The organism is Agromyces salentinus (assembly GCF_009749395.1).
Lineage (GTDB): Bacteria > Actinomycetota > Actinomycetes > Actinomycetales > Microbacteriaceae > Agromyces > Agromyces salentinus.
Window position 1 is genome coordinate 1 of the sequence record NZ_WBIR01000019.1, and the last position, 95,320, is coordinate 95,320.

At 70.8% G+C, this 95,320-nt stretch carries 91 protein-coding genes, 3 tRNA genes and 1 other RNA gene; 50 read left to right on the forward strand and 45 right to left on the reverse strand.

Annotated elements, in window-relative coordinates:
- The 5 genes from GQQ95_RS15715 to GQQ95_RS15735 all read left to right on the forward strand — a co-directional run.
- A partial coding sequence (locus tag GQQ95_RS15715) for a S1C family serine protease (protein ID WP_157428569.1) occupies nt 1–1,387 on the forward strand: 1,387 nt, incomplete at its 5' end.
- A gap of 137 nt (nt 1,388–1,524) precedes the next feature.
- The gene (locus GQQ95_RS15720; RefSeq protein WP_246205583.1) at nt 1,525–2,580 is read left to right on the forward strand and encodes a glycosyltransferase family 2 protein; all 1,056 of its coding nucleotides are present in this window, start codon (nt 1,525–1,527) and stop codon (nt 2,578–2,580) included.
- A gap of 5 nt (nt 2,581–2,585) precedes the next feature.
- Nucleotides 2,586–3,395, forward strand: coding sequence for a CDP-alcohol phosphatidyltransferase family protein (locus tag GQQ95_RS15725; RefSeq protein WP_157428570.1), 810 nt, complete (start codon nt 2,586–2,588; stop codon nt 3,393–3,395).
- 82 nt (nt 3,396–3,477) lie between these two features.
- Nucleotides 3,478–4,323: a glycosyltransferase family 2 protein gene (locus tag GQQ95_RS15730; RefSeq protein ID WP_157428649.1), complete on the forward strand. Its 846-nt coding sequence runs from the start codon at nt 3,478–3,480 to the stop codon at nt 4,321–4,323.
- 88 nt (nt 4,324–4,411) lie between these two features.
- On the forward strand, nt 4,412–5,707 hold the full coding sequence (locus GQQ95_RS15735; protein ID WP_157428571.1) for a CDP-glycerol glycerophosphotransferase family protein: 1,296 nt from the start codon (nt 4,412–4,414) through the stop codon (nt 5,705–5,707).
- Here GQQ95_RS15735 and GQQ95_RS15740 read toward each other — a convergent pair.
- The 3 genes from GQQ95_RS15740 to GQQ95_RS15750 all read right to left on the reverse strand — a co-directional run bounded on the left by GQQ95_RS15740 (nt 5,700) and on the right by GQQ95_RS15750 (nt 8,373).
- Nucleotides 5,700–6,731: a hypothetical protein gene (locus GQQ95_RS15740; RefSeq protein ID WP_157428572.1), complete on the reverse strand. Its 1,032-nt coding sequence runs from the start codon at nt 6,729–6,731 to the stop codon at nt 5,700–5,702. The two genes, GQQ95_RS15735 and GQQ95_RS15740, sit on opposite strands and share 8 nt — an antisense overlap.
- 86 nt (nt 6,732–6,817) lie before the next feature.
- Entirely contained in the window at nt 6,818–7,561 is a 744-nt protein-coding gene (locus GQQ95_RS15745; protein ID WP_157428573.1) for an ABC transporter ATP-binding protein, read from the reverse strand.
- Nucleotides 7,561–8,373 (reverse strand): ABC transporter permease, encoded by an 813-nt coding sequence (locus GQQ95_RS15750; protein WP_157428650.1) that lies wholly within the window; start codon nt 8,371–8,373, stop codon nt 7,561–7,563. The genes GQQ95_RS15745 and GQQ95_RS15750 overlap by 1 nt, the downstream gene beginning before the upstream one ends.
- 76 nt (nt 8,374–8,449) lie before the next feature.
- On the opposite strand from GQQ95_RS15750, the gene GQQ95_RS15755 reads away from it, so the two are divergent.
- Entirely contained in the window at nt 8,450–8,998 is a 549-nt protein-coding gene (locus GQQ95_RS15755; protein ID WP_170297096.1) for an ECF transporter S component, read from the forward strand.
- 72 nt (nt 8,999–9,070) lie between these two features.
- On the opposite strand, the gene GQQ95_RS15760 is transcribed toward GQQ95_RS15755, so the two are convergent.
- Complete coding sequence (locus tag GQQ95_RS15760; RefSeq protein WP_157428575.1) at nt 9,071–9,763, reverse strand: phosphocholine cytidylyltransferase family protein; 693 nt, start codon at nt 9,761–9,763, stop codon at nt 9,071–9,073.
- A gap of 242 nt (nt 9,764–10,005) precedes the next feature.
- On the opposite strand from GQQ95_RS15760, the gene GQQ95_RS15765 reads away from it, so the two are divergent.
- Genes GQQ95_RS15765 through GQQ95_RS15775 form a run of 3 tightly spaced genes read left to right on the forward strand, consistent with a single transcriptional unit; the run spans nt 10,006 to nt 13,943 of the window.
- A complete protein-coding gene (locus GQQ95_RS15765; protein WP_246205585.1) occupies nt 10,006–12,063 on the forward strand; it encodes an ABC transporter ATP-binding protein in 2,058 nt (685 codons plus the stop codon).
- Nucleotides 12,039–13,613: a hypothetical protein gene (locus GQQ95_RS15770; protein WP_157428576.1), complete on the forward strand. Its 1,575-nt coding sequence runs from the start codon at nt 12,039–12,041 to the stop codon at nt 13,611–13,613. Before GQQ95_RS15765 ends, GQQ95_RS15770 begins: the two co-directional genes overlap by 25 nt.
- A gap of 42 nt (nt 13,614–13,655) precedes the next feature.
- Entirely contained in the window at nt 13,656–13,943 is a 288-nt protein-coding gene (locus GQQ95_RS15775; RefSeq protein WP_157428577.1) for a DUF3039 domain-containing protein, read from the forward strand.
- Between the two features lie 34 nt (nt 13,944–13,977).
- Here the strand turns inward: GQQ95_RS15775 and GQQ95_RS15780 are convergent, their stop codons facing one another.
- A complete protein-coding gene (locus GQQ95_RS15780; protein ID WP_157428578.1) occupies nt 13,978–15,297 on the reverse strand; it encodes a nicotinate phosphoribosyltransferase in 1,320 nt (439 codons plus the stop codon).
- Between the two features lie 60 nt (nt 15,298–15,357).
- Between GQQ95_RS15780 and murI the strand changes: the two genes are divergently transcribed.
- From murI to GQQ95_RS15800, 4 genes are all read left to right on the forward strand, one after another.
- Complete coding sequence (gene murI / locus GQQ95_RS15785) at nt 15,358–16,203, forward strand: glutamate racemase (protein ID WP_157428579.1); 846 nt, start codon at nt 15,358–15,360, stop codon at nt 16,201–16,203.
- Nucleotides 16,200–16,961 carry a ribonuclease PH gene (gene rph, locus GQQ95_RS15790; protein ID WP_157428580.1) on the forward strand — a complete coding sequence of 254 codons (762 nt, stop codon included), beginning with the start codon at nt 16,200–16,202 and terminating at the stop codon, nt 16,959–16,961. Before murI ends, rph begins: the two co-directional genes overlap by 4 nt.
- Nucleotides 16,958–17,587: an RdgB/HAM1 family non-canonical purine NTP pyrophosphatase gene (gene rdgB / locus GQQ95_RS15795; protein ID WP_157428581.1), complete on the forward strand. Its 630-nt coding sequence runs from the start codon at nt 16,958–16,960 to the stop codon at nt 17,585–17,587. The genes rph and rdgB overlap by 4 nt, the downstream gene beginning before the upstream one ends.
- Nucleotides 17,588–17,712: 125 nt before the next feature.
- On the forward strand, nt 17,713–18,642 hold the full coding sequence (locus tag GQQ95_RS15800) for a cation diffusion facilitator family transporter (protein WP_157428582.1): 930 nt from the start codon (nt 17,713–17,715) through the stop codon (nt 18,640–18,642).
- A 51-nt stretch (nt 18,643–18,693) separates the two neighbouring features.
- On the opposite strand, the gene GQQ95_RS15805 is transcribed toward GQQ95_RS15800, so the two are convergent.
- A complete protein-coding gene (locus tag GQQ95_RS15805; RefSeq protein WP_157428583.1) occupies nt 18,694–19,446 on the reverse strand; it encodes a DedA family protein in 753 nt (250 codons plus the stop codon).
- 191 nt (nt 19,447–19,637) lie between these two features.
- A complete protein-coding gene (locus GQQ95_RS15810; RefSeq protein WP_157428584.1) occupies nt 19,638–20,291 on the reverse strand; it encodes a biliverdin-producing heme oxygenase in 654 nt (217 codons plus the stop codon).
- 105 nt (nt 20,292–20,396) lie between these two features.
- Here GQQ95_RS15810 and GQQ95_RS15815 point away from each other — a divergent pair, with 105 nt between their 5' ends.
- A complete protein-coding gene (locus tag GQQ95_RS15815) occupies nt 20,397–21,257 on the forward strand; it encodes an LLM class flavin-dependent oxidoreductase (RefSeq protein ID WP_157428585.1) in 861 nt (286 codons plus the stop codon).
- An 11-nt stretch (nt 21,258–21,268) separates the two neighbouring features.
- Here the strand turns inward: GQQ95_RS15815 and GQQ95_RS15820 are convergent, their stop codons facing one another.
- The 4 genes from GQQ95_RS15820 to GQQ95_RS15835 form a co-directional block, all read right to left on the reverse strand.
- Nucleotides 21,269–21,490 (reverse strand): hypothetical protein, encoded by a 222-nt coding sequence (locus tag GQQ95_RS15820; protein WP_157428586.1) that lies wholly within the window; start codon nt 21,488–21,490, stop codon nt 21,269–21,271.
- Between the two features lie 161 nt (nt 21,491–21,651).
- Nucleotides 21,652–21,733: transfer RNA gene (locus tag GQQ95_RS15825), tRNA-Leu, on the reverse strand.
- Nucleotides 21,734–21,862: 129 nt separating this feature from the next.
- A complete protein-coding gene (locus GQQ95_RS15830) occupies nt 21,863–22,708 on the reverse strand; it encodes an endonuclease/exonuclease/phosphatase family protein (protein WP_157428587.1) in 846 nt (281 codons plus the stop codon).
- A 161-nt stretch (nt 22,709–22,869) separates the two neighbouring features.
- Nucleotides 22,870–24,435: a pectate lyase family protein gene (locus tag GQQ95_RS15835; RefSeq protein ID WP_157428588.1), complete on the reverse strand. Its 1,566-nt coding sequence runs from the start codon at nt 24,433–24,435 to the stop codon at nt 22,870–22,872.
- Nucleotides 24,436–24,680: 245 nt separating this feature from the next.
- Between GQQ95_RS15835 and GQQ95_RS15840 the strand changes: the two genes are divergently transcribed.
- Genes GQQ95_RS15840 through GQQ95_RS15850 form a run of 3 tightly spaced genes read left to right on the forward strand, consistent with a single transcriptional unit; the run spans nt 24,681 to nt 27,714 of the window.
- Nucleotides 24,681–25,916, forward strand: a complete 1,236-nt coding sequence (locus GQQ95_RS15840; protein WP_157428589.1) for a TadA family conjugal transfer-associated ATPase — start codon at nt 24,681–24,683, stop codon at nt 25,914–25,916.
- Entirely contained in the window at nt 25,913–26,779 is an 867-nt protein-coding gene (locus GQQ95_RS15845) for a type II secretion system F family protein (protein WP_157428590.1), read from the forward strand. Before GQQ95_RS15840 ends, GQQ95_RS15845 begins: the two co-directional genes overlap by 4 nt.
- Complete coding sequence (locus GQQ95_RS15850) at nt 26,767–27,714, forward strand: type II secretion system F family protein (protein WP_246205586.1); 948 nt, start codon at nt 26,767–26,769, stop codon at nt 27,712–27,714. Before GQQ95_RS15845 ends, GQQ95_RS15850 begins: the two co-directional genes overlap by 13 nt.
- 238 nt (nt 27,715–27,952) lie before the next feature.
- Here GQQ95_RS15850 and GQQ95_RS15855 read toward each other — a convergent pair whose 3' ends face one another.
- The 11 genes from GQQ95_RS15855 to GQQ95_RS15900 all read right to left on the reverse strand — a co-directional run bounded on the left by GQQ95_RS15855 (nt 27,953) and on the right by GQQ95_RS15900 (nt 35,379).
- Nucleotides 27,953–29,284 carry a hypothetical protein gene (locus GQQ95_RS15855; RefSeq protein ID WP_157428591.1) on the reverse strand — a complete coding sequence of 444 codons (1,332 nt, stop codon included), beginning with the start codon at nt 29,282–29,284 and terminating at the stop codon, nt 27,953–27,955.
- A 40-nt stretch (nt 29,285–29,324) separates the two neighbouring features.
- On the reverse strand, nt 29,325–29,582 hold the full coding sequence (locus tag GQQ95_RS15860) for a hypothetical protein (RefSeq protein WP_157428592.1): 258 nt from the start codon (nt 29,580–29,582) through the stop codon (nt 29,325–29,327).
- Nucleotides 29,583–29,614: 32 nt separating this feature from the next.
- Entirely contained in the window at nt 29,615–30,730 is a 1,116-nt protein-coding gene (locus GQQ95_RS15865) for a hypothetical protein (RefSeq protein WP_157428593.1), read from the reverse strand.
- 14 nt (nt 30,731–30,744) lie between these two features.
- The gene (locus tag GQQ95_RS15870; RefSeq protein WP_157428594.1) at nt 30,745–30,978 is read right to left on the reverse strand and encodes a hypothetical protein; all 234 of its coding nucleotides are present in this window, start codon (nt 30,976–30,978) and stop codon (nt 30,745–30,747) included.
- Nucleotides 30,975–31,364 carry a hypothetical protein gene (locus tag GQQ95_RS15875; RefSeq protein WP_157428595.1) on the reverse strand — a complete coding sequence of 130 codons (390 nt, stop codon included), beginning with the start codon at nt 31,362–31,364 and terminating at the stop codon, nt 30,975–30,977. Before GQQ95_RS15875 ends, GQQ95_RS15870 begins: the two co-directional genes overlap by 4 nt.
- Nucleotides 31,361–31,552 (reverse strand): hypothetical protein, encoded by a 192-nt coding sequence (locus GQQ95_RS15880; RefSeq protein ID WP_157428596.1) that lies wholly within the window; start codon nt 31,550–31,552, stop codon nt 31,361–31,363. The genes GQQ95_RS15875 and GQQ95_RS15880 overlap by 4 nt, the downstream gene beginning before the upstream one ends.
- A gap of 600 nt (nt 31,553–32,152) precedes the next feature.
- Complete coding sequence (locus GQQ95_RS15885; protein WP_157428597.1) at nt 32,153–32,374, reverse strand: hypothetical protein; 222 nt, start codon at nt 32,372–32,374, stop codon at nt 32,153–32,155.
- Complete coding sequence (locus GQQ95_RS15890) at nt 32,361–33,431, reverse strand: hypothetical protein (RefSeq protein ID WP_157428598.1); 1,071 nt, start codon at nt 33,429–33,431, stop codon at nt 32,361–32,363. Before GQQ95_RS15890 ends, GQQ95_RS15885 begins: the two co-directional genes overlap by 14 nt.
- Nucleotides 33,431–33,562 carry a hypothetical protein gene (locus tag GQQ95_RS19780; RefSeq protein ID WP_281352037.1) on the reverse strand — a complete coding sequence of 44 codons (132 nt, stop codon included), beginning with the start codon at nt 33,560–33,562 and terminating at the stop codon, nt 33,431–33,433. The genes GQQ95_RS15890 and GQQ95_RS19780 overlap by 1 nt, the downstream gene beginning before the upstream one ends.
- On the reverse strand, nt 33,559–33,774 hold the full coding sequence (locus tag GQQ95_RS15895) for a helix-turn-helix domain-containing protein (protein WP_157428599.1): 216 nt from the start codon (nt 33,772–33,774) through the stop codon (nt 33,559–33,561). Before GQQ95_RS15895 ends, GQQ95_RS19780 begins: the two co-directional genes overlap by 4 nt.
- Nucleotides 33,775–33,900: 126 nt before the next feature.
- On the reverse strand, nt 33,901–35,379 hold the full coding sequence (locus GQQ95_RS15900; RefSeq protein ID WP_170297098.1) for a recombinase family protein: 1,479 nt from the start codon (nt 35,377–35,379) through the stop codon (nt 33,901–33,903).
- 183 nt (nt 35,380–35,562) lie between these two features.
- Between GQQ95_RS15900 and GQQ95_RS15905 the strand changes: the two genes are divergently transcribed.
- From GQQ95_RS15905 to GQQ95_RS15915, 3 genes are read left to right on the forward strand one after another with little or no spacing between them, the layout of a single operon-like run.
- Nucleotides 35,563–35,916 carry a TadE/TadG family type IV pilus assembly protein gene (locus GQQ95_RS15905; RefSeq protein ID WP_246205588.1) on the forward strand — a complete coding sequence of 118 codons (354 nt, stop codon included), beginning with the start codon at nt 35,563–35,565 and terminating at the stop codon, nt 35,914–35,916.
- Nucleotides 35,891–36,373, forward strand: a complete 483-nt coding sequence (locus GQQ95_RS15910; RefSeq protein ID WP_157428602.1) for a hypothetical protein — start codon at nt 35,891–35,893, stop codon at nt 36,371–36,373. Before GQQ95_RS15905 ends, GQQ95_RS15910 begins: the two co-directional genes overlap by 26 nt.
- The gene (locus tag GQQ95_RS15915) at nt 36,370–36,822 is read left to right on the forward strand and encodes a pilus assembly protein TadG-related protein (RefSeq protein WP_157428603.1); all 453 of its coding nucleotides are present in this window, start codon (nt 36,370–36,372) and stop codon (nt 36,820–36,822) included. Before GQQ95_RS15910 ends, GQQ95_RS15915 begins: the two co-directional genes overlap by 4 nt.
- A 25-nt stretch (nt 36,823–36,847) precedes the next feature.
- On the opposite strand, the gene GQQ95_RS15920 is transcribed toward GQQ95_RS15915, so the two are convergent.
- Nucleotides 36,848–38,242: an MFS transporter gene (locus GQQ95_RS15920; protein ID WP_157428604.1), complete on the reverse strand. Its 1,395-nt coding sequence runs from the start codon at nt 38,240–38,242 to the stop codon at nt 36,848–36,850.
- Nucleotides 38,243–38,314: 72 nt separating this feature from the next.
- On the opposite strand from GQQ95_RS15920, the gene prfB reads away from it, so the two are divergent.
- The 5 genes from prfB (at nt 38,315) to GQQ95_RS15945 (ending at nt 43,245) form a co-directional block, all read left to right on the forward strand.
- The gene (prfB, locus tag GQQ95_RS15925; RefSeq protein ID WP_157428605.1) at nt 38,315–39,424 is read left to right on the forward strand and encodes a peptide chain release factor 2; all 1,110 of its coding nucleotides are present in this window, start codon (nt 38,315–38,317) and stop codon (nt 39,422–39,424) included.
- Nucleotides 39,425–39,651: 227 nt separating this feature from the next.
- Nucleotides 39,652–40,878, forward strand: coding sequence for a cell division ATP-binding protein FtsE (ftsE, locus tag GQQ95_RS15930; protein WP_157428606.1), 1,227 nt, complete (start codon nt 39,652–39,654; stop codon nt 40,876–40,878).
- A complete protein-coding gene (ftsX, locus tag GQQ95_RS15935) occupies nt 40,875–41,786 on the forward strand; it encodes a permease-like cell division protein FtsX (protein ID WP_157428607.1) in 912 nt (303 codons plus the stop codon). The genes ftsE and ftsX overlap by 4 nt, the downstream gene beginning before the upstream one ends.
- A 137-nt stretch (nt 41,787–41,923) precedes the next feature.
- On the forward strand, nt 41,924–42,400 hold the full coding sequence (gene smpB / locus GQQ95_RS15940; RefSeq protein ID WP_157428608.1) for an SsrA-binding protein SmpB: 477 nt from the start codon (nt 41,924–41,926) through the stop codon (nt 42,398–42,400).
- A gap of 107 nt (nt 42,401–42,507) precedes the next feature.
- A complete protein-coding gene (locus GQQ95_RS15945; protein ID WP_157428609.1) occupies nt 42,508–43,245 on the forward strand; it encodes a tyrosine-protein phosphatase in 738 nt (245 codons plus the stop codon).
- Between the two features lie 69 nt (nt 43,246–43,314).
- On the opposite strand, the gene GQQ95_RS15950 is transcribed toward GQQ95_RS15945, so the two are convergent.
- The 3 genes from GQQ95_RS15950 to GQQ95_RS15960 all read right to left on the reverse strand — a co-directional run bounded on the left by GQQ95_RS15950 (nt 43,315) and on the right by GQQ95_RS15960 (nt 47,619).
- A complete protein-coding gene (locus GQQ95_RS15950) occupies nt 43,315–43,965 on the reverse strand; it encodes an SIMPL domain-containing protein (RefSeq protein ID WP_157428610.1) in 651 nt (216 codons plus the stop codon).
- Nucleotides 43,966–44,068: 103 nt separating this feature from the next.
- The gene (locus GQQ95_RS15955) at nt 44,069–45,358 is read right to left on the reverse strand and encodes a glycosyltransferase (protein ID WP_157428611.1); all 1,290 of its coding nucleotides are present in this window, start codon (nt 45,356–45,358) and stop codon (nt 44,069–44,071) included.
- A 56-nt stretch (nt 45,359–45,414) separates the two neighbouring features.
- Nucleotides 45,415–47,619 carry a glycoside hydrolase domain-containing protein gene (locus GQQ95_RS15960; protein WP_157428612.1) on the reverse strand — a complete coding sequence of 735 codons (2,205 nt, stop codon included), beginning with the start codon at nt 47,617–47,619 and terminating at the stop codon, nt 45,415–45,417.
- Between the two features lie 313 nt (nt 47,620–47,932).
- Here GQQ95_RS15960 and ssrA point away from each other — a divergent pair.
- Together ssrA and GQQ95_RS15970 are read left to right on the forward strand one after the other, a co-directional pair.
- Nucleotides 47,933–48,302: a transfer-messenger RNA gene (gene ssrA / locus GQQ95_RS15965) on the forward strand.
- 240 nt (nt 48,303–48,542) lie between these two features.
- On the forward strand, nt 48,543–50,150 hold the full coding sequence (locus GQQ95_RS15970) for a glycoside hydrolase family 6 protein (RefSeq protein ID WP_246205616.1): 1,608 nt from the start codon (nt 48,543–48,545) through the stop codon (nt 50,148–50,150).
- 27 nt (nt 50,151–50,177) lie between these two features.
- Here GQQ95_RS15970 and GQQ95_RS15975 read toward each other — a convergent pair whose 3' ends face one another.
- Nucleotides 50,178–51,095 carry a LysR family transcriptional regulator gene (locus GQQ95_RS15975; protein WP_157428613.1) on the reverse strand — a complete coding sequence of 306 codons (918 nt, stop codon included), beginning with the start codon at nt 51,093–51,095 and terminating at the stop codon, nt 50,178–50,180.
- Between the two features lie 81 nt (nt 51,096–51,176).
- Here GQQ95_RS15975 and GQQ95_RS15980 point away from each other — a divergent pair, with 81 nt between their 5' ends.
- Nucleotides 51,177–52,124, forward strand: a complete 948-nt coding sequence (locus tag GQQ95_RS15980; RefSeq protein WP_212275515.1) for a DMT family transporter — start codon at nt 51,177–51,179, stop codon at nt 52,122–52,124.
- 39 nt (nt 52,125–52,163) lie between these two features.
- Here the strand turns inward: GQQ95_RS15980 and GQQ95_RS15985 are convergent, their stop codons facing one another.
- From GQQ95_RS15985 to GQQ95_RS15995, 3 genes are read right to left on the reverse strand one after another with little or no spacing between them, the layout of a single operon-like run.
- On the reverse strand, nt 52,164–52,418 hold the full coding sequence (locus GQQ95_RS15985; protein WP_157428614.1) for a DUF1653 domain-containing protein: 255 nt from the start codon (nt 52,416–52,418) through the stop codon (nt 52,164–52,166).
- On the reverse strand, nt 52,415–53,374 hold the full coding sequence (locus GQQ95_RS15990; RefSeq protein ID WP_157428615.1) for an LLM class F420-dependent oxidoreductase: 960 nt from the start codon (nt 53,372–53,374) through the stop codon (nt 52,415–52,417). The genes GQQ95_RS15985 and GQQ95_RS15990 overlap by 4 nt, the downstream gene beginning before the upstream one ends.
- Nucleotides 53,371–54,294 carry an inositol monophosphatase family protein gene (locus tag GQQ95_RS15995; RefSeq protein ID WP_157428616.1) on the reverse strand — a complete coding sequence of 308 codons (924 nt, stop codon included), beginning with the start codon at nt 54,292–54,294 and terminating at the stop codon, nt 53,371–53,373. Before GQQ95_RS15995 ends, GQQ95_RS15990 begins: the two co-directional genes overlap by 4 nt.
- 119 nt (nt 54,295–54,413) lie before the next feature.
- Here GQQ95_RS15995 and GQQ95_RS16000 point away from each other — a divergent pair.
- Nucleotides 54,414–54,486: transfer RNA gene (locus GQQ95_RS16000), tRNA-Lys, on the forward strand.
- A 62-nt stretch (nt 54,487–54,548) separates the two neighbouring features.
- Here the strand turns inward: GQQ95_RS16000 and GQQ95_RS16005 are convergent.
- From GQQ95_RS16005 to GQQ95_RS16015, 3 genes are all read right to left on the reverse strand, one after another.
- Nucleotides 54,549–54,962 carry a DUF7144 family membrane protein gene (locus tag GQQ95_RS16005; RefSeq protein ID WP_157428617.1) on the reverse strand — a complete coding sequence of 138 codons (414 nt, stop codon included), beginning with the start codon at nt 54,960–54,962 and terminating at the stop codon, nt 54,549–54,551.
- Nucleotides 54,963–55,032: 70 nt separating this feature from the next.
- A complete protein-coding gene (locus GQQ95_RS16010; protein ID WP_157428618.1) occupies nt 55,033–56,391 on the reverse strand; it encodes a M20/M25/M40 family metallo-hydrolase in 1,359 nt (452 codons plus the stop codon).
- A 58-nt stretch (nt 56,392–56,449) separates the two neighbouring features.
- Nucleotides 56,450–57,913: an SLC13 family permease gene (locus GQQ95_RS16015; RefSeq protein WP_157428619.1), complete on the reverse strand. Its 1,464-nt coding sequence runs from the start codon at nt 57,911–57,913 to the stop codon at nt 56,450–56,452.
- A gap of 48 nt (nt 57,914–57,961) precedes the next feature.
- On the opposite strand from GQQ95_RS16015, the gene GQQ95_RS16020 reads away from it, so the two are divergent.
- On the forward strand, nt 57,962–58,795 hold the full coding sequence (locus tag GQQ95_RS16020) for a DUF72 domain-containing protein (RefSeq protein ID WP_157428620.1): 834 nt from the start codon (nt 57,962–57,964) through the stop codon (nt 58,793–58,795).
- 36 nt (nt 58,796–58,831) lie between these two features.
- Here GQQ95_RS16020 and GQQ95_RS16025 read toward each other — a convergent pair whose 3' ends face one another.
- The 9 genes from GQQ95_RS16025 to GQQ95_RS16065 form a co-directional block, all read right to left on the reverse strand.
- Complete coding sequence (locus GQQ95_RS16025) at nt 58,832–59,758, reverse strand: 5'-3' exonuclease (protein WP_157428621.1); 927 nt, start codon at nt 59,756–59,758, stop codon at nt 58,832–58,834.
- A gap of 49 nt (nt 59,759–59,807) precedes the next feature.
- Complete coding sequence (locus GQQ95_RS16030) at nt 59,808–60,593, reverse strand: metal-dependent hydrolase (protein WP_157428622.1); 786 nt, start codon at nt 60,591–60,593, stop codon at nt 59,808–59,810.
- Nucleotides 60,594–60,702: 109 nt separating this feature from the next.
- Complete coding sequence (locus tag GQQ95_RS16035; RefSeq protein ID WP_157428623.1) at nt 60,703–61,296, reverse strand: energy-coupling factor transporter transmembrane component T family protein; 594 nt, start codon at nt 61,294–61,296, stop codon at nt 60,703–60,705.
- A 10-nt stretch (nt 61,297–61,306) separates the two neighbouring features.
- The gene (locus GQQ95_RS16040) at nt 61,307–62,008 is read right to left on the reverse strand and encodes an energy-coupling factor ABC transporter ATP-binding protein (protein ID WP_246205622.1); all 702 of its coding nucleotides are present in this window, start codon (nt 62,006–62,008) and stop codon (nt 61,307–61,309) included.
- Nucleotides 62,005–63,153 carry a thiolase family protein gene (locus GQQ95_RS16045; RefSeq protein WP_157428624.1) on the reverse strand — a complete coding sequence of 383 codons (1,149 nt, stop codon included), beginning with the start codon at nt 63,151–63,153 and terminating at the stop codon, nt 62,005–62,007. Before GQQ95_RS16045 ends, GQQ95_RS16040 begins: the two co-directional genes overlap by 4 nt.
- Nucleotides 63,150–64,385, reverse strand: a complete 1,236-nt coding sequence (locus tag GQQ95_RS16050) for an ANL family adenylate-forming protein (RefSeq protein ID WP_157428625.1) — start codon at nt 64,383–64,385, stop codon at nt 63,150–63,152. The genes GQQ95_RS16045 and GQQ95_RS16050 overlap by 4 nt, the downstream gene beginning before the upstream one ends.
- Nucleotides 64,382–65,041 (reverse strand): biotin transporter BioY, encoded by a 660-nt coding sequence (locus GQQ95_RS16055; protein WP_157428626.1) that lies wholly within the window; start codon nt 65,039–65,041, stop codon nt 64,382–64,384. Before GQQ95_RS16055 ends, GQQ95_RS16050 begins: the two co-directional genes overlap by 4 nt.
- A 150-nt stretch (nt 65,042–65,191) precedes the next feature.
- Complete coding sequence (locus GQQ95_RS16060; protein ID WP_157428627.1) at nt 65,192–65,632, reverse strand: hypothetical protein; 441 nt, start codon at nt 65,630–65,632, stop codon at nt 65,192–65,194.
- A 130-nt stretch (nt 65,633–65,762) separates the two neighbouring features.
- Nucleotides 65,763–65,951 carry a hypothetical protein gene (locus tag GQQ95_RS16065; protein WP_157428628.1) on the reverse strand — a complete coding sequence of 63 codons (189 nt, stop codon included), beginning with the start codon at nt 65,949–65,951 and terminating at the stop codon, nt 65,763–65,765.
- A 152-nt stretch (nt 65,952–66,103) separates the two neighbouring features.
- On the opposite strand from GQQ95_RS16065, the gene GQQ95_RS16070 reads away from it, so the two are divergent.
- The 11 genes from GQQ95_RS16070 to serA all read left to right on the forward strand — a co-directional run bounded on the left by GQQ95_RS16070 (nt 66,104) and on the right by serA (nt 82,561).
- Entirely contained in the window at nt 66,104–68,365 is a 2,262-nt protein-coding gene (locus GQQ95_RS16070; protein ID WP_212275517.1) for a bifunctional alpha,alpha-trehalose-phosphate synthase (UDP-forming)/trehalose-phosphatase, read from the forward strand.
- A gap of 10 nt (nt 68,366–68,375) precedes the next feature.
- A complete protein-coding gene (ilvD, locus tag GQQ95_RS16075; RefSeq protein WP_157428629.1) occupies nt 68,376–70,070 on the forward strand; it encodes a dihydroxy-acid dehydratase in 1,695 nt (564 codons plus the stop codon).
- A gap of 44 nt (nt 70,071–70,114) precedes the next feature.
- On the forward strand, nt 70,115–71,917 hold the full coding sequence (locus GQQ95_RS16080) for an acetolactate synthase large subunit (RefSeq protein ID WP_157428630.1): 1,803 nt from the start codon (nt 70,115–70,117) through the stop codon (nt 71,915–71,917).
- 2 nt (nt 71,918–71,919) lie between these two features.
- Nucleotides 71,920–72,429, forward strand: a complete 510-nt coding sequence (ilvN, locus tag GQQ95_RS16085; protein WP_157428631.1) for an acetolactate synthase small subunit — start codon at nt 71,920–71,922, stop codon at nt 72,427–72,429.
- A gap of 71 nt (nt 72,430–72,500) precedes the next feature.
- A complete protein-coding gene (gene ilvC / locus GQQ95_RS16090; protein WP_157428632.1) occupies nt 72,501–73,529 on the forward strand; it encodes a ketol-acid reductoisomerase in 1,029 nt (342 codons plus the stop codon).
- Nucleotides 73,530–73,688: 159 nt separating this feature from the next.
- Entirely contained in the window at nt 73,689–75,569 is a 1,881-nt protein-coding gene (locus GQQ95_RS16095) for a bifunctional metallophosphatase/5'-nucleotidase (RefSeq protein WP_157428633.1), read from the forward strand.
- A gap of 228 nt (nt 75,570–75,797) precedes the next feature.
- Nucleotides 75,798–79,130: a lamin tail domain-containing protein gene (locus GQQ95_RS16100; RefSeq protein ID WP_170297099.1), complete on the forward strand. Its 3,333-nt coding sequence runs from the start codon at nt 75,798–75,800 to the stop codon at nt 79,128–79,130.
- 9 nt (nt 79,131–79,139) lie between these two features.
- Nucleotides 79,140–79,880 (forward strand): copper homeostasis protein CutC, encoded by a 741-nt coding sequence (locus tag GQQ95_RS16105; RefSeq protein ID WP_212275519.1) that lies wholly within the window; start codon nt 79,140–79,142, stop codon nt 79,878–79,880.
- A 23-nt stretch (nt 79,881–79,903) separates the two neighbouring features.
- Complete coding sequence (locus GQQ95_RS16110; RefSeq protein ID WP_157428635.1) at nt 79,904–80,407, forward strand: DNA polymerase III subunit gamma/tau; 504 nt, start codon at nt 79,904–79,906, stop codon at nt 80,405–80,407.
- Nucleotides 80,404–80,799: a hypothetical protein gene (locus GQQ95_RS16115; RefSeq protein WP_157428636.1), complete on the forward strand. Its 396-nt coding sequence runs from the start codon at nt 80,404–80,406 to the stop codon at nt 80,797–80,799. The genes GQQ95_RS16110 and GQQ95_RS16115 overlap by 4 nt, the downstream gene beginning before the upstream one ends.
- A gap of 172 nt (nt 80,800–80,971) precedes the next feature.
- Nucleotides 80,972–82,561 carry a phosphoglycerate dehydrogenase gene (gene serA, locus GQQ95_RS16120; protein ID WP_157428637.1) on the forward strand — a complete coding sequence of 530 codons (1,590 nt, stop codon included), beginning with the start codon at nt 80,972–80,974 and terminating at the stop codon, nt 82,559–82,561.
- A 62-nt stretch (nt 82,562–82,623) separates the two neighbouring features.
- Here the strand turns inward: serA and GQQ95_RS16125 are convergent, their stop codons facing one another.
- On the reverse strand, nt 82,624–83,238 hold the full coding sequence (locus GQQ95_RS16125; RefSeq protein WP_157428638.1) for a TetR/AcrR family transcriptional regulator: 615 nt from the start codon (nt 83,236–83,238) through the stop codon (nt 82,624–82,626).
- A 116-nt stretch (nt 83,239–83,354) separates the two neighbouring features.
- Between GQQ95_RS16125 and GQQ95_RS16130 the strand changes: the two genes are divergently transcribed.
- On the forward strand, nt 83,355–84,932 hold the full coding sequence (locus tag GQQ95_RS16130) for an MFS transporter (RefSeq protein WP_157428639.1): 1,578 nt from the start codon (nt 83,355–83,357) through the stop codon (nt 84,930–84,932).
- Between the two features lie 91 nt (nt 84,933–85,023).
- Here GQQ95_RS16130 and GQQ95_RS16135 read toward each other — a convergent pair whose 3' ends face one another.
- Nucleotides 85,024–85,284, reverse strand: coding sequence for a DUF6458 family protein (locus GQQ95_RS16135; protein WP_157428640.1), 261 nt, complete (start codon nt 85,282–85,284; stop codon nt 85,024–85,026).
- 125 nt (nt 85,285–85,409) lie between these two features.
- Between GQQ95_RS16135 and GQQ95_RS16140 the strand changes: the two genes are divergently transcribed.
- From GQQ95_RS16140 to GQQ95_RS16155, 4 genes are read left to right on the forward strand one after another with little or no spacing between them, the layout of a single operon-like run.
- Nucleotides 85,410–86,471: a 3-isopropylmalate dehydrogenase gene (locus GQQ95_RS16140; RefSeq protein ID WP_157428641.1), complete on the forward strand. Its 1,062-nt coding sequence runs from the start codon at nt 85,410–85,412 to the stop codon at nt 86,469–86,471.
- 23 nt (nt 86,472–86,494) lie between these two features.
- Complete coding sequence (locus GQQ95_RS16145) at nt 86,495–87,610, forward strand: branched-chain amino acid aminotransferase (RefSeq protein ID WP_157428642.1); 1,116 nt, start codon at nt 86,495–86,497, stop codon at nt 87,608–87,610.
- Nucleotides 87,607–88,131 (forward strand): GNAT family acetyltransferase, encoded by a 525-nt coding sequence (locus tag GQQ95_RS16150; RefSeq protein WP_246205624.1) that lies wholly within the window; start codon nt 87,607–87,609, stop codon nt 88,129–88,131. Before GQQ95_RS16145 ends, GQQ95_RS16150 begins: the two co-directional genes overlap by 4 nt.
- Nucleotides 88,128–88,898 (forward strand): fumarylacetoacetate hydrolase family protein, encoded by a 771-nt coding sequence (locus GQQ95_RS16155; RefSeq protein WP_157428643.1) that lies wholly within the window; start codon nt 88,128–88,130, stop codon nt 88,896–88,898. The genes GQQ95_RS16150 and GQQ95_RS16155 overlap by 4 nt, the downstream gene beginning before the upstream one ends.
- A gap of 26 nt (nt 88,899–88,924) precedes the next feature.
- Here GQQ95_RS16155 and GQQ95_RS16160 read toward each other — a convergent pair whose 3' ends face one another.
- The gene (locus tag GQQ95_RS16160; protein ID WP_157428644.1) at nt 88,925–89,959 is read right to left on the reverse strand and encodes an aminotransferase class V-fold PLP-dependent enzyme; all 1,035 of its coding nucleotides are present in this window, start codon (nt 89,957–89,959) and stop codon (nt 88,925–88,927) included.
- A gap of 81 nt (nt 89,960–90,040) precedes the next feature.
- Between GQQ95_RS16160 and GQQ95_RS16165 the strand changes: the two genes are divergently transcribed.
- From GQQ95_RS16165 to GQQ95_RS16180, 4 genes are all read left to right on the forward strand, one after another.
- Nucleotides 90,041–90,982 (forward strand): LysR substrate-binding domain-containing protein, encoded by a 942-nt coding sequence (locus tag GQQ95_RS16165; protein ID WP_246205629.1) that lies wholly within the window; start codon nt 90,041–90,043, stop codon nt 90,980–90,982.
- A gap of 28 nt (nt 90,983–91,010) precedes the next feature.
- Entirely contained in the window at nt 91,011–92,525 is a 1,515-nt protein-coding gene (gltX, locus tag GQQ95_RS16170) for a glutamate--tRNA ligase (protein WP_157428646.1), read from the forward strand.
- Between the two features lie 147 nt (nt 92,526–92,672).
- Nucleotides 92,673–92,744: transfer RNA gene (locus GQQ95_RS16175), tRNA-Gln, on the forward strand.
- A 221-nt stretch (nt 92,745–92,965) separates the two neighbouring features.
- Nucleotides 92,966–95,320 (forward strand): transglycosylase domain-containing protein (locus tag GQQ95_RS16180; protein ID WP_170297100.1); only part of this gene is annotated, 2,355 nt, incomplete at its 3' end.

Here is a 95,320-nt window from a genome sequence, read left to right on the forward strand (position 1 = left end):
GGCCCAGCCGCAGCCCGGCCAGGTGCCGCCCGCCTTCGGCGGCCCGCGGCCCGACGCGCAGCCCACCCAGCCCGTCGCGGGCGTTCCCCCGTACCAGCCCGGCGCGACCGGCCCGGCCGTCGCCGGCCAGGAGAAGCCGCGCCGGCGCGTCGGCTTCGGCGTCGCCGCGGCCCTCGTGGCAGCTGCGCTCATCGGCGGGGCCTCCGGCGCCGGCATCTACGCGCTCGTCGACGGCAACGACCAGGGCACCACGGCGGGCAACACGGCCGACGCCCAGAACATCGTCGTCAACGACACCGACTCGGTGAACCAGATCACCGCGGTCGCCGCGAAGGCGAGCCCCAGCGTGGTCACGATCGCGGTCTCGGGCAGCAACGGCGCCGGCACCGGCTCCGGCATCATCCTCTCCGACGACGGCTACGTGCTCACGAACACGCACGTGGTGACGCTCGACGGCGAGATCGCCGAGCCGAGCATCCAGGTCAAGACGGCCGACGGCCACCTGTACGCGGCGACCGTGGTCGGAACCGACCCGCTGTCCGACCTCGCGGTCATCAAGCTGGAGGACGCCTCCGGCCTGACCCCGCTCGAGTTCGCGGACTCCGACGAGCTCAACGTCGGCGACACGGCCATCGCGATCGGCGCGCCGCTCGGGCTCTCCGGCACGGTCACCAACGGCATCGTGAGCGCCCTCAACCGGTCGATCGACGTCGCATCCTCGGCTGCGCCGAGCACGCCCGACGACTCGACCGAGGGCGAGCAGGACGGCGAGGGCGAGCAGGGCGACGGCGGCGAGGGCGGCTCCGAGAGCCCGTTCGACTTCTTCTTCGACCTCCCCGAGGGTGAGGGCGGCGAGGCGCCGCAGCAGCAGGCTCCCACGAGCCAGGTGTCGCTGCCCGTCATCCAGACGGATGCCGCGATCAACCCGGGCAACTCCGGCGGCGCGCTCGTCGACTCCGAGGGCAAGCTCATCGGCGTCAACGTCGCGATCCTCTCGACCGGGTCCTCGGCGGAGTCGGGCAACATCGGCGTCGGCTTCGCGGTTCCCTCGAACCTCGCCAAGCGCATCGCCGAGGAGATCATCGACAGCGGCGCCGCGACCCACGGGCTCCTCGGCGCATCGGTGACGTCGGCCGAGGCCGCGCAGGGCAGCGACATGGTCGGCGCCCTCATCGCGGAAGCCCCCGCCGAGGGCGGCGCCGCGGCGAACGCCGGGCTGCAGCAGGGCGACGTGATCACCGAGTTCAACGGCGTCCCGATCACCGACCAGACCGACCTCACCGCACAGGTTCGGGCACTGCCCGGCGGTTCGAAGGCCACCCTCACGTTCACGCGTGACGGCGAGTCGCAGACGACGGAGGTCACGCTCGGCACCTTCGAGGGCTGAGCCCGGCTGATCCGACCAGACGGCGGTGTCCGGCCCACTGGGCCGGGCACCGCCGTCGGCGTTCCCGCTCCCGGCGCCGCCGCGGGTTCGCAGGTGCCGGCTGCTAGGCTCGATCGACCCGATCACGAGTGAGGAACATGCCCGACCAGCACCACGAGGCGACCACGTCGCCGCTCGTCGGCGTTTCGTACGTGATGCCCGTGCTCAACGATGCCTCGCACGTGCGCGAGGCGGTCGAGTCGATCCTCGCGCAGGACTACGAGGGGCCCGTCGAGGTCCTGATCGCCCTCGGTCCGTCGATCGACGGCACCTCCGAACTCGTCGCCGACCTCGCCACGCGCGACGCCCGCGTGCGGGTGCTCGAGAACGCCGTCGGCTCGACTCCGGCCGGGCTGAACATCGGCATCCTGGCCGCGGTGTACCCCGTGATCGTGCGCGTGGACTCGCATTCGATGCTGCCGCCCGACTACGCACGCGTCGCCGTCGAGGTGCTCGAGCGCACGGGTGCCGACAACGTCGGCGGCATCATGGACGCGCAGGGCATCACGCCGTTCCAGCAGGCGGTCGCGCTGGCGTACACGACGAAGGTCGGCCTCGGCGGCGGCTCGTTCCACGTCGGAGGCGAGGAGGGGCCGGCGGACACCGTTTACCTCGGCGTCTTCCGCCGCGAGGCGCTGCTCCGGGTCGGGCTCTTCGACGAGCGCATCAAGCGTGGGCAGGACTGGGAGCTGAACCGCCGCATCCGCGCCGACGGCGGCACCGTCTGGTTCACGCCGGCGCTCGCGGTCACCTACCGTCCGCGCGCCACGCTCGAACGCCTCGCGAGGCAGATGTTCTCGACGGGCCTCTGGCGCGGAGAGCTCGCGCGTCGATTCCCGGGTGCCAGCGGCATCCGCTACTTCGTACCGCCCGTCATGGTCGTCGGCGTGTTCCTCGGGCTCGTGCTGGGCGTCATCGGCATCGTGCAGGCTGCGCTCGGGGAGACCCCGTGGTTGCTCCTCGGCTTCGCGATCCCAGCGGTCTACGTGCTCTTCGTGGTTCTCGCGACCCTGCTCTACGCCCGCGGACACGGTGTGCGCACCGCGCTCTGGTTTCTCGTAGTCTTGCCATGCATTCACGTCTTCTGGGGAGCCGGCTTCGTGCCCGGCTATCTCTCGCTGACGAGCAACATCGCCGAGCACACGGGAAGGTGACACGGATGTCGCGCATCGACCCGCACGCGAGGCCGGCGAGCATCGCCGAGCTCCGCGCCGTCACGCAGCCGCCCGAGGTCCGTGGTCGGCGCAACGCCGAGCACTGGAGCGCCTCGCTGTACCTGCGCCGGTTCTCGCCCTACCTCACGTGGTGGCTGCTGAAGACCCCGATCTCCGCCAACGGCGTCACCGGCCTCATGATCCTGGCCGGCTGGTCGACGGCGGCGGCACTGCTCATCCCGGGCATCTGGGGTCCGCTGCTCGCGGTCGTGCTCGGGCAGCTGCAGATGCTCATCGACTGCTGCGACGGCGAGGTCGCACGGTGGCGCCGCAAGTCCTCGCCCGCGGGCGTGTTCCTCGACAAGGTCGGCCACTACACGACCGAGGCCCTCATCCCGCTCGCCCTCGGCGTCCGTGCGGCGGCGTACCCCCTCGAGTTCCCGGCGGACTTCCTCTGGACCACCATCGCCGCGCTCCTCGCGCTCGTCATCGTGCTGAACAAGGCGCTGAACGACATGGTGCACGTGGCCCGCGCCAACGCCGGCCTCACCAAGCTCGCCGACACGCACGGCGAGAGCGCCCCGCGCGGCGGGCTCGTGGCCAAGCTCCGCAGGGCGGCGAGGTTCCTGCCGTTCCACCGCCTCTACCACTCGGTCGAACTCACGCTCATCGCGTTCGCCGCGGCGCTCGTCGGGCTCGTCTTCGGGCAACCGCTCGTCGACCGCGTCGTGCTCGCGGCGCTGCTGCCGCTCGCGATCCTCGCCGTGATCGGGCACTTCGTGGCGATCATGGCCTCCCGCCGTGTCCGGTCCTGAGGCAGGGCCGCCGGCCGCCGACTCCGAGGAGCCCCGCCCGAGGGGCGGCGTCCCGCCCCGGGTCGGGGTCGTGGTGCTCACCATGGGCACGCGTCCCGACGACCTCGCTCGCGGCATCCGGAGCGTCCTCGACCAGCGCGGCGTCGAGGTCGACGTGGTCTGCGTCGGCAACGGATGGGATCCGGCGACCGCCGAGCCGCCGTTGCCCGCAGGCGTGAAGACGCTCCACCTGCCCGAGAACCTGGGCATCCCGGCGGGTCGCAATCGCGGCGTGCCCGAGGTCGCGGGCGACGTGCTCTTCTTCCTCGACGACGACGCCTTCCTGCCGAGCACGGGCTTCCTGGGCGACGGATGCCGCATGCTGGCCGAACGGCCCGAGCTCGGCCTCATCCAGCCCCGCGTGGTCGACCCGACCGGGCTCGTCTCGCCGCGACGGTGGATCCCGCGGATCCGCAAGGGCGATCCCGCGCACTCGAGCCCGGTGTTCTCCTGCTGGGAGGGTGCCGTGCTCCTGCCGCGTCGCGTCTTCGACGCCGCGGGCGGCTGGGCCGACCCGTTCTTCTACGCCCACGAGGGCATCGAGCTCGCCTGGCGGGTCTGGAACACGGGCCACATCGCCTGGTACGCGGGGGACCTCGAGGCGGCGCATCCGGTCATCGACCCGGCCAGGCACGCGTACTACTACCGGCTCAACGCCCGCAACCGCGTCTGGCTCGCGCGGCGCAACCTGCCGTACGCACTGGTGCCGTTCTACGTGGGCTCGTGGACCGCCATCCAGGTGCTGCGCTGGGCACGGCAGCCGGCCGCGCTGCGCGCGTGGTTCGGCGGGTGGCGTGCCGGATGGCGCGAGGATCCCGGCACTCGTCGGGCGATGAGCTGGCGCACGGTCTGGCGGATGACCCGCGCCGGGCGCCCCCCGATCGTCTGACGCGGCGGCCGGTAACGATCGCCTCTCGGTCGCCGCGGGGCGGCGGGTGCCGGGCTCGCGCCCAGTCGGCCCTCGCTACCCTTGGTGGGTGGGATTGAGAAGAGACGCACGCCGGGCCGTCAAGCTGGCCAAGGAGATCATGTGGTCGCGGCGCGCGCAGCGGTCGCTCGTCGACAAGCTGGCCGACCAGGCGGTCCTCGAACCGCATCGCTTCCGGGTCGGCGTGTACTTCGCCGACGGGCAGGTCAACCTGTACCAGCTGCGCCAGTGGTACGCGCCGCTCGCGACGCTCGCCGAGCGGCATCCGGTGCTCATCCTCAGCCGCGCCTCCGGTGCGGCCCTGAAGCTGCTCGACGAATCGCCCCTGCCGGTCGCGTACGTGCGCCGCGTCGCGGACCTCGAGCGCGTGGTCCACGAGCAGGACCTGCACGTGATCTTCTACGTGAACCAGAACGCGAAGAACTTCCAGATGATGCGCTACGGACGACGCTGGCACGTGTTCATCAACCACGGCGAATCCGACAAGATGTACATGACGACCAACCAGTTCAAGGCCTACGACTACGCGCTCATCGCCGGCGACGCCGCGCGCTCCCGCCTCGAGAAGGTGCTCTGGGACTACGACTTCGACAAGCGTGCCATCCCCATCGGCCGCCCGCAGGCCGATCACTACCTCGACGGCACGACGCTGCCCTACACGCCGGATGAACGCGAGGTCGTGCTCTACGCCCCCACCTGGGAGGGCGACCGCGCGGCGGCCGCCTACGGGTCGATCGCCTCGCACGGCGTCGACCTCGTGAAGGGCCTGCTCGCCACCGGCCGGCACCGGGTCATCTACCGTCCGCATCCGCGCTCGGGGGTCGTCGACCCCGACTACGCCGCTGCCAACCGTGCCATCATCTCCGCCATCGCGGCGGCCAACGCGGCGGACCCGTCCGCCCAGCACGTCTACGACGACGGGGCCCTGCTCGGCTGGCAGCTCGCCGCGGCGGACGTCGCCGTCGTCGACATCTCCGCCATGGTCTACGACCGGCTCGCCGCCGGCAAGCCGTTGCTCATCACGCGCCCGGTCAACCCGGCCGCGCAGATCGACACGGCCGGATACCTGCAGGCGTGCGAGTGGCTCGAGGCGAGCGATCCCGCGGGCGCCGTCGCCCGTGTCGACGAGGTCGCGCACGACGAGGCTGCCCTCGCCCGCCTCGGACACTGGGTCACGCGCTACTTCGGGGACACGACCCCCGGGGCGACGACCGCCAGGTTCCACGCGGCGGTCGACCACCTCATGGCGGAATGGGAGCGGTTCGCCGCGCTGCACGCCGACGACGGCGAGATCGACGAGCACGACGTCGAGGCCGACGAGGACGAGGTCGAACCGCTCAGCTGACGGGCGTCGCCCCGGGCCTTCCGGGGCCGTCGACGTCCGCCTCGTCGGCGGCATCCGCCGTCGCCTCGAGCGCGGGGTCGTCATCCCCGCGGCGTTTGCGCCGGAGCGCCCTCGCGGTGACCTCGCGCAGCCCGCGACTCGTCGAGACGGCGACCGAACCCACGGCGGCACCGGCGCGGGTGAGCCCGGCGGTCGCCGCATGGACGAGCGTCGGAGCGTCCCCGGGCTCGAGCACCGGCGGCAGCACCGCGGGCGCCTGCCCGAACGCCAGCCGCGACTGCTGCAGCACCTTGCGCCCGAGGAGGTGGTTGCCGGTTCCGCCGATCGCGGCGCCGATGCCGAACGGGAGGGCCTTGCCGATGATGCCCGCACCGCCGCGGACGGCGAACTGCCGGATGAACGAGGTGCGGAGACGGTCGGCGACGGGCCCGACGAGCGCGCGGGGGAGTCCGTTGGTGATGACCTCGCCCCAGTACGCGTCGCGCGCGACGCCGCGCCCGCCCGCCTGCCCGGCGAACTGGCGCACGAGGTCGACGCCCTCGCGTCCGAGCATGAGCGTCATGACGAGCGCCCTGGCCCGCTCGGGGTTCTCGACCGGGATGCCGTGCACCTCGGCGACGGATTGGGCGAACAGCGCCGTCGCCTCGAGGAAGCCGGCGGTCTCCGCGCCCGACAGGGCGAGGGTCACTCCCGTGCCGATGCCCGGGATCACGGCCGTGGCGCCCACGGCCGCGCCGCCCGTCGTCACGGCGGCGAGGTAGCGGCGCTCGAGGACGCGCACCAGGTGCTCGGGCGAGGCATCCGGAACCCGCCGACGGATGCTGCGGATGTGGGCGAGGACGACCGGGCGCTGGATCGACAGCACGGTGTCGATCCCGCGGTCGAGGCCAGAACCGCGCGGCGCGTCGGCGCGAGCGCCATCGGGCTGGGATGCGTCGGACGGCGACGACGCGTCGGGCGGCGACGACGCGTCGGAGGGCGCGGACCCGCCCATGGAGGTGATCTTGTGCACGCGCTCGGGCATGCGGCGATGATACGTGACGGTGCTGGAGCGGTGCGGCCAGCGACGGGCCCGTGGACAGGGCCGTGGAGACGTGCTAACGACGCCGATCAGGCTGTGCCGTGGTCGGAGTTGTAGCGGTCGAGCACCTCGTCGATCGGGCCGTCGAACTGGACGACGCCCTTGTCCAGGTAGAGCCCGCGAGTGCAGAAGCGGCGCAGGTCGCGCTCGTTGTGCGAGACGAAGAACATGGTGCGGCCGCCCGCGAGCAGCTCCTCGATGCGGGCGTAGCACTTCTCGCGGAACGCCTTGTCGCCGACCGCGAGCACCTCGTCGACGAGGAGGATGGGCTCCTCGAGCTGCGAGATGACTGCGAACGCGATGCGCACCTTCATGCCGCTGGAGAGGTGCTTGTACGGGGTGTCGAGGAACGCCCCGACGCCCGAGAACTCGAGGATCTCCTCGAACTTCGCATCGATCTGCGGGCGGGTCATGCCGTGCAGGCCGGCCGTGAGGTAGACGTTATCGCGCACGGTCAGGTCGTCGACGAAGCCGCCGGTGATCTCGATGAGCGGGGCGACGCCGCCGGTCACCTCGACCGTGCCCTCATCGGCGATCATCACGCCCGCGACGAGCTTCAACAGCGTGGACTTGCCCTGGCCGTTGCGCCCGACGACGCCGATCGCCTCGCCGGGGCGCACCGTGATCGACACGTCGCGGAGCGCCCAGAACTCGTCTGGGCGCGTGCGCCGGCGCCGGCCGGAGAGGAGGTCCTTGAACGAGCGTCGTCCGCGCCGGTTGCGCCGGAACCGGACCCCGAGGCCCTCGGCGCGGATCGCATAGGTCTCGGCCATCAGATCTCCTTCAGCACCTGGCGCACGCTGCCGCGGAACACGAGCAGCCCGACGACGAGGAATGCGGCCGACATGACCGCGCTCATGGCGACCTCGAACCAGATCAGCTGGTCGGGGAAGAACCCGGCGCGGTAGAGGCCGAAGATGCCCGTGAGCGGATTGAAGGCCGCCCAGAACTGCAGCCCCTCGGGAAGGTCCGTCGCGCCGTAGATGATCGGCGAGGCGTAGAAGAGGAAGCGCAGCACGAGCTTGACCGCGCGCTCGAGGTCGCGGAAGAACACGACGAGCGGAGCCACGATGAGCGCCACGCCGGCGGTCAGCACGGCCTGGATCACGATCGCGAGTGGGAAGTAGACGAGCTGCCACGACACCTGGGCCTGCGCGAGGATCGCGAACAGTGCGAGCACGGGAATCGCGAGGACGAACTCGATGCCCTTCGAGAGCACGAGGCGGTTCACCCAGATCGTGCGCGGGATCATCGTGGACCGCACGAGTTTCGCGTCCTTCAGGAATGCGCGAGTGGAGTCCGAGACCGCACCGTTGAACCACATCCACGGCAGGAGCGCCGACAGGAGGAACACGATGTAGGGCTCGGTGCCGACGGGCTTCTGGAACACCTGCGTGAACACGAACCAGTAGATGCCGGCCATCACGAGCGGATCGAGGACCGACCACACGTAGCCGAGCGCGGACGTCGAGTAGCGCACCTTCAGGTCGCGGGTGGTGAGGAGCCAGAGCGCGTGCCGATAGCGCGACCACCGGGTGCGCTGCAACGGGTGGGCGTCGCCGTACGCGACCGAGGTGGTGCTCATCACGATCTCATCGTAGATGCCGTGCGACGGTAGATTTGTAGGGGTGCCGCCCGCGGCGCCACCTGAGAGGAGCGTCGTGCGGCGTACAACCACCCGTGTCCTGCTGAGCTGTGCGGCCATCGGCGTCGGCGGCGGACTCGTCGCCGGGGCATCCGGCTACCTCGCCGCGGCCTTCGCGGCCTTCGGCCCCCTCTTCTACGGCGTGACGGTGGGCGCCCACTTCCTGCCGAGCATCGTGGCGCTCGCCCTGCTGAAGCGGCCGGGCACCGCCGTCCTCGCCGGCGTCATCGCCGGGCTCGTCGGCGCGATCTTCGCCCCCTGGTGGATCGGCCGCTTCGTCGGCACGGGGCTGCTCGTCGGCGCCCTCATCGAACTCCCGTTCCTCATCACCGCCTACCGCAGGTGGCAGCCGTGGATGTTCTACATCGCCGCCGTCTTCTCGGGCGTCGTGCTCGCCGTCGGCGTGTTCTTCGCGCTCGGGGCCGAGCACTACGCCGTGTGGGCGTGGGCGATCGCGCTGCCCCTGTGGGTGGCGAGCCCCGTGCTGTTCACCTGGATCGGCCGGCTGATCGCGGCAAGGCTCGCGCGCGCGGGCGTCGCGCAGGCCGGTGCGAGCGCGCCCTGACATGCGAAGAGCGGATGCCGCCCGGCATCCGCTCTTCACTGCTGTGGTGCTGCGATGCAGCGCCCATCGTGATCACACGAAGTGGTTGGCCCGCTCCAGGTCTTCGGCGAAGTCGATCTCGACCGCGTAGAGGTCGGAGATGTCCATGGGCTCGATGAGCAGGCCGTTCTTCTCGATGGCGAGCTCGAGCCCGCGCTCGAAGTAGTCCTGGTCGTCGACGCGGCGCAGGTGGGCGAGGAACGCAGCCTTGTCGCGCGAGGAGATGTAGTTGATGCCGACGGCCTCGCCGAGGCCGCCCTTCACGGTCTTCGAGAGCTCCTTGACGTAGCCCTCGGCGCTGATCGTGTACTTGACCTCTTCGTCGGAGACCTTCGCGTGGTTCACCGTGACGAACGACTGGTCGCGGGCGATGTAGGGCAGTGCGCGGTCGAGGATGCGCGGGTCGAACACGACGTCGCCGTTCATCCACAGCACGCCGCCGGCCTGCGAGGCCTGCAGCGCACGCATGAGCGACTTCGAGGTGTTCGTCTGGTCGTACTCTTCGTTGTAGACGAAGGACGCCTGCGGGAACGCCTCGATGATGTGCTCGAGCTTGTAGCCGACGACGATCGTGACGGTGGCGTTGGCGCCGAACGCGTGCTCGACGTTGTCGAACTGCTGGCGCATGATCGTGCGGCCGTCGCTGAGTTCGGTGAGCGGCTTGGGGAGGGATCGTCCGAGCCGGCTCCCCATGCCGGCTGCCAGAATCACGATCTGGGTGGTCATTACTGCTCCTTCGATGGTTCGGATGCCGCGAGCCCTCGTGTCGAGAATTTACATGCGGTTCATCCGGAAGATCTGTTGAAGACACACCGTTATGCCGTTCACCAGCGTAGCGGGCGGGGGTTACATCCGCCTGAACGGGTCGTCGGTCGTAGTCGGATCGTGATCCGGCGTACAGGGAATCCCCAGCCGGCCTCCGCCTCGAGGGGACGCGCTGGGGTGACGGAGGTTGGTAGGTTGTCTTGGTGACTTCCGTTTCGCGCTCCGAACACGACGACGAGACTCCCGAAGGCACGGGCACGGGGGTGTCTGCCGAGGGGGCCGCGCCAGTCGCGCGCCCCGGCACGGCAGCAGGCGGCACGTCGGCCAAGCAGCCTGCGGCGAAGCGGCCGGCCGCGAAGGCCTCCGGCACCAGGACGGGGACGCCCAAGACGGCCGCCGCCGCGCCGGCCGCGGACTCTCCGACTGGGGCCGAGCCGGTCGACGAGACGTCCGCCCAGGCGGGCACCGCGGCAGGAGCGAAGCGCGTGTCGGCGTCGGCCGGATCGAAATCCGCCGCGACGAAGACCGCCACGGCGAAGTCGGCCGCCTCGAAGCCGGCCGCGTCGAAGACTTCCGCCCCGAAGACCGGCGCGGCGAAGCCGGCGACTCCGCGATCCCGGTCGAAGGCCGAGACGGGCGCAGCCGAGGCGACCGGGGCCGCCACGGGTGCCGAGCCCGCAGCAGCTCCCGCCTCCAAGCGCACGCCGGCCTCGCGCGAGGCCTCGGCGGGCGCCGCATCGGCGCGCAGCACCGCGGCCAAGAGCGCACGTGCCACGCGCACCACGGCCAAGGCCGATGCGCCGAGCGCACGCAGCCGCGCGGCATCCGACGCCGCGAAGAAGCGCCAGACGCAGCGCGTCGCGGCCTCCATGACCACCGACACCACGGCCGCCGAGCGCGCTCCGCGCAAGCCGTCGGCGGCGCCCTCCCCGAGCAGCGCCCCGATCGACGAGGCCGTGACCGCGGCACCGGCGGTCGACGACGCGGTCGACGAGACGACGACCGAGCGCGTTCCGGCCCGCCAGTCCACCTCGCGGGGCACGTCTCGCATCACGAAGGGCGCGGCAGCCGCCGGGGCTGCGGCTGCCGCGTCCGGCGCTCCTGCAGCCGGCGCTGCCGGTGCCGTGACGCCGCCCGCCGGGCCGGCAGCACGGCCGGCCGGCGCCGAGTCATCGGTGACGGCGTCCGAGCCGCTCGTCGTCCCGACGCCCGAGCCGATCCCGGCACCTGCTCCCGAGCCCCAGCCGACGCCCGAGCCGGACGTCGTCCCCGCCCCCGAGCCGGTCGTCGTCCCGGAGCCGGCGCCCGAGCCCGAGCCGGTCGTCGCGGCGGCCGTTGCGGCGGCCCCGGTCGTTGCGGCGGCGTCCACGACGGCGTCGCCCAAGGTCGATCCCGCGGGCTCTCACGACGTCGCCGTCTCCGTGATCGCCGCTCCGCAGAAGTCGTCGCCGCGCAAGAAGCGCACCCTGCGGGTCGCCCGAGCGGCGCCGCCCGCCGACGCGCCGCGCGTGCTCACGATCGACGGGCTCGTCAAGCAGTTCGGCGGCAACACCGCGGTCGACCACATCTCGCTCGACGTGCGAGCCGGCTCCTTCTACGGCATCGTGGGCCCCAATGGAGCGGGCAAGACCACGACCCTGTCGATGGTGACCGGGCTCCTGCGTCCCGACGCCGGCACCGTGCGCATCAACGACATCGACGCGTGGGCCGATCCGCTCGCCGCGAAGCGTGCGACCGGCGTGCTGCCCGACCGCCTGCGTCTCTTCGACCGGCTCACCGGCGCGCAGTTGCTCTCCTACTCCGGCACGCTGCGCGGGCTCGACAACCGCACGGTGCGCGAGCGCAGCGCAGACCTCATCGCGGCCTTCGGCCTGGACGACGCGGTCGACCGACTCGTCGCCGACTACTCCGCCGGCATGACGAAGAAGATCGCACTGGCCTGCGCCATGATCCACGCGCCGCGCCTGCTCGTGCTCGACGAACCGTTCGAATCCGTCGACCCCGTGTCGGCCGCGAACCTCACCGACATCCTCGAACGTTACGTCGCGGGCGGGGGAACGGTCGTGCTCTCCAGTCACGGCATGGACCTCATCGAACGGGTCTGCGATTCGGCGGCGATCATCGTCGGCGGTCGCGTCCTCGCATCCGGCACCCTCGATGAGGTGCGCGCCGGGCAGACGCTCGAAGACCGATTCGTCGAACTCGCCGGCGGGCGCAAGGCAGCGGAAGGCATGGAATGGTTGCACAGTTTCTCCGACTGAAACTGCGCCTGCTCGGCAACATCTTCCAGCGCAGCCCATGGCAGGTCGTGGGCCTCGCACTCGGACTCCTCTACGGGTTCGGCGTCGCGGTGCTGCTGTTCCTCGGGCTGGTCGGTCTCCGCACGGTCGACGACGTCGCCCTCATCCGCGACGGCCTCGTCGTGGCGGGCAGCCTCACGATGCTCGGGTTCATCGTCCTCCCGCTGCTGTTCGGGGTCGACGACACGATGGATCCGCGACGGTTCGCGCTGTTCGGCCTGCCGGAACGGACCCTCGCCCTCGGCCTCTCGTTCGCGGCCGCCATCGGCATCCCGGCCGCCGTCCTGGGCATCGTGCTGCTCGGCACGGTCGTCACGTGGTCGAGGGGAGTGGGGGAGACGCTCCTCGCGATCCTCGGCGCGGCCCTCGCCTTCGCGACGTGCCTCCTCCTCGCACGGGTCACCACGTCGATCGCGTCGCTGCTGCTCGCGACGCGGCGGGCGAAGGAGATCGGCGGCGTGCTCGGCATCGTGGCGATCGTGCTCGCCTCGCCCGTGATCGTCGTGCTGGTGAGCCTCGACTGGGCGACGAGCGGCCTCCTCGTGCTCGAGGGCATCGCCGGCGTGCTCGGCTGGACCCCGCTCGGCGCCGCATTCGCGGTGCCCGGCGACGCGGCCGCCGGCGCCTGGGGCGCCGCCATCCTGAAGCTGCTCATCGCCGCGGCATCGCTCTGGCTGGTGTGGCTGGCCTGGCGCGCGCTGGTCGCCCGCATGCTGGTGACGCCCGGGCGCGAGGCGTCGGCGAAGCAGTACCGCGGGCTCGGCTGGTTCGATCGCCTGCCGCACACCCCGGCGGGTGCGATCGCGGCCCGCAGCTTCACCTACTGGGGCCGGGATGCGCGTTACTGGGTGTCGCTCGTGATGCTGCCGCTCGTGCCCGTGCTCGTGCTCGTGCCGCTCACCCTCGCCGGTTTCCCGCTCGGCGTGACCGCGCTGATCCCGGTGCCGCTCGTGTGCCTGCTGCTCGGCTGGACCCTCCACAACGACACGGCGTACGACAGCACCGCGGTCTGGCTCCACGTCGTGTCGGGCGTGCGCGGCTCGGCCGACCGTCTCGGCCGACTCGTGCCGGTGATCCTCGGCGGCCTGCTCGTGATCGCCGTCGGGACCGCGCTCACCCTGCTGGCGCTCGACGACGACACGGTGCTCCCCTCGCTCATCGGCGTGAGTACGGCGCTGCTCCTCGGCGGCCTCGGCATCGGATCGATCAGTTCCGCATGGCTGCCGTACCCGGCCGTGAAGCCCGGGGACTCCCCGTTCCAGCAGCCGCAGTCGACGGGAACGGTCTCGGCGCTCGTGCAGTCGTTCACGATGCTCGGTTCCACGCTGGTCGCCGCGCCCGCGGTCTGGTTCGCCTACCTCGGCCTCACCGATGACGTGCGCTGGCACGTCCTGTCGTTCGTCGCGGGCACCGCCGCCGGCATCATCGTGCTCGTCGTCGGCATCCTGGCCGGCGGCCGGATCTTCGACCGGCGCGGACCCGAGATCCTGGGCGCGGCGCTGCGCGCCTGACTGAACGGCCACGCCGCTCCCGCCAGCACGTAGAATCGGTCCATGATCGTGCCCGTCTACGCCAGCATCGCCGACCCCGACGCCCCGGGCGGCGGAACCTCGGTCCTCGACCGGGAGCTCGAGAAGCTCCTGCAGGACGAGGCCATCGAGCCGGGCGACCACGAGCGCTTCTCGCACTACGTGAAGAAGGACAAGATCCTCGAGTCGGCGATGACCGGCAAGCCCGTCAAGGCGCTGTGCGGCAAGAAGTGGACTCCTGGCCGGGACCCCGAGAAGTTCCCGGTGTGCCCGACGTGCAAGGAGATCTACGAGCGCATGAAGCAGGGCTGAGGCGCCGGACCGGCACCCGCCCCATGACTCCCGCTCAGCGGTAGGTCGTCGGGATCGCCGCTTCGCCGCGCCCGAGCCGGAACGCCTCGATCGGCAGCTCCTGCATCGCCTCGGCGCGGTGGGCGCGTGCCGCCGCGGTGCCCGCAGCGCCGAGGTACGCGGCATCCGCGACGCCCCCGGTCACGAGCGGAACCATGAGCGGGCGCAGGTGCGAACCCGGCTCGAACTCGGCATCGCCGCCGGGTCCGTCGCCGATGAACACGAGCTCCTCGCGGGCGGTGCGCGTGGAGTCGAGACGGCGTGCCGCGTTCTTGCGGCCGCCGACGCTCGCCTTCGATGTCGAGGCCTTGGCGACGGAGATCCACTCGCCGGCATCGTCGCGGCGTGCGACGAGTTTGTAGACCATGCCCGCGGCTGGAGCCCCCGACCCCGTGACGACGGACGTGCCCACGCCGTACGAGTCGACGGGCGCGCCCGACAGGCCCGCTATGGTGAATTCGTCGAGGTCGCTCGTCACCGTGATCCTGGTGCCCACGGCACCGAGTTCGTCGAGCTGCTCGCGCACCGACGCCACGACCGTCGGCAGGTCGCCGGAGTCGATGCGCACGGCGCCGAGCCCCTGCCCGGCCACGCGCACCGCGAGCTCGACGCCCCGGCGGATGTCGTACGTGTCGACGAGCAACGTGGTCTCGGTGCCGAAGGCGCGGACCTGGGCGCGGAACGCGTCCTCCTCGGAGTCGTGCAGCAGCGTGAACGCGTGCGCGGCCGTGCCCATGGTCGGGATGTCCCAAGTCCGGCCGGCCTCGAGGTTGGACGTCGCGTCGAAGCCCGCGATGTACGCGGCGCGGGCGGCGGCGACCGCGGAGCGCTCGTTGGTGCGCCGCGAGCCCATCTCGGCGATCGGGCGCCCCAGCGCGACGGAGACCATGCGGGCGGCCGCGCTGGCCACCGACGAATCGAAGTTCAGCGTGGAGAGCACCACGGTCTCGAGCAGGACGGCCTCGGCGAACGTCGCCTGGATCGTGAGGAGCGGTGAGCCGGGGAAGTAGACCTCGCCCTCGCGGTAGCCCCAGATGTCGCCGCGGAAGCGGTAGTCGGCGAGCCAGTCGAGGGACTCGGGTCGCACGACCCGGTTCTCTCGCAGCCACTCGAGCTCGGCGTCCTCGAAGCGGAAGCGGTCGATGAGCTCGAGCAGGCGCCCGGTGCCGGCGACGACGCCGTAGCGGCGGCCGTCGGGAAGCCGGCGCGCGAACGCCTCGAAGAGGCTCTCACGGTGGGCGGTTCCGTCCTGCAGGGCGGCATCCACCATCGTGAGCTCGTATCGGTCGGTGAACAATGCTGCGGACCCGGTCACCCGGTCAGCCTACTGGCCCCATGGCGGCGGCCTCCGCGGGCTCGCCTAAGCTGGACTGTTGTGACGGATGCACCGATCGGGATCTTCGACTCCGGAGTTGGCGGCCTCACGGTCGCACGCGCCGTGAAGGACCAGCTGCCGAACGAGTCGATCCTCTACATCGGCGACCTCGAGCACTCGCCCTACGGCCCGAAGCGCATCGCCGACGTCCGCGGCTACGCGCTCGCGGTGCTCGACGACCTCGTGGCCCAGGGCGTGAAGATGCTCGTCATCGCCTGCAACACGGCCTCGTCCGCGATGCTGCGCGACGCGCGCGAACGGTACGACGTGCCCGTGGTCGAGGTGATCCAGCCCGCCGTCCGGCGCGCGGTCGCCACGACGCGCAACGGTCGCGTCGGGGTCATCGGCACGGCCGGCACGATCTCCTCCCGCGCATATGACGACGCATTCGCCGCCGCCCCGCACCTCGACCTGTACTCGGTCGCCTGCCCGCGCTTCGTCGAGTTCGTCGAGGCGGGCGTCACGAGCGGTGACGAGCTCCTCGCCGTCGCCGAGGAGTACCTCGCGCCGCTCCGGGCCGCCGACGTCGACACGCTCGTCCTCGGCTGCACGCACTACCCGTTCCTGAAGGGCGCGATCTCGTACGTCATGGGCGACCAGGTCTCGCTGGTCTCCAGCGACGCCGAGACCGCGAACGACGTGTACCGCGTGCTCGTCGGACGCGGCATGGAACGGCGCTCGGCGCTGCCGCCGAGCTACCGCTACGAGGCGACGGGCGGCTCCACGAGCGCCTTCCTCGACCTCGCGCACCGGCTCATCGCCCCCGAGATCCCGAGCGTCGAGCTCGTGGAGACGGGTGCGGTCACGATTCCCGACCACGTACGACTTCGACAGGAGAACGCATGACCGAGGCATCCGCCCCCATCGTCCGCGCCGACGGCCGCGCACCCGACGACCTCCGCGAGGTGCGCATCGAGCGCGGCTGGAGCGAGCACGCCGAGGGCAGCGCGCTGATCTCCTTCGGGCGCACGAAGGTGCTCTGCACGGCGAGCTTCACGAACGGCGTCCCGCGGTGGATGCAGGGCACCGGCAAGGGCTGGGTGACCGCCGAGTACGCCATGCTCCCGCGGGCGACCAACACCCGCAACGACCGAGAGGCCGTCAAGGGCCGCGTCGGCGGACGCACGCACGAGATCAGCCGCCTCATCGGGCGGAGCCTGCGTGCCGTGGTCGACATGAAGGCGCTCGGCGAGAACACCATCCAGATCGACTGCGACGTGCTCCAGGCCGACGGCGGGACGCGCACGGCGGCGATCACGGGTGCCTACGTGGCGCTGGCGGACGCGGTCGAATGGGCTCGCGGCCGCAAGTTCATCGGCCAGAAGGCCACGCCGCTCATCGACACCGTGTCGGCCGTGTCGGTCGGCATCATCGACGGCAGCCCGATGCTCGACCTCGCCTACGTCGAGGACGTGCGCGCCGAGACCGACATGAACGTCGTCGCCACGGGACGGGGCCTGTTCGTCGAGGTGCAGGGCACGGCCGAGGGCGCCCCGTTCGACCGTCGCGAGCTCGACGCGCTCCTCGACCTCGCGCTCGCCGGCACGGCCTCGCTGACCGACATCCAGAAGGCCGTGCTCGCCGAGGCCCGGGCGAACGCGTGAGCCTCGAATTCGTCCTCGCGACCCACAACGCGCACAAGGTCGGCGAGTTTCAGCGCATCATCGGCCAGCGGATGCCGCAGGCCGTCGTCGTCCCGTACGACGGCCCCGAACCCGTCGAGGACGGCGTGACCTTCGCCGCCAACGCGCTGATCAAGGCCCGCGCCGCCGCGGCGCACACGGGCCGCATCGCGTTGGCCGATGATTCGGGCATCGTCGTCGACGTGCTGGGCGAGGCGCCCGGCATCCTCTCGGCGCGGTGGGCCGGTCACGGCGCCGGCGATGAGGCGAACCGCCGCCTGCTCCTCGACCAGCTCTCGGACATCGCCCGGCCGAACCGTGGAGCGGAGTTCCGCTGCACCATCGCGCTCGTGGTGCCGGAGTCACTCCTGCCCGGCGGATCGGAGTTCGTCGCCGAGGGTCGCTGGCGGGGCACCGTCGCGTACGAGCCGCGGGGGTCGCACGGCTTCGGCTACGACCCGATCTTCGAGCCCGACGGGCTCGAGATCACCGCGGCCGAGCTGCTCCCGGAGCAGAAGAACGCGCAGAGTCACCGGGCCCTGGCGTTCGTCGAGCTCCTGCCCGAGCTCGAGCGCATCGCCGAGCTGGTCGGACCCGCGAGCGCCTGAACCCGGGTCAGGGGTCGCCCCCCCCCCGAGCCGGATTCGAGCGGCCCGAACCGACCACTCGGCCTGAGAACGCGACTCATTCCCATCACGCCCGGTCCCGGCGTTCGGCGCCTACGCTGGAGGTGATGGGACACTCGCACAATCACTCGCACGCGCACGGGGCGGCGAATCGCACCAGGCTCTGGATCGCGATCGCCATCATCGGCGTGTTCCTGCTCGTGCAGGTGGTCGGCGCGGTGCTCACGGGATCGCTCGCGCTGCTCGCCGATGCCGGGCACATGTCGAGCGACCTCATCGGCCTGGTGGTGGCCCTCATCGCCGCGGTCGTCGCCGCGCGCCCCGCGACCGACCGCCAGACGTACGGGTATCGGCGAGCCGAGGTGCTCGGTGCCCTGGTGAACGGCGTGATCCTCACCGTGGTGGCCGTCACGGTCGCCGTCTCGGCGGTCTCGCGCCTCATCGAGGGCGGTGCCGGCGAGGCGCACGAGGTCGCCGGCGGGGGCATGCTCCTCGTCGGCGTGGCGGGCCTCGTCGCCAATGTCGCGGCGATGCTCGTGCTGCGCGGGGGAGCGAAGGACTCGATCAACCTCCGCGGCGCATACCTTGAGGTGCTCGGCGACCTCATCGGCTCGGTGCTCGTGATCGCCGCCGCCATCGTGATCGTGCTCACGGGCTTCGACGCCGCTGACCCCATCGCCTCCCTCGGCATCGCCCTGCTCATCGTGCCCCGCGCCATCTCGCTGCTGCGCGACGTCGTCCACGTGCTCTTCGAGTCGGCTCCGGCCGACACGGATGTCGCGGAGATCCGAGAGCACCTGCTCGGCGCGCCCGGCGTGGTGGCCGTGCACGACGTCCACGTCTGGCAGATCACCTCGGGTCAGCCGGTGTTCTCGGCGCACATCGAGGTCGAGCCCGAGGTGTTCGCGGCGGGTCGTGCCGGAGCCCTCCTCGACGAGCTGGGCGGATGCCTCGCCGCGCACTTCGACGTCGAGCACTCGACGTTCCAGCTCGAACCCGCCGGCCGCGCCGGACAGGAGCAGGGCTCGCACCGCTGAGCCGCGGCATCCGGAGCGCTGCTCGGCTGGAAGCGCCGTCTCGCGTTGCCGTCAGCGTGCGTGCGGGTCCTCGGGGCCGCGCTCGAAGACCTCGGGGTCGAGCACGAGCTGCTCGGCCTCGTCCTCGTCGGTGACGACGTCTTCGCCGGCGGCGGCGGCCTTCTTCGCCTTCGAGCGCTCCCGGAAGTAGTGCCACAGCGTGATGAGCGCCGTGCCGCCGACCGCCGCGAGCAGGATGAGGTCGATGTACTCCTTGACGAAGTCGGCGACCGGCGGGATGTAGCCGATGAGGAAGCCGAAGTACGTCAGCCCGGCGCCCCAGATGAGGGCGCCGATGAGGTTGTACAGCGTGTACTTCTTGTAGTTCATGTGCCCCACGCCGGCCGCGACGGGCGTGAACGTGCGCACGATCGGCACGAAGCGGGCGAGGATCACGGCGAGGCCGCCGAATCGCTCGAAGAAGGCGTTCGTGCGTTCGACGTTCTTGACGCTGAACAGGCCGGATTCCTTGCGTTCGAAGATCGCCGGACCCGCCTTGTGGCCGATGAGGTAGCCGACCTCACCGCCGAGGAACGCGGCGAATCCGATCGCGAGGCACACCCACCAGATGTCCACGCCGAACACGAGCGAGGTGTGGGTGAGCAGCCCGGCGATGACGAGGAGGGTGTCGCCCGGCAGCAGGAACCCGACGAGCAGGCCCGTCTCGGCGAACACGATCGCGCACACGACGAGGAGCGCCCACGGGCCCGCGCCGCCGATGATCGTTTCGGGGTCGAGCCACGGAATGAGTGCGGTGTTGATCACGGGATCGTGCTCCTGTCGTCGGACACGGCGGATGCCGGGTCGCAGGCGGCGTGGTGTCGTCGAAGTCTACCGAGCAGACGCCCCTGCCGACTGGGTGGGAACCCTGAAATCATCCCCGGGTATGACCTCGGCGCCGTGGCATCCACCTGGAGGAGTGGATGCCACCACGCCGTCGTGGTCCGAGCCGCGGTTCAGGCCGCGAGAGCCTCGAAGATCGCGCCGTTGAGCCGGAAGGAGGCCTTGGCCTCCTCGATCAGCACGTCGACCTGTCCGGGGCGCAGGGCGAGCGCGTTCATCGCCTCGCGATAGCGCCGCTTGTAGCGCACCGGGCCCTCGGCTCCGAGGTCGAAGTCGTAGAAGGAGAGCTGCTCCGGCGTCGCGCCGTAGTGGCGACCGACGAGCGCCGCGATGGCCTGACCTCCCGAGAGGTCGCCGAGGTACCGGGTGTAGTGGTGTGCCAGATAGCGCATGTCGTCGTCGGAGATCGAGCGGAGATGCGCGGCGTAGGCGGCGGTCGCGGGCAGGGCCGGATGCGTCTCGCGCCAGTCGGCCGCGCCGAGCGCCGCGAGGTCGGCCTCGATCGCGGGCAGGCGGGCGAGCTTGGGATCGAAGACGTCGGGGTCGCCGGCGCGGGCGCCGCGCTCCTCGAGCGCCTCGTAGACCCAGCCGAACTGCGCGAGGTAGCGCGTGTAGTCCTCGAGGGTGAGCTCGCCGCCCATCAGCCGGGTGATGAACCCGCGGCTCTCGGCGTTGCGGTGGTCCTCGGCGGTCGCGGCGCGGACGAGGGCGGCGACGTCGACGGGCTCGGTCGCGGGCGCGGCCCCGGCGGGGGGAGCGATGGTCATCGGTCGCGTCCTTCGTTCGATGCAGGATAAGTTAGCCTCACCTTACTACCCGCTTCCGAACGGTGATCGTCGACACTGTCGGTGGGCGAGGGTAGCGTGCGCCGCATGGAATACGGGTTCATCTACACCGGCAGCGATCCCGAGGTCGCGGTCGAGCTGTCGAAGCTCGCCGAGGCGCACGGGTGGCACGGCTTCTTCGTCTGGGAGGGCATCTGGGCCACCGATCCGTGGGCGACGCTCGCCGCAGCGGCGGTGAGCACCTCGACGATCCGGCTCGGCACGATGCTCACGCCCGTCCCGAGGCGTCGGCCGTGGGAGCTCGCCGGCCAGACCATGACGGTCGACCGGCTCTCGCACGGTCGGGTCATCCTCTCCGCGGGGCTCGGGGTGCCCGAGGCCGTCGAGACGCGATTCTGGATCTTCGAGTCCGACCCCGGTCGGCGGGAGCGGGCCGAACGGCTCGACGAGTCGCTCGAGATGCTCGAGCATCTCTGGCGCGCCGAGCCCTTCACGTTCGACGGAGCGCACTACCGAGCGGCGAGGACCGACCAGATGCTGCCGCTGCCCTCCGTCCAGCAGCCGCGCATCCCGACGTGGGTCGTCGGCGTGTGGCCGCGGCCGAAGTCGATGCGCAGGGCCGCGCTCGCCGACGGGTGGATTCCCAACTTCGCCCCTCCCGGCACCGAGATCACGCCCGAGGCGCCCGGCTACTCGCCCGCGATCGCGCGCGAGGCGATCGACTGGATCCGCCGCGAGCGCGAGGCCGCAGGCCTGGGCGACCGGCCGTACGCGATCACCCAGGAGGGCACCACGAGCGCGACGGACGCCGTGGCGGCCGCATCCGTCGTCACGCCCTGGGCCGATGCCGGCGTGACGTGGTGGCTGGAGTCGGACTGGAGCGTTCCAGCCGACGAGGTCGAGGCGAAGGCGCGGGTGCGCATCGAGGCCGGGCCGCCGGCGGCCTGACGCTCCGACCGTCACTCCTGTACGAGGACCGCCCCGCAGCGCCAACACGGAGCGGCGCCGACGCCCTCGACCAAGGCTCCGCAGGCGTCGCACACGCGGGCGAGCCAGCAGACGGCTTCGCCGGCATCCGACGGGCCGGCGTCGAACGCATCGGTGTCGACGGCGTCGGTGTCGAAGGCAGCGGTGTCGCAGACGTCGTCGCCGGCCGGCGCGTTCGAGGCTGGATTCCCCATGACCCATGGTCTCAGCGGGCGAGCATCGAGCGCCATGACGTCGTTCGATCGCCGTGCGGGCATCGGCAGCCTCACGGACGTGGTCGCCATGGCGGCCAGCGTGTCGCCTTCCGCCCCGTCCCAGTGCGCGTTCCCGTTTCGTCTGGTCTTGTCTTGTCTCGTGCGGAAGAAGGGACTTGAACCCTCACGCCCGAAGGCACAGGAACCTAAATCCTGCGTGTCTGCCGATTTCACCACTCCCGCGAGTGCCCTTCAGTCTAGGCGTGCTCCACCGGCCCACCCGAGACGCTGCTCGACGCGGCATCCGTCGGTCCTTGTGGTGGACGGATGCCGCGTCGGGACCGGTTGCGGGTCGGCGCTACGCGTCGGACCTCAGGCGGTGCGGAGGCCCGGCATGAGTCGCACGTCGGCCACGACCGGGAAGTGGTCGGACGGGTACTGTCCGTCGACGGGCTCGGCGACCGTGAACGCCGCCTCGACCGAGACCTCGGCGCCGTGGTTCACGAGGATGTGGTCGATGCGCCGGTCGATCTCCTTCGTCGCCTCGAGCGGGGCGAACGGCACCGCCGAGCTGAGGGTGACGGCGTGCGCGTCGCCGTGGCCGAGCTCCCACGAGTCGTGCGCGACGGCCGCGAGCGGAGCGAACTCGGGTTGGCTCGCGTCGCAGTTCAGGTCGGCGAGGAGAAAGGTCGTGATCGCGGCCGACGCAGCGGGGTCGTGTCGGGCGTCGGATCCGGACTCGGCGGGACGCCCCGCTTCGGCCCCCGCGATCACGCGGGCGAGGGCGCTGGTCTGTGCGACGTGATCGTCGGCGTACTCGGGCTCCCACTCGGTCGCCGCGACGATCACGCGGAGCGGGGCATCCGGATGCCGCAGCTCGGCTTCGAGCGCGACCGGCGCGACCTGGCGATGGCTGATGGGCAGCTCGTGGCGTCGTACCGAGGAGATGGGCCAGCGGCTGACCAGGCCGACGCCCATGCGCACGCCCGCCTGGTCGGGATGTTCGGGTGGTTCGGGAACCGGGGGCAGCGACGGGCCTGCGAACGCCGCATGCAGTCCGAGCCGTTCGGCGATGAGGTCGGCCTGCGAGGCGTCACCGACCGACCAGCACTCCTGCAGGCCGAGCACGTCGGGCTCCAGCCGGTCGAGCGTCGCCAGGATGCCGCGCTCCCGGTCCCGCCAGTCGGGATCGAAGCGCCAGAGCACGTTCCAGGTCATGAGCCGCACATGCCGCAGGGTAGGCAGGCTCGCAGGATTCCCGAAACCCCTTGACGTCGTGGCGTCACGGCCGCGTCGCCCGAGCCTGCTGTGGGGAAGGGTCGCACCCCTCCAGCCCGGCGGACGATCGGGCTGGAGGGGTGCGAGTCAGGAGGCCGGGATCAGCCGGCGTAGGTCTCGAACTCGGCGACGCGCGGGGTCGCGCGCGAGGCCGTGATCTCGAAGTTGACCTTCGTGAGGGAGGTGGGTGCGAACGTGATCGTGCCGGCACCCGTGCCGGTGGCCAGCACCGCACCGGTGTCGTTGTTGGTGACACGCCACGCGGTGATGTTGCCGACCGCTCCGGATGCCTCGCGGATGACCACCGACGAGACCGTCTTGGCCGAGCCCCACTTGACCGAGATCCTGCCGGTCGCGCTCGTCGGCGACCAGTAGGTGCTCGTGGAGCCGTCGATCACGTTGCCGAAGCCGGTGCCGCTCGCCTTGCTCGATCCGTCTGCCCCCGCGCCGAGGCTGAGGTTCGTGCCGGTGGGCGGCGTCGTCGGCGGAGTGGTCGGCGGAGTCGTGGGCGGGGTCGTCGGCGGCGTGGTGGGCGGCGTGGTCGGGTCGGGGTTCTGAGGCGTGCACGAACCATCCGACACCTTGAGGCCCTTGTTCGCGCCGGCGGTCGCGGCGACGACTCCGGGCACGCAGGAGGCGGAATCGAGGCTGAACGCGTACGGGATCGACACGGTCGTCGTCGAGACCGGGTTCGGTCCGGCGGGGTTGTTGTCCCCGCTGCGCGCCGACCACGTGACGTTGTCGAAGATGTTCCCGCTGACCTGCCACGTGCCCGCGGCGTCGGTGTAGAAGGTGCCGAGCACGTCCTTCGAGTCCTCGAAGTAGTTGTTGTCGACCTTCGCCTTCGCCCCGGCGCGCGAGTTGATGCCCGACTCGTTGAGGCTCACGTAGTGGTTGTTGTAGATGTGGGCGATTCCACCGCGCAGCAGGGGCGCGCGGGAGTCGATGTTCTCGTACAGGTTGTGGTGGAACGTCACGAACCCGTTCGACACGTCGCTCTCGCTGGAGCCGATCAGGCCACCGCGACCGGAGTTCTTCAGGACGCTGTACGAGAGCGTCACGTACTTCGTGTCCGCCTTCATGTCGAACAGGCCGTCGTAGCCTTCGCTCTCGCCGCCAGACGCCTCGAGGGTCGAGTGGTCGACCCAGACGTTGCGGACGCTCGACTCCATGCTGATCGCGTCGCCGCCGTTCGAGATCGGCGATCCCGACTTCTTGACGTTCTTGACGTGCACGTTCTGGATGATCACGTTGCTCGCCTCGCGGATGTGGATGCCCACCTGGTCGAACGTCGCGCCGGCGCCCACGCCGACGAGCGTGACGTTGCTGATCTGCTTCAGCTCGATCACGCCGTCGGCGGTGTTGCAGCTCGCGCCCGACACCTTCGCCGTGTTCGCGACCGTGATGGTGCCCTCGACCTGGATCGTGATCGGGGTCGAGGCGCTCGCGCGGCCGCACAGCGCGGCGTGGATCTGGGTGCCGGTCGTGGCCTTCACCGTGGCACCCCCGGCGCCGCCGGTGGTGCCGCCGTTCTGGGTGGCGAACCCGGTGGCGCTGCCGGTCGCGGCATTCGCGGCCGGGAGCGCGACCCCCAGCACCCCCGCCGCCGCGACGATGGCGCCCGCTGATGCGGTCGCGATGATTCTGCGGACGTTGTTGCGTTTCATGCGTTCGTTCCTTCTCATCGTTGAGTGGAGCACTCGTACATCGAGCCCGGGCGTGCAAGAGCTCGCCCTTCGTGGTCGGTTCCGACCGAAAGCCCCGCTCGGCGTCCGCTCCGAGAAAGCGCTTTCTCGGGCATCTTATGGTGAACGGACGCCTCGACTCAAGGCCTTCCTCGTATTCGCCTCGGTGGGAGCGGCGTGTGGATAACTTCACGCCCCTCGATCGCGGTCACCCCAAGATGGGGGACATGACCGACGCCGTGCGCACCATCACCGACCGGGTGCGCACCCGTGTCCTTCGGGAGGGCGTCGACCTGTCACGCGACTCGGGCGCCGCGGCGCGCTTCACGCGCGAGGAGGTTCGTCGCTACAGCGAGCGGGCCCTCGCCGGGGCGCATGCCCAGCTCATCGACGAGCTCGCCACGGTGCGCGACGTCGAGGCGGCGATCACCGGGTACGGGCCGCTGCAGCCCTTCTTCGACGACCCGGAGGTCGAGGAGATCTGGATTAACGGTCCGACGCGGGTGTTCGTCGCGCGCGACGGCGTCGCCGAACTGACGACCGTGGTGCTGAGCGACCGCGAGGTCCGAGAACTCGTCGAGCGGATGCTGCAGCACAGCGGTCGCCGCGTGGACCTGAGCTCCCCGTTCGTCGACGCCTCGCTGCCGGACGGGTCGCGCCTGCACGTGGCGATCCCCGACGTGTCCCGGACGCATTGGGCCGTGAACATCCGCAAGTTCCAGCGCCGCATCCGCACCCTCGACGCCCTCGTCGGGCTCGGCTCGCTGACCTCCCACGCGGCCGCCTTCCTGAGTGCCGCGGTCACGGCAGGCTCGAACATCCTCGTCTCCGGAGCCACGCACACCGGCAAGACGACCATGCTGAACGCCCTCATGTCGTCGGCTCGCATCGGCGAGCGCGTGATCACGATCGAGGAGACGTTCGAACTCGACCTCGACGTCCGTGACCTGGTGTCGCTCCAATGTCGTCAGCCCAGCCTCGAGGGCACCGGTGAGATCTCGTTGCGACGCCTGATCAAGGAGTCGCTGCGCATGAGGCCCGATCGACTCATCGTCGGGGAGGTGCGCGAGGCCGAGAGCCTCGACCTCCTGATCGCCCTCAATTCCGGGCTCCCGGGGATGTGCACGATCCACGCGAACTCGGCGCGCGACGCCCTGGTGAAGCTCTGCACGCTGCCCCTGCTCGCGGGGCGCAACATCGACGCCGCATTCGTGGTGCCGACGGTCGCCGCGTGCATCGATCTCGTGGTGCACCTCGGGATCGACGCGGCAGGGCGCCGCAGCGTCATCGAGATCTCGGCGCCGACCGGGGACATCCACCGGGGTGCGGTCGAGGCGGAGTCGATCTTCGCGACGGTCGACGGCGCCCTTCAGGCCACCGGTGGCCGCCCTCGGCGCGTCGAGAAGTTCACTGGGGCCGGAATCTCGCTGGATCAGCTCCTCGGCGGGGTGAGCATCGCATGAGCCTCGTCCTCGGCGCACTTCTCGGGGTGGGCGTCCTCCTCCTGCTCGCGCCCCTGCTCTGGCCGGCGAATCCAGGCATGCGGGCCTCGAAGGCGTCATCGGTCGGTCGTCGCCTGCACGACGACCTCGCCCTCGCAGGGCTCGGCGACGTGCCCATTCCCGTCGTCGCCATCGTGTGCGGGGTGGTCTCGATCGCACTCGGAGCGATCGCGCACGCCATCATGCAGGTGCCCACGATCACCGTCGTCGCGGCCCTGCTCGGCGCCGCGGCCGTCCCGCTCGCCATCCGCTCGCGCGCCGACCGCCGCCGGGCGTCGAACCGGTCGGTCTGGCCCGACGTGGTCGACCACCTGGTCGCGTCGGTGCGCTCCGGGATGCCGTTGCCTGAGAGCGTCGGAGCCCTCGGGGTCCTCGGTCCCGCCTCGACCAGGGCTGCGTTCGCGCGATTCGACGCCCAGTACCAGCGCAGCGGCAACTTCGGCCTCGACCTCGACGAACTGAAGGCGGCGCTCGCGGATCCCGTGGCCGATCGCATCCTCGAGACCTTGCGCATGGCACGAGAGGTCGGCGGCACCGAATTGACCGCCGTCCTCCGCAGTCTCGCCGGCTACCTCCGGGAGGACGCCGCGCTTCGTGCCGAGGTCGTGTCCCGTCAATCGTGGATCCGCAATGCGGCACGGCTCGGCGTCGCCGCGCCCTGGGTGCTCCTCGTGGTGCTCTCGTCTCGCCCGGAGACCCTCGCGGCCTACGGTTCGCCGGCGGGTGCGGTGCTGATCGTCGTCGGCGTCATCGTCACGGTGGCGGCCTACCAGGCGATGACCGCGCTCGGGCGGCTCCCCGAGGAGCGACGATGGTTCCGCTGAACGCGACGGTGGCCCTCTCCATGCTGAGCGGAGTCTTGCTGGGGTTGGGTGCCTGGTTCGTCGTGAGCGCGATTCCCCGGATCGGCCGTCCGCGCCTCGCCGAGCGGGTCGCACCGTACGTGGCCGACTTCTCGGGCGAGGCTCGCGAGGTGCTCGCCCGGCGCCCCGCCGATCCGGCTCCGGTGTTCGGCGTCGTCATGGGACCCGTCCTGCGACGGTTTCGAGGGCTGCTGACGACCTGGTTCGGCGGTGGCGAGGAGGTCTCGCGACGCCTTCGTCAGGCCGGCGCCGCGCTCAGCGTCGAACGGTTCCGTGGTGAGCAGTTGGCATGGGGAGGCGTCGCATTCGCCATCGCCACGGCGCTCGCCGTCTGGGCGCCCGGTTTCGCGACGGTACCCCTTCCCGTTCGGGTGGCGGTGCCGGCGCTCGCTGCAGCGGGCGGGGTCGTGGCGCGCGACTGGATGCTGCAGCGCAGTGTTCGGCAGCGCAAGGCTCGCATCTCGGACGAACTGCCGACCGTGCTCGAGTTCCTGACGCTCAGCCTCACCGCCGGTGAGAGCATGCTCGACGCCGTCCGACGTGTCGCCCGAACCGGGTCGGGCGAACTCTCCGGCGAATTCTCCGTCGTCGTCTCCGCCGTGGGCGCGGGCGTGCCGCTCTCCGTCGCGATCAGGCGCCTTCGCGACGACCTGGATCACGCGGCGCTGTCCCGTGCCCTCGATCAGGTGCTCGGCGCCCTCGATCGGGGTGCGCCCCTTTCGGCGGTCCTCGCCTCGCAGGCCGGTGACGCCAGGGAGCAGGCCAAGCGCACGATCATCGAGCTCGCCGGGCGCAAGGAGATCGCGATGCTCGTGCCGCTCGTGTTCCTCATCCTCCCGATCACGATCGCCTTCGCGCTCCTGCCCGGGTACCTCGTCCTCCAGGCCGGCTTCTGATGCACCCGCACCCGCTCCCAACCCACCTGCGCGCCACCCGCGCTCACGAAAGGAACACCCATGCGCAAGCTGTTCTCGAGGCCCGACCTGATCGGCGACGAACGGGGGGACGTGCCCGGATGGGTGCTCATCACATTGATGACCGCCGGCCTGCCCGTCGTAGCGCTCTAGGGGTAATCGCCCCTGCTTCCGAGGTAAATCGGGGCCCGTAGATGGTCAGATCGCTGCCCGCGCGGGGCTATGCCTTGGTCGGAATGGCAAGGTCCTTTTCCTCCGGACTCGCCCAGCGCAGGTAGTACGCGAAGTACGGATCAACGAGGTCGAGGCGGGAGTACTCGATGCTGTACTCCAGCACCGGCTCCCCTTCGATCTTCGTCTTTGCGATGTCCGTCATCTGATCGAGCACGTTCGTGATCTCGTTGCTCTGAGGCATGCCTGACGCCAGAAGGTCTCGAAGGGACGCTCGAATCTCGTCGTAGCTGAGCGTCGTTCGAGGCCCGGTGTTTGCGATCGCCGCCAATACGGCGCCATAGATGTCGGTTACGACACCAGATTTGAGCGTTCGCGGCAGCCGGTCCCTTCTCGTTCGCGGGCCGTTCTTGAGCAGGTCGAAAGCCGACTTCGACGTCGCGGACGCCTGCTTCTCGAAGAAGCTCGGCCAGTCAGGCTCGATGAAGGCTGCTCGGAGCACACCGCCTTCTCGATTCACCTTGCAGAGGTTCAGGCAGTGCATCTGCATGAGGTGGGGGCTACCGAAACTCTCATTCGCCAGCTTGAGGCTGATGGCGTCATCCACCGTTACTCCGAGCGCTGCGAAGCCCTGCGAAGCGATCAGCTGAAGGTCCTCTACGCTCCACTGAGCTACCGGGAACGGGGTGACGCGACCGGTCATCTCCTTCTCGACGCGAACCACGTCGTACGCGCGGTGCGGGACAGCAGCGACAACGACGCCGAGGCCATCGAAGATCAGATCCTTCAACCCGCGAATGATCGGCAACTGCTGGTCCGGGGGAATGTAGTGGAAGTCGTCGATGTAGATCACGCGCTTCGTCTTGCGAAGCGCAGCGCGAGCGGCGCTTCGAGAACTCGCCGTACGCGATCGCGTCACTCCGCGGCCAGTCGAACGGTCGTTCTGGGTGCTCGCTGCGCCTTGGACGAACCCGGCGCTGGCACCGCCCGTCATTCCGAATCCGTCAGTATCCTCTGTCGACAAAGACAGCGAGTGGTCGGTGAAGACTTCGAGTTCTTCGCAGACCGATTCCCAGAAATCTTCGGCAGTTTCGATTGCGCCCCCCGACAGCAGGATGGGATCGGGGACCAAGCGGCGAATCAGGACAGTCTTGCCCGATTTCGTCGGTCCGGACACGGCCAGGAGCGGCTTCTGGCGGCCCTCCAGCCAATCGGCCAGCGCCTCTTCAAGGTTCAGGTGATCGCGTGAAACGTAGGTCTCGATGGGAAGTCCACCTGGGATGAACACATCGTCGGGGCGTGGCGGCATAGTGCCCATACTGATGGTTCGCGGCGCGTCGCTCCAACATCGGCGCGCCGCGCACCCGGAGATCAGCGTCATAGAGGCCGTGGACGGGGTCAGTCGGCAAGTGCATCGATAGTTACGACCAGTGCTGCCGATAGCGCTCGGGATGCTCGGCGAACTCCACGAGGACGGCCACGCGGTCCTCGTGGTCGGTGTGCAGTTCGAGACTCATCGGCTTGCCCGTTCTCGGGTGCGGCGCAATGGCCTCGAAGAACGGCAGGCGAGCGCCGGTGAGATGCTTCTGCTCGATCCAGCCGAGCCGCCGCCCGTCGTGCCAGACCTCCCAGCGGGCGATGACGCCGCGAGGGGCGGTGACGGGTCGAAGGTCGGGCACGATGCCAGCGTGGCGCCGACCACCGACACTGGTCAGGCGTGCGGCGGGACCGGGAGCAGCGCTCGGAGTTCGGCGGCGGCGGACTCGGAGAGGTGCGAGGCGAGGGCGTCGAGAGCCTTCCTTGCGGCGTCCGGGTCCGGCGGCAGCGGTTGGCCGAGTAGTGCCGCCGTCGAGGCGTCGGAAGCGACGAGGTGCGCCCACGGGGTCGGGTTCGGTTTCCGGCGGCCGGCCACGGCCCACGCGCGCAGCCTGTCGAGTTCGAGGCCACGGCTGCCTCTCGTGCCGTCCGGATCGAAGTGGGCGAACACCGAGCGTTCGAGCAGCGTCGGGCCGACCGACCCCACGGCCTCGTAGACGGCGGAGTCCGCTGGGCAGAGGTGGCCCTCGATGTGGTTCGGTCCTCGGCCACCGAGCGCGATGATCGATGCGCGGAACGAGGACCATGTGCCGCCAGCCTCGGCGTCGGCGACGCCGCAGAGCACGCAGCCCGAGCCGTCTGGGCAGGAGACTCGGCCGCGTGGCCGGGGGATCGAGGCGCGGCGCTTGGCGAGTAGCGCAGCCCGCCACGCCCGATGCGAGGTGACGGCGTTCTCGTGCGCCTCGGGGAGCAGGTGCGCCCATGGCCTCGACGCGCACGTGCTCGGGTCCCCGCCTCGGTGAACGGGGGAGTAGATCTCGGACCAGTCGGCGATGCCGCCGAGCCCGAGCCGGTTCGTCAGCGTTGCCACGTCGTCATCGTCCATGACCGGATCGGTGAGCGGATCCCCGAGGGCGTCGAGGCGGAACAGGGCGACTCGGATGCGATCAGCGAGGATGCCGCCGACCCGAGCGGCGACGGCCGGGTGCGCGGCGTACAGCGTGGCGGCGCGGTCGAGTGTGGCCGCGCAGGTCGAGCAGGTCGCGAACTCGATCATGCGGGGCGGATCGGCTCGGCCGGGTTCGCCGGGGCGTGGCGGTCCGCCCCAAGCGTCGGCGCGCGCATGGGCCTCGGCGACGGTGCGCTTCCATGCCTCGGCCTCGGCGATCTGGGGGCGGTAGCCGTGCGAGGGCATCGCTTCGATGCGTGCAGCGTCGGCAGGGTGAACGGCTCGGCCGCAGTAGCGGCAGGCGAGGGCGTCGGCGGGCAGTGGGCGCAGGTAGGTCGTCATCGTGGCTCCGGTCGTCAGAATCGGTTGAGGGCGTCGGCGTCGAGATCCTGCCAGTGCTTCCGGCTGGGATCGCGTAGTGGCGGGCTCGGATCCGTGGTGGTCGCCGCGACCGGCTTCGGGCGGGGCTTCGGAGGCGGTGTTCGCGCGGCGCGGGCGGCCTCGGCCTCGACTCGTTCGCGCTCGGCTTGCTCGGCGAGCGAGCGGGCCAGGAGGTGGCTCGCCGACTGCGCTGGACGGGCTCGGATCATGGTGTGTCCTTCCATGCCTCGGGGTCGATGAACCACCGATGCTCGGTCCCGGTGAATCTCGTGATGCAGTGCCGGTCGTGGTCGAGCCTGATCGTGACCGGCAGCCGCCACCAAGCCACCGGTGTGACCTCGGGGTCGAGGCTGATCTCGGCGACCTGATCGCAGAACCGACAGGTGCCGGTGAAGCCGCTCTCGATGCGCAGCCAGTACCGGGCGAGCACGTCGGCCGGTGCGTCGCGGCGGAGCGTCGGCAGATGCACCCATGCGTCGCCGTGATGCCAGAGCGTCCAGCCGGGGCGGACGGTGCTGGCGCTCACCTCGGCCGGGGTGATCCCGGTGGCGGCGTCGAGCGCGGCGACAGCGGCGGCTCGGTCATCGGCGCTCACAATGCCTCCACGTCGTAGGCGCTCGGGTGCTCGTCGGCAGCGGCGAAGTAGTCGGCGGCGAGGCGCTGCTGCTCGCGCTCGATGTCGCGCCCGTGGGCATCCCGGTAGGCCTCGATGCGTCGTTCGCGCCGGATGCGGTCGGCAGCCTCGGCGAGCGGATCGTTGAACGCGATACGCGGAACTTCCATGGGGTCAGGAAGCTCCATGGACCCCGCTGGCCGAATCGCGTTTCGAAGTCGTCCATGGGATCGGGGTCGTCCATGGGATCGAGCGCTCATCGCATCGTCCAATCGTCGTCAGGGTCGAGGTCGAACAGGGCGGGCTCGACCGGGGGAGAGATCGGGGCTGGCGCTCGCCGAGATCGAGCGCGCAGAGCGTCGTAGGACCGATGGCAGGACGAGCAGAGCGGGCGGTAGTCCCGGAGGTCGGTCGAGAATGTCACCGCCCTCCCGGACGCGTTCCTGCCCTCGACCGGAGCCCGGCAGGGGTAGCACGCCCACGCGGTCGCCGGGCGCTCGTTGCAGATGATGCATCGGTGCCGGGAGGCCGAGCCGCGCTCGCGGTGGAGGCGGCTATGGATCGCCGTGTAGGTGGTCGAGGCGTAGCAGGTGGCGAGGCCGACGATCTCGGCCGACCCGAACCGAGGTTCGAGTCTCGACGCTAGGAGGCCCGTAGGAGCGTCGAAGACACGTCTGCCCCCAACTACACTGGGGCGGGCTCGTTCGGCCGGGAGCGGGCCGCCTACGGCCGGAGAGACTGGGGTCTGGGTGACGGTGTGCATCGATGGATCACGGTTCCGTCTCATCGCACTCGCAGCCCTCGGCGTCCGGCGCTGGTTCGCGGTCGATCACGTAGCCTGCGGCACGACCTGCCGCGATGGCGATCGCAGCCACCTCGTCGTAGCCACGAGCGCCCCAGCGGTCGAGGTACGCCGAGAGCATGGAGCCCATCTCGATGGTGTCGACCAGGGCCTCGTGATCATCCAGCAACCACGCTTCATGGCTCTGCATGAGACGCCTCCCGCAGGGTCGAGTTCGGCAGTGGGTCTCGCGCCCCTCGCATGTCGGCCGCGCAGCCGGAGCAGTAGCCGGAGGGTTCGATCTTCGAGTGTGAGCACGACGAGCGACGCTTCCAAGCCCGAGCAGCGGAGAGGACTTCCGCGAGCGCATCGAAGTCCCCGTCGCTGGTGTCGTTCCTCGCCAGCGCGGACATGCGTCGAAGTTCGGTATGGAAGTAGTCGCCAGCGTCGTAGGTCAGCGCATCGGCGTCGATGAACTCGATGATCAGCGCAGCGTCGTCTTGAGTGAACTCGACGTCATCGCCACTGGGGCGAAGGTCGAGGATCACCTCATCAGGCTTCGCTTCCGACCGGTCTGCCAGTCTGAGCAGCATCTCCGAGATCGCCGCACGGCGATCCTTCCTGAGGTCGTAGGACGCCGGGGGAGCGTCCTCAATCGCGACAAGGCCGTCTGGTGTGCGGCGGTCGCCGTATGGGGCGCGCTTCGGCACTTCGGGAGCATCGATCTCGGCGGGCGCATCACCCTCATCGCGAAGCGCATCGCGATTCGCGGAGGGGGGTTGATCTTGATCTTCCTCCTGATGTTCCTCCTTAGAACCTCCTTGGGTCCCCAATGCGTGGGGACCATTCTCCGAATCAGTGGGGACCATTCCCGAATCAGTGGGGACCTTTCCCGAATGAGTGGGGACCTTCTTCTCAGCGCGTTTGGTCCCCACTGGTTCGGGGGCTTCCAGTCCCGGCCGCAGCGGCTCGCCGTGTTCATCGCGGAGGGCATACACAGCCGCCCCCGAAGCGTTGCCACCACCGATCTGGTCGATCACGCCCGCCTTCGAAAGCACCCCGGTGGCGTACTCGACGGCCTTGATCCCAGCCGCGTTCTCCTGCTTGCCAAGCGCGCGGGTTCGTTGAGCCATCGTCAGCACCGCCCACGGCTCGGGGTCGTCATCGAGGGCTCTCAGCGCCATGCGGGCGTATAGGCGCATCGGGACGGCGGCGAGCCCGATCCGTGCACCGACCTCGTATGCGGAGAGGGTGAGCCCTGCGCCCATCAGATGTACCGCCCGAGGATCGCGGCGATGCGCTCGGCCCGCTCGTCCGTGATCGGGGGAGCCTCGGCAAGGGCGCGTGCGACGAAGGCGGCGCGTTCCTCGGCGACGGTGGTGTCGAGGTTGGCGCTCATCGCGGCTTCACCGCAGCGGCGAGGTCACTGGCTCGGACGCGCAGATCGCGGGGCCCGAGTCGGACGGCGAGAAGGTGGCCGTCTCGGATCCACCGCTTGATGGTCTCGGGGTGCTTGCCGGTGCGGGCTGCGACCTCGCGGACGGTCAGGAGTTCGAGCGGATCGTTGCCGAGTCGGACAGTGGGGAGGTTGGGGGTGTGGGTTCTGGGCAAGGCGTCTCCGAAGAGCGGGACCGGGGTCCGGGTCCCTCACGGCTTGCCTTTCAACTGCTGCTAACTGTACCCGATATGTCGCCGCATAAATAGCCTCTGATCGGGGTATTAGTCACTTGAACAACGTTAGGCGACGGTGGCAGTCCCTGCTTCGAGTTCAGCGTCGCCGTCGAGCCAGCTGAACTTGATGCGGCCGAGGTCGGGGATCGGCTGGCCGTTCTTGTCGTGTGGGCGGCGGCCGGGGCGGCCCTTGCCAACCGTGACGATGAGGCCAAGCTCCTCGATCACGCGGCGCTGCTCCAGCAGGGGCATCCGGTTCCATGCGCGCTCGACCGAGCGGGCGAGCACGAGGTCGGTCAGCGGGCTCTCGCGCCGCATCGCACCGAGGCGGGCGGCGAGGGCATCGATCCGCTCCGACAAGCCGGTGACCTGGGCTCGGGCTCGGCGGCGATCGAGAAGGCCGTCAGCGAGCAGGTCGGTGACATCGGCGCGGCGCTTGCGGAGGTCGGCAAGCTCCTTCTCGACCGGCTCGGTATCCGGGGTCTTCCGGAGGCTCCTGAGCACCTTCTTGTCCGAGAGGTGCGCCACGATGAACTCGTTCACGGCGGGCTCGATGTCCCGAGTGAGGATCGAGACGCACCAGCCGGTCGTGCAGGTGTAGGTGAGCCGCATGTGCGCAGCCCGGTCGGCACCCCGGCGATGGGTCTCGGGTCGAGCGAGCATCCGCGATCCGCAGACACCGCAGCGGAGCAGGCCGCTCAGGAGGTGCTTCGTCTTGGTGCTCCATGAGCCTGCTCGGGCTCGGCCTTCGCGCGTCTCGATGTAGTCGCTCCACGTTCGCGCATCGATCAGCGGCTCCCACTGCGGGGCCACGTTGATCGGCTGGCCCTTGTACGAGACGATGCCCGCGTAGTGCTCGTTGCGGAGCAGTTGCTGCACTCGGGCCATCGACCACGGCCCGCCGAAGGTCGGCACGCCGCGCTCGTTCCAGTCATTCGCGATGGCGTAGTAGGAGTCGCCCTCGATGTACCTGCGGTAGCCTTCGCGGACGATCGCCGCCTCGGACTCCACAACGGTGACCTCGGTCTGGCCCTTCTCGCGGAGGTACCCGTACGGCCGGTTGCTGAAGTGCCAGTGCCCGCTCTCGGCGCGCTGGATGTTCGAAGCCTTCTGCCGGAGCGCCTTCTGCTCGCCCTCGTATTGGCTCCATGCCGCGACCGTGCGGGCGACGGCGCGGCCGGCCGGGGTCGAGAGGTCGAGGCTGCCAGCGGTGACCATGAAGACCGGCACCTCCTGTGCGATGACCTTCTCCAGATCGCTTGTGAGGCGCAGGAGGCGGTCTTGGTGCCACGCGACGATCGCCTCGGGGCGGTCGCGAAGCATCGCCTCGAATGCAGGCCGGGCCTTGCCGTTGGTCGCCGAGATGTCGTTGTCGATGTAGACCTTCGTCACGGTCAGGCCTTGGCGTGCAGCGAGTTCGCGGCAGTCCTTCCGCTGGCGCTCGACGCCGAGTTGCTGACCGGTGCGGTCCTGCGAGATGCGCAGGTAGATGACGCAGGTCTCGGGACCGATGGCGTCGAGGCTGGGGTGGGAGTAGCGAGTCACTTCCAGATAATACCCCCAGAGCGATAGGACGGGGCTGGTCATCGTGATCTGGGGGCTCGCCGGCCCGGCCCTCGAGGGCGTGTTCGAGCAGGCGATCGATCGGGTCACCGGATTCTGACGGGCTCGTCGTTCGCGCGCCTCCACCGTGTCGGGAGGCGCCTCCAGGAGGAGCGAGGCTCGGCGGTGGCGGAGTTCACGCTCGTCGGCGTGCTGCTCGTCCTGCTCGCGCTCGCCGTCGTGCAGTTGGCGCTCTCGCTCCACGTCCGCAACACGCTGCTCGACGCCGCGGCGGAGGGTGCCAGGTTCGCCTCGCTCGCCGGTGCATCGTCCGCCGAGGGCGTGCAGCGCACCCGGGACCTCATCGATGCGGCGATCGCGTCTTCGTACGCCGAGGACGCGACCGCTGCCACGGTCTCGATCTCGGGCGTGCCGGCCATCGAGATCAGGGTTCGGGCGACGCTCCCGGTCATCGGCCTCCTCGGCCTCGCGAACGGACTGGAGGTCGCCGGGCATGCGCCGATCGAAGCGGTGGAGTGAGCGACACCCCGAGGGCGGTGCGAACCCGCTGGCCGAGGAATCCGGCTCGGCATCGCTGGAGTTCCTGACGGTCGGCCTCCTCCTGCTCGTCCCCATCGTCTACCTGGTGCTCAGCGTCGCCGCCATCCAGGCCGGAGCCTTCGCCGTCGAAGGCGCGGCTCGCCACGCCGCGCGCATCGTCGCCGACGGCGGCGGCTCAGGCGACGATGCGGCTGCAGTCGATCGCGCGGTCCGCATGATCCTCGACGACTACGGCGTCGACGATGCCGCGGCGAGGGTGGCCATTCTCTGCGAGACGCCGGCCTGCGACCGGGCCGGCGAACGCGTCGAGGTCACGGTGAGTGCACGGATACCGCTTCCGCTCGTGCCCGATGTATTCGGCTCCCAGCCGGTGGCGAGCGTTCCGGTCGATGCGATGGTGACCCAGACGGTGTCGCGGTTCGCGGGCGCGAGATGACCACGGCACGTCGTCTCGATCGCCGCATTCGCGATGACGGCGGCTCGACGCTGCTCATCACGATCTTCCTCTCCATGCTCGCGATCATGATCGTCTTCGTCGTGGTTGCCGCCTCCTCGCTCTACCTCGAGCGGAAGCGGCTCTTCACCCTTGCCGACGGCGCGGCGCTCTCGGGCGCCGAGGCCTGGAGCCTCGACCAGGTGAGCCTCGATGGCGATGCACTCGATCTCGAGCTCGATTCGCAGGCGGTGCACCGAGCTGTCGCGTCGTACCTTTCCGACGCCGGTGCGCCTGCCGCAACGGTCGAGCTCGTGGAGGCCGCCTCGCGCGACGGTCGAAGTGCGACGGTCACGCTCCGAACCGAGTGGCATGCGCCGATCTCGACCGACCTCCTCCCGATCGCCGTACCGATCGAGGTCACGACGACCGCCCGCTCGGTGTTCCATTGAGGAGGAGCGGCGCGACGGGCCGCGCTCAGTCGCCTCGGGCCTCTTCGGCCGGCAACGGCCGCTCGTCGGTGCCTCGCGCGCCCCGACCTCGAGAACGAGCCCCCGAGTGCGGCACGTACCTCGGCACGTAGCGCCACAGGATGGCGGCGCCGACGAAGCCGAGGACGCCCATGGCGGCGCTCGCCGCCATGATCGAGAACGCCGACGTGATCGCGGCGATCGCCAGGGGGGCGCCGGCCTGACCGGCATCCGCGATCGTGCGGAACGCGCCGAGGAACGGGGCCGGGTTCGCCTTCGGCGCGAGGTCCGCGCCGAGCGTGAGGATCACGCCGCTCGAGAGCCCGTTCGCCACGCCGAACAGCACGGCGATCGCCGTGAACCAGCCCGCGGCATCCGGGGCATCATGCGTGAAGGCGAGCACGAGGTGCCCGACGCCGAGCCCGAGCAGCCCCGGGATCGCGCTCCACAGCCGGCCGAACCGGTCCATGACCTGCCCGCTCACGTAGAACAGGGCGAAGTCGATCGTCGCCGAGACGCCGATGACGATCGCGGCCGCCTCCGGCGCCATGCCGATCGACACGGCCCAGAGGGGCAGGATCACCATGCGACTCGCGCGAAGGGCGGCGAGCAGCCCGACGCCGGTGCCGATGCGGGCGAGCACCGCGCGATGCGTGACGATCGCCCGGAACACGCCGTGCGACGCGGCATCCGCTTCGCTCCGGCCCGCCGAGTCCTGAGAGTCGGGTGACCCCGCGTCGGATCCGCCGCCCGCAGTGGCGGGCCGCGCGGACGTCGCCGAGTCCGCCGAGGCCGCCGCGCGGGCGTGCCGCACCGCCCCGAACACGCGTTCGGGGTCGGGCAGCACGAGCAGCACGAGCACGACGACGGCGCACGCGATGACCAGCACCCAGAACACGGCCTCGCTCGAGCCGGTGGTGGCCAGCAGGAGGGCGGCGATGAACGGGCCGATGGCCCAGCCGCCGCGGAACACTCCCGCCAGGGTCGACAGCGCGCGGGCGCGCACCCGCTCGGGCACGTAGCTCGTCAGGAACGCGTGCCTGGCCAGCCCGAACACGGCGGTCGAGAGGCCGACGAGGAGCACCCCGATGCCGAGCGCCGGGAGCGTGGGCCAGGCGAGCGCGATGAGCACCCCGACCACGGTGAGTGCCGAGGCGCCGATCATCGCGGCGCGTTCGCCGATGCGGGCCACGAGCCAGCCGGCGGGCAGGTCGCCGATGAGCTCGCCCACCATGATCATCGCGGCGATGAGGCCGGCGAGGGCGATCGAGGCGCCGCGCTCGGTGGCGACCACGGGGATGACGGGGATGATCGCGCCCTCGCCGATCGAGAAGAGGAGCGTCGGCAGGTAGGCCGGGAGGATGATCGAGCGCCAGGTGAACGAGGGCGTGGTGAGGGTCATCGCCTTCGACGCTACACCTGCCCCGAACCGCGGGCGGCGGGCCGACGCCCGCCCGACTAGGCTGGGGGAGCCATGTTGGATCTTGACCTCACGCAGGAGATCGCCGCGCTGCGCTCCACCTTCCGCGACATCAGCGCCGTCGTCGACGTCGAAGCCCTCGAGGCCGACATCGCCCGACTCTCCGAGGAGGCGGGCAAGCCCGACCTCTGGGATGACACCGCGAACGCGCAGAAGGTGACGAGCGCGCTCAGCCACCGCCAGTCCGAGCTCGCACGCGTCAGGAGCATCGACTCGCGCCTCGACGACCTCGAGGTGCTCATCGAACTCGCGAACGAGATGGGCGACGAGGATTCGGCCGCCGAGGCGCGCACCGAGCTCATCGCGCTGCAGAAGACCATCGGCGACCTCGAGGTGCAGACCCTGCTCGACGGCGAGTGGGACGACCGCCCGGCCGTCATCACCATCCGTGCCGGCGCGGGCGGCGTCGACGCGGCCGACTTCGCCGAGATGCTCATGCGCATGTACCTGCGGTGGGCCGAGCAGCACAAGTACACCGCGACCGTCATGGACACGAGCTACGCCGAGGAGGCCGGCATCAAGTCGGCGACCTTCGAGATCGATGCGCCCTACGCGTTCGGCACGCTGAGCGTCGAGGCCGGCACGCACCGGCTCGTGCGCATGAGCCCCTTCGGTGCCGCGGGCAAGCGCCAGACGAGCTTCGCCGCTGTCGAGGTCATCCCGCTCATGGAAGAGGCGCAGGCGGTCGAGATCCCCGAGAACGACATTCGCGTCGACGTGTTCCGCTCGTCGGGCCCCGGCGGCCAATCCGTCAACACGACCGACTCCGCCGTTCGCCTGACGCACCTCCCGACGGGCCTCGTCGTGTCGATGCAGAACGAGAAGTCGCAGATCCAGAACCGTGCCGCCGCCATGCGCGTGCTGCAGTCGCGCCTGCTGCTGCTCCAGAAGGAGCAGGAGGCGGCGCAGAAGAAGGAACTGGCCGGCAACATCACCGCGAGCTGGGGCGACCAGATGCGCTCCTACGTGCTCGCGCCGTACCAGATGGTGAAGGACCTCCGCACCGACTACGAGGAGGGCAACCCCTCCAAGGTGTTCGACGGTGATCTCGACGGCTTCATCGCCGCCGGCATCAAGTGGCGCAAGCGCAAGATCGAGGACTAGCCGGGCGGCGGCGGGCCCGCCGAACGACCCTGAATGCCCGCCGCCCTTTCTTCCCGGGCGCCGGCGCACGCGTGCCTTCCGATCTCGTCGATCGTTTCCGCGCCGTCTCCGACGGGCACTGACGCGAACGGCGGCGGGCCGATTCGCCGTCCCGATCCGTGGGCGGCGATGCCGATTTCCGGTGTCGCTGCCCACTTTTGGGGATCGGCTGCCTAGGCTCGAACGCGATGATCCGCTTCGACTCCGTCACCAAGACCTATTCAGGGCAGGCGAAGCCCGCACTGAACGACATCGGCGTGGAGATCCTCCGCGGCGAGTTCGTGTTCCTCGTCGGCGCCTCCGGCTCCGGCAAGTCCAGCTTCCTCCGACTGATCCTGAAGGAGGAGAAGCCCTCGAAGGGCACGATCCACGTGCTCGGGCAGAACCTCGGACAGATCTCCAGCCGCAAGGTGCCGTACTTCCGGCGCGACCTCGGGGTCGTGTTCCAGGACTTCCGGTTGCTGAACGACAAGTCGGTGTACGAGAACGTCGCGTTCACGCTCCGGGTGATCGGCAAGTCCCGCGGATACATCCACTCGGCGGTGCCCGAGACGCTGAAGCTCGTCGGGCTCGACGGCAAGGGCAAGCGCATGCCGCACGAGCTGTCGGGCGGTGAGCAGCAGCGCGTCGCGATCGCGCGCGCCATCGTCAACAAGCCGCAGATCCTCCTCGCCGACGAGCCGACGGGCAACCTCGACCCCGTCACGAGCGCGGGCATCATGACCCTGCTCGAGCGCATCAACGCGGGTGGCACGACCGTCGTCATGGCGACGCATGAGGCCGGCATCGTCGACGAGATGCGCAAGCGCGTCATCGAGCTCTCCGCGGGCGACATCGTGCGCGACGAGCGGGCGGCCGGTTACGGCACGGTCACCGGCACCCTGCCGGAGGACGAGGATGCCGTGGCAGCCGCCGAGGCCGAGGCCGCGGCCGGAGCCGAGCCGACCGAGGGCGGGGGACACGTCCAGTCCGACGCGACGGGCGCGACGGCAGCGGCCACCGCCACGGCGGCGGCCGCCTCCGCCGGGAAACCCAAGCGCGAGCCCAAGGCCAAGCAGAAGGCGCGCCGCGGCGAGGGCGAGGCCATCACGGCCGCGGCACCCAAGGTCACGCCCGAGATGATGCAGCACAGCCAGCCCCTCTACGTCGAGCCCGAGGCATCCGACGAGGTGACGGATGCCGCCGCCGAGATCACGGCCGCGGCCACGGCGTCGATCGAGGTCCAAAGCGGCACCGACGGCGATGATGCCGGGGGTGACGCCGACGACGACGCGACGGCGACCGCCGCCGAGACGCCGAAGGGGGCGGCCGCAGACGCCAAGGCGCACCTCACGCTCGCGGAGCGACTGGGGCTGCGCGCCCCCGGCGGTCCGCGCGAGGGCGACGACGACCAGGAAGTGGGCCCGACGCGATGAGGTTCGGACTCGTGCTCGCCGAGGCGGGCAACGGCCTGCGACGCAACATCACGATGGTCATCTCCGTCGTGCTCGTGACGTTCATCTCGCTGACGTTCGTCGGCACCGCCGCGCTCCTGCAGCTGCAGATCGCCCAGATGAAGAACTACTGGTACGACCGCGCCCAGGTCGCGGTCTACCTCTGCACCTCCGTCTCGACGGCGCCCGGCTGCCTCGACGGCGAGGCGACGCCCGAGCAGAAGGCCGCGATCGAGGCGCAACTGACCTCCGACACGCTCTCGCCGTTCATCGACGAGTTCTACTTCGAGGACCACCAGCAGGCCTACGAGAACTTCCAGACGCAGTTCGAGGGCACGCCGGCGGCCGACTACGTGACGCCCGAAGTGCTCAACGAGACGTTCTGGGTGAACCTCGTCGACCCGTCGCGCTCGGACGTGCTCGTCGAATCGCTGCAGGGCCTCGCGGGCGTCGAGCAGGTGCAGGACCAGCGCCGCTACCTCGACCAGATCTTCGACGTGTTGAACGCCGCGAGCTACACGGCGATCGCGGTCGCCGCGATCATGCTCGTGGCTGCCGCGCTGCTGATCGCCACGACGATCCGGCTGTCGGCGTTCTCGCGCCGGCGCGAGCTGGGCATCATGCGTCTCGTCGGGGCATCCAACCGGTTCATCCAGACCCCGTTCGTGCTCGAGGGGGTGTTCGCCGGGCTCATCGGGTCGATCCTGGCGGGCGGGGCGGTGGTCGGCATCGTGCACTTCTTCGTGCAGGGCTACCTCTCCGAGCGGCTCTCCTTCACGTTCGTCGACGTCGGCGACGCCCTGCTGGTCGTGCCGTTGCTCATCGTGGTGGGCGTGCTGCTCGCCGCGGTCTCGGCCGGCATCGCGATCACGAGGTACCTGCGCGTCTGAGCCGATCCGCGACGCTCGTTCGCCGTGACGTCGGGTCTGGAGCGGCTCGGCGTGCACTAGAGTGAAAGGCTGCTCCGGATGCCCCGGGGCGAGCGAGGCCGGAACGAGTCCGGTCGTCCGACGAGAAGGAGTGCGCCGTGCCGAGGGAACGCGGTCAGAAGGTGGTGGCGACCAACCGCAAGGCCCGCCACGACTACACGATCGAGGACACCTACGAGGCCGGCATCGTGCTCACGGGCACCGAGGTGAAGTCCCTGCGCGAGGGGCGCGCGTCGCTCGTCGACGGGTACGCCTTCATCGACGGCGGCGAGATGTGGCTCGACGCGGTGCACATCCCCGAGTACACCGAGGGCACCTGGAACAACCACGCGCCGCGGCGCAAGCGCAAGCTCCTGCTGCACAAGCACGAGATCGTGAAGATCAGCCACCGCACCTCGCAGGGCGGGTACACGCTCGTCCCGCTGCAGATCTACTTCGCCGACGGTCGCGCGAAGGTCGAGATCGCGGTCGCGAAGGGCAAGCGCGAGTACGACAAGCGTCAGGCGCTCCGCGAGAAGCAGGACCGGCGCGAGGCCGACCGGGCGATCTCGAGCCGGCGCAACCTGGGCGACTAGGGCTCGCATCGGCGCGAACGCCCTGGGGATTCGTGGCCGCCCGGGACCCGGAACTTCGAGGCGCGCTCCCAGCCGTCGCCTCGCGGGCCCGAGGTAGGCTCGACGCGATGGAGACCTCGACGCGCATTCCGGTTCCCGGCACCTTCAACTTCCGCGATGTCGGCGGACTTCCGGCGAAGACCGGTACCGTGCGCGACGGCGTGCTGTATCGTTCCGACGGCCTCTACCGCATCGGTGCCGAAGGCCGCTCGATGCTGCAGGACCTCGGCGTCGGCATCGTCATCGACCTGCGCGACGAGCAGGAGGCCGAGCGCATGCCCGACGACCTCGACGGGCTGGAGCTCGAGGTGCTGCGGCTGCCGGTCTTCGAGGGCTCGGGTGCCTCGCAGGGCGCGGCCGGGATCTCGCTCGAAGCGCTCTACGACCGCATCGTCACGATGCACGCGGCGGTCGTCGTCAGCGCGCTCCGCGAGATCGCGAGCGCCGGCGACCGTGCCGTGCTCGTGCACTGCACGGCGGGCAAGGACCGCACCGGGGTCGTCGTCGCGTTGGCGCTGCTCGCCGTCGGCGTCGATCGCGACGCCGTGATCGAGGACTACGCCCGCACCGAGGCGAACCTCGCGGGCGAGTGGCTCGAGGAGATGATCGGGCTCATCGGCCGCTACGGCGTGGCCGACACCCCTGAGCTGCGCACCCTCATGGGCGGCAGCCCGCGTGAGGCGATCGAGGGCGTCATCGAGACGGTCGAGCGTGCGCACGGGTCGACGAGGGAGTACCTGCTCGCGTCGGGGCTGAGCCTCGGCGAGCTCGCCGCCCTCGAGACGCTGCTCATCCGGGCGGACTGACGCCGCACGGCGAACCGTCGTCGGCCACGAGTGGTGGTCGGTCCGCCGACGTCGAGCCGCAGCGCGACCTCAGCGGGCCTCCGCTTCGAAGCGGGCGTCGACGGATGCCGAGATGACGAGCTCCTGCGGCGCGAACTCGGTCGGCTGCCCCCCGCCGTCGGAGGCCATGGCCTTGAACGCGCGCATGGCCACCGGCGTCGCGGGCGGCATGCCGCGGTCGGAGAGCTCGACGATCACCGGCGCCCCGAGGCCGAGCGCCGAGGCGTACACCGCCGCCCGGTCGAGGGCGTCCGCGACCGCCGCACGCTGCGCCGACTCGCGGGCCGATGCCCTCGACGCGTCGGACAGCCGCCAGTCGACGCCGCCGATCGTGAGCTCCTCGCTCGCGGCGGCTTCGCCGAGCCATTCGCCGACGCGCGCGAGGTCGCGGAACACGACCTCGACGTCGGCGCTCGCCTGGTGCACGATCGTCGCGGACTCGCCCTCGGCGCTCCACGGGCGATACGACCACGCGCGGAGCTGATCGCTCGTCCAGCGCTCGAGCGCACCGGATGCCTCGAGTTCGCGGACGCCGGCGAGCAGGCGTGCGTGCGCGGCTGCCGTGCGGGCGGCGACGTCCTCGCGATCGGGCCCGGAGGCGCCGACCGACAGGGCGACGGCCGCGAGTTCGGGGGCGACCCGGTGCTCGGCCTCGCCGTGGACGGAGATCGTGGTCGGCATGTCTGGCCTCTCGACGACGGTGACGGGCGCGCGCCCGTGCCGCGCTGGCACGCGGTCGCGCCAAGCCTATGCGCGTCGGCCGACAACCGGTCCGAGGCGTGCCTCAGGCCGGCATCCGCACCGGGAGCACCCCCGCCCCGTCGAAGAGCCGCTCGAACACGATGCGCCGGTCGAACTGCATGGCATAGGACCGGGCGGCGGCCGCGCGCTGCATCCGCTCGGCCGGAGGCAGGGCCATGGCGGCATCGATCGCGACCGCGATGGCGTCGGGGTCCTCGACCGGCACGATGGTCGCATGCTCGCCCACCGCCTCGATGATGCCGCCCGTGTCGGTCGTGATGACGGCGCCGCCGCCCGCCAGCATCTGCTCGGCGAGCGCGATGCCGAAGGTCTCCACGAACTCGGGCCTGGGCTTGCTCGGCAGGACGTAGGCCGCGCAGCCCGCCATGAGGTAGGGCTTCTCGGCATCGTCGACGTCGTCGAGGAACACGATGCGGTCGGCGAGCGGCGATTGCGCCGCGCGTTCCCGCAGGGCGCCCTCCTCCGGTCCGCGCCCGACGATCACGAGCCGGGCCGCGTGGCGCGCTGCCGATCGCTCATACCCGGCGATGAGGTCGTCGACCCCCTTCGCCTTGGTCAGGCGCGACAGGAAGAGCACGTACCCGTCGCGCTCGAGGCCGCGCACGGCGAGCGTCGCCTCGGTCACGGCCGGGTCGAGCCCGACGTAGGCCGAGGTGTCGATCGCCGGGTAGGAGATGGCGATGCGGGCGCGGCACTGCTCGGCGAACCGGGTGCCGTGCACCGCGTCGATCTCGGCCGCCGACGAGATGATGAGCTCGCGCGTGTACTCCGAGACGGCGACGCAGTGGTCCTGCGAGAGGTAGCTCGAGAGCACGTGCGCGGCGGCGCCGAACCGGCCCTCCTCGACGCAGGAGCGCACGACGTTCGTGACATCCGACCCCACCGCCTCGGCGATGGTCGTCACGTTCACGGGAAGGCCCGTGTTCCATGCGGCCCGCACCGCGTCGGCGACCGCGATCGTGTGCGGGCTGAGGTAGAGCGAGAGGCAGACGGTGGGGACCCCGTCGGTGAAGAGCTCGATGAGTCGCCCGGTGATGCCCGCGAGGTAGCGGCCGTCGGGCACCTTGTAGTCGCCGACCGGATCGGGGCGCTCGACGAAGATCCCGTCGCTGTAGGGCAGCATCGTGTCGAGGGGCTTCAGGGGGAGCCCGGTCTCCTCGAGTCGTTCGATCGGCCACGTGATGATGCGCACCTCGTCGAAGCCGCGCAGGCGCGCCGCCTCGGCGAGGTTGCGACCCTCGACCGAGTGGCCGCAGATCACGGGATCCGCGCGATTGACGATCACGAGCCGGTTGCGCGGGATCCTGGTCATGATGCCTCCTCGTTCGAGTGATGGTGATGGTGTCGGTGTCCTGCGGGGTGATGCGGTCAATGCGCCGGCACGGGTGCCGAGGACGGCGGCCGGTCGTGGGTTCCCCACTCGCCGGGCTCCGGCCCGAGCTCGAGGAGCAGGCGGCCGCCGCGGTGCAGTTCGCCCCCGCGCAGCCAGGTGCGATCGAGCCGGTCGCCGTTGAGCGAGGCCGACTGCACGTACTGCGGCGGGCCGCCAGGGCGGGGCTCCGTGAATCCGGTCGTCGCGATCGTGAGTTCCCCGTCGCCCATGCGCAGCTCGCTCTCGGCGAAGGCGGGCGCGTTCACCAGGAACAGGTTCTGGCCCGCAACGGGGAAGAGGCCCAGCGAGGCCCAGACGTACCAGGAGCTGAGCCCGCCGGAGTCGTCGTTGCCCGGCAGTCCGCCCCGCCCGACGCCGAACTGCTGGTGCACGGCGGCGTGCACCACCTCGGCCGTGCGGTCGGGTCGGCCGGCGTAGTGGTACGACCAGGGCGCCTCCATGTCGGGCTCGTTGTTCAGGCCCTCGAAGCGGCCGAGTGCGTAGCCGGCGGCGAGCTCCTCGAGGCCGGGCCGGATGCCGGGCTGGCGCACCGGCTCCGCGCCGTACCCGAAGAACGCGTCGAGCTTCTCGACGAAGCGCTCGTCACCGCCCGCGAGGTCGATGCGCCCCCGCATGTCGTGCAGGATCCGGAAGGAGTAGTTGTAGCGGCTGCCCTCGTAGAACGTCGAGTCGTGCAGGAGGCCCGTCGTGTCGTCGAACGCATTGCGCCACCGCGCGGCGAGTTCGGCGAACTGCGCCACGAGCGCCCGGTCGCCGACCCGTTCGGCGACCTTCGCCGTGCACCAGTAGCCGTACGCGAGGTCGAGGGTGTGACTGATCGGGTGCGCGACGCCGCGGAGGAGGAAGTCCTCGCCGTAGGTGCGCCTGAGGTCCGCGTGCATGTTCACGAGCGCCCAGTCCCAGTCGATGCCCGGCAGCTCGAGCTGGCAGAGATCGGCGAGGAAGGTCTGCGCGAGCGCGCTGCCCTGTCGCGAGAACCGGTCGCTGCCACGCGCCATCCGATATCCGATCGGGAAGTTGCCCTCCTCCTCGCAGATGGTGAGCAGGGCCGATCCGAGCTCGACGGCCCGGTCGGGCATGAGCGCCGTGATGAGCGGGAGCTGGGTGCGATAGATGTCCCACATCGTCGACAGGTCGAACGCGAACGCGCCGTCGGACGGCCAGAACGGGCTCTCATCGGGGGCGAGGCAGGGCTTGATGAGCGAGTGGTAGAGCGCGGTGGAGAAGATCGTCTCGCGATCGGTGCTCGGCGTGTCGACCGCGATGGACTTGAGCTGCCGGCGCCAGGCCTTGCGGGTGCGATCCCGGCGCGGCGAGAACTTCGCCGGGCCGTCGCCGCAGTCGGCCCGCAGGTTGGCCCTGGCCTGTTCGACGCCGCGAAGCGAGAACCCGATGCGGACCTCGACGGTCTCGCCCGGCTCGCTCGGCCCGGCCCACATGAGTCCGAAGGGCCGCAGCGTCGTCGGGCGGATGTGGTCGAACGCGAGCCTGGTGCCGCCGGGCATGAGCCGGCGGTCGTACCAGAGCATCTGCCGCCACGACCTGGCGTCGCACTCGATGTAGACGGCGAGCGGGGTTCCTTCGACCACGATCTCGCCCTGGGCGATGCCGGGCCCGATCGACTCGAGCCTCGCGCGGAGGGGGATGGTCTCGCCGTACGGGATGCCGAGCCCGCCGAGCGAGAAGTCGATCACGATGCGCGCGCTGCGGTGACGGGGGAACGTGTACCGGTGCACCGCGCTCTTGGGGCCGACCGTGAGCTCGGCGCGGATGCCGTTCTCGAGCGTCGCGCCGTAGTAGCCGGGCTCCGCGGTCTCCTCGCCGATCTCCCACAGCCGTCCCAGCTCGTCGAGCGGTTCGATCATCGGCGTCACCCGGAAGTAGTTGTAGTACTTGCGGATCGCCCCCGTGCCCGACTGCTGGAAGTGCGTGAACCCGGATGCCACGGGCCGATCGTGGATGCTCGTGGGAACGCCCTCGGTGCTGAGGTCGTACCGGCCGTAGCCCGTGGGATAGGCGCCCGAGTAGGCGCAGGCCGAGACCATGCCGAGCGGGAACGTCGCGCCCGGGTGGGTGTTGCCCACCTGCGGCTTCGGCCACCACCACGTGGCCGCGAGCCCGGTGGGCGGCGGCAGGTCGGTGACCTCCGTGCCGATGAACGGATCGACGCGGCTGATCACCGGGCGGGCTCCCGCCTGATCCCGGCGCCCGCTCGGGGCGCCGATCGGCCGGTCACGGGCATCGTGCTCATGTGGGGACGCTACGGGGTGGGCGCGCGCCGTGGGTTACGGTCGGATGAACGATGGCGGGCGCGCGGGCTCGGCTCGTGGCATCCGCTCGGGGAGTGAGGTGCCGGATCGCGATCGGGAATGACAGCGCCGCCACGGTGTTGTACTCTGTAAGGCCGCGCGTTCCTCGTGTTCGTGCGGAATTGGGAACTCAACAGCGTGTGACAACGGCTCGCCGAACCGGTACGACCGGGCGGTGCGACATGGGGATGATCGGTTTCGACATCGTCTGTGTACCCACGAGAAGCGGGCCGAGGATCCAGGGTTATCTCGTAAACGATCTCTGGAAAACAATAACTGCCAATAAGACGCAGTCTGACTTCGCCCTCGCTGCTTAAGCGAGCTCGATAGTCCGTCAGCCCGGGTGTGTTCCCGTCCCGGTCGCTGGCGTCATCTAGGGAACTCGCTGTACGTCGTCGCCTGAGCGCCGTACGGGACTTTACTCAGGCTGGGCCTGTCGACTTGGGTGCCTGTGGCAAAGGTCGGGGCCGAGCAGAACGCTTGCACAGGATGCGCCCGGAGAAGGCGTGGAAACTCAGCGATGGACGGGGGTTCAATTCCCCCCATCTCCACCATCAGTCGTTGTCGCACGTTGTGGGAACTCACGCGAGAGGCCGTCCTTCGGGGCGGCCTCTCGTCGTCTCCGAACTCGCGCGCGGGTGCCGCGTCACCCTCGCGAGGTCTTGACATGCGACCGACGACAGGGAATCGTGAGGATCGCTCTCAACGATGAGAGCGCTCTCACGAGGTGGGAGTAGCCGTTCCCCGTCCGTTCGCGCGGACGGTGGTCGATGAAGATCAGGTGGAGCATGACGATGAAGACCAGTGCCAGGCGGCATCGGACATGGGCTGCGGTCGCAGCCGCAGGCCTCGCGGCCGCGACCATGACGGCGGTGGCCGCACCCGCCGCGGCGGACGAACCGGGAGGACTCGCCGGATCGGCGCTGTACGTCGATCCGTTCAGCACGACCCTCGAAGCGGCCCAGGAGCTGGACGGGCAGGCGCGGGCGGACGCGCAGCTGCTCGGCAGCATCCCCTCCGGGTCGTGGATCACGAAGGGGACCCCGACCGAGGCACAGGTCGCCGTCGACCGCATCGTCGACCGCGCGACGGCCCTCGGCGAGATGCCCGTGATCGTGGTCTACAACCTGCCGTTCCGCGACTGCGCCCAGTACTCGGCCGGCGGTGCGGCCGACACGGCCGCGTACCTGGCCTGGGTGGACGGCGTCGTCGCCGGCATCGGCGGCAGGCCGGCGAGCGTGATCCTCGAGCCCGACGGCGTCGGCATCATCCCGCACTACACGACGCTCGACGGCGTGCAGGAGTGGTGCCAGCCGGCCGAGCTCGACCCGGCCACCGCCGCGTCCGACCGCTACGCCCAGCTGAACGGCGCCGTCGACCGGTTGAAGGCGGGCGCCGCGACATCCGTGTACCTCGATGGCACCGGTGCGAGCTGGCTGAACGTCGGCGAGGTCTCCGACCGCCTGATCAAGGCCGGGGTCGAGCGGGCGGACGGGTTCTTCCTCAACGCCTCGAACTACCAGTTCACGGCGAACTCGACCGCGTTCGGCACCTGGGTCTCCTCGTGCATCGAGTACGTGACGAACGTGGCCGCGGCACCCGGGGCGTTCGGCGAGTGCGGCAACCAGTACTGGAACGGCGGCCCCGCCACCGGGTGGCAGGGCGTCGCGATGACGCAGTACGCGGAATGGAGCGCCGACGCCGCCGACCCGGCTGCGAACACCTCGGGCGTGGACTCCCGGTACGACCTGATCCTGGGCGGCGCCGAGCCGTCCACGCATTTCGTGATCGACACGAGCCGCAACGGCCTGGGGCCCTGGCAGTACCCGGCCGACACGTACCCGACGCACGAGGACTGGTGCAACCCGCCCGACCGCGGGCTGGGCGCTCGCCCCACCACCGAGACCGGGGTTCCGCTCGTGGACGCCTTCCTCTGGATCAAGGTGCCGGGCGAGTCCGACGGCAAGTGCTATCGGGGAACGAGCGGCCCGCTCGACCCCGCGCGCGGCATCGAGGATCCGGCGGCCGGACAGTGGTTCGTCGAGCAGGCCCGCGAGCTCATCGCACTCGCGGCGCCCTCGATCGCCCCGCTCACCTGCCATGTCGACCTGACGGCCACCCGCCTCGGCAAGGGCTTCGGGGCGGTCCTGGTCATCCGGAACACCGGCACGGAGGCCATCGATCCCTGGCGGCTCGCGTGGACCTTCGACGGCACGCAGCGGCTCACCCGGGTGATCGGCGGTTCGTTCTCGCAGCAGGGCGCCGAGGTGGTCGTCGACGCGCCCACCCGGCATTCGAAGCTCGCTCTCGGCCGCAAGACGCTCGTCGTCGTCGCCGGAACGGGCGCCGCGAGCGAGCCCTGGCAGTTCCGCCTCGACGGGCAGGCGTGCACCTCGAGCTGACCGGCGATGCGCGGCATCCGTCCCGGTCTAGACGGCCGGTGCGGATGCCGCGCGAAGGAGTTCCCTCGCCCGCTGCGCGGCCGGGTTGCCGTGCATCGAGCGCTTCGTGCGGAGCATGATGCGGCGCCGGACGGCGGGCGCGGCGAGGGACAGCATCACCGTGCCGGGCGGCAACCCGATCGCGCCGAGGCGGGGAAGCACGGTGATGCCGACCCCGTGTGCGACGTAGTCGAACGCACTCGTGTAGTCGGGTGCCTGGATCCGGAACCGCGGCGCGAACCCGGCCGCCGCGCAGCCCGACATGACGATCTCCCGGCAGGTCCCGCGGCTGTGGTCGTTGTCGATCCACGGTTCCGCGGCGAGGTCGCCGAGCGTGACGGCACCGCGATCCGCGAGCGGATGCCTCTCGGACACCACGACGACGTAGTCCTCGGTGCGGAGCTCCTCGAGGTCGTACGCATCGCTCTCGCCCTCCGCGACGGTGGGGTCGCGGTCGCCGCGGATCGATTCGGCGACGTAGACCTCGAGATCGGGGTCGGCGGTGCGATCGCCGCGGAGTTCGAGGATCGAGAGCTCGAGTCGCAGGTGCGGGAACTCCTCGGTGAGCGCGGCCACGACCCGCGGCAGCCAGGCGCGGTTGGCCGAGGAGAACGTGCCGATGCGAAGCGTGCCCGTACGGCCAGTGCGGAGGTCGTCGACGGCGCCGTCGAAGTCGGCCAGGTGGTCGAGCACCCTCGACGCCCGCTCGGCGACGGCGATGCCGGCCGCCGTCGCGACGATGCCTCGCCCGCGGCGTTCGACGAGGGCGAGGCCCGTCTCGCGCTGGAGCGCACTCACCTGCTGGCTCACGGCCGAGGCCGTGTAGCCGAGGCGCGCGGCGGCGCGATTGATCGAGCCGGTCTGCACGACCGTGCGGAACACCTGGAGGCGCTGCGGATCCACCATGGTGCGATCGTACAGTCATGCTTATGCAATGCCAACGATCGTTCGCTTGTGCTGTCGTGATCGCCACGTCAGGCTGAAGGCATGACCGCCGCTCCGCCCGCCGTGCCCACCGATGACCCGGACGCAGGACCCGCGACCGACTCCGCCGCACGGGAGGTGGCCGGATGGCGTGTGCTCTCGGCGATGGCCGTCGTGCTCGTGCTCTGGGCCTCCGCGTTCATCGCGATCCGGTTCGTCGGCGACGCGCTCTCGCCCGGTCCCCTCGCCCTCGGACGGCAGCTGGTCGGGGCGGCGGCGCTCGTCGCGGTCGCCGTCATCCGCCGCCCGCCCTGGCCGCGCGGCCGCACGCTCGCGCTCATCGCCCTGTACGGCGTGCTCTGGTTCGCGGGCTACACCCTCGTGCTGAACCTGGCCGAGCGGCACCTCGATGCCGGCACCGCAGCCATGCTCGTCAACATCGCGCCACTCCTCGTCGCGCTCGCGGCGGGCGCGTTCCTCCACGAGGGCTTCCCGCGCCCGCTCATGATCGGCATGCTGGTCGCATTCGTGGGCGTGGTGATCATCGCGACGGGCGGCATCGGTGCGCACAGCGACCCGCTCGGCATCGTCCTCGGCATCCTCGCGGCCGTGCTCTACGCACTCGGGGTGCTCGTGCAGAAGGTCGCCCTGCGCACCTCCGACGCGCTCAGCGCCACGTGGATCGGGTGCGTGGTCGGCGCCGCAGCCCTGCTGCCGTTCCTCCCGCAGGCGGTCGGCGAGGTCGGCGCCGCGCCCGCGTCCGCGATCCTCGCCATGGTCTACCTCGGCATCTTCCCGACCGCCGTCGCGTTCCTGCTCTGGGCGTACGTGCTCAAGCGCACTCCCGCCGGCGTCACCGCGTCGGCGACGCTGGCGGTGCCGGCCATCGTCGTACTGCTCTCCTGGCTGCTGCTCGGCGAGCTGCCGACGCTCCTCGGCATGGTCGGCGGCGCGCTCTGCCTCATCGGCGTGGCGATCAGCCGCAGGTCGAGCCGACGCCCGCGATCGTGAGCGGATGCCGCGTGCCTGCGTCGCGCGCGGTGCCGGGCATCACTCGGCGTCGATGCGCCTGAACCGCGGCATCCGCACGCCATCGACCTCGACCTGCTCGGCGAACATCGCGAGCGGGCGGATCCACACGCCCCGCTCGGCGTAGAGGGCGCGGTACACGACGAACCACTCCTCGGTCTCGGAGTGGCGCGCCAGTTCGAGCACCTCGTACGGATTGCCCTTGTAGTGCTCGTACCGGCCGGGCGAGACCCCCGTCGCGGGGCCGGCGACCTGAGTCTCGTGAGCCTCGCTCATGCGCGACCGCCGAGGTGGGGGAGCACCGCGGTGCCCAGCAGCTCGGCATGCTCCAGGTCGCGCAGGTCGACCGTCTGCAGGTACACGCGGTCGGCGCCGAGCTCGCGAAGGCGTTCGATCTTCTCGATCGCGGCGTCGGGCGTGCCGGCGACGTTCACGTCGGCGAACGAGTCGGGGTCGGCACCGATCGCGGCGAGGCGTCGCAGGTAGGTCGCGTCATCCGTCGCCACCACCGTGGGCAGGGCCACCGAGAGCTTCAGCGTGGCGGGATCGCGGTCGATCGCCTCGCACGCACGCCGCACGCCGTCGAACTTCTCGGCGATGACGTCCTCGCCCTGGAAGCCGATGTTGAACTCGGTCGCGAATCGCGCAGCCAGCGCGGGGGTGCGCCTGGGGCCACCGCCGCCGACGATCACCGGCACCCGGGACTGCACCGGGCGGGGGAGGGCGGGTGCGCCCTCGAGCGAGTAGTGAACACCGTGGAAGTCGAAGTCCGAGCCGTCGGGCGTCGCCCAGAGTCCCGTGACGATCGCGAGCTGCTCCTCGAGCAGGTCGAACCGCTTCTCGGGGAACGGGATGCCGTACGCGCGATGCTCCTCGGCGAACCACCCGGTGCCGAGGCCGAGCTCGGCGCGTCCGCCGGACATCGCATCGACCTGGGCGACCTGGATGGCCAGGATGCCGGGCACGCGGTACGTGACCGAGGACACGAGGGTGCCGAGGCGGATGCGGCGGGTCTCGCGTGCGAGGCCCGCGAGGGTGGTCCAGGCATCCGTCGGTCCGGGCCCGCGGTCGCCGCCGCCCATGCGCAAGTAGTGGTCGGAGCGGAACCAGCCGTCGAAGCCGAGGCGCTCGGCGGTCGAGGCGTGCGAGAGCTGCTCGTCGTAGCTCGCGCCCTGCTGGGGCTCCGTGAAGAGGCAGACCTCGAAGGGCCTGCGCGTGGTGATCTCGGTCATGCGTCCTCCGGGTCGCGGTCGTCGGATGTCGCGGCCGACGCCGCCGCGATCGTGGCCAGCACGGTCTCGTGCAGCAGTCCGTTCGTCGCCAGGGCCGAGCCGTGGGCGTGCCCCGGCGCGCCGTCGATCGAGGTGAACCGGCCGCCGGCCTCCTCGACGATCGGGACGAGGGCGGCCAGGTCGTACTCCTTCACGTCGAACTCGCCCACGATGTCGACGAGGCCCTCCGCGAGGAGCATGTACGACCACAGGTCGCCGTACGCGCGGTCGCGCCAGACCGCCTCGCCGAGGGCGAGTAGCGCGGGGAGTCGTCCGGCCTCGCGCCACTGGGCGAGGCTCTGGAAGCTGAGCGAGGCGTCGGCGAGGTCGGCGACGCCCGAGACGCGGATGCGGCGGGCAGGCGTCGCGGCCACCGAGGCGGAGCTCGCGGCATCCGGCACGTTCGTCCAGGCCCCGTGGCCGCGCGCGGCCCACCAGCGCCGGCCGAACGTCGGCATCGACGCCACGCCGACCACGGGCACGCCGTCGACCGCCAGCGACACGAGCGCACCCCAGACCGGCACGCCGCGGAGGAAGTTGGACGTGCCGTCGATCGGGTCGATGATCCACTGGCGGGGGCCCCGGTCCTCGCGGCCGTACTCCTCGCCGAGGATGCCGTCGCCGGGTCGTGCGTCCGCGAGGCGATCGCGCACGGCGCGCTCGACGGCGAGGTCGGCCTCGGTGACGAACGTGCGGTCGGGCTTGGTCGCGATCTCGAGGTCGCTCGAGCGGAAGCGGTCGAGGGCGATGCGATCGGCGAGGTCCGCGAGCTCGAGGGCGAGGGCGAGATCGTCGGTCGGCGCGGGACCTGCGAGTTCGGATGACGAAGCGGGGCCGGGGTCGGGGGGCGCGGAATCGCGAGGATCGGGGGCGACGGTCACGCGCCTCAGGCTATCGCCCGCGTCCCCGACATGCCGATTCCGACCTCGATTCGCGCAACTCGCCCTCTCCTGCTAACGTTGTCTCTCGGCCCGAGGTGATGAAAATCGCCCGGGGCCACGCACCTCTAGCTCAATTGGCAGAGCAACTGACTCTTAATCAGTGGGTTCTCGGTTCAAGTCCGAGGGGGTGCACGATCAGCCCCGAACCTCTCGCCAGGTTCGGGGCTTTTCTCATGCCGTGACTCGTCCTGAGATCAGGGGCGTGCGTGCCGAAGGTCCTTGCCGTGCACCGTGATCGCGAAGATCACCAGCACGTCGACCGCGATCACGATGATCGACCACCACGGCTGTGCCGGGATCAGGAAGAGCTGACCGATCGCGCTCAGCCCGGCGATGATGACCGCGACGACCCGCGCCCAGGTCGCGCCGGTGATCAGTGCGACGCCGACCAGCACCAGCAGGGCGCCGATGATGATGCTCCACCATCCCCAGCCGGTGAGGTCGAAGACGAACAGCGCCCCGCCGGCGACGGCGAAGTAGTAGTCGGAACCCGCCAGGGCGACGATTCCCTGCAGGATGCTGAACACGCCGTTCAGCATGAGGATGGCGGCCGCGAACGCGACCCACCCGACCCAACCGGACACCTTCACTTCGCTTGCAGCGCTCATACGTCTCTCCGTTCTGTTCGAGTGGCCGACGGACGGTGTCCGCCGGGGTCCAGGTGCCGCATCGCGGCGCTCACCGTCGACCGGCGGCCTCGGCGAGCTCGAGGATGAAGAGCGTCTGCGCCGCGATCATCCGTTCGATCTCGCCCGGATCCACCGACTCCTCTGAGGCGTGGATCCGTGACTGCGCGGTGTCCTCCGCTCCCCAGAGCACGATGGCGCCGTCGGGAGCGACCTTCTTCAGCGAGGCGACGAGGGGGATCGAGGCTCCGCTGCCGATCGACTCGACGGGAGCGCCGTAGGCGGCGCCGAGCGCATCGTTCGCCGCGATGATCGCCGGATGGTGCTCGTCGACCGCGAACGGCTGCCCGACCTTCACCTTCTCGGCCTCGACCTCGCAGTTCCAGGGCCGCTGGGCGCGGAGGTGCGCCATGAGCGCCTCGAGCTGGGCATCGCCGTCCGATCCCGGGATGATGCGCATCGACAGCTTCGCCGTGACCTCGGGCAGGAGGACGTTCGAGGCCTCCGCGGTGTTCGGCAGATCCATGCCGAGGACGGTCACGGAGGGCTTCATCCAGATCCGGTCGGAGAGCGAGCCGGTGCCCAGGAACTCGACGCCCGGCAGGATCGACGATCCGTCGCGGTAGACCTCCTCGTCCATGTCGGCGCCTCCCCAGCTGCCGCTGTCCACGCCCGGGATGACGGTGTCCCCGTGCTCGTCGTGCAGCGAATCGAGGATCCGGATCATCGCGGTCATCGCGTCGGGGGCCGCGCCGCCGAACATGCCGGAGTGCACCGGGTTCGCGAGTGTGCGCACGGTCACCGTGCAGGCGACGTCGCCGCGGAGGGCCGTCGTGAGCCCCGGCCGGCCGACGCGCTGCGGGCCGATGTCGGCGATGACGTAGGCGTCGGCGGTGAAGAGCTCCGGGTTGGCCTCGACGAACGCCTCGAGGTGGGAGATCGTCTCCTCCTCGCCCTCGACGAGGATCTTCACGTGGCAGGGCCGGTCGGGGCCGAGGAGCTTGAGCGTGCCGTAATGGATGACGAGCCCGGACTTGTCGTCGGCGGCGCCACGGCCGTAGATGCGACCGTCGTCCTTCGTGACCGGCTCGAACGGCTCGCTCGTCCACCCTTGGCTCTTCGGCGCAGGCTGCACGTCGTAGTGCGCGTAGAGCAGCACCGTTGGCGATCCCTCGGGCCCGGGGAGGTCCGCGTACACGCACGGATAGCCGTCGGGCACGTCGAGCAGGCGGACGCCGCTCGCCCCGGCGGCTTCGAACAGCTCGACCACGGCGGCGCCCATCGCGTGGACCGGCTCGGGGTCGAAGCCCGGGAAGGCGACCGAGGGGATGCGGACCAGCGCCTCGAGGCGCTCGATCACCTCGGGCATCAGGTCGGCGGCGGCGGACGTGATCTTCGTGGGGTCGGACATTTCGTGCTCCTCTGCAGCTTGCGAGCCCGCGCGCCGACGCGCGTCGAATGCGGGCGGATCAGACGGGGATGACGAGCTGGATCAGCAGGCCGGCCAGCACGACCGCGACCCACGAGACCAGCATCGGGATCGTGAACGAGTGCCAGACGGGCACCTGGGTCAGCTTCGTCGACCCGGTGAGGTCGGTCTCCACGGACGCGATCTGGGAGCCGTTCGCGGGGAACAGCCAGACGCCGATGAGCGACGGCCACATCGCCGTGATCACGCCCGGGCCGAGACCCGCGGCGAGGGCGATCGGGATCAGCGTGTTCGTGGTGGCCGACTGGCTCGTGGTGAGGCCGGCGACGAGGAACAGCGCGACCGCGAGGAGCAGCGGGTTGGATTCGATCATCGCGCCCAGCGGTTCGATGATCGTCTCCTCGTTCGCGGAGATGAACGTGTCGGCCATCCAGGCGATGCCGAACAGCGCCACGGCCGCGACGAAGCCGGCCTTGAGCAACGGCTGCTCGACGACCTTGGCCGGCTTGACCTTGCGCACCAGGATGATCACGAGCGCCACGGTGAACATGATCATCTCGATGACGGTCGACATCCCGATCGGCACGACCTCGCCCTCGTCGTCGGGGAACGCGGGTCGCAGACCGGGGAACAGCCCGAAGAGGACGATGAGCAGGGTTCCCGAGACGAAGATCCAGGCGGCGGTCGCGCCACCCTCGGGGACGGGATGCTGGATGGGCTCGGCGGCGGCCGGGGCTGCCCTGCGGGTGCCGCTGCCATCGACCTCGGTCGTTCCGGCGGTGGTGGTCCCGCCGGTCGCCGTCGTGCCGCCCGCGACCGCGCCGAAACGCGCGTCGTAGCGTTCGCGGAGGGCGGCGGGTACCTCGACCGTGCCGGCTTCGACCTTCGCCAGGTAGACCGGGTCGTCGAGCAGGTCCTTCCCGATCCGCTGCTGCACGAAGGAGGTCACGACGCATGCGACGAGGGCCGCCGGCACCGTGATCAGCAGGATCTGCGGCAGTCCGAATCCGGTGCCGTCCATGAGGACCAGGTACGCCGCCATCGCGGCGGACACGGGGCTCGCCGTGATCCCCAGGCCGGAGGTCACGGTCGAGGCGGCCAAGGCCCGTTCGGGACGCTGCCCATTGCGGTAGGAGGTCTCGTAGATGACCGGGATCAGGGCGAAGAAGATGTTCGACGTGCCCGACAGGACGGTGAAGACGAAGGCGACGACCGGGGCCACGTAGGTGAGGCGCTTCGGGTTGCGCTGGATGATCCTCGATGCGATCGAGACCAGGTAGTCGATGCCGCCCGCGGCCTGCATCGCCGAGGACGCCGTGATCACGGCGATGATGATGAAGAAGGCGTCGATGGGGATCGCGCCCGGTGGCAACTGGAAGCCGAACACGAGGATCACGGTGCCGACCACGCCCCAGAGCCCCAGCCCCAGGCCGCCGGTGCGAACGCCCATCGCGATCGCACCGATGACGACGGCTCCCTGCAGGACGACCAATGCGATGTCCATCGCAACCCCCCAGCTACGCGCAGACCCACTCGACCGCCGCCATTGGCGATGGCTGAACTGTACTGCCGCAAGGGATTGACACACAACGGCACGCCGGGCTATCACGGCCGGAGCAGCGTGCACGTGGCATCCGCTGCGCGTGAGGAGGGTGACCGGGTGATCCGGATCGGCACGTCGGGGTGGAGTTACGCCAGCTGGAGAGGTGTGTTCTACCAGCCAGGCCTGCCGCAGGGCCAGTGGCTCGCGCGGTATGCGGAGGAGTTCGACACGGTCGAGTTGAACGCGAGCTTCTACCGATGGCCCGGCGACGCGGGCTTCCGGCGGTGGCACGATCGCCTGCCGCCGGGCTTCGCCCTGACGGTGAAGGCGCCGAGGGGGCTCACCCACGCGAAGCGCCTGGCCGACCCCGAGGCCTGGCTGCAGCGCATCAGCCGCGCCTGGGAACAGCTCGGCGATCGCCACGGCATCCTGTTGCTGCAGCTCCCGCCCGGCTTCGAGCGCGATGACGATCGCCTGGAGGACTTCCTGCGGCAGCTCCCGCGCGACGTCTCGGCGGCGGTGGAGTTCCGGCATCCCTCATGGCAGGACGAGGCCGTGTTCGCGATCCTCGAGGCGCACGGCGCCGCATACTGCGTGATGGACGGCGCCGGCCTGCCGACGATTCCGCGGGCCACCGCCGAGGTCGTCTACGTGCGGTTCCACGGGCCGGACCCCGACCGCCTGTACGTCGGGTCGTACTCCGATGACGCGCTCGAACGGTGGGCCGGGCAGTTGCGCGAGTGGGAGGCCGAGGGCCGGCGGGTGTACGCGTACTTCAACAACGACGAGCACGGGTACGCCGTGCTGAACGCGAGGAGGCTGCGCGAGCTCGTCGAATCGTGAGGCTTCGATGCTCGCACCGCCGCGCGGCGGGCGGCCTCAGTCGTTGCCGAGCGCGGCGAGTACGCGCGGCGCCGCGCCGCCGAGGTTCCAGGTCTCCGCGAAGCGTTCGAACTCGGCACGATGCTCGTCATCGAGCGGCACGATCGACGCGTCGAAGGGGGCGAATTCGAGGTCGCGCACGACCTCGACCACCTTCGGCGCGACGTCGAGGTAGGCGGCGGCATCGGCGATGCGTGCGCGCATCGTCGCCGAGAGCGGCACGGACGGATCGGCGGCCGCGGCCCGGATGCCGTCGAGGTCGACGAAGTCGCGCAGCAGGTTCGCGGCGGTCTTCTCGCCGATGCCCTTGACACCGGGGAGGCCGTCGGAGGCGTCGCCGCGGAGCGCGGCGAAGTCGGCGTACTGCTGGGGCAGCACGCCGTACCTGCCGACGACGGATGCATCGGTGAGCACCTCGAGCTTGCTCATGCCCCTGGCCGTGTAGATCACGCGCACGCCGCGCGCGTCGTCGACCAGCTGGAACAGGTCGCGGTCGCCGGTCACCACGTCGACGGGCACCGTGGCCTGGGTCGCGAGGCTCCCGATCACGTCGTCGGCCTCGTGCCGTGCAGCCCCCACGATCGGGATGCCGAGGATGCCCAGGACCTCGCGGATGAGCGGGACCTGGACTACGAGCGGATCGGGCGTCTCCTCGACGTCGGGTCCGGAGGCGACGACCTCGACGACGCGGTGCGCCTTGTAGCTCGGGATGAGCTCCACGCGCCATTCGGGACGCCAGTCGTCGTCCCAGCAGGCGACGAGCTGCGTCGGCTCGTAGTCGGTGACCAGGCGCGAGATGATGTCGAGCAGGCCCCGGACGGCGTTCACGGGCGTGCCGTCGGCGGCCTTCAGCGAGTCGGGCACCCCGTAGAAGGCGCGGAAGTAGAGCGAGGCGGTGTCGAGGAGCATCAGGCGTTCGGTCACACCGCGATCCTGTCACGGACCCACGACCCGCACGAGGGTCGGGAGCGGCTCAGGCGCCGGGGAACAGGTCGAACCCGATCAGGCGGAGGCTCTCGTACGCGAAGTTGGCGAAGCAGTAGAGGCCGAGCACCGCTCCCAGCGCGGCCTCCCGATGGGAACCGGTGTCCCCGAGCAGCGGCAGCGACACGTGACCGCTCGCCAGCCAGAGCCGGTTCAGCACGGGCGTGTCGCGAAGCCTCTCCGGCGGCCGCAGCACCTGCGGCCAGAGGACGCCCGGCACGCCGCCGGTGGTGAGGAAGTCGCCGGCGAGGTGCGCGACGAATCCGATCGTGACCGCGAGCGGGAACCAGGCGACCTGCTCCGGCGCGAAGACGACGATCGCCGCCCCCGCTGCCGCGCCGAGGGCCCAGGCCGCGGGCCATGAGCGCACGAAGTCGCGCGCCTTCAGGCCGAAGCAGACGAGCACGGCGGTGCCGACGCCGGCCCCCGCCGCGATGCTGCTCGTGTCGTCGATCGCGACGGTGATCAGGGTGAGCGCCCATGCGGCCACGGCGACGAGCACCACGGCGATCGCGGAGTGCGCGCCCTGGCGGTGGCCGCCCGACAGGGTGCCGATCGTGCGCGCGACGAGCCGGCCGACCAGCGGCACGGAGTGCGCGATGGTCGCACTGTGGTGATCGGCATCGGGAAGCAGGGCGGCACCGGCGGCCACGGCCGTACCGGCGAGGACTCCGATGGGGTCGAGCGGGTAGACGCCCAGGCCGAGCACGGGCATCGTGCTCGTGACGGCGATCCACGCGGCGGCGCCGCTCGTGGCGTGGGTGATGCCCATCATGGTGTCGCGTACTCCCGGTCGGCGCGGTGCTCGGCCGATCGGCCGTCGACCAGTCTGCCGGGCGCCGCCGACATCGACGAACGCGGGCCGCCGCAGCGGGCGGCGTCGTTCAGTCGTCGAAGCCGCGTGCCGTCAGCGCCTCGCCGAGGTGCTCGGCCGTGCGCAGCGCACGCACGATGACGGGGACGGCGAGGGCGAGGAGCGATCCCTCGGCACCGCGCGCCTTCCGTGCCTCCATGACCTCGCGCACGAGGTCGGCGAGCAGCGGCACGCACCGGATCGTGAGCGCGAGCGCGAGGCCCACCCGGTCGGCGTCGATCCAGCGCCGGAACGGGCGGAGCAGCACCTGCATCGCATCGAGCGTCGCGCTGACCGGCGTCGTGAGCGTGTAGAGCGCGGCCAGCGCGACGGCGATCAGCAGGCGCACGGCCATCACGGCGGCCGCCTCCCAGCCGCCGAAGAGGACCTGCAGGGGCACGGCGAACGCCAGGACCCAGAGGATCGGCACGACCTGCCGGAGCGCCACGCGAACCGGGACCCGCGCTGCGGCGAACAGCAGGACGACGAGGGCGGATGTCGCAGCCAGCCACGCGAGCGAGCCGATGAACGCCGTGGCGGTCACGACTACCGCGAGCAACGCGAGCTTCACCAGGGCCGGCGTGCGGTGCACGAGGGAGGTGCCCGGGTGGAGGACGCCGATCATGTGCGGACCCTCACGCGATCAGCGCCCGGTACGCCTCGAGGGCGATACCCGGAACGTCGTCGGCGACGACGCGCCCGCCCTCCATGACGATCACGCGGTCGAAGTCCTCGAGCAGCTCCAGGTGATGGCTGACCACGATGAGCCGCTCGTCGAGCGCCTCGAAGGTCGCGGCGATGCGCCGGGCGTTCCTGGCGTCGAGGAGGGTCGTCGGCTCGTCCGCGACGACGATCGCCGGCTCGGCGACGAGCACCGCGGCGATGGCCAGCAGCTGCTTCTGGCCGCCGGAGAGTCGGTGGGCCGGGCGATCGGCGAGGTCGGTGAGGCCGAAGCGCTCGAGGACCGCGTCGACGCGGGCCGCGGCATCCGCCTTCTCGAGCCGGTGTCGGCGAAGCGTGAACGCGACGTCCTCGCGCACCGTGGGCATGACGATCTGGTTGTCGGCGTTCGTGAACACGAAGCCGACTCGGCGTCGCACCTCACGCCCGCGGCGCGACACGTCGAGGCCGTCGACGACGACGCGCCCGACCGTCGGAGTGACGAGCCCGTTGATCATGCGCGCGAGGGTGGACTTGCCGGAGCCGTTGGCGCCCACGATGCCCACCCGTCGTTCGCGCAGGACGAGCGACACGTCCTCGAGCACGCGCTCGTCGCCGAAGTCGTGGCTCACGCCCTCGAAGACGATCTCGCCCATCGCCGTGCCGGCCGCGCTCATGCGACTCGCTCCACGATGATCGCCACGCCCTGGCCGCCGCCGATCGAGCACGCCGCGAGTCCGGGACGCGGGTCGTCCGAGGCGGTCATGCGCGCGGCGAGCCTGACGAGCAGCACCGCGCCGGATGCCCCCCACGGATGGCCGAGGGCGATGGCGCCGCCGTCGGCGCTGACGAGGTCCTCGTCGAGTCCGAGGTCGTCGACGACGGCGAGGACCTGGGCGGCGAAGGCTTCGGTGATCTCGACGAAGCCGAGGTCGCGGGCGGAGAGCCCCGCGCGGGCGAGTGCCGCCCGTGCCGCGGGTGCCGCGCCGAGGCCCGGGAGTGCGGGATCGGTGCCCGCGAGCGCGGAGGCGCGGACGCGAAGCGCCGGGAGCCCGAGTTCGCGCGCGATCCGCCCGGTCGTCACGGCCATGGCCGCTGCGCCGTCGGAGAACCCGCACGAGTTGCCGGCGGTCACGGTCGCATCGTCGCGCGCGGAGAACGCCGGCTCGAACCGCGCGAGCCGAGCCGCATCCATGCCGGCCCGGGGGCGGTCGTCGCGGTGGACGCCGTCGACGGCCACGATCTCGCCGTCGAATCTGCCCGCATCGCGAGCGGATGCCGCGAGCCGATGCGAGCGCGCGGCCCAGGCGTCCTGGCGCACCCTCGTGATGCCCGTCACGGCCGCGAGCGCGTCGGCGGCCGGGCCCATGTCGGGGTCGGGCAGCCCGGGCGGCGCGAACGGGGCGCGCGCGTACCGCTCACCGGTGCCGGGCCAGAGGCGATGGGGCGCCGTGGAGGCGGACTCGGCGCCGCCGGCGAGCACCAGCCGGGCATCGCCGGCGCGGACGCGCGATGCCGCCTGCATCACGGCGTCCAGGCCCGATCCGCACTGGCGGTCGACCGTGACACCGGGAACCTCCGCGCCGAGGCCGGCCCGGAGCGCGCTCACCCGCGCGACATCCCCGCCCGGACCCATGCAGTTGCCGAGCACCACGTCGTCGATCGCGACGCCGGCCGGTGCGACGAGGCGGGCGACGTCGGCCAGGACCGGGGCCGCCAGCGCGTCGACCGTGTGCGCGGCGAAGCCCCTGCCCGCCGTGCCGATCGCCGTGCGGCGTGCGGCGACGATCACGGGACCCTCATCGTGCGCTGCCTCCGTCATGCGTCGCCTCCCGAGGCCATGACGCGGGCGGATGCCTCGAGCCGGCCTTCGTCGACGGCACGCCGCAACTCGCCACGGGCGACCTTGCCCGAGGTCGTCTGCGGCACCGGGGCCACGTACCAGCGCCGGGGGAGCTCGGCCGGCGTGAGGCGGGACCTCGCGGCTGCGGCGACCTCGTCGACGGAGGTCCCGTCGGCGAGCTCGACGACGGCGGCGACGCGCTCGCCGAGGAGGTCGTGGGGCTCGCCGACCACGCCCGCGGCGAGGACGCCGGGCAGTTCCAGGATGCGCGCCTCGACCTGCTCGGCGAGCACGGTGGCGCCCGCGGTCGTGATCGCCGCGTCGCCCCGGCCGAGCACGCGCCATCCGCCGGCGCCCGAGGGCTCGACCAGGTCGCCGACCGTCGCGAAGCCGCGCTCGTCGCGTCGCAGCATCCCACCGCCGACGACGCCGAGCGCGAGGTACGGCGACCTCGCCCAGAGCTCGCCGGCGGAATCGCCCGTCGCTGCGCCGGCGCGACGCACGTCGATCTCGACGCCGGGGAACGGGCGCAGGTCGCCGTCGCGGCCGCCGAGCACGAACGACAACTCGGCGGCACCGTAGTACTCGGTCAGGCGGATGCCGCGGCCTCCGGCACGTTCGCGCAGCTCGGGGGAGAGCGCCGCACCCGCGACGACGACCGATGGCGGGCAGTCCCGGTTCCCGAGCAGGCGCGCGAGCCTCGTCGGCGTCGCGTGCGCGACGGTGGCGCCGGAGAGGCCGTCCGTCGCGGTCGCGCCGAGCCGCAGCGCGTGCAGCACCGCGTAGAGGTGCATCGACACGTGCAGCGGACCGGTCGCCGCGACGCGGTCACCGCATCCGATGCCGGCGAGCTCCGACAGGGCGTCGGCGGAGGCGAGCCAGGACTCGTTCGTCCGTGCGACGACGCGAGGGGCGCCGCCGGAGGAGCCCGACGTCAGCAGCGCGAGCTCGGTGCCCGCCGGAAGCTCCCCGGCCAGCCGGTCGGCGTGGTCCGACGTTCCGCCCACGAGCACCGGGCGCCGCCGGTCGAGCGCAGCGAGCACTCGGACGACGAGGGCCGACGCCTCGAGGTCGGGCGGGCACGCGACCAGGCCGTCGCCGGGGGGGAGCTCGGCGGAGGACGCCGCAGCGGAGAGCTCGGCGTAGCGCATCGCGTCGCCCCCGAAGTCGAGGGCGACGTCGCGCGGCGAACCGCCCAGCCAGTCGCTCATGCCGATGCGTCGACCGCCTTGCGGCGCGCCCACGGCCACGCCTTCGGCTCGATGAGGCCGGGCCAGGCGCGATGCACACCCTTCGCCACGAGCACCGTGACGACGACCTTCACCAGGTCGCCAGGCAGGAAGACGAGTGAGGCGGTCGCGGCGGCACCGAGCGGGGTCCCGGTGATGGCGGCGAACACCGGCACGCCGATGAGGTAGACGGCCACGATGCCGCCGAGCGCCGTCCAGAGGAGGGCGGGCAGGATCCGGTACCTCGGAAGGAGCCTCGCGGTCGCCCAACCGATGACCGCCGCGCCCAGCAGCCAGCCGAGCAGGTAGCCCACCGACGGGGCGACGAACACGCCGAGCCCGCCGCGACCGCCCGACAGCAGGGGCAGGCCCGCCGCGACGAGGGCGATGAGCAGGAGCACGGCGAGGAACCCCTTGCGCGCACCGAGGATCGCGCCGGCGAGCATGACCCCGAGGGTCTGGAAGGTGATCGGCACGGCGGTTCCGCCGAGGTAGAGCGCGCCGGGCAGGCCCAGCGCCGCGATGAGGGCGGCGAAGACGGCGATCTGGGCGAGGTCGGTCGCGGTGCTGCGACGCCTCGGGCGTGCGGTCTCGGGGGCGGCCCCAGTGGGGCCGGTGGTGCTCTCGGTGGCGGTCATCGGTGCCCCTCGGATCATGACGGTGTCGAGCCGGACGGCTCATCCATCACGCTACGAAAGGCGCGCCCCGCCCCGCTCGGATCGCGGTACAAGAAACCGCACGCGATTTTGGACGAGCGCGTTCGAGGCCGAGCGCTCGGCTCGACGACCTCAGGCCGCGCGAGCCTCGAACTCGTGCTCGGCGTAGATCGGCGTCTCGTGCTGCGCCTCGGTTGCGACATCCGTCGTGTGCTCCTCGGCGGCGGGCTCGGCCCAGACCACGAGGGGAGCGGGCTCCCAGCTCAGGGCGAGCGGCTCGGCCTCGGCCGGCACGACGACGGCGACGGCGTCGCGTTCATCGAGCACGGCCCGGGTCAGCTCGGCGGAGATCTGATGCGTGATGACCGCGTCGAAGATGCGATCGGTGTCGCCCTCGGCGCGGCGCACGAGCGACCACGAGCCGTTGGGGCCGATGAACTCCGACAGCTTCGCGTTCAGGAGCTCGAAGAGGTGTTCGCCGCGCAGGTCGGCCGCGGTGGGGCGCGGCGGCTTGGCGGCGGCATGCGCCGAGGCCTGTGCGGCAAGCCTCGCTCTGCGCCAACGGCGGAACATCGGTGGCCCCTCTCCTGGAATCCGGATCGCACGGTTCGGGCCGTGCGAACTGCATCCAGTCTCAGCCCAAGGGGCGCGGGATGCCGGTGAACACGCCGGGAACGGCGGACTTCCCGATGCTAGCGGGTGCTCAGTCCATCAACTCGCCGTCGCGGGCGTCCTCGGCGACCGTGCCGATGGCGATCGCGAGGGTCGCGGCCCACGAGACCCACATGAGCAGCAGCCGCCAGTCGCGCGGACCCGAGGCGGTGGCTCGCACCACGCCCACTCCGCTGATGATCGCACCGAGGACTGCTCCGCTGAAGAGGTACTTGCGCATGCCCGCCACGCTACCGTCCGCCGGGCGCCCGGCGCGAGCCATCCGCCGCCCCTTGACAGCAGCGCGAATTATAGGCACGGATGCCGCAGCCCGCGGTTCGCGTCGCGCCACTGTTAGCCTGAAATCCGAACGCGAGAAGGGACTCCCGTCGCATGAACCCCGTTCACCAGGACCCCGACGACCTGTACGTCGACCACGCCTACGACATGATCGTGGTCTCGAACCGGCTTCCGGTCGACTACGAGGAGCAGCCCGATGGCGGCATCGGCTGGAAGAGCTCGCCCGGGGGACTGGTCACCGCGCTCGAGCCCGTCATGCGCGCCGCCGACGGGGCCTGGATCGGCTGGGCGGGCGTCGCCGACCGCGAGTTCGACCCGTTCGAGCACGACGGCATCTCGATCATCCCCGTGCCGCTCAGCGAATCGGAGCTCGAGGAGTACTACGAGGGCTTCTCCAACGACACGCTGTGGCCGCTCTACCATGACGTGATCGCGCCGCCGTCCTTCCACCGCGAATGGTGGGACGCGTACGTTCGCGTCAACCGCCGGTTCGCCGAGGCGGCGGCACGGGCGGCATCCGACGGCGCCGTGGTCTGGGTGCAGGACTACCAGCTCCAGCTCGTGCCCAAGATGCTGCGCGAGTCCCGGCCCGACCTCGTCATCGGCTTCTTCAACCACATTCCCTTCCCGGCATACGGCATCTACTCGCAGCTGCCGTGGCGGCGCCAGGTCATCGACGGGCTCCTCGGCGCCGACGTCATCGGCTTCCAGCGCGTGGCCGACGCCGGCAACTTCTCCCGGGCGGTGCGACGCCTCTTCGGCTACCGCACGCACGGCACCGTCATCGACGTGCCCGACACGGATGCCACGTCGAACGAGGGCGACGTGCGCCGCGTGGTCGCACGCGCCTTCCCGATCTCGATCGACGCCGCCGGCTTCGAGGAGATGGCCCGCCGCCCCGAGGTGCAACGGCGCGCGGCGGAGATCCGGGAGAGCCTCGGCAACCCCGAGACGATCATCCTCGGGGTCGACCGCCTCGACTACACCAAGGGCATCCGGCACCGCATGAAGGCGTTCGGCGAACTGCTGCGCGACGGCCGCCTGAACGTCGAGGACGTGACGCTCGTGCAGGTCGCGAGTCCGTCGCGCGAGCGGGTGGAGACCTACCGGCAGCTGCGCGACGAGATCGAGCTCACCGTCGGACGCCTGAACGGCGACTACGCGACGCTCGGCCACCAGGCCATCGCCTACCTCCACCACGGCTACCCGCGCGACGAGATGGTCGCGCTGTACCTCGCCGCGGACGTGATGCTCGTCACCGCCCTCCGCGACGGCATGAACCTCGTCGCGAAGGAGTACGTCGCGTGCCGTTTCGACGGCGACGGCGTGCTCGTGCTGAGCGAGTTCGCCGGGGCCTCCGACGAATTGCGCCAGGCCGTACTCGTGAACCCTCACGACATCGAGGGGTTGAAGGACGCGATCGTCGAGGCGGTGCGGATGCCGCGGCGCGAGCGCACGAGACGCATGCGAGCCCTCCGACGACGCGTGATCGACAACGACGTGGCGAAGTGGTCCGCGAGCTTCCTCGAGACCCTGACCGGCGCCGGCATCATCACCGCGGGCGTCACCGAACCCCTCCAGCGCGCGATCGAGGAGCTCGCCGAGACCGAACGGCTCCTCGTCGCGCTCGACTTCGACGGCACCCTGGCCCCGCTCGTCGACCAGCCCGACGAGGCGCGGGCGACCGAGCGGGCCCGAGCGGCGATGGCGCGACTCGTCGCCGCGCCCGACACTCGCCTCGCCCTCGTCTCCGGGCGTGCCCTCGACAGCCTCGGGCATGTCGCCGAACCCGGCGAGGGCGTGCTGCTCAGCGGCTCGCACGGCGTCGAGCTGAAGCTCGACACGGGCGCCATCACGCTCGACCTCCGCGACGCCGAGTTGCTGAAGCTCGACCAGCTCACCCGGATCCTTGAGCAGGTCGCGGCGGAGACGCCCGGCTCCCGGCTCGAGCACAAGCCCGCCGGTCTGGCTCTCCACACGCGCGGGCTCTCCTCCAGCGCCGCTGCAGCCATGCAACTCCTGGCGCGCGAGCGCGTCGCCGCCGAGCTCGGCGGCGTGACCGTGCGGATGGGCAAGTCGGTCATCGAGTTCGCCGTCCGGTCGACCGACAAGGGGGAGTCCTTCATCCGCCTCCGCCAGCACGCCCGGGCGACCGCGGCGATCTACGTGGGCGATGACGTGACCGACGAGGACGCCTTCGCCTCGCTCGACGAGGGCGACATCGGCGTCAAGGTCGGCCAGGGCAAGTCGATCGCGCCGTACCGCGTGCGCAACCCCGACGACGTCGCCGAGCTGCTCGAGCGCCTCGCCACCGCACGGGAGGCGGCGGCCGAAGGGGCCTCGCGCTGGCAATAGACTCTGAGGCATGTCGGAGTTCGATCCAAAACCGCGTAGTCGCACCGTCACCGATGGCATCGAGGCCATGACCAGCAGGGGCATGCTCCGTGCGGTCGGCATGGGAGATGCCGACTGGGACAAGCCCCAGATCGGCATCGCCAGCTCGTGGAACGAGATCACGCCCTGCAACCTCTCGCTCGCACGACTCGCGCAGGCCGCGAAGGAGGGCGTGCACGGCGGTGGCGGGTACCCGCTCCAGTTCGGCACCGTCTCCGTCTCCGACGGCATCTCGATGGGCCACGAGGGCATGCACTTCTCACTCGTGTCGCGCGAGGTCATCGCCGACTCGGTCGAGGTCGTCATGCAGGCCGAGCGCCTCGACGGATCGGTGCTGCTCGCGGGCTGCGACAAGTCGATCCCGGGCATGCTCATGGCAGCCGCGCGCCTCGACCTCTCCTCCGTCTTCCTCTACGCCGGTTCCATCGCGCCCGGCTGGGTCCGCCTGTCAGACGGCACCGAGAAGGACATCACGATCATCGACTCGTTCGAGGCCGTCGGCGCGGTCAAGGCCGGCACCATGAGCGCTGAGGACGCCCACCGCATCGAGTGCGCATTCGCCCCCGGCGAAGGTGCCTGCGGCGGCATGTACACGGCGAACACGATGGCGTCGGTCGCCGAGGCGCTCGGCCTGTCGCTGCCGGGCTCCGCATCGCCCGCCTCGGCCGACCGCCGCCGCGACTACTACGCGCACCGATCCGGCGAGGCGGTGGTGAATCTCCTGAAGCACGGAATCACGGCCCGGCAGATCCTCACGAAGGAGGCGTTCGAGAACGCCATCGCCGTGGGCATGGCGCTCGGCGGCTCGACCAACATCGTCCTGCACCTGCTCGCCATCGCCCGTGAGGCCGAGGTCGACCTCACGCTCGACGACTTCAACCGCATCGGCGCGAAGGTTCCCCACATCGGCGATCTCAAGCCCTTCGGCAAGTACGTCATGAACGACGTCGACCGCCGCGGCGGGGTGCCGGTGCTCATGAAGGCCCTCCTCGACGCGGGCCTGCTGCACGGCGACGTCATGACGGTCACCGGCAAGACGATGGCCGAGAACCTCGAGGAGCTGAACCTGCCGCCGCTCGACGGCGAGGTGCTGCGCACGCTCGACAACCCGATCCACGAGACCGGCGGGCTCACGATCCTGCACGGCTCGCTCGCACCCGAGGGCGCGGTCGTGAAGACCGCCGGCTTCGACGCGGCCACGTTCGAGGGTCCCGCCCGGGTGTTCGAGCGCGAGCGCGCCGCGATGGACGCCCTCACCGCGGGCGAGATCAAGGCCGGCGACGTCGTCGTCATCCGCTACGAGGGCCCCAAGGGAGGCCCCGGCATGCGAGAGATGCTCGCCATCACGGCGGCCATCAAGGGCGCGGGCCTCGGTAAAGATGTACTACTCTTGACGGACGGTCGATTCTCAGGCGGCACAACCGGACTGTGCATCGGCCATCTGGCACCCGAAGCGGTGGACGCAGGTCCCATCGCCTTCGTGCGCGATGGTGATCTGATACGGGTCGATATCGCAGCTCGTTCCATCGACCTACTGGTCGACGATGCCGAGCTGGCTGCCCGCCGTGAAGGCTGGGCTCCGCTTCCCCCGCGCTACACCCGAGGCGTTCTCGCGAAGTACTCCAAGCTCGTGCGCTCGGCCGCCGAAGGCGCCACGACGGGCTGAATGCTGCGATCCTCCGCACACACGCTCACCAGAACAGGAACCGAATGACCACGGAATCCACGCCCGTGCCATCGCCCGCCCTCGTACCGTCGCACGCACCGGTGGAGATCACCGGTGCCGAGGCGGTCGTCCGCTCGCTCGAGATGCTCGGCATCACCGACGTCTTCGGGCTGCCAGGCGGCGCGATCCTCCCGGTCTACGACCCGCTGCTCGACAGCAAGAAGCTCCGGCACATCCTCGTCCGGCACGAGCAGGGCGCCGGCCACGCGGCGCAGGGCTACGCGTCCTCCACCGGCAAGCTCGGCGTCGCGATCGCGACCTCCGGCCCCGGTGCGACGAACCTCGTCACCGCGATCGCCGACGCGCACATGGACTCGGTGCCGCTGCTCGCGATCACCGGACAGGTCTTCTCGAACCTCATGGGAACCGACGCGTTCCAGGAGGCCGACATCGTCGGCATCACCATGCCGATCACCAAGCACTCCTTCCTCGTCAAGGATCCCAGGGAGATCCCGGCCACCATCGCGGCCGCGGTGCACATCGCGACCACGGGTCGCCCCGGGCCGGTGCTGGTCGACATCACGAAGGATGCCCAGCAGGCCTCGTTCGCGTTCTCGTGGCCGCCGAAGATCGACCTGCCCGGCTACCGCCCGATCACGAAGGCGCACGGCAAGCAGGTCACGGCCGCGGCGCAGCTGCTCGCCGAGGCCAAGCGGCCCGTGCTCTACGTCGGCGGCGGCGTCATCCGCTCGCGCGCATCCGAAGAGCTGCTCGAGCTCGCCGAGACGACCGGCGCGCCGGTGGTCACGACCCTCATGGCCCGCGGCGCGTTCCCCGACTCGCACCAGCAGAACCTCGGCATGCCCGGAATGCACGGCACGGTCCCGGCCGTGATCGCCCTGCAGGAGGCCGACCTGCTCGTCGCCCTCGGCGCGCGGTTCGACGACCGCGTCACCGGCAAGTCCGCACTCTTCGCCCCGAACGCCAAGGTCGTGCACGTCGACATCGACCCCGCCGAGATCTCCAAGATCCGCGTGGCCGACGTTCCCATCGTGGGCGACCTGAAGGACGTGCTCGGCGATCTCGTCACCGCGTATCGCGAGCAGGCGACGACGATCACCCCCGACCTGACCGAATGGTGGGCCACGCTCGACGGCCTGCGCTCGGAGTTCCCGCTCGGCTTCTCGCAGCCCTCCGACGGACTCCTGGCGCCGCAGTACGTCATCCAGCGCATCGGCGAGCTGACCGGCCCGGAGGGCATCTTCGCGGCCGGCGTCGGGCAGCACCAGATGTGGGCGGCGCAGTTCATCAAGTACGAGCGCCCGAACTCCTGGCTGAACTCGGGCGGTGCGGGCACCATGGGCTACGCGGTCCCCGCGGCCATGGGCGCGAAGGTCGCCGAACCGCATCGAGACGTGTGGGCGATCGACGGTGACGGCTGCTTCCAGATGACGAACCAGGAACTGGCGACCTGCACGCTGAACGAGATCCCGATCAAGGTCGCGATCATCAACAACTCCTCGCTGGGCATGGTCCGACAGTGGCAGACGCTGTTCTACGACGGCCGCTACTCGAACACCGACCTCAACACCGGTCATGGCAGCGTGCGCGTTCCCGACTTCGTGAAGCTCGCCGAGGCCTACGGCGCCCTGGGCATCCGCGTCACGAAGGAGGAAGAGGTCGATGCGGCCATCAAGCTCGCACTCGAGACCAACGACCGCCCCGTGGTGATCGACTTCGTCGTCTCGGCCGACGCGATGGTGTGGCCGATGGTGCCGCAGGGCGTCTCGAACAGCTACATCCAGTACGCCCGCGATCACTCGCCGGCCTTCAGCGAGGAGGACTGACCATGTCGACCCACGTTCTGTCCCTCCTCGTGGAGGACAAGCCCGGCCTGCTCACGCGCGTCGCCGGCCTCTTCGCCCGCCGCGGCTTCAACATCGAGTCCCTCGCGGTCGGCCACTCCGAGATTCCGGGGCTGTCCCGCATCACGGTCGTCGTCGACGTCGACGAACTCCCGCTCGAGCAGGTGACGAAGCAGTTGAACAAGCTCATCAACGTCATCAAGATCGTCGAGCTCGACCAGTCGCAGTCGGTGCAACGCGAGCACCTGCTCATCAAGGTGCGCGTCGACAACACGACGCGCTCGCAGGTGCTCGAGGCCGTGAACCTCTTCCGCGCCCGCGTGGTCGACGTCGCGACCGACGCGCTCGTCATCGAGGTGACCGGCGACTCCGGCAAGACCACCGCCTTCCTGCGCGTCCTCGAGCCCTACGGCATCCGCGAGATCGCCCAGTCCGGCCTGCTCGCGATCGGTCGCGGCGGCAAGTCGATCACCGAACGCGTCTTCAAGAACTGAACCGGCGGATGCCGCGGCGAGTGTCTCGGCAACCGTGACCAGAACCCCATCACAAGGAGAAAGAACAGCACATGGCTGAGATCTATTACGACAAGGACGCGGACCTCTCGCTCATCCAGGCGAAGAAGGTCGCCGTCATCGGCTACGGCTCGCAGGGCCACGCGCACGCGCAGAACCTCCGCGACTCGGGCGTCGAGGTCGTCATCGGCCTCAAGGACGGCTCCAAGTCGATCGCCAAGGCCGAAGAGGCCGGCTTCGAGGTGAAGACCGTGGCCGACGCCGCGGCCTGGGCCGACGTCATCGTCATCCTCGCTCCCGACCAGTACCAGCGCCACATCTACGCGGAGTCCATCAAGGACAACCTCGCCCAGGGCGACACCCTCGTGTTCGGCCATGGCTTCAACATCCGCTTCGGCTACATCGAGGCGCCCGAGGGCATCGACGTGGTCCTCGTCGCGCCGAAGGCCCCGGGTCACACCGTTCGCCGTGAGTTCGTCGCCGGCCGCGGCATCCCCGACATCATCGCCGTCGAGCAGGACGCATCCGGCACCGCCTGGGAGCTCACGAAGTCCTACGCCAAGGCCATCGGCGGTACCCGCGCCGGCGTGATCAAGACGACCTTCACCGAAGAGACCGAGACCGACCTGTTCGGCGAGCAGTCCGTGCTCTGCGGCGGCGTCTCGCAGCTCGTCCAGTACGGCTTCGAGACCCTCACCGAGGCCGGCTACCAGCCCCAGATCGCCTACTTCGAGGTGCTCCACGAGCTGAAGCTCATCGTCGACCTCATGTGGGAGGGCGGCATCGCGAAGCAGCGGTGGTCCGTCTCCGACACGGCCGAGTACGGCGACTACGTCTCCGGCCCCCGCGTCATCGACCCGAGCGTCAAGGAGAACATGAAGGCCGTCCTCGACGACATCCAGTCGGGTGCCTTCGCGAAGCGGTTCATCGCCGACCAGGACGCCGGGGCGCCCGAGTTCCTGGCCCTGCGCGCCAAGGGCGAGCAGCACCCCATCGAGGTCACCGGCCGCGAGCTGCGCGCGCTCTTCGCGTGGAACTCCTCCGACGACGACGACTACGTGGACGGCGAGGTCGCTCGCTGACGCGAGCGGACCTGCCGCGCGCGGAGGCGTGACGGGAACTTCATCGAGACGGCGGGGTCGACTTCGGTCGGCCCCGCCGTTCGCGTGCTCGGATGAGCACGAGGAAATCAGGCCGGGGGCCTTGTCCCGGCCCGCCCTGATGTGGTCGCATATCTGGGCATGAGCCAACTCTCGCATCACCAACCCGAACCCACCCCTCGCTGGTGCTCGTGCGCCGTGCCCGACGACGAGGTCGAGCCCGCACGGTCCGGAATCTCCCGACGAAACGTCATCGCCGGCGTCTCGGCCGCCGGTGTCCTCGCCGCTGCCGGCTGGCCGGGAGCGGCCCAGGCCGCCCCGAAGGACGGCTCCGTGACGATCACCGTCATGGGCACCTCCGACCTGCATACGAACGTCGTCAACTGGGATTACTACAAGGACGCGACCTACAGCGACAGCGCCGGCAACGCCGTCGGCCTCTCGCGCGTCGCGAGCGTCGTCCGGCAGATCCGTGCCGACCGGGGGAGTGATCGCACGCTCCTGTTCGACGCCGGCGACACGATCCAGGGAACGCCGCTCGGCTACTACTACGCGACGGTCGAGCCCGTGACCGAGACGGGTGCCATCCACCCGATGGCCGCGCAGATGAACGCGCTCGGCTACGACGCCGTCGCCCTCGGCAACCACGAGTTCAACTACGGCCTGGAGTTCCTCGACCACTGGATCTCGCAGATGGACGCGCCGGTGCTCGCCGCCAACGCGGTGCACGCGGGCACCAAGGTGCCGAGGTTCCGTCCGTACGCGATCAAGACCATGAAGGTGAAGGGCCGCCCGCCGATCCGGGTCGGCGTGCTCGGCCTCACCAATCCCGGCGTCGTGATCTGGGACAAGGCGAACGTCGCGGGCAAGGTCGAGGTGCAGGGCCTCGTCGAGGCCACGGCTCGCTGGGTGCCCCGGATGCGCGCCGAGGGCGCCGACATCGTCGTGGTCAGCGCGCACTCGGGCGACAGCGGCACGTCCTCGTACTCCGGCGACCTGCCGGTCGAGAACGCCGCGGGGCTCGTCGCCGCGCAGGTCCCCGGCATCGACGCCATCCTGTTCGGCCACGCCCACCTCGACGTGCCCGAACGCTTCGTGACCAACGAGCGCACCGGCAAGCGGGTCATCATGAGCGAGCCGAAGAACTGGGGCCAGCGTGTGAGCGTGTTCGACCTGGATCTCGAGTTCGTCCGCGGCTCATGGCGGGTCGCGAAGAGCAAGGCGATGACGGTGAACACGAACACCGTCGTCGACGACCCGGCCCTCGTCGCGCTCGTCCGTTCGCAGCACGACGCCGTCGTCGCCTACATGAACACGCCCGTCGCGAACTCGACCGAGACGATGTCGGCCGCCGAGGCGTGCTGGAAGGACACCGCCATCCTCGACTACGTCAACGAGGTGCAGACGGCCACCGTCGCCGCGGCGGTCGCGGGCACTCCCGAGGCGGCGCTGCCGATCATCTCCATCGCGGCACCGTTCAACCGGGCCGCGAGCTTCCCCGCCGGACCGGTCACGATCAAGGACGTCGCGGGACTTTACATCTACGACAACACGCTCATGGCCTCGGTGCTCACGGGCGCGCAGATCAAGGACTACCTCGAGTTCTCCGCGAAGTACTTCGTCCAGGTCGCGCCCGACGCCCCGGTGGCGCCGGCCTCGTGGACGAATGCGCGATGGCCGAACGCCGATTCGCCGACCACCCCCGACTACAACTACGACCAGTTCTCGGGGGTCGACTACTCGGTCGACCTCTCCCAGCCGGTCGGCTCGCGCATCACGGGCCTGGCGTATGCCGGCGTGCCGGTGGCCGCCGACCAGGCGTTCCTCGTCGCGGTGAACAACTACCGCCAGTCGGGTGGCGGGGGATTCCCGCACATCGCCACGGCGCCGGTGGTCTACAACGCGCAGGTCGCGATCCGTGAGGCGATCGTCGCCCACGCGTCCGCGCAGGGCACGATCGATCCTGCGCAGTTCCACGTGGAGAACTGGCGGCTCGTGCGCAACGGCGTGCCGGTGTTCTGATCGGGCGGCGGGGCCGGCTGAGGTCGGCCCTGCCGTTCCGCGTCGCCCGAGATCCGGGGCCACGCTGATCCGCCTCGTCGCCGCACGTTCACCCGGCACTCGGGCGGAGGTCTCAGTGCGTTCACGCCTCGGCGGGACGCTCGACCTGTGCGACGTGGAACCCGTCTGAGCCGTCCTGTCCTCCCTCGACCGATGGCCCGGTCGGTCGTCGCAAGCGTGGCGATCGCGATGTCCGCCGTACTCGTCGCACCCGACGCGGGGCGAGCGCTCGCGAGCGAGCCGTCGACGAGGGATGATGCCGCGCACGGCGACATCGTCATCGACGAGCTCGCGAACGGCGACGGGCGGTCGGGCGCCTTCAGCTTCTTCGAGCTGCGCAATGCGGGCGACGAGGCGGTCGACCTGCACGGCTGGAACGTGTACCGCTGCAGCGAGGAGGGCCTGCGCAGCAACGTGGGCCGCGCGGAGGCCGTCTTCGACGACGTGACGCTCGCACCGGGCGCGCGGTTCACGGTGGCCAAGGCCGGCGCGATGCTCCCGGCTGGAGCGCGGGCGGATGCCGTGTTCACGCAGGCGTTCGATCGCGCGGGGTTCGGGCTGCTCCTCGTGGGTCCCGACGGCGTCAGGGTGGACGCGGTCGGGGTGTACCCGAGCGAGCCGACGCCGGTCGCGAGCGAGTGCACCGAGGGCGCCAACCTGCCGGAGTCGCTCGCGTCCATCGGCACCTTCGGCGAGAGCTGGCAGCGGGTCGCCGACACGGGTGACGTCGCGGCCGACTTCGTGCGTGCAGACGCGACGCCGGGCGCGTCCAACGTCGCTCGTGGAGCCGCACCGGCGGTCGGGTCATCCGTTCGCATCGACGAGGTGGCTGCTGCGGGGCCGGGCGGTTCCGCCGACGACCTCGTGGAACTCGCGAACACCGGGAGCGGGTCGGTCGACCTCGGAGGCTGGTCGGTCTTCCGGTGCGCGGCGAGCGGCGCGGCATCCGATGGGACGATCCAGCATCGATTCCCCGTGGGCGCCACGCTCGCTGCGGGGGAGCGCTTCGTGCTCGGCGGACCCGGCTTCGCGCCCGCGCGCGGAGAGCCGGAACCCGACGCCCGCTCGGCGACCTCCCTCGCGGACGCCGTCTTCGGCGTGCTGCTGACGGATGCCGCGGGCCGGCGGATCGACTCGGTCTCGGTCTCGAATGGGCCGGACACCGCCTGCCAGAGCGGGACGGGCAAGCTCGCATCGGTGCTCGACGCCCGCGCGGGCGAATCCTGGCAGCGTGTCGAGGAGCCGGCGACACCCGGTGCGGAGTTCGTGATCGCCCCGCGAACGCCCGGTCGCGCCAATGCGGTGCGCGAGCGGAGCGTGTTCCGCACGGCGTTCTCCTATCCGTCCGAGGGTGGCGTCGCCGTGAGCGAGCTCGCCGATGACCCGCGCTCGATCGAGGGCACGCCGCCGCAGAACTTCGTCGAACTCGGCAACTACGGCGAAGAGACGGTCGACCTCGGCGGATGGCGGCTCGTGCAGTGCGATGCCGACGGGTTCCGCGAGCAGGAGACGTTGCTGAGGATCGAGGCGCCCACCAGGCTCGCGCCGGGCGCGACCTGGCTGGCCGCACTCGAGGGAACGGATGCCGCGGAATCCGCCGATGCCCGGTTCGGCCGGCCGTTCGACCTGCTCGGCACGGGGGTCTGGGTCGAGGACCGGGAGGGACGGCGGGTCGACAGCGTCGGTGTCTACCTCGCGAACGAGATGGACGTGCGGAACGAGCGGCTGAGCCCGTGTACGAAGGGCGTCTCGCTCACGACCTTCCAGCCCGACCGGCTTCGCGGCGAGGCCTACCGGCGGAGCCGGTTCACCGGATCGGATGCCGCCGACTTCGCCGTGGGAGCGGCTACACCCGGCGAGATCGACCGTGCCGAATGGACCGAGCCCGCGTCGATGGCCGAGGGCGCGCTCGCCCGCCTGGCGGCGGAGGTCCGTCGCGAGGCGTCGGAGCCGGTGGTGCGGTTCGCCGCAGAGTCGACCGACCGCGCCACGGCCCGCGCGGACCGGCTCGCGCTCGAGGTCGCAACGGAGAGGAGGGCGGCGAGCATCGTCGAGGCGGCACGCGGCACCACCGACGGCGGTGCGCTGGTCGCGCATCGAGGCGATGCCGAGACGGTGCTGGATCCGACGGCGGGCGTCGGCGCGCTCGAGGCATCCGACGAGGCCTTCGCGTTCCCGTACCTGCGTCTCGTGCTGGGCGGCGCGGATGCCGACGGCGCGACCGTCTCGTGGACCGGGCACGGCGCAGGCCGGGCCGAGCTCGTGCTCTCGGTCTGGGATCCGGCCGGCGGGCAGTGGCGCCGCCTCGACGCGCGATCGGGGACCGACGGCGGTGCCGTCACGCTGGCCGGGCGTGTGCACGCACCGGAAGTGGTCGACGGCGAGGCCGAACTGCTCGTGCAGAGCGCGCCACGGCGCAGCGGGGCATCCGCCCATGGCGCCGACGGGACGTTCGAGGACCCCGGCCGGTACGACCTCGCCATCAGCCACCTCACGGACACGCAGTACCTCACCGAGGCGTATCCCGAGGTCTACGCCGAGGTCGTCGGATGGGTGGCCGCCAATGCCGCTCCGCGCAAGATCGCCTTCGCGACCCACACGGGCGACCTGGTGCAGAACTGGGTCGACCCCGGTCAGGAGGAGTCGCGCGCCCGCCGCGAGTTCGAGATCGCCTCGACGATGCAGGCCGCACTCGACGACGCCGGGGTGCCGAACAGCGTGCTGCCCGGCAACCACGACAACAAGCGGGGCGCCTCGAACGAGCTGTTCAACGAGTTCTTCGGACCAGAACGGTACGCGGGCGCGGCATGGTACGGCGGCTCGATCGCACGGGACGACAACAGCGCGAACTTCAGCCTGATCGAGCATGACGGCGCCCGGTTCCTCATGCTCTCGCTGCCCTACGCCTACGGGGAGCGGGAACTCGCCTGGGCGGAGCAGGTCGTCGCCGCACACCCCGATCGCAACGTCATCGTCTCGGCCCACGAGCATGTGACCCCGAAGCTCGCGGATGCCGCGGCCGGCCGCTCGACGGGGTCCCGGTGGCTCTCGCGCGGCGACGAGCTGTGGGAACGCGTGATCGCCCCGAACCGCAACGTGATCGCGGTGCTGTCGGGACATTTCCACGGACTCGGGAAGATCGTGACCGAGGACGCCGGTGGGCTGCCCGGGCACACCGTCGTCGAGTTGCTCGCGGACTACCAGGAGTTCCGCACGCACACGGGGGAGCGGGCGACCGGGTTCCAGCGCCTGCTGCAGCTCGACCTCGGTGGGGGCACGATCGCGGTCGACACGATCTCCTCGACGCTCGGTGCCACCGCGAGCCATCCGTACGACTACGAGCAGTTCCGACCGGAGGACGGATCCGAGGGCACCCCGACGAACTCGCGTCCGTGGCGGATCCTCGACGACGGGCTCCAGCACCGCTACACGGCGGGGGACGACGCGTTCGAGGTCGACGTCGTGTTCCAGTACCCGAAGCGGGTGGCCACCGAGGAGATCCTCATCGCAGCGAACCGGTAGCGTGTCGGGGTGACCCGAATCCTTCCCGTCGAGATCGCCGTCCAGGATGTCGCCGGCGTGCGCATCGCGCTCGAGCAGGGCGCCGCGCGCGTCGAGCTCTGCCAGGCGCTCGGGCTCGGCGGGCTGACGCCGTCGGCGGGCCTCGTCGAGGCGGCGGTCGCGGTCGCGACCGAGGCATCCGCTCTGGCGTTCGTGCACGTCCTCGTACGACCCCGTGGCGGCGGATTCGTCTACGACGCGGATGAGCTCGACACGATGGTCCGCGACATCAGGACCGCGCGAGCACTGGGCGCCCACGGCGTGGTCATCGGCGCGGCGACGGATGCCGGGACCCTCGACCTCACCGCGATCAGCCGGTTCGTCGAGGCCGCCGACGGCCTCGACGTGACCGTGCATCGCGTGGTCGACGCTACGCCCGATGCGTTCGAGGCGGTGCGGGGACTCGCCGGGTCCGGCGTCCGACGCGTGCTCACCTCGGGTGGGGGAGCGAGTTGCCGGGCGGGGCTCGCGATGCTCGCCCGCATGGCCGATGACGCCGGCGACGGGCTCGAGATCATGGCCGGCGGCGGCGTGGCCATCGAGGACATCGCGGTCCTCGCCGCGGCAGGCGTCGACGCCGTCCACCTCTCCGCTCGCGGCCGTGCGCTGCGAGGCGGCGCGAGCGGGCCCGGCGGCGGCGTCGACGGCTTCGACGAGACGGATGCCGCGACCGTCCGGGCGGCGCTCGACGCCGCTCGCGCGGCATCCTGAACGCCCTCGGTAGGCTGGTCGCCATGACGCGCGACTCCGACGACGACGCCCTGCGGTGGGAGGGCGACGACGACCCCACGCTCGCGCCCGGCTGGAAGGCCGTCGGCCAGCCGGTCGCGTCATCCGCCGCTGCGGAGCGCGGTGGCGCGGAGGCGGCCCGCGGGACGACCGACCATGACGGGGACGGCCGGCACGCGGCATCCGCCCAGGTCGACGCCGATGAGCGGGAGACCGAGACCGGCGCGCAGACCGGCTCGGTCGAGCTCGTCGTGCTCGGCATCCTGGCGGGCGTCTACCTCCTCTACGCGGTCGGTTGGTTCATCACCGCACTCCGGACGACGAGCCCCGGCATCAGTGTCGTCGGCGACGCCATGTACACGCTCGGGCTCTGGCTCGCCGTGCTCGCGGCGCCGTGTTGGTTCGCGCTCGCCCTGCGGTCGCGGGGCCGACGCATCCGCCTCGCGTGGTTGATCGCGGGCGTCGTCGTGCTCGCCCCGCTGCCGTTCGTCCTGGGGGTCACCGCATGAGCAGCGCGCCGATCGTTCCCGGCCATGGGCCCGGCTCCGAGGCATCCGGCGACCGCGCCGTCGTCGCCGACCGCGCGCCGGCACCGCCGCTCTGGCTCGAGGTGGGCCTCGCGGTCGTCTTCGGGGTGTTCTACGCGTACGACGTGTGGGAGGTCGTCGAGAGCATCGTGCAGTTGCTCGGCCTCGGGCTGACGTTCTCGACCGCAGGATGGGTCGTCATGATCGCCGCCCTCGTGGCACCGCTCGCCTGCTTCGCCGTGGCGTTCGCGCTCGGAAGGCGGTACGGCGTGCTGGGCCGCCTGGCCCTGTACTTCACTGGACTCTGCGTCTCCGCGGTGCTGTTCCTCAGCCTCTCGGTGCTGCTCGGGCAGCTCGGCGGCGTGGTCGCCTGACCTGGTCCCGGCGTGCGGACCCGCTCCCCGTGGTGCTCCGTCGTGCGCCGTCATACGCACGAGCCGGTGCTGCGGCTGAAGTAGGCTGGGCGGGTTGCGCCCCCATGGCGTGTGGCGCATCCCACCCACACACTGCAGCGCCCTGTGCGCGCAAGACCCGAAGGAACCATTCGTGTCAAAGCCGGTCGTGCTGATCGCAGAAGAACTCTCGCCCGCCACCGTCGACGCCCTCGGGCCCGACTTCGACGTCCGGAACGTCGACGGCACCGACCGCGCCGCACTGCTCTCCGCGCTCTCCGAGGCCGAGGCGATCCTCATCCGGTCCGCGACGCAGGTCGACGCCGAGGCCATCGCCGCGGCGCCGAAGCTCCGTGTCGTCGCGCGCGCCGGCGTCGGGCTCGACAACGTCGACGTCAAGGCGGCGACGACCGCCGGCGTGATGGTCGTCAACGCCCCCACGTCGAACATCATCTCCGCGGCGGAGCTCACGATCGGGCACATCCTGAGCCTCGCGCGCCACATCCCCGCAGGGCACAGCTCGCTGGCCGCCGGCCAGTGGAAGCGGTCGGCCTACACCGGTACCGAGCTCTACGAGAAGACGGTCGGCATCATCGGGCTTGGCCGCATCGGCGCCCTCATCACGTCGCGACTCCAGGCGTTCGGCATGAACGTGATCGCGTACGACCCCTACATCACGGCTGCTCGCGCGCAGCAGCTCGGCGTGCAGACGGTCTCGCTCGACGAGCTGCTCGAGCAGAGCGACTTCGTCACGATCCACATGCCGCGCACGCCCGAGACGCTCGGCATGATCGGCACCGAGCAGCTCGCGAAGATGAAGAAGACCGCGTACGTCGTGAACGTCGCGCGCGGCGGCCTGATCGACGAGGACGCCCTGCACGACGCACTCGCGAACGGCGTCATCGCCGGTGCCGCGCTCGACGTGTTCGTCCAGGAGCCGCCGAAGGAGTCGCCGCTGCTTGGCCTGCCCAACATCATCGTCACGCCGCACCTCGGCGCCTCGACCGACGATGCCCAGGAGAAGGCCGGCGTCTCGGTCGCCAAGTCGGTGCGGCTCGCCCTCGCCGGCGAACTGGTGCCCGACGCGGTCAACGTCGCCGGCGGCGTCATCGACCAGTACGTGCGTCCGGGCATCCCGCTCGTCGAGAAGCTCGGCCAGCTCTTCTCCGGGCTCGCGCACGGCGCCCTGACGAGCCTCGACGTCGAGGTGCGGGGCGAGCTCGTCGACTACGACGTCAGCGTCCTCAAGCTCGCCGCGCTGAAGGGCGTCTTCACGAACGTCGTGAGCGAGACGGTGTCCTACGTCAACGCCCCCCTTCTCGCCGAGCAGCGCGGCATCGCGGTTCGCCTGATCACCGAGGCCGACAGCCCCGAGTACCGCAACGTCATCACCCTGCGCGGTGCGCTGGCCGACGGCACGCAGGTCTCGGTGGCCGGCACGCTCACCGGCACGAAGCAGATCGAGAAGCTCGTCGGCATCAACGGCTACGAGCTCGAGGTGCCCATCGCGACGACGCACATCGTCATGGAGTACGTCGACCGCCCCGGCATCGTCGCGGTCTACGGCCAGGAGTTCGGCGAGGCCGGCATCAACATCGCCGGCATGCAGATCGCCCGTCGGGAGGCCGGCGGCTCCGCGCTCAGCGTGCTCACGGTCGACTCGCCGGTTCCCACCGACGTGCTCGATCGCGTGCGCGAGGCGATCGACGCCCAGATCTTCGTCGAGGTCGACATCACGGAGTAGTCGAACGATTCGTGGCGGATGCCGCGGCCGACCGGTCCCGGTCGGCCGCGGCATCCGTCGTTTCAGGGACGGACGTCGCTGTCGGCCGGCGCGCCGGCCGTAAGGCGTTCGAGCAGCGCGATGAGGTCGTTCATCTCGGCGGGGCCGAGCGGGTCGGATGCCGCGATCGCGGCCGTTTCGCCGTCGGCGGGGTCGGTCGGGGCGTCGGCCTCGGCGCGGAGGGCTGCGTGATAGTAGAGGCCGTCGCCGATGAGGGTGATCGCGAGGGCGAGCGTGGGGTCGCCGACGTGTCGGCCCAGCACGTCGAGCCAGCGGCCACGTACGTCGTCGATGGCCCGGGCAGCGGCGTGGTCGCCGCCTTGGGCCAGTCGCACGGTGGCGATGAAGGTGCGGTCGAGCGGGGTCTCGAGCTCGACCGACGACCGCACGAAGTAGGCGACGGCACCTTCGGGTGCGGTGTCGATGAGGGCCACGTCGTCGTCGATGAGGCGGTGCAGCCGGGCCAGCAGGCCGGCGATCAGGGCGTCGCGAGTGCCGAAATGGTAGAGCAGGCCACCCTTCGAGACGCCGGCGGCTCGGGCCGTGGCGTCGATGGTCGCGCCGCGCTCGCCCTCGGCGATGATGAGGCGCTCGAACGCGTCGAGCACGGCGTCTCGCGCGGCTGGTGGTCGGCTCATGACTCCATTGTGGCGGAGATCCGGTCGGGCTCCCGCGTTGGCGGGCGATGCAGCATCCTGTTACTATACCAACTGGACGGTACAGTAATCGTCTTCTGACAGAGCGAGCGAAACGCATGAGCGACACCACGAACCCCGCCACCCCAACGACCACCGCAGCATCCGACCGCCCGACGGCCAGCGAGCGCGCGCCCCGACGCGCGTGGGTCGCCCTCGCGGTGCTCATGCTGCCGGTGCTGCTCGTGTCCGTCGACAACACGGTGCTGAGTTTCGCGCTGCCCGAGATCTCGCTCGCGCTCGCGCCGACCGCGGCTCAGCAGCTCTGGATCATCGACGCGTACCCGCTCGTCCTCGCCGGTCTCCTGGTGGCCATGGGCAGTGCCGGCGACCGCTTCGGCCGTCGTCGCATGCTGCTCATCGGGTCGGTCGGCTTCGCGGTGATCTCGATCGGCGCGGCGTTCGCGCCGACGGCCGAGGCGCTCATCGCCGCACGGGCGGCGCTCGGGTTCTTCGGCGCCATGCTCATGCCGTCGACCCTGTCGCTGCTGCGCACCATCTTCGCCGATCGCGAGCAGCGCCGACTCGCGATCGCGATCTGGGCGACCGGCTTCGCCGCCGGCAGCGCCCTCGGACCGATCGTCGGCGGCGTGCTGCTCGAGCACTTCGCGTGGGGCTCGGTGTTCCTGCTCGCCGTGCCCGTGCTCGTGCCGCTCATCGTGCTCGTGCCGCTGCTGATCCCCGAGAGCCGGGATCCGGCACCCGGGGCGATCGACGTGCCGAGCATCCTGCTCTCCCTCGCGGCCATGGTGCCGATCGTGTTCGGCATCAAGTCCATCGCGACCGAGGGGCTGGCCGGCTTCGGCGTGCAGGCGATCGTGCTCGGACTGTTCTGCGCGGTCTGGTTCGTGCGCCGGCAGCTGCGCAGCGCTTCGCCGATGCTCGACGTCCGACTCTTCACGAAGGGCTCCTTCGGCGGCGCGGTGCTCGTGAACCTGTTCAGCGTCATCGCGCTCGTGGGCTTCCTCTACTTCGTCTCGCAGCACCTCCAGCTGATCGCCGGGCTCAGCCCCGTCGAGGCGGGCGTCGCGCTGGTCCCCGGCCTCGTGGCGATGATCATCGCCGGCCTCGTGGTCGTGCCCATCGCACGCCGGGTGCGCCCGCGCGTGCTCGTCCCCGCGGCGCTCGCCCTCTCGGGCCTCGGCTACCTCGTCATCGCGCTCATGACGGACGCGGAGTCGATCGCCCCGATCGTCGTCGCGTTCGTGCTGCTCGGAGTCGGCATCGGCGCCGCGGAGACGGTCTCGAACGAGCTCATCCTCTCCAGCGCGCCGCCCGCGAAGGCGGGTGCGGCGTCAGCGGTGTCGGAGACGGCCTACGAGCTTGGCGCGGTGCTCGGCACGGCCGTGCTCGGGAGCATCCTCGCCGCCCACTACCGGGCGTCGATCGTGCTGCCCGCGTCGCTCACGACGGACCAGGCGGATGCCGCGCGCGAGACCCTCGCGGGCACGACCGCCGTCGCCGCCGACCTCCCCGCCGGCGTCGCCGACCAGCTGCTCGCATCGGCGGCGGCCGCCTTCGACGGCGGCGTGGTGGTGACCTCGCTCATCGGCGTGGCGCTCATGGTCGCCGCAGCCGTCATCGCGGCCGTGCTGCTCCGCAACCCCCAGCCGACGGCCGCCCCGGCCGAGCACTGAGCCGCGCCATCGGGCTGGAGCAGCCGCCCCGACACGACTGAGCCCGTCCGTGCCGTTTCGGCATCGGACGGGCTCGGTCGATCGTGTGGGGTCAGAGTTCCTCGGGACCGGGCCGCGACTGCTCGCTCCGCGTGACGCGGTTGCCGGTCGACGGGTCGACCGAGGTCTGGCTGGTGGCCACGGTGCGGCGGCGTCGGGCCATCAGCACCAGGCTGAGGATGACGACCACGGCCCCGGCGGCCATGAGGATGTAGCCGACCAGTTGCAGGTCGAGCCAATCGACGGTGACCTGCAGTGCGAAGGCCAGGATGGCGCCGATCACGAACAGGACGATTCCGAGTCCGAGACTCATGTGGTACCTCCAAAGGTCGGGCGGTCGGATGCCGCGTCCGACGGCGGCGGGGTCCTGCCCCGCACACGGTCAGGCTAGCTCCGCCAGCCACTACGCTGGGAGGGCTGGCGCACGAAGGGACGTTCATGGTACGCACGGTCAGGCTCGCAGTCATCCCCGGTGACGGGATCGGTCCGGAGGTGGTGGGCGAGGCGCTGAAGGTCCTCGACGCAGCCACCGTCGGCACCGGCCTCGTGTTCGAGCAGACGCCGTTCTCGCTCGGCGCGGCGAGGTACCTCGAGACCGGCGACGTGCTGACCGACGACGACCTCGACGCCATCAAGGGGCATGACGCGATCCTCCTCGGCGCCGTCGGCGGCGTGCCGGGCGACCCGCGACTCGTCGGCGCGAACATCGAGCGCGGGCTGCTCCTCAAGCTTCGCTTCGAGCTCGACCACTACGTGAACCTCCGCCCGACGGTGCTGCACGCCGGCGTCGCGAGCCCGCTCGCCAGCCCGGGCGAGGTGGACTTCGTCGTCGTCCGTGAAGGAACCGAGGGACCCTACGTCGGCAACGGCGGTGCGATCCGTGTCGGAACCCCGGCCGAGGTCGCGAACGAGGTCTCGGTGAACACCGCCTACGGCGTCGAGCGCGTCGTGCGGTATGCGTTCGCCGCGGCATCCGAGCGCCCCCGCAAGCGGCTCACCCTGGTGCACAAGACGAACGTGCTCGTCTTCGCCGGCTCGCTCTGGAAGCGCACGGTCGACGCCGTCGCCGCCGAGCACCCCGATGTGAGCGTCGACTACCTCCACGTCGACGCGGCGACGATCTTCCTCGTCACGGATCCTGCTAGATTCGACGTCATCGTCACGGACAACCTCTTCGGCGACATCCTCACCGATCTGGCCGGCGCTATCAGCGGCGGCATCGGCCTCGCAGCCTCGGGCAACATCAACCCCGACGGACGATTCCCCAGCATGTTCGAGCCGGTTCACGGTTCCGCACCCGACATCGCCGGGAAGGGCATCGCCGATCCCACCGCCGCCATCGGCTCGGTCGCGCTCCTGCTCCGCCACCTCGGCGAGCCGGATGCCGCGGCCTCGATCGAGCGGGCGATCGCCGCCGACATCGCCGACCGCGGTGATCGGGTCCGCTCGACCTCCGAGGTCGGCGACGCGATCGCCGCACGCATCGGCTCACACGACTGATTCCTCGTACCGAAGGGCACATCATGACCGTCAACCTTCCGCTCCAGGCCCCCTCACCCGCCGGACTCATCTGGCAGACCGTCCGCAACGAGCAGGCGAAGTCGCCGGCCGAGCGTGAGGCGGTCCTGGCGGATCCCGGCTTCGGCAACCACTTCACCGACCACATGGTCGACGTCTGCTGGTCCGAGAAGGGCGGATGGCACCGCCCGCGCGTGACGCCCTACGGCCCGATCTCCCTCGACCCGGCGGCCGCGGTCCTGCACTACGCGCAGGAGATCTTCGAGGGCATGAAGGCCTACCGGCATGCCGACGGGTCGATCCGAACGTTCCGTCCGTACGAGAACGCCGCGCGCATGCAGCGCTCGGCCCGCCGCCTCGCGCTCCCCGAGCTGCCCAGCGAGATCTTCATCGAGTCGTTGAAGAAGCTCATCGAGGTCGACGCCGAGTGGGTGCCAGGCGCACCGGAGACCAGCCTGTACCTGCGGCCGTTCATGTTCGCCAAGGAGGCGTTCCTCGGCGTGCGTCCCGCGAAGAAGGTCGCCTACTACGTGATCGCGAGCCCGGCGGCCGCCTACTTCCCGGGCGGCGTGGCACCGGTGAACATCTGGCTGTCGACGAACTACGCGCGCGCAGGCAAGGGCGGCACCGGAGCGGCCAAGACGGGCGGCAACTACGCGTCGAGCCTGCTTCCGCAGGCCGAGGCGTACGAGAAGGGCTGCCAGCAGGTGGCCTTCCTCGACGACGACGGTAACCTCGAGGAGCTCGGCGGCATGAACGTCGTCCTCGTCACGCGCAATGGCACGCTGGTCACGCCCGAGTCCGACTCGATCCTCGAGGGCATCACGCGCGACTCCATCCTGCAGCTCGCGGCCGACCGGGGGCACGCCGTGGAGCGCCGCCACGTCCCGATCGACGAGTGGCGTGCCGGCGTCGAGTCCGGCGAGATCGTGGGCGCGTTCGCGTGCGGCACGGCCGCCGTGGTCGTGCCGATCGGTCGACTGCTCGCCGACGATTTCGAGATCGTGCACGCGCACCCCGAGGCATCCGCCCTCGCGCTGTCGCTCCGCGAGGAGCTCACCGACATCCAGTACGGCCGTCGTGAGGACCGCCACGGTTGGATGCTGCGCCTCGACGCGTGAGCGCGGCCGAGCACCTGACGGGGGCGGATGCCGCGGCCGACGCCGCGCACATCCGCCCGTTCGTGCGGGCAGATGCCGAGGCGGTCGTCGCACTGTGGCGCGAGTCGGGCCTCGTCGTGCCGTGGAACGACCCCCACCTCGACATCGAACGCAAGCTCGCCGTGCAGCCGGAGCTGTTCCTGGTCGCCGAGGCCGACGGAGTGCCCGTCGGCACGGCGATGGCCGGCTTCGACGGTCATCGCGGATGGGTGAACTACCTCGCCGTGACGCCCGAACGGCGAGGCGGCGGCCTCGGCGCGCTGCTCATGGCCGAAGCCGAGCGACTGCTCGCCGAACGCGGCTGCCCGAAGCTGAACCTGCAGGTGCGTTCGTCCAACGCCGCCGTGATCGAGTTCTATCGGCGACTCGGCTACCAGGTCGACGAGGTGACGAGCCTCGGAAAGCGCCTGATCCCGGATCTCCCGGTCGTCGAGGCGCAGGCGCCGCGCCCGGATCGTGACCCGGATACGCTGAAGCCATGAAGATCGCGCGCTTCTCACACGGTGAGTCCATCTCCTTCGGCATCCTCGACGAGGAGGAGGACGAGCTCGTCGTCCTGAAGGCGGACCCCATGTTCGCGGGCTACGAGCCCACGGGCCAGCGTGTCCCGCTCGCTGACGCGACCCTCCTCGCTCCGGTGATCCCGCGGTCGAAGGTGGTCGCCGTCGGCAAGAACTATCGCGATCACGCTGCCGAGATGGGCGGCGAGGCGCCGGCCGAGCCGCTCCTCTTCCTGAAGCCGAACACCTCGGTCATCGGCACGGCCGACATCATCGTGCTGCCGCCGCAGAGCGAGCAGGTCGAGCACGAGGGCGAGCTCGCGGTGGTCATCGGCCGTGTCGCGAAGAACGTCGCCGAGGCCGATGCCGCGAGCGTGATCTTCGGCTACACGGTCGCGAACGACGTGACGGCCCGAGACCTGCAACGTCGCGATGGGCAGTGGTCGCGGGCCAAGGGCTTCGACACCTTCTGCCCCCTCGGGCCGGTCATCGACACCGAGCTCGACCTCGCGGAGGGCATCATCCAGACGCGAGTGAACGGCGAGGTCCGCCAGCAGGCGCCGTTGTCCGACATGGTGCACTCGATCCCGGCGATCATCGCCTACGCGTCGAGCGTGTTCACGCTGCTGCCGGGCGACGTGATCCTCACGGGTACGCCGGCCGGTGTCGGGCCGCTCGGCGACGGCGACGTCGTCGAGGTGACGGTCTCCGGCCTCGGCACCCTCACCAATACCGCGCGTCGCATGTAGCGGGTCGGGCCGGTCCGGCCCGCAGCTCACCCCCGTCGCAGCGCGCGTACGGCGAGCTCGACGTCCTCCTCGTCGTTCCAGACGTGGAAGGCGACGCGAGCGCGACCGGCGCGACCCGACGCGGTGATCCCGGCGGCCGAGAGTGCCGCGAGGTCGCCTCCGTCGGCATCGGTCCACGTCACGATCGCGCTGTCGGATGCCGCAATCGCGAGCCGCTCTCGGAAGGCGTTCGCGAGGCCCACGTCGTGCGCCTGGACCCCGGCCATGTCGAGCGAGGCGGCGAGCCCGAGGGCGGCTTCGGCCCCGGCCCAGGCGTGCCAGGCGGGGGAGACGTCGAAGCGCGTGGCATCCGCGGCGAGGTGCAGGTCGGGTCCGTAGCAGGAGGTCCACGGGTCGGCGCCGGAGTACCACCCGGCGGTGATCGGCGTGAACTCCGCGAGGGCGCGGTCGGAGAATGCGGCGAACGCGGCGCCGCGCGGGGCGCCGAGCCACTTGTAGGCATGGCAGAGGATGAGGTCGGCCTCGAGGTCGGTGGTCGGCATCCAGCCGGTCGCCTGGGTGGTGTCGAGCAGCAGAAGCGCTCCGGCGTCGTGAGCCGCCGATGACACGCTCGCCGCGTCGAGGACCTCACCGGTCGCGGACTGCACGAGCGACGTCGAGACGAGCCAGGTCGACGGCCCGATCTCGTCGGCGAGGGCGTGCAGGGGAACATGGCGTACGCGCAGGTCGCCCCCGGCGAGGAACGGCGCGACGATGGAGGAGAAGTCGCCGTCCACGCAGAGCACCTCGGCGGCCCGTGGTGCGGAGGCCGCGGCCAGGGCGGTGAAGACCGAGGCCTGGGACCCGGTGGCGACCTGCTCGGGGCGGGCGCCGAGGAGGGTCGAGGCGTGCCCGCGGGCGCGTTCGAGCGAGGCGGAGTACGCGGGCGCGCTCGCCCTGCCCGAAGCCCAGGCGTCGAGGTCGCGTCGGACGGCGGCGCGCGTGACGTCGGCGGGCAGGCCGAGCGTGCACGCGGCCAGGTAGCCGCGGCCGGAGGGGTATCGAGCGCGCTCTCGGTGCATGCGTCCAGCCTCCGTTGCGACGGCATATTGCACAACGGCAACTGTGCAATCGAATGCATGCTGCGAAGTTATGATTCGAGCATGTCCGATGCCTCCATCGAAGCCCTCGCCGACGCGCTCGACCTGCAGACGGTCCGCGTGGTCGGGCGCATCCGCGAGCACGGGTCGCTGACCGCGGCGGCGGCATCGCTCGGCTACAGCCAGCCCGCCGTGAGCCAGCAGCTGCGCCGGTTCGAGCAGCGGACCGGCATCGCGCTGGTCGAGCGGGCCGGGCGCGGCATCCGCCTGACCGAGTCCGGCCGGGTGCTCGCCCGGCATGCGAACGCCGTCGCGACGACGCTCGAGGCGGCGGCCGGGGAGCTCTTCGAGATCCGCGGTCTTCGGGCCGGGCGGGTCCGCCTGGTCGCCTTCCCCTCCGCGTCGGCCACGCTCGTGCCGAAGCTCATCGCCGGGCTCGCCGCGCGGCATCCGGGGGTCACCGTGACCTACGTCGAGGCCGAGCCGCCTGAGGCGGTGGCCGCGGTGCGCGCCGACCGGGCAGATCTCGCCATCACGTTCAGCTACCCCGGCGACCGGGACGACCCGCACACCGAGAGCGCGAGAGGCCTGGACGTGCGATCCATCGGCGCCGAGGGCATCAGGCTGGTGCTGCCGGAGACCCATCCGGCGGCGGCATCCGAGACCGTCGACCTCGCCGCACTCGCCGACGACCCGTGGATCGCGGGCTGTCCCAGCTGCCGCGGGCACCTGCTCGAGCTGACCATGAGGGCCGGGTTCCGCCCGCGCATCGGCTTCGAGACCGACAACTTCGTCGCCGTCGAGTCGATGGTGGCGCAGGGCCTCGGGGTCGCGCTGCTGCCCGACCTCGCGCTCGCGGCCTCGCCGCGGCATCCCGGCGTCGTCACGAGGCCCACGACGGGCGCCGACGTCCGCTCGCTGCACCTCGTCACGGCTCGCGGGGGAGTGCGGGTGCCGGCCGTGGCCGCCGCCGTCGCCGTGCTCGAGGCGCTGGCGCCGCAGTAGCTCCGACCCCCTCGGTACGATTGGGGGGATGTCTGAGACAACCCACCCCACGACCACGGCCACCGGCAGCGACGTCCGCGTTCGCTTCTGCCCGTCGCCCACCGGTACGCCGCACGTCGGCCTCGTTCGCACGGCCCTCTTCAACTGGGCCTACGCCCGCCACACCGGCGGCACGTTCGTGTTCCGAATCGAGGACACCGACGCCGCCCGCGACAGCGAGGAGAGCTTCGAGCAGATCATCGACGCGCTCACGTGGCTCGGGCTCGACTGGGACGAGGGCATCGGCAAGGGCGGTCCGAGCGAGCCGTACCGCCAGTCGCAGCGCAGCGGGATCTACCAGGACGTCATCGCCAGGCTGAAGGCGGCCGGTCACCTCTACGAGTCCTTCTCGACGGCCGAGGAGATCGACGCGCGCAACGCGGCCAACGGTCGCCCGAAGCAGCTCGGGTACGACAACTTCGATCGCGACCTCACGGACGAGCAGAAGGCCGCGTTCCGCGCCGAGGGGCGCGAGCCCGCGCTCCGCCTGCGCGTGCCCGAGGTCGACCTCGGGTTCGACGACCTCGTCCGCGGGCGCATCGATTTCCCGGTGGGCTCGACCATCGACTTCGTGCTCGTGCGGCCGAACGGCGCCCCGCTGTACACGCTCGTGAACCCGGTCGACGACGCGCTCATGGGCATCACCCACGTCCTGCGCGGCGAGGACATCCTGAGCTCGACGCCGCGGCAGATCGCGCTCTACCACGCGCTCATCGACATCGGCGTGACCACGTTCGTGCCGCGCTTCGGCCACCTTCCCTACGTCATGGGGGAGGGCAATAAGAAGCTCAGCAAGCGCGACCCCGAGTCGAACCTGTTCCACCACCGCGACCGCGGCTTCATCCCCGAGGGCCTGGTGAACTACCTCGCCCTGCTCGGATGGGGCTTCTCGGCCGACCGCGACGTGTTCAGCCGCGAGGAGTTCGTCGCCGCGTTCGACGTGGTGAACGTGAACCCCAACCCGGCGCGGTTCGACCAGAAGAAGGCCGAGTCGATCAACGGCGACCACATCCGCCTCCTCGCGCCGGCCGACTTCGCCGCCCGCACCGTCCCGTACCTCGAGGCCGCCGGCGTGCTCTCCAGCCCGCTGACGCCCGGCGACGAGGCGATCCTGGCCGAGGCGGCGCCCCTTGTCCAGGAGCGCATCGGCCTGCTCGGCGAGGCACCCGGCATGCTGGGCTTCCTGTTCACGGATGCCGCGGGGCTCGTGTACGAGGAGGACGCGCTGAAGGCACTGCCGGCCGACACGGCCGCCGTCCTCGCGGCGTCGCGCGACGCGCTCGACCGCCTCCCCGCCGAGGAGTGGACGCACGACCAGATCGAGCAGGCCCTGCGCGCCGCGCTGATCGACGGCCTCGGACTGAAGCCCCGCGTGGCATTCGGCCCCGTCCGCACGGCCATCTCGGGGCGTCGCATCTCGCCGCCGTTGTTCGAGTCGATGCAGATCCTCGGCAAGGTCGACTCGCTCGAGCGCGTCGACAAGCTGGCGGCGCAGGTCGGCTGAGCCTCGCTGACGGATGCCGCGTGCTCGCGCCGCGGCATCCGTCATCGTTCGACCAGTCTGATCGCGAACCGAGGCCGTCTCGGTTTGGACGTGCTCGATCGATAGGCTAGAGTCGTATGTCGGCGCGGAACTCCGGTTTCGGGTCATTGGGGTATGGTGTAATTGGCAACACGGCGGTTTCTGGTTCCGTTGTTCTTGGTTCGAGTCCAGGTACCCCAGCAAGCACGACAAGATGAAAAGGCCCGGTCCTCCGGGTCTTTCGTCGTTTCCGGCCGGATATCCCGCGCGCGGCGGTGTTCGGCATCGATGCGCCGGGTCCTGCGCGCGGCGCGCCGACCCGAGGTACTGGACACGGCCGCCGGCCTGCGGTTCGATTGGAGATGACCATCGTCGTCCGCCCTACCGGACGAGTGGTCCAGCTGGTGAGGGATTGGGCCGGAATGGAACGCAACAAACGCAGTCGCGACTTCGCCGAGAACCGGACGGCGTTCGGTGTGCTCGGCGGGTTCCTCGGGCTGATCCTGGCGAGTGCGATGGCCGCCGCGCTGATCGTCGTGGGCGTGACTCCCGCCCTCGCCACGGTGGGCATGGCCGCGTCCGGGACGATCGACATGTTCGAGCGACTTCCGGGATACCTCAAGATCGGCGAGCTCTCGCAGAAGAGCAACATCTACGCGACCCAGTCCGACGGCAAGCCCGTGCTCCTGGCCTCCTTCTACGACCAGAACCGCGTCGAGGTCGGCTGGAACGAGGTCAGCACGTTCGTGAAGGATGCGACCGTGGCGGGCGAGGACCCGCGCTTCTACGACCACGGCGGGGTCGACCTGCAGGGCACCATCCGTGCTGCGCTCACCACGGCAGCCGGGAGGGCCACGCAGGGCGGTTCCTCCATCGCGCAGCAGTACGTGAAGAACGTCAGGGTGCAGCAGTGCGAGCGCGACGCGGACAAGGTCGCCCTCGAAGGCATGACGGAGGACGAGATCGCCGCCCTGACCGGCGATGAACGCTTCGCACTGGTCGAGGAGGAGCGGCTCGCCTGCTACGACTCGGCGACTGAGACGAGCATCGACCGCAAGCTCAAGGAGATGCGCCTCGCGATCGGGGTCGAGAAGCGGTACGCCAAGAACGACATCCTGCTCGGGTACCTCAACATCGCCGGATTCGGCGGAACCGTGTACGGGATCGAGGCCGCGGCGAACTACTACTTCAGCACGAGCGCGAAGGACGTCACGCTCCCGCAGGCCGCCTCGCTCGTGGCGATCGTCAACAATCCGGTGAAGTTCCAGCTCGACAAGCCCGAGAGCGAGACCAACGGCGCCGAGAACGGGTACGCCGCGAACCGCGACCGGCGCGACTACCTCCTCAGGCACATGATGCTCGAGAAGAAGATCACCGCCGAGCAGTACGAGGCCGCCATCGCGACGCCGGTCGAGCCCGTGATCACCGAGCCGAGCACGGGGTGCCAGACCGCCGGAGGCTCCGCGTACTTCTGCGACTACGTCAAGCACATCCTGCAGAAGGACCCGACGTTCGGCGACGACGACGAGGAGCGCATGCTGAACTTCCGCCGCGGCGGATACCAGGTGTACACGACGCTCGATCTCGACCTGCAGTATCACGCGGAGCTCGCGCTCACCCAGCACGTCCCGTCGACCTACCCAGGGTGGGACGTCGGAGGCGTGATCTCCAGTGTCGAGGTGGGCACGGGCCGGGTCCTCGCGATGGCGCAGAACAAGGTCTACAGCCAGGACCCGGCCGTCGTGAACGGCAATCCGAACTACTCGGGCATCAACTACAACACCGATTACGACTACGGCGGGTCGAGCGGGTTCCAGCCGGGGTCCTCGTACAAGGTCTTCACGCTCGCCGAATGGCTCGCCACCGGGCACGCGCTCACCGAGCGGGTCAACTCGACGCGCAAGAGCAACTGGGGCGCCTTCAACGACAGCTGCCTCGGAACCCAGTACGCCGACCCGGGCTGGAATCCCCGCAACGACAGCAACGAGGCCGGCGGCAACTACAGCGCGCTCGAGTCGACGATCGGGTCGATCAACACGGGCTTCATGGGCATGGCGAAGCTCCTCGACCAGTGCGGCATCGCGAACAAGGCCCGCGCATTCGGGGTGCACCGGGCCGACGGCGACCCGCTGGTGCAGTTCCCGTCGGCGGTCCTCGGCATCAACGAGGTCGCTCCGCTGAGCATGGCCGTGGCATTCGCGGGCATCGCGAACGACGGGGTGGCGTGCACCCCGGTCGCGATCGATCGCATCGTCGGCATCGACGGCGAGGAGATCCCGCCGCCGAAGTCCGAGTGCGCGGCGGCCGTGACTCCCGAGGTGGCGGGGGCGATGCACTACGCGATGTCGCGCGTGATGACCTCGGGCACGGGGCAGACGTCGAACAACAACACGTTCCCGTCGGTGCCGCTCATCGGCAAGACCGGTACGACCGACGGCGCGAAGGACACCTGGATGGTCGGCGCGTCCACCGAGGTGGCCACCGCGGTGGCCGTCGTGAGCGTCAACGGCGACGCCAACCAGCGCGGCCTCAACTTCGCGACCGGCGAGGCGGCCACCGCGCGGCACCGGATGTGGCCCATGGTCATGTCCGCCGCGTCACTGAAGTACGGCGGGGGAGAGTTCTCGATGGCCGGGCCCGGGCCGGTCGCCCCGCTGACCTCCCCGACGCCGTTCAATGACGTCCCGCTCACGCCGGTGGCACCGCCGCCGCCGCCTCCGCCCGCGCCGGCCCCCGCGCCTCCCGCCCCGCCGCCGGCCGACGGCCCCCCGCCGCCC

Coding starts and splice junctions, on each gene's coding strand:
- GQQ95_RS15720 (WP_246205583.1), top strand. CDS start 1,525: ATGCCCGACCAGCACCACGAGGCGACCACGTCGCCGCTCGTCGGCGTT.
- GQQ95_RS15725 (WP_157428570.1), top strand. CDS start 2,586: ATGTCGCGCATCGACCCGCACGCGAGGCCGGCGAGCATCGCCGAGCTC.
- GQQ95_RS15730 (WP_157428649.1), top strand. CDS start 3,478: ATGGGCACGCGTCCCGACGACCTCGCTCGCGGCATCCGGAGCGTCCTC.
- GQQ95_RS15740 (WP_157428572.1), bottom strand. CDS start 6,731: ATGCCCGAGCGCGTGCACAAGATCACCTCCATGGGCGGGTCCGCGCCC.
- GQQ95_RS15745 (WP_157428573.1), bottom strand. CDS start 7,561: ATGGCCGAGACCTATGCGATCCGCGCCGAGGGCCTCGGGGTCCGGTTC.
- GQQ95_RS15750 (WP_157428650.1), bottom strand. CDS start 8,373: ATGAGCACCACCTCGGTCGCGTACGGCGACGCCCACCCGTTGCAGCGC.
- GQQ95_RS15760 (WP_157428575.1), bottom strand. CDS start 9,763: ATGACCACCCAGATCGTGATTCTGGCAGCCGGCATGGGGAGCCGGCTC.
- GQQ95_RS15770 (WP_157428576.1), top strand. CDS start 12,039: ATGGTTGCACAGTTTCTCCGACTGAAACTGCGCCTGCTCGGCAACATC.
- GQQ95_RS15775 (WP_157428577.1), top strand. CDS start 13,656: ATGATCGTGCCCGTCTACGCCAGCATCGCCGACCCCGACGCCCCGGGC.
- rph (WP_157428580.1), top strand. CDS start 16,200: ATGACCGAGGCATCCGCCCCCATCGTCCGCGCCGACGGCCGCGCACCC.
- GQQ95_RS15800 (WP_157428582.1), top strand. CDS start 17,713: ATGGGACACTCGCACAATCACTCGCACGCGCACGGGGCGGCGAATCGC.
- GQQ95_RS15810 (WP_157428584.1), bottom strand. CDS start 20,291: ATGACCATCGCTCCCCCCGCCGGGGCCGCGCCCGCGACCGAGCCCGTC.
- GQQ95_RS15815 (WP_157428585.1), top strand. CDS start 20,397: ATGGAATACGGGTTCATCTACACCGGCAGCGATCCCGAGGTCGCGGTC.
- GQQ95_RS15820 (WP_157428586.1), bottom strand. CDS start 21,490: ATGGGGAATCCAGCCTCGAACGCGCCGGCCGGCGACGACGTCTGCGAC.
- GQQ95_RS15830 (WP_157428587.1), bottom strand. CDS start 22,708: ATGACCTGGAACGTGCTCTGGCGCTTCGATCCCGACTGGCGGGACCGG.
- GQQ95_RS15835 (WP_157428588.1), bottom strand. CDS start 24,435: ATGAAACGCAACAACGTCCGCAGAATCATCGCGACCGCATCAGCGGGC.
- GQQ95_RS15840 (WP_157428589.1), top strand. CDS start 24,681: ATGACCGACGCCGTGCGCACCATCACCGACCGGGTGCGCACCCGTGTC.
- GQQ95_RS15845 (WP_157428590.1), top strand. CDS start 25,913: ATGAGCCTCGTCCTCGGCGCACTTCTCGGGGTGGGCGTCCTCCTCCTG.
- GQQ95_RS15850 (WP_246205586.1), top strand. CDS start 26,767: ATGGTTCCGCTGAACGCGACGGTGGCCCTCTCCATGCTGAGCGGAGTC.
- GQQ95_RS15855 (WP_157428591.1), bottom strand. CDS start 29,284: ATGACGCTGATCTCCGGGTGCGCGGCGCGCCGATGTTGGAGCGACGCG.
- GQQ95_RS15865 (WP_157428593.1), bottom strand. CDS start 30,730: ATGACGACCTACCTGCGCCCACTGCCCGCCGACGCCCTCGCCTGCCGC.
- GQQ95_RS15870 (WP_157428594.1), bottom strand. CDS start 30,978: ATGATCCGAGCCCGTCCAGCGCAGTCGGCGAGCCACCTCCTGGCCCGC.
- GQQ95_RS15880 (WP_157428596.1), bottom strand. CDS start 31,552: ATGGAAGTTCCGCGTATCGCGTTCAACGATCCGCTCGCCGAGGCTGCC.
- GQQ95_RS15885 (WP_157428597.1), bottom strand. CDS start 32,374: ATGCAGAGCCATGAAGCGTGGTTGCTGGATGATCACGAGGCCCTGGTC.
- GQQ95_RS15890 (WP_157428598.1), bottom strand. CDS start 33,431: ATGGGCGCAGGGCTCACCCTCTCCGCATACGAGGTCGGTGCACGGATC.
- GQQ95_RS19780 (WP_281352037.1), bottom strand. CDS start 33,562: ATGAGCGCCAACCTCGACACCACCGTCGCCGAGGAACGCGCCGCCTTC.
- GQQ95_RS15910 (WP_157428602.1), top strand. CDS start 35,891: ATGCGCCGATCGAAGCGGTGGAGTGAGCGACACCCCGAGGGCGGTGCG.
- GQQ95_RS15915 (WP_157428603.1), top strand. CDS start 36,370: ATGACCACGGCACGTCGTCTCGATCGCCGCATTCGCGATGACGGCGGC.
- GQQ95_RS15920 (WP_157428604.1), bottom strand. CDS start 38,242: ATGACCCTCACCACGCCCTCGTTCACCTGGCGCTCGATCATCCTCCCG.
- prfB (WP_157428605.1), top strand. CDS start 38,315: ATGTTGGATCTTGACCTCACGCAGGAGATCGCCGCGCTGCGCTCCACC.
- ftsE (WP_157428606.1), top strand. CDS start 39,652: ATGATCCGCTTCGACTCCGTCACCAAGACCTATTCAGGGCAGGCGAAG.
- ftsX (WP_157428607.1), top strand. CDS start 40,875: ATGAGGTTCGGACTCGTGCTCGCCGAGGCGGGCAACGGCCTGCGACGC.
- GQQ95_RS15945 (WP_157428609.1), top strand. CDS start 42,508: ATGGAGACCTCGACGCGCATTCCGGTTCCCGGCACCTTCAACTTCCGC.
- GQQ95_RS15950 (WP_157428610.1), bottom strand. CDS start 43,965: ATGCCGACCACGATCTCCGTCCACGGCGAGGCCGAGCACCGGGTCGCC.
- GQQ95_RS15955 (WP_157428611.1), bottom strand. CDS start 45,358: ATGACCAGGATCCCGCGCAACCGGCTCGTGATCGTCAATCGCGCGGAT.
- GQQ95_RS15970 (WP_246205616.1), top strand. CDS start 48,543: ATGAAGACCAGTGCCAGGCGGCATCGGACATGGGCTGCGGTCGCAGCC.
- GQQ95_RS15975 (WP_157428613.1), bottom strand. CDS start 51,095: ATGGTGGATCCGCAGCGCCTCCAGGTGTTCCGCACGGTCGTGCAGACC.
- GQQ95_RS15980 (WP_212275515.1), top strand. CDS start 51,177: ATGACCGCCGCTCCGCCCGCCGTGCCCACCGATGACCCGGACGCAGGA.
- GQQ95_RS15985 (WP_157428614.1), bottom strand. CDS start 52,418: ATGAGCGAGGCTCACGAGACTCAGGTCGCCGGCCCCGCGACGGGGGTC.
- GQQ95_RS15990 (WP_157428615.1), bottom strand. CDS start 53,374: ATGACCGAGATCACCACGCGCAGGCCCTTCGAGGTCTGCCTCTTCACG.
- GQQ95_RS16005 (WP_157428617.1), bottom strand. CDS start 54,962: ATGAGCGCTGCAAGCGAAGTGAAGGTGTCCGGTTGGGTCGGGTGGGTC.
- GQQ95_RS16010 (WP_157428618.1), bottom strand. CDS start 56,391: ATGTCCGACCCCACGAAGATCACGTCCGCCGCCGCCGACCTGATGCCC.
- GQQ95_RS16015 (WP_157428619.1), bottom strand. CDS start 57,913: ATGGACATCGCATTGGTCGTCCTGCAGGGAGCCGTCGTCATCGGTGCG.
- GQQ95_RS16020 (WP_157428620.1), top strand. CDS start 57,962: ATGGCTGAACTGTACTGCCGCAAGGGATTGACACACAACGGCACGCCG.
- GQQ95_RS16030 (WP_157428622.1), bottom strand. CDS start 60,593: ATGATGGGCATCACCCACGCCACGAGCGGCGCCGCCGCGTGGATCGCC.
- GQQ95_RS16035 (WP_157428623.1), bottom strand. CDS start 61,296: ATGATCGGCGTCCTCCACCCGGGCACCTCCCTCGTGCACCGCACGCCG.
- GQQ95_RS16040 (WP_246205622.1), bottom strand. CDS start 62,008: ATGAGCGCGGCCGGCACGGCGATGGGCGAGATCGTCTTCGAGGGCGTG.
- GQQ95_RS16045 (WP_157428624.1), bottom strand. CDS start 63,153: ATGACGGAGGCAGCGCACGATGAGGGTCCCGTGATCGTCGCCGCACGC.
- GQQ95_RS16050 (WP_157428625.1), bottom strand. CDS start 64,385: ATGAGCGACTGGCTGGGCGGTTCGCCGCGCGACGTCGCCCTCGACTTC.
- GQQ95_RS16055 (WP_157428626.1), bottom strand. CDS start 65,041: ATGACCGCCACCGAGAGCACCACCGGCCCCACTGGGGCCGCCCCCGAG.
- GQQ95_RS16060 (WP_157428627.1), bottom strand. CDS start 65,632: ATGTTCCGCCGTTGGCGCAGAGCGAGGCTTGCCGCACAGGCCTCGGCG.
- GQQ95_RS16065 (WP_157428628.1), bottom strand. CDS start 65,951: ATGCGCAAGTACCTCTTCAGCGGAGCAGTCCTCGGTGCGATCATCAGC.
- GQQ95_RS16070 (WP_212275517.1), top strand. CDS start 66,104: ATGAACCCCGTTCACCAGGACCCCGACGACCTGTACGTCGACCACGCC.
- ilvD (WP_157428629.1), top strand. CDS start 68,376: ATGTCGGAGTTCGATCCAAAACCGCGTAGTCGCACCGTCACCGATGGC.
- GQQ95_RS16080 (WP_157428630.1), top strand. CDS start 70,115: ATGACCACGGAATCCACGCCCGTGCCATCGCCCGCCCTCGTACCGTCG.
- ilvN (WP_157428631.1), top strand. CDS start 71,920: ATGTCGACCCACGTTCTGTCCCTCCTCGTGGAGGACAAGCCCGGCCTG.
- ilvC (WP_157428632.1), top strand. CDS start 72,501: ATGGCTGAGATCTATTACGACAAGGACGCGGACCTCTCGCTCATCCAG.
- GQQ95_RS16095 (WP_157428633.1), top strand. CDS start 73,689: ATGAGCCAACTCTCGCATCACCAACCCGAACCCACCCCTCGCTGGTGC.
- GQQ95_RS16100 (WP_170297099.1), top strand. CDS start 75,798: ATGTCCGCCGTACTCGTCGCACCCGACGCGGGGCGAGCGCTCGCGAGC.
- GQQ95_RS16110 (WP_157428635.1), top strand. CDS start 79,904: ATGACGCGCGACTCCGACGACGACGCCCTGCGGTGGGAGGGCGACGAC.
- GQQ95_RS16115 (WP_157428636.1), top strand. CDS start 80,404: ATGAGCAGCGCGCCGATCGTTCCCGGCCATGGGCCCGGCTCCGAGGCA.
- GQQ95_RS16125 (WP_157428638.1), bottom strand. CDS start 83,238: ATGAGCCGACCACCAGCCGCGCGAGACGCCGTGCTCGACGCGTTCGAG.
- GQQ95_RS16130 (WP_157428639.1), top strand. CDS start 83,355: ATGAGCGACACCACGAACCCCGCCACCCCAACGACCACCGCAGCATCC.
- GQQ95_RS16135 (WP_157428640.1), bottom strand. CDS start 85,284: ATGAGTCTCGGACTCGGAATCGTCCTGTTCGTGATCGGCGCCATCCTG.
- GQQ95_RS16140 (WP_157428641.1), top strand. CDS start 85,410: ATGGTACGCACGGTCAGGCTCGCAGTCATCCCCGGTGACGGGATCGGT.
- GQQ95_RS16145 (WP_157428642.1), top strand. CDS start 86,495: ATGACCGTCAACCTTCCGCTCCAGGCCCCCTCACCCGCCGGACTCATC.
- GQQ95_RS16155 (WP_157428643.1), top strand. CDS start 88,128: ATGAAGATCGCGCGCTTCTCACACGGTGAGTCCATCTCCTTCGGCATC.
- GQQ95_RS16160 (WP_157428644.1), bottom strand. CDS start 89,959: ATGCACCGAGAGCGCGCTCGATACCCCTCCGGCCGCGGCTACCTGGCC.
- GQQ95_RS16165 (WP_246205629.1), top strand. CDS start 90,041: ATGTCCGATGCCTCCATCGAAGCCCTCGCCGACGCGCTCGACCTGCAG.
- gltX (WP_157428646.1), top strand. CDS start 91,011: ATGTCTGAGACAACCCACCCCACGACCACGGCCACCGGCAGCGACGTC.